Consider the following 112,609-nt stretch of genomic DNA (forward strand, 5'->3'; position numbering starts at 1 on the left):
AGCTGTGTTGTTTCGAATGGTTCCAAAACCGATGGATTTGATAGATGGTTGAAAGAACCGTTTTAGAGCTGTGTTGTTTCGAATGGTTCCAAAACCGATGGATTTGATAGATGGTTGAAAGAACAGTTTTAGAGCTGTGTTGTTTCGAATGGTTCCAAAACCGATGGATTTGATAGATGGTTGAAAGAACAGTTTTAGAGCTGTGTTGTTTCGAATGGTTCCAAAACATGAACAGTATCTGCAACCACAAACGCTTTGTTTTAGAGCTGTGTTGTTTCGAATGGTTCCAAAAAAAGCTACTCATTTTTTGAGTAGCTTTTTAACTATTCCATCCCTTACACATAGCTCATTCCCTTATAGCAAAGGAAAATAGCTAGTGCGATAAAAAGTACAGTTGCTCCGATTCGCTGGCTAGTACTATACATCTTTCTCTCCCATTTAACTGGGAAAATGACTGCTAGAAAGGCACCGCCTACTGCGCCACCAATATGCCCTGCTAGGCTGATTCCTGGAATCAGAACACTTCCAATGATATTTATCACGAAAAGTGTCAGGTAGGATTGCCCTAACTGCTGGATATAGGGGTTGCGAGTTGCGTAACGCAAGACGATAATCGCAGCAAATAATCCATAGAGAGAAGTGGAGGCACCTGCTGCTAGGACTTTCGGTGTGAAAGCAAAAACAAAGAGATTGCCCATCATTCCTGATAAGAGATAGAGAAGGAAGAACTGCTTGGAGCCGAAAATCTCCTCCACCTGTTGTCCAAGAAAGTAGAGTGAAATCATATTGACAATAAAATGCTCCCATCCAATATGCACAAATATAGCCGAAAAAAGGCGCCATATCTGCTCAGGGAACAGGCGAATGATCGGTCCATACATGGCCCCAAACTGAAGCAAGGTATCTGCTCGTTCAAAATTTAAACCTGTAAGAACCAACATCAAAAGAAATACCAATGCCGTTACTAGGAGGAAGAAACTAGTCACAGGATAGCGTTTATCAAAGATTTCCTTCATAGATTAGCACCTCCTGGACGGGAATATCATGGTCTTCCAAGTTAAACTCCTGAACCTGACAAGGATAGATTGTACTCAGGCTCTGCCCAACAAAATGTTCCAGATAGCGGTCGTAGTAGCCTCCACCATATCCAATCCGATAGCCCTCTGTTGTAAAAGCCAAGCCCGGAACATGAATTAAATCAATCTGAGAGGCATCCACCACTTCCATGTTCCCTTGTGGTTCCAGTAAACCAAAGGAGGTTTTTTTCAACTGCTGCGGATCGTAGACCACAAACTCCATGCGCCCCTTGGGATAGGTTTTGGGTATCAGAACCTTTTTGCCATCCTTCAGTGCCTGCTCGATCAATTCTTGCGTTTGAAATTCATGTGGAAAGGAGAGATAGGTTGCGATGGTCTTGGCTTCTTGGTAAAAGGGGTGACGTAAGAAACGCTCGGTTAAAGCTCGATCCATAGCCTGTTTTTGTTCCTGAGATAGAGCCTTCATTTCTTGCAAAATTTTCTTGCGTAGTTCTGCTTTCATAGACAATTCCTCTACTCTGCTGCCTTCTTTTTCAGGAAACTAGAGACCGCATCTACCCCAATGGCTAAGGCTTCTTCCTTAGGGCTCATCTGAGGATGGTGAAGGGCGTAGGGACTATCGATACCTAACCAAAACATAACCCCATCAACCTTTGAAAGAAGATAACCAAAGTCCTCACCAGTCATAGCAGGCTCGATATCAATCAACTCAATCCCGTCTTTTTCTTCAAAGAAGTCCATCAGTTCACGCGCCAAGGCTGGATTGTTCTCAACAGGTAGGTAGCCTCCTTGCTTGAGTTCCACTTCAACTTCCATATCAAAGGCTGCTGCAACACCTTCTGCTACTGTCTTGACTCTTTTTTGTACTAATAGGCTCATGTCCTGAGTCAAGGCGCGAATGGTTCCGTGTAAAAATGCTGTGTCTGTAATGACATTGTTGGTTGTTCCAGCTTGGAAAAGACCAAATGTCACCACTGCTCCCTCGATTGGATTAACATTGCGGCTGACCACTGACTGCACCTGGGTCACAAAGTAACTAGCAGCCACCAAGGCGTCATTGGCCTCATGCGGAAAAGCTGCGTGTCCTCCTTTTCCTTTGAAACGAATCTTCACCTCACAAGTCCCTGCAAAGAGTGTATGAGTATTGGTCGCGATCTGTCCGACCTTCAAATCTGGACGAACATGAAGGCCATAGAACTGGTCTGGTAGCCAGTCCCCAAAAGCACCATCCTCATACATGAGCATACCACCGGCTTCATTCTCCTCAGCAGGCTGAAATAGGAAGAGCAGATTATTCTTGGGTTGCTCCTCAAGGGAGCGCTCAAGACAGCCCAAGGCAATAGTCATATGAAAATCATGGCCACAAGCATGCATGCGACCTTGGTGTTGAGAAGCAAAAGGCAGGCCTGTTTGTTCGACGATAGGCAGGCCATCAATATCTGTCCGCCAACCAATGGTCCGCTCCGGCTGACTTCCCTGCAAATATACCAAAATTCCTGTTCGCCAAGTACGAACTTGAACAAAGTCCTTGCCCTCAATCAATTTCTCAATCACATCCAGCAAATAAGCCTGAGTCTCGAACTCCTCCAAGCCAATCTCTGGAATCTGGTGTAAATCTCGTCTAGTCTGAATTAAATCTAACATCTATCGATCCTCCTTTTGATAGAAGAAAGAGGCTGGAAAAAGGGTTCCGCCTCTTTTTTACTTTTGCAATTACAAGGTACGAAGCGCATCCTCAAGCGCTGTTTTTTGTTGGGTTTGGGCATCAATTTCTTTGATGATACGAGCTGGAACACCTGCTACTACAACGTTTTCTGGAACATCTTGGGTAACAATAGCTCCTGCTGCAACAACTGAACCACCGCCGATTTGGACTCCTTCAATAACCACTGCATTGGCACCGATAAGAACATTGTCTCCGACGCGGACTGGTTCAGCACTAGCTGGCTCAATCACACCTGCCAAAACTGCCCCTGCACCAACGTGGCTATTTTTTCCAACGATAGCGCGGCCACCAAGGATGGCACCCATATCAATCATGGTTCCTGCACCAATTTCAGCACCGATATTGATAACAGCTCCCATCATGATAACAGCATTGTCACCAATTTCAACTTGGTCACGGATAATAGCACCTGGCTCAATACGAGCGTTAATCGCACGTTTATCTAGCAAAGGAACTGCAGAATTACGAGCATCTTGCTCAACAACATAGTCTTGATTTTCTACCAAACCTTCAAGAAGCGGAGCGACATCCTTCCAGTCTCCGAATAAAACATTTCCTAGTTTGACAACAGAGATTGGCACAGCAGTTGCGAGTTCTCCTTCAAAGGTTACTTTGACACTGGTTTTCTTTTCAGCATTGGCGATAAATTGGATAATTTCTTGAGCGTTCATTTTTGTAGCAGTCATAGGCGTCTCCTAGTTCATTTTAATGATACCTATTCTACCAAAAAAGACTTTAAATTTGAAGCCTCAACTATCAAATAAGCACCTTTACTTGGCTTGTTTTGCTTCTTCCACAGATAAGAAAATCATTGGAACGATAATCAACACCATAGCTAAGGCCAAAAAACCATCCATGACCAATCCCAGAAAAAGAACACTTAATAGAGCTGAAGAGAGAGGCTCGCTAGCGCTCACTACAGAGACAACGAGAGGGGAAACGAGAGAGACAGCCTTCATAGACAGGAAGAAGGCAAAAGCAGTACCAAATACGGCAATCGTCAGACAAATCAGCACACTTACTAGATCCACTTGAAAACTTATCCGATAAATAGGGTAAAGGAAATTACTAAAGAGCCCTGCCAGAATCATCCCCCAACCAACAGTCGGAACAAATCCGTAGCGCCGTGCAAAACGCTGAGGCAGGATAACATTAAACATGACCCCTACTGCACTGAGCAAACCTGTCACTAGAGCCAAAGGTGTCATGGACAACTGGGATAAATCCCCTTTCGTAGCCATCAAAAAAACACCTAGCATGGCAATCAAAACATAGAACACAGCTGTAATTGAAGCTTTCTTCTGGTAAATGAGGCGATTGTAAAATAGGATAAAAACAGGGCTGATAAATTGCAAAATGGTCGCCGTCGTTGCATTGGAATACTCAACGCAGAGATAGAAGAAAAACTGCACAGAAAAAATACCTAGAATAGCATAGGCTAAAAAAGGTAGATAATTTTTCTTATCACGCCAGATGTCCAACAAGCGGCTACGCAACTGAAAAGCAGATAAACCTAAAACCAAACTCCCCGCCACTAGTAAACGCATAGAAGTAATCCATCCAGAAGACACTGGATAATGAGTGAAAAAATACTCTCCTAAAATCCCACAGATCCCCCAGATTAGGCCTGAGAGTAGCGAGTATAGTGTTCCCTTAACAATCTTTTTCTGATAATGATTCATATTATTATTGTAACACGAAACCAACAAAGAAAAAAGTAGCAACAAGGTCAAAATTAAGATAACCTTGCTGCTACTCTATCTTAACGATTAAATAGACGTGAACGTCCTGAAGAGCCACTCTGAGTATTTCCACTCGAACTTGTTGTTCCCGAACCGCCACTTGAGCTTGGAGGAGTTACTGCAGGAATGCTTCCTAGAATATTCTTCCAAGCATTCTGATAATCTGCATCGCTTCCTCCAATAGCGAAGCGGTAGGCGGTTACTGGCGCCCCTTCTTTAGTAGCCCAGTAACTTGTTACGGTAGAACCGGAAACGTTAACTTCTTTGCCATTAATTGAAACCTTGCCCGGCTTCTCCCCTGTCGACTTGAGAACTTGTGACTTGGTCACACTTGAGTCAAGATTAAAGCGCTCATTCCCCCAAATGCCAGGTTTTGCTTGTTGAATAGCATTAACCAAGTGGGCCATATAGTTGGCATTGCGGTAGTGGCCCGCCCCTTTGGCTAGTGGTCGGTTGTCATCGTGACCTAGCCAGCCACCCAAGGTCAAGCGAGGCGTAGAAAGCATAAGCCACATGTTTTCATCTTCATTGGTTGTACCAGTTTTTCCAATCCAGTCGGCGCTAGCGAGGCTTGGATTGATGGTAGACAAGTCTGTCTGGAAACTTGAGGTAATCCGAGATGAAATAACATCGCGAAGCAAACTTTGCATAATGGTCGCTGTCGCTTTTGAGTACACTTGGACAGGTTTATCCTTGTGCTCGTATACCACTCGACCATCTGTTGACTCGATCTTCGCAATCATATGTTTCTTATGGTAAACTCCGTTGTTGGCCAGAGTCTGATATCCGTTAGTATGCTGAGCAACTGTAACATCAATTCCTCCGCCCATCGGTAAACTCTCAATACCATATTCTGGGATTTCGTAACCCATTTTTTCCATATACCCCTTGACATCAACCCCCTTCTCTCGAAGTGTACGATAAGTCCAGTAGGCTGGGATATTCCATGAGTAGTTAAGGGCCTCCCCTAACGTCATCATGCCCGTACCAGGACTATTGACATACATGATGGGATTGCCGTTTGAAAAGTTGGTCGGATAGTTTGATAAGATACTTGCACTTCCCATCAGACCTTGGTCAATGGCAATACTGTAAGCCAATATCGGCTTAGTAGTCGAAGCAGGAGAACGTTTTGTGTCGATAGCGTGGTTATTCTGATTTTTTTGATAATTGCGACCACCGACAAATCCAAGAATAGCTCCCGTTTGGTTGTCCATGAGGACATTCCCCACCTCAGGCTGGCCTGTCGAATCATCTAGCAGATAGCCGTAGGTCGCAACCGCATTTTGCATCGCAGTATGAACATTTTTATTGATAGTTGTCGTAATCTTATATCCACCATTTTCAATTTCCTTAGTCGCTAAATCACGATAAGCTTTCTGGATGGATTCATTCTTTTGCTCTTGTACAGAAACATTATCTCTCTGAATCAGGTAGTCATACATCCGATCAGTAGCTTCTGCCAAGGTTGCGAAGTAGAGATAGTCACGCGAAGTACCGCTGACACTACCAGATGGTAAGAAGTCTTTCTTAAAATCATAATCCTTGTACTTGTCGTAATCTTCCTGACTTAGAGCCCCTGTCCGGTACATATTATAGAGAACATCTCTAGCCCGTTTGATCCCCAGAGCCAAATCCTCCTCACTCTTCATACTACCGTCAGATTCATAAGGGGAGTAACTGATTGGGCTCTGTGGCAATCCTGCAATAAAGGCTGCTTGAGGGACCGTTAAATCCGAAGCCTTAACCCCAAAGATTCCTTCTGCAGCCTGTTGGGCACCTGCAATATTTTGGCCTTTATGATTGCGACCAAAAGGAGCAATATTAAGGTAGGTTGTTAAAATCTCATCCTTACCCATAGCCCGCTCTAAAGCTAGAGCATCAATGATTTCTTTGGCCTTACGAGCTAGAGTGGGAGCATCCCCCACCACTTGCTGCTTGATAACCTGCTGAGTCAAGGTCGAACCACCACTGGATGACCCCAGACCGACAAAAGTTCCCAGGGTCGCACGAATAACGGCCTTAGGCACGACTCCCTTGTGCTCGTTGAAATTCTCGTCCTCTGTCGCAATGATAGCCTTCTTAAGATTGTCTGAGATAGCATCTGAAGCGACTGAAGTGCGCAACAAATCGCCCTCGATCGAGGCAATGGTACTGCCGTCAGAATAAGTGATTTCTGAGATAGAGGCAATATCCTTCACTTGCTTGACCAACTCTTCTGCTTGAGGGACCTGGGCCTTGTCAAATAGAGCGACTCCATAACCCATAGCCACCCCAGCACCAAACAGTCCACCGATAAAACCTAGGATAAAGAGAGTATTAAAAACTATTTTAAACCCACTCAAAACCTTAGCAAAATTAGATCCTGCCCTTCCAACTTTGTCAGAAGAGGTCCCCTTTTTACCGGTTTTCTTATTAGCCAGTTTTTCTGCTAGTCTTTTCTTCCATTTTGCAATTCGTTGCATTAGCTGCTGGAAAAAATGCAGCATTTTTGTTTTTAATTCATTAATTCTTTCTTTCATGAATGTCCTCGCTTTCTCTATTATACCATAAAAGGGAAACTTTCAATAAAATAGCCACTTTCTTCCCTATTCTACTAGGCTATTAATCAAGTTTGTGATACAATAGGTAGAAACAATATTTTATAAAGGAGAAAAGACACATGCACATTTTTGATGAGCTAAAAGAGCGTGGTTTGATTTTTCAAACGACTGATGAAGAAGCTTTGCGCAAAGCCCTAGAAGAAGGTCAAGTTTCTTATTATACCGGCTATGATCCAACTGCTGACAGCCTTCACCTAGGCCACCTTGTCGCAATCTTAACCAGTCGTCGCTTGCAGTTAGCAGGTCACAAACCTTATGCGCTCGTTGGCGGTGCTACAGGTCTCATCGGAGATCCGTCCTTCAAAGATGCTGAGCGTAGTCTCCAAACAAAAGACACAGTGGATGGCTGGGTCAAGTCTATCCAAGGACAACTTTCTCGCTTTCTTGACTTTGAAAACGGTGAAAATAAAGCTGTCATGGTCAACAACTACGACTGGTTTGGCAGCATCAGCTTCATTGACTTCCTCCGTGATGTCGGAAAATACTTTACCGTCAACTACATGATGAGCAAGGAGTCTGTGAAGAAACGGATCGAAACAGGGATTTCTTACACTGAGTTTGCCTACCAAATCATGCAAGGGTACGACTTCTACGTCCTTAACCAAGAGCACAACGTAACACTACAAATCGGTGGTTCTGACCAGTGGGGAAATATGACCGCAGGTACCGAATTGCTTCGTCGTAAGGCTGACAAGACTGGTCACGTTATCACTGTTCCACTCATTACAGATGCAACTGGTAAGAAATTTGGTAAATCAGAAGGAAACGCTGTTTGGCTCAACCCTGAAAAGACTTCTCCATACGAAATGTACCAATTCTGGATGAATGTCATGGACGCTGACGCTGTTCGCTTCTTGAAAATCTTTACTTTCTTGTCACTAGATGAGATTGAAGACATCCGCAAGCAGTTTGAGGCTGCTCCTCATGAACGCTTGGCTCAAAAAGTCTTGGCTCGTGAAGTCGTGACTCTTGTCCACGGAGAAGAAGCCTACAAAGAAGCCCTCAACATCACTGAGCAACTCTTTGCTGGAAACATCAAAAACCTTTCTGTCAAAGAACTCAAACAAGGACTTCGTGGAGTGCCAAACTACCAAGTACAGGCAGACGAAAATCACAACATCGTAGAACTCCTCGTATCTTCTGGTGTGGTTAATTCAAAACGTCAAGCCCGCGAGGATGTTCAAAATGGAGCTATCTACGTCAACGGTGATCGTATCCAAGACCTTGACTATGTCTTGAATGACGCAGATAAGTTAGAGAACGAACTCACTGTTATCCGTCGTGGTAAGAAAAAATACTTTGTATTGACTTACTAAACTGTTCAACATTTATCTATAAACAAAGGAGTTAACCTCGAGAAAGGTAACTCCTTTTTGCTGTTAATAACTCTCATCTATCTATTTTTAATAGACAGACTACGCAAGACAATGCGCAAGGTTGTTAGATTATGTAAGATAGAGAGATTTGAAGGACTGAGCCAATTAAACAAGCCAAAGCCAATCAAACTACTATTTACGACAACGGTATCTTGAATATTCTTCTTGATGAGTATTTGCAAAGATGATGATAGCGAATCCAACTCTTGGAAGAAATCCAAGCGATTATCTAACAATAAGATATCACTCATCTGCTTAGAAATATCTGCGCTTTCATTCATCACCACACCGATATCTGATAGGGTTAGAGCCGCTGAGTCATTCAATCCATCTCCAACCATCAAAATAGTGTGACCTGCTTTCTGCAGTTCCTCTACTAACTCAAATTTCCCATCAGGTTTCAAGTCTGTATAGACCTGATCAAAGGGCAAATCTTTGACTAATTCCTCTGTTCTAACCAAGGTGTCCCCTGTTGCCAGAATCAATTTTTTCCCTTGTGCCTTAAGTTTCTCCAAGGCTGCTTTTGCTTCTTTTCTCAAAGGAGTATGAATGCAGAACATTCCAATCAATTCATTCTGGTAGGCTAAGAATAAGAGATTGTAGTGATTCTTGTACTCTTCAATCAAAGCATGTTGTTCCAAACTAATATGAATCTGCTCATCCTGCATCAAGACATAATTTCCAATAACAACTGGTTGGCCATCTATATGGGATTTGATTCCCTTACTTGCGATATATTGGAGTTTCCCATGCATTTCCTCATGTTCAATCCCCTCTATCTCGGCTTGTTTGACAATGGCATTAGCAATAGGATGATAAATGTGTTCCTCAAGACAGGCACTGATTCTGAGAATATCTTCCTCGCTATAGTCCCCAAAAGGTAACACCTTTTCAACTATAGGATAGCTAGTTGTGATTGTTCCTGTCTTATCAAACAAGAAAGTATCAACTTCCAGATATTTCTCTAGAACATCCCCATCCTTAATCACCATTTCACGGTTCAACCCCTCTTTGATAGCTGTCAAATAAGCTACAGGAGTAGAGATTTTCAAAGCGCAGGAGAAATCAACCAATAGGAAAGAAATAGCCTTAGAAAAAGAACCTGTCAATAGGTAAGTCAGTCCAGCCCCCAAGAAATTATATTTGACGACCTTGTCCGCCATTTTGATGAAATAGCGTTGTTTCGTTTTCTTGTTTTCTTCAGATTTCTTCATCAACTCAATCAGTTGTAAAACCCGGCTGTTCATCTGATTATCGGTTACACGAATGCGTAACTCTCCAGTTTCTAATACTGTATTTGCACAAACCAAATCAGACTCTCTTTTTTCAACTGGAAAACTCTCTCCCGTCAAGGAACTTTCGTTGACCATACCTAAACCTGAAACTACTTGTCCATCAAACAGAATTTCATTTCCTTGAGATAAGACCAAAACATCTCCTATTTGAACATCGGAACTCTTGATACTAACAACCGTATCGCCCTGTACTAGGAATACATCGCTCTCTTTTGCAAGAAGACTCTGTTCTAAATCTGTTGCAGTTTTTTTCAAGGACCACTGATCTAAATGATTCCCCAAATCAAGCATAAACATGATGTTGCTAGCAGTCTTGGATTGGTTCATAAACAAAGACAATAAAATAGCCGAACAGTCCAAAACCTCCATCGTTAGTTCCTTACGCGCTAGGGTCTGATAAGCTTCTTTGACATACCCCAGAGCCTGATAACAAGTCCATATATAGCGAATAGGAGACGGTACAAGACTACGAAAAAGCACACGCTTAATCGCTGCACCTGAAACAATAGAATAGGCACTATCTTCTCTACGAATGGGAAGAGTCATCAACTCAGAAACTTTCCCTCTATCAATTCTTTTTAAAAAGGCTTCTGCATTATCTAATACAGAAAAGCCTTCTTTTATACGTAGAGTAAAGTGCTGTTGATCCATGTAAAACTGGATAGACTCAATTCCCTTTTCATCTCTCGCCAAGGAACGAAGATAGTCTTGAATATCCAAGGTGAGTGAAAAAGAAGATGATAGTCGGATATGTTGGTATCCTCTATGTAGCACTTTAAAAGACATATTATTCCCCTATCAGGCTATCTAATTGCTCTTCTTTTTTCTCTTGCTCATACAAATATTTAGCATCTTGCAAGACATCGTCTCCATGTTGCTTCACAACAGAAACAGACGCATCTAGCTCGTCCTTCAATTTGTAAGCCTTAGCCAAGGCTTTAGAATAACCTTTTTTAGCTTCCTTACTTGCTAAGATTTTCAAACCAAGAGTGCCAAATGCTACACCACCCAAAAAGAGTGATGATTTTTTCGCAACTTTTGCGACGGTCAATACTTCTTTTAACATACTTATTTCCTCCTTATCATTATTATATAGCAATTTAGATATAAAAGCAATTTCATTCTATAAATTGGAGAATTAATTTTATTTCTACTGAATCTCCCATCTACTTATTCCTAAGGTTGCTTTCATCTGCCTCTTTTGATACACTTAAACTATGAATACAAATCTCAAACCCAAACTTCAGCGTTTTGCGTCTGCGACTGCCTTTTCCTGTCCTATCTGTCAAGAAAATCTGGCTCTGGTGGAGACTAGTCTCAAATGCTTCAATCGTCATTCTTTTGATTTGGCGAAATTTGGCTATGTCAATCTGGCACCGCAAATCAAACAATCCACCAACTACGACAAGGAAAACTTCCAAAATCGCCAACAAATCCTAGAAGCTGGCTTTTATCAAGCTATTTTAGAAACCATCTCAGACCTGCTTACAAATTCTAAAACTAGCCAAACAATTTTAGATATCGGTTGTGGCGAAGGTTTCTACTCTCGCAAACTACAAGAAAGTCACTCTGACAAAACCTTTTATGCCTTCGACATCTCCAAAGATTCTGTCCAGATCGCTGCTAAGAGTGAACCCAACTGGGCAGTCAATTGGTTTGTCGGTGATCTGGCTCGTCTTCCTATAAAAGATGCCAGTATGGATATCCTGCTTGATATCTTTTCGCCTGCCAACTATGGAGAATTTCGCCGCGTTTTATCCAAAGACGGTATCTTGATCAAGGTCATCCCAACCGAGAATCACCTCAAAGAAATCCGCCAAATGGTGCAAGACCAGTTGACAAAGAAGGACTATTCCAACCAAGATATCAAAAATCATTTCCAAGAACACTTTACCATCCTATCTAGCAAAACTGCCTCTCTGACTAAGGCAATCACAGCAGAGCAGCTCCAAGCCCTACTCAGCATGACACCTCTACTTTTTCATGTCGATCAAAGCAAGATTGATTGGAGCAACTTGACAGAGATTACCATTGAAGCAGAGATTCTGGTTGGGAAAGCACTGTAAATTAGTTTAAATATGAAAAAACGCACCTTAAATAGATGCGTTTTGTTTTACAATCTGATGTAATGAATCTTAGTTCAAGTGCCAGATATCTTCGTTGTACTGTGCAATTGTACGGTCAGATGAGAAGAATCCTGCTTTGGCAATGTTGACGATGACTTTATCCAACCATGCGTCACGGTTTTCGTAGTCAGCAAGCATTTGCTCTTTCACCTTGATGTAGTCTTCCAAGTCAAGGAGAGTCATGAACCAGTCTTTGTTGATCAATTCGTTGTGAAGACGTTCCAAGCGTTCTTTCTTACCTACTGCAAGAACAGCGTCGCTGACGATGAAGTCAACCAATGGTTTGATGGCTTTGCGTGCGTAGAATTCGCTTGATTTGTATGCTGCTTTTGCGTAAAGGTCAATAACAGTTTCTGAATCTTCTCCAAAGATATAGATGTTGTCGTCGCCAACCAACTCAGCGATTTCCACGTTAGCTCCGTCCATAGTACCAAGAGTCAAAGCTCCGTTCAACATGAATTTCATGTTACCAGTACCTGAAGCTTCTTTAGAAGCAAGTGAGATTTGTTCAGAAATGTCACATGCTGGGATCAAGAAGCTTGCTGCAGTAACGTTATAGTTTTCAACCATTACGACTTGCAAGTGTGGAGCTACTTCTGGATCATTTGCAATCACTTCTGACAAGCAAAGGATCAAGTGAATGATGTCTTGGGCAATTGTGTAGGCAGGAGCTGCTTTACCACCAAAGAAGACTGTGATTGGGCGAGCAGGGATGTTGCCAGCCTTGATATCAAGGTATTTGTGGATGACATACAAAGCGTTCATTTGTTGGCGTTTGTACTCGTGAAGACGTTTGATTTGGATATCAAAGATAGAGTTTGTATTGATTTCCACACCTTGGTGATCTTTCAAGTGACGAGCCAATTTACGTTTGTTGTGAGCCTTGATGCTTTCCAATTTTTCTTTGACAGCTGCTTTGTCTTCGTAAGACAAGAGTTTTTCAAGCTCATCTGCTTCATGGTGCCATCCCTCTCCAATAATCTCATCCAAGTAGTGAGATAGTCTTGGGTTGGCATGCATGAGCCAACGACGGAATGTGATACCGTTTGTTTTGTTGTTGAATTTTTCTGGGTAGATGTCGTAGAATGCTTTCAACTCAGAGTTCTTCAAGATTTCAGTGTGGAGGGCTGCTACCCCGTTAACACTGTATCCGTAGTGGATATCCATGTGAGCCATGTGTACACGGTCGTTTTCATCAATGATTTGAACAGCTGGGTCTTTGTATTCTGCTTTCACACGACGGTCCAATTCTTTGATGATTGGTACCAAGTGAGGAACCACTTCCTCCAAGAATTCAAGAGGCCATTTTTCAAGGGCTTCAGCAAGGATTGTGTGGTTTGTGTAGGCAGTCATGCTACGAACGATAGAGATTGCCTCGTCAAGTTCGATACCACGTGCAGTCAAAAGACGAATCAATTCAGGGATCACCATTGATGGGTGAGTATCGTTGATTTGTACAACTGCGTAGTCCGCAAGGTCATGCAAGTTGCTTCCTTTTTCGATCGCTTCGTCAATGATCAATTGCGCACCGTTTGAAACCATGAAGTATTGTTGGAAGATACGGAGCAATTCACCTTGCTTGTCGCTATCGTCTGGGTAAAGGAAGAGAGTCAAGTTGCGAGCGATATCTGTCTTGTCAAAGTTGATACCATCTTCGATGATAGAAGAATCAACTGAATCCAAGTCAAACAAACGCAAGCGGTTCTTTGTTGCTGTCTTGTAACCAGGTACGTCGATATCGTAAAGAGTAGATGTCAATGTGAAGTGTGCGAATGGCACTTGGTAGCTACGGCTTGAGCGAACCAACCAGTTTTGCTCTGTCAACCAAGCATTAGGAATCGTTTCTTGTTGGTTGTTTTTAAGAACTTGTTGGAAAAGACCAAAGTGATAGTTCAATCCAACACCGTCACCATTCAAACCAAGTGTAGCGATTGAGTCGATAAAGCAGGCTGCCAAACGTCCCAAACCACCGTTACCAAGTGATGGTTCCAATTCTACTTCTTCGATTTCGATCAACTCTTTACCGGCATCAGCAAGTTCTTTTTTCACATCGTCGTAAAGACCAAGGTTGATCAAGTTGTTTGACAAGAGTTTACCAATCAAGAACTCAGCTGAGATGTAGTAAACTTTTTTCTTACCAGTGTTGACTGGTTTTTGGCTGCTAGCAAGCTTGCTGTAGTTGAGAAGAGCAAGGTAAAGCTCTTCATTGCTACATTCTGCAATAGTTTTATTGTAACGCTTTTGTACAAATTCTTTTAATGGTAACATTTTTGTGTCTCCTGATATTGTCTTATTTCTTTAATTCTACCAAATTTTCATTAATTCGGCGATAAATTGTAGTCAAGTCAAGCAAAGTTTCTTCAACAGCTGGTGTGAGTTGGTCTGCTGTCATACGCCATGACCAGTTTCCACCAAGAGTAGATGGGTAGTTCATGCGAGCCGCCTCATCTAGTTCTAGCAAGTCTTGCATGGTTGCAATAGCCATGAAGCTCACTGATGAAAATACTGTACGAAGCATTGCGTGCGGCACTGTTTCATACTCTTTACGGTTGGTGTAACGCGCCATGTACTCACGAGTTGGATCATCGATCTCATTACGGTACCAACCAAGAACTGTATTGTTATCGTGTGTTCCTGTGTACATAACAGAGTTAGCAGGTGCCAAGTGTGGGCTATCGATACTTTCGTCTTCTGGGTTGAAGGCAAATTGAAGAATCTTCATCCCTGGGAAGCCAGTACGTTCGCGCAACTCGATAACTTCATCTGTCATGAAACCAAGGTCTTCCGCGATGATGTTTAGCTCACCAAGCTCTTCCTTAACGGCTGCAAAAAGCTTGTAGCCTGGACCTTTCACCCATTTACCAGGTGCTGCTGTATCGGAACCAGCAGGAATTTCCCAGTAAGATTCGAAACCACGGAAGTGGTCGATACGAACGATATCATAGATTTTGAAGCTTTCGCGCAAGCGTTCAACCCACCATTTGTAACCGTCTTTGTCCATTGCTTCCCAGTCGTAGATTGGGTTTCCCCAAAGCTGACCAGTGGCAGAAAACTCATCTGGTGGGCATCCTGCGATGCAGGTTGCTTTACCAGTGGCATCTGTCTTGAAGAGATGTGGATTTGCCCACATGTCGCTTGAATCCTCCGCAACATAGATTGGCATATCTCCAACAATTTCGATGTGGTTGTCGTTAGCGTAGGCTTTCAATTTCAACCATTGTTGGAAGAAGAAGTATTGAGTCACACGGTGGTAAACCAACTTGTCTGCCAATTTCTCACGGTAGCTTTCAAGTGCTGAAGCTTTACGAGCACGAGCGTCTGCATCTGGCCATTCTGTCCAAGCAAGATTGTCAAAATGCTCTTTGATAGCCATATATTCTGCGAAGAGTTCAAGCCATGATTGGTTGTCTTGAGCAAACTTCTCAAAAGCTTTGACGTCTCCCACTTCCAAGAAACGTTTAACTGCTTTTTCTAAAAGCGGACGACGTGCGTAATAAATCTTCGCATAGTCGACTTCCGATGCATCACTACCAAAGTCAACACCTTCAAGATCTCTAGCTTCGAGCAAGCCTTGCTCTACCAAGATATCAAGGTCGATAAAATGCGTATTTCCAGCAAAGGCTGAGAATGATTGGTATGGAGAATCTCCATAGCTTGTTGTCCCAAGAGGGAGGATTTGCCAGTAACGTTGCTTGGTACGAACCAAGAAGTCAACGAAATCATAGGCAGTCTGACCAAATGATCCAATCCCGTATGCTCCTGGTAGAGAAGAGATGTGCATCAACACACCACTTTGACGTTTTTTCATAATAGCACCTCATGTGTTTGTTATAAAACGTTGCGCAATCAAGGCGCAAACGTTTGCGTTAAGTTAAGTATAGCGTATTTCAAAGACAAATGCAAGCGTTTTTAAAAATTTTTTTGAATTATTTTTATCTAACTAAAACTTATTCCCACTGATATTTTACGAAATAAGCGAAAAAAATTTTAAAGATTTTCTGATTTAAGATAATTCATTCCCAATATCTGCTCTATTTTCTGAAAAACCGAGCCGAATTTACGCAATCGTTTTCCTAATATATTTTCAATTCAAGAGAAAGAAAGATTTAAAGTTTTTTTCCTATATAAGGGCATTGACAAATGTTTGAAACCTTAAAATTTTTTTAAAAAACTTTTTAAAAACGCTTGCAACCGTTTTCTATTTGTGCTATACTAAGCTCATAAAAGAAAACGTTTGCGTTTTCTAAATAAATTATACTGTTATTCTTTAGGAGGAATACACTATGTCATCTAAATTCATGAAGAGCGCTGCTGTGCTCGGAACTGCTACTCTCGCTAGCTTGCTCTTGGTAGCTTGCGGAAGCAAATCTGCTGACAAAGCTGCTGATACTAGCTCTTCAGAAGCAAAAGAACTTACTTTCTACGTTGAAGACCAATATAAAGCCTTCGCTGAATCTGCTGCAAAAGCTTATGAAAAAGAATCTGGCGTAAAAGTTACCATCAAAACAGGAGACCAAATGGGTGGTCTTGACAACCTTTCTCTAGACAACCAATCTGGTAAAGCTCCTGACGTTATGATGGCTCCATACGACCGTGTAGGTAGCCTTGGTACTGACGGACAACTTTCAGAAGTAACTCTTAGTGATGGTGCAAAGACAGACGATAAAACAAAATCACTTGTAACGGTTGGTGGTAAAGTCTATGGTGCTCCAGCTGTCATCGAATCACTCGTTTTGTACTATAACAAAGATTTGCTTAAAGAAGCTCCTAAAACATTTGCTGATTTGGAAAACCTTGCTAAAGACAGCAAATACGCTTTCGCTGGTGAAGATGGCAAAACAACTGCCTTCCTAGCTGACTGGACAAACTTCTACTACGCATACGGACTTCTTGCTGGTAATGGCGGTTATGTATTTGGCCAAAACGGTAAAGATCCTAAAGATATCGGACTTGCAAACGACGGAGCAATCAAAGGTATCGAATATGCTAAATCTTGGTACGAAAAATGGCCTAAAGGTATGCAAGATACTGAAGGAGCTCCAAACTTAATCCAAACTCAATTCCAAGAAGGTAAAACTGCTGCTATCATCGATGGTCCTTGGAAAGCTCAAGCATTCAAAGATGCTAAAGTAAACTACGGCGTTGCGACTATCCCAACTCTTCCAAACGGTAAAAACTATGAAACATTTGGTGGTGGTAAAGCTTGGGTTATCCCAGCAAGCACTAAGAACCTTGAAGGAGCTCAAAAATTTGTAGACTTCCTAGTTTCAACTGAACAACAAAAAGCATTCTACGATGTAACAAACGAAATCCCAGCTAATACTGAAGCTCGTACTTATGCTGAAGGCAAAAAAGATGAGTTGACAACAGCCGTGATTGAACAGTTCAAGAACGCTCAACCAATGCCAAACATCTCTCAAATGTCAGCTGTTTGGGACCCAGCTAAAACAATGCTCTTTGAAGCTGTAAGTGGTACGAAAGATGCGAAAACAGCTGCTAACGATGCTGTAACATTGATTAAGGACACAATCAAACAAAAATTTGGTGAATAATTGATTTGTTCAAGGGGGGTGGAAGCAAAATCCCCCTTTGAATTTATAGATACGCCTATTATTATACGTACGTATCTTACGATTGAATCCGAGTTTTATCTCGCATCCTATGAAAGGAGTAATCATGGAAAAACAACAGCCTCGCAAAGCAGCCTTGCTGTCAATCATTCCTGGTTTAGGACAAATTTATAACAAACAAAAAGCGAAAGGATTTATTTTCCTTGGTGTTACTGTCTTATTTGTTCTGTATTTTCTAACACTTGCAAGCCCTGAATTGAGCAATTTGGTCACTCTTGGTGACAAACCTGGTCGTGACAATTCACTTTTCATGCTGATTCGTGGTGCTTTCCATTCTATCTTTGTTGTCGTCTACCTGCTCTTTTACATCTTTAATATCAAGGATGCACATACGACTGCTAAACGTATCAATAACGGTATTCCTGTGGCTCGTACCTTCAAGGATATGATTAAAGGTATTTATGAGAATGGATTCCCATACCTTTTGATTATCCCATCGTATGTAGCGATGACCTTTGCAATTATCTTCCCTGTTATCGTAACATTGATGATTGCCTTTACCAACTATGACTTCCAACACTTGCCACCAAACAAATTGTTGGACTGGGTTGGTTTGACCAATTTTACGAACATCTGGAGCTTGAGCACCTTCCGTTCAGCCTTTGGTTCTGTTCTTTCTTGGACCATTATTTGGGCCTTGGCTGCTTCTACCTTGCAGATTGTCATTGGTATCTTTACAGCAATCATTGCCAACCAACCATTTATCAAAGGAAAACGTATCTTCGGTGTTATTTTCCTTCTTCCTTGGGCTGTTCCAGCCTTCATCACTATCTTGACATTCTCAAACATGTTTAATGATAGTGTCGGTGCCATCAACACCCAAGTCTTGCCTCTTTTGTCTAAGGTCCTTCCTTTCCTAGATGGAGCTCTTATCCCTTGGAAAACAAATCCAACTTGGACTAAGGTTGCCTTGATTATGATGCAAGGCTGGCTAGGATTCCCATACATCTACGTTTTGACCTTGGGTATCTTGCAGTCTATTCCTAACGACCTCTACGAAGCGGCTTACATCGATGGTGCTAATGCTTGGCAAAAATTCCGCAACATCACTTTCCCAATGATCTTGGCTGTTGCAGCTCCAACATTGATTAGCCAATACACCTTTAACTTTAACAACTTCTCTATCATGTATCTCTTTAATGGTGGAGGTCCTGGTACTGTCGGAGGCGGAGCCGGTTCAACTGATATCTTAATTTCATGGATTTACCGTTTGACAACAGGTACATCTCCTCAATACTCTATGGCGGCAGCTGTTACCTTGATTATCTCCATCATTGTCATCTCTATCTCTATGATTGCATTCAAGAAACTACACGCATTTGATATGGAGGACGTCTAAGATGAATAACTCAATCAAACTCAAACGTAGACTGACTCAAACCCTCACTTACCTCTACTTGATTGGCCTATCAATCGTGATCATCTACCCACTTTTGATCACCATCATGTCCGCCTTCAAAGCAGGTAATGTCGCAGCCTTTAAACTAGATACTAACATCGACTTCAATCTTGATAACTTTAAAGGGCTCTTCACCGAAACCTTGTATGGCACTTGGTACCTTAATACTTTGATTATTGCCTTTATTACAATGGCTGTACAAACAAGTATCATCGTACTTGCTGGTTACGCCTACAGTCGTTACAACTTCTTGGCACGTAAACAAAGTTTGGTCTTCTTCTTGATCATCCAAATGGTGCCAACTATGGCCGCTTTGACAGCCTTCTTCGTTATGGCTCTTATGTTGAACGCCCTTAACCATAGCTGGTTCCTCATCTTCCTCTACGTCGGTGGAGGTATTCCGATGAATGCTTGGCTCATGAAAGGCTACTTCGATACTGTGCCAATGTCTCTAGACGAATCTGCAAAACTAGATGGTGCTGGACACTTCCGCCGCTTCTGGCAAATTGTTCTCCCACTCGTTCGCCCAATGGTGGCTGTACAAGCTCTATGGGCCTTCATGGGACCTTTCGGAGACTACATTCTCTCTAGTTTCTTGCTTCGTGAGAAAGAATACTTTACTGTTGCCGTTGGTCTCCAAACCTTCGTTAGCAATGTGAAAAACATGAAGATCGCCTACTTCTCAGCAGGTGCTATCCTCATCGCTCTTCCAATCTGTACACTCTTCTTCTTCTTACAAAAGAACTTTGTTTCAGGACTTACAAGTGGTGGCGACAAGGGATAATCTATCCCTGCCACCCTTTTTTCATTTTGGAGCTTGTTGCTAAAGCTACACGATTGGGCACACGATCGCAAATAGTAGCAAAATCAGCTTTTCAATAAGCAATTTATCTACTAGACTTGAAATAAAGCACATTTCTCTATATAATAATACTCATATAGAAAACACTTTTAGAAAGATGCCTATGCTTCCATATCCATTCTCGTATTTCTCTAGTATCTGGGGATTTCGCAAGCCTCTATCAAAACGTTTCGGTCTCAACTGGTTTCAATTGATTTTTACCAGTATTTTCTTGATCAGCTTGTCTATGGTTCCGATTGCCATTCAAAACAGCTCACAGGAAACGTATCCGCTGGATACCTTTATCGATAATGTCTACACTCCACTGACAGATGAAGCGATCATGGATTTGTCGGAAAATGCACAAATCGTAGATGGAAAGCTGAACTACTCAGGAACTAAGAATCAACAACCTTCTCTTCTGATTGGACCGAGCCAAAGCAAAGAATTGCCAAAGGACCTACAACTTCATTTTGATACTGAAGAACTCGTCATCAGTAAGGAAAGTAAGGAACTGACTCGTATTCGCTACCACGCGATTCAAACAGAGAGTTTCCAGAGTAAGGAAAGTTTAACCCAGGCTATTTCTAAAGACTGGTACCAACAAAATCGGGTCTATATCAGTCTCTTTCTCGTCCTTGGTGCAAGCTTCCTCTTTGGATTGAATTTCTTCATTGTCTCTCTTGGAGCTAGCTTTCTCCTTTATATCACCAAAAAATCACGCCTCTTTTCATTTAGGACTTTTAAAGAGTGCTACCATTTTATCTTGAACTGTTTGGGATTACCCACTCTGATTACGCTTATTTTGGGACTTTTTGGCCAAAATATGGCAACCCTTATCACTGTACAAAATATTCTTTTTGTTCTGTATCTGGTCACTATTTTTTACAAGACACACTTCCGTGATCCAGATTATCATAAATAGGAGATTTTTATGCCCGTTACGATTAAAGACGTGGCCAAGGCAGCAGGTGTCTCACCTTCAACTGTTACCCGCGTTATTCAAAACAAATCAACGATTAGTGATGAAACCAAAAAACGAGTTCGCAAGGCGATGAAGGAGCTCAACTACCACCCCAATCTCAATGCTCGTAGCTTGGTAAGTAGCTATACTCAAGTTATCGGCCTAGTGCTCCCTGACGACTCGGATGCCTTTTACCAAAATCCTTTCTTCCCATCTGTTCTACGAGGGATCGCCCAAGTGGCATCTGAGAACCACTATGCTATCCAGATTGCAACGGGGAAAGATGCAAAAGAGCGGCTCAAAGCTATTTCCCAGATGGTCTATGGTAAGCGTGTAGATGGTTTGATTTTCCTCTATGCCCAAGAAGAGGATCCTTTGGTTAAGCTAGTAGCAGATGAGCAATTTCCTTTCCTTATCTTAGGTAAATCTCTATCTCCCTTCATTCCGCTTGTTGATAATGACAATGTCCAGGCTGGTTTTGATGCGACAGAATATTTCATCAAAAAAGGATGCAAGCGAATTGCTTTTATCGGAGGAACCAAAAAACTTTTCGTAACACAAGATCGTCTAATGGGTTATGAGTTAGCTCTTAAACAATACCAACTTCCTATTGATCCAAATCTGACCTACTTTGCGACCGAATTTCTTGAAGATAATGGTTATCGCTTTAGTAAACTTCTCTTCGAACATGATCCAAATATTGATGCTATTATTACTATTGATAGCCTTCTTGCTGCAGGGGTCTGTGATTACATCGCAAAACACCAACTGGATGTCCCTGTCCTCAGCTTTGACTCGGTCAACCCTAAACTGAACTTGGCAGCCTATGTTGATATCAATAGCTTGGAACTTGGACGTGTTTCCTTTGAAACCATTCTCCAGATAATCAACGATGCCAAAAACAATAAACAAATTTGTTACCGCCAGTTGATTGGGCACAAAATTATTGAAAAATAAAGACCAGCCCCAAGGCTGGTCTTTTGAGTATGATTAATTGTCTGTTTCTACGAATCGTCCTAGGATGTGGACATTTTCAGATACAGAGACAAAGGCTGTTGGATCGACCTGTTTCATGATGTGTTTAAAATCATTAAACTCTGCTCGCGTGATAACAGTGATCAAGACTGCTTTTCTCTCATGATTATAGGTTCCTTCTGCATCGTGGATCATGGTTGCTCCACGGTGCAATTTTTTATGGATTTTTGCGATTACCTTGTCAGGATTATTGGTCACAATCATGGCCTGCATGCGTTTCTGCTTGGTAAAGACCGCGTCTGTCACACGGCTCGATACAAAAATGGTGATCATAGAGTAAAGGGCGTATTTCCAACCAAAGGTCAGACCTGCTATCAGCATAATCATCCCATTTACCAAGAAAGAAATACTACCAACATTCTTACCCGTTTTCTTTCGAATGGTGAGACTGACGATATCTGTACCTCCGCTAGAAATATTGTTACGGAGCGCAAAACCAATCCCCAAGCCCATGACAACACCCCCAAAAAGAGCATTGATGATGGGATCCTCTGTCAAGGCCACAACTGGCACAAGCTGGATAAAGAGGGAACTCATGGATACTGTGATAAAGGTAAAGATTGTAAACTTATGCCCAATCTGATACCAAGCCAAAATCATCAACGGAAAATTGATGGCATAAAAGGTCAGCGATATCGGAATATAAAAACCAAACCAGTGATTACTCAAAGCAGAGATAATCTGTGCCAAACCCGTCGCACCACTGGAGTAAACGTGTCCTGGTTGAAAAAAGAAATTGACTGCTACTGCTGACAAAAAGCCATAAACCAGAGAAGCCGATACTTTCTCATCATATTTTTCCCGAGAGATACTTTGTAAAACTCGTAAGATTTTTATCTGATAAGCAAAGCGGCGCAGATAATAGCGCCACCGCTTAATTTGTTTTGCTTGTTTCATCTTCTTCTACTTGTAAGCTGAGTTCCTCTAGTTGTTTGAGAGCGACTGTTGAAGGAGCTTGTGTCATTGGGTCAGTTGCCTTGTTGTTCTTAGGAAAGGCAATGACTTCACGGATATTTTCTTCTCCTGCAAGCAACATGACAAAACGGTCAAGACCAATAGCCAAACCACCGTGTGGTGGGAAACCATAATCCATGGCTTCAAGAAGGAAACCAAACTGGTCATTGGCTTCTTCCGCTGAGAAACCAAGAGCCTTGAACATGCGTTCTTGGAGTTCTTTTTGGTTGATACGAAGACTACCACCACCAAGTTCGTAACCGTTCAAGACGATATCGTAAGCAATGGCACGAACCTTAGCCAAATCACCTTCTAATTCGTGAACTGTCTCTTCCTGTGGAAGAGTGAATGGATGGTGGGCGCTCATGTAACGACCTTCTTCTTCAGACCATTCAAACATTGGCCAGTCAACCACCCAAAGGAAATTGAATTTATCGTTATCAATCAAGCCAAGTTCTTTAGCAATACGTCCACGAAGGGCGCCTAGTGTTGCATTGGCCACTTCAAGCGTATCCGCTACAAATAGAACCAAATCCTTATCTTCAAGACCAAGTGCTGCAGTCAATTCTCCTTGGATACCCGTCAAAAACTTGGCAACCGGTCCATTTAATTCTCCATCAACTACCTTGACCCAAGCAAGACCTTTGGCACCGTACTGTTTGGCTACTTCGGTCATCTTGTCGATGTCTTTACGTGAGTAGTTGTCCGCAGCTCCTTTGACTACAATGGCTTTAACAGCAGGTGCTTCTGAGAAGACTTTAAAATCAACACCTTTTACCACTTCTGTCAAGTCCTGAAGCAACATATCAAAACGGGTATCTGGCTTATCAGAACCGTAAAGAGCCATCGCATCATCGTACTTCATACGAGGAAATGGAAGCGTTACTTCGATGCCTTTTGTTTCTTTCATCACGCGCGCAATCAAGCCTTCTGTGATATCTTGGATTTCTTGCTCACTAAGGAATGACGTTTCCAAGTCGACCTGGGTAAACTCAGGCTGACGGTCTCCACGCAAGTCCTCGTCACGGAAACATTTAACGATTTGGTAATAGCGGTCAAATCCAGCATTCATCAAGAGCTGTTTGGTAATCTGTGGACTTTGAGGAAGAGCATAGAAATGTCCTTTGTTGACACGAGATGGCACCAAATAGTCACGCGCCCCTTCTGGTGTTGACTTAGAAAGGAATGGCGTCTCCACATCAATAAACTCCAACTCATCCAAGTAGTTACGGATAGAATGAGTCACCTTGGCACGAAGCTTGAGATTTTCCAACATCTCTGGACGACGAAGGTCAAGGTAACGGTAACGCAAACGCGTATCGTCATTGGCCTCAATCCCATCCTTAATCTCAAATGGCGTTGTTTTAGCTGTATTAAGCACTGTCAAAGCTGTCACGTTCAACTCAACCGCACCAGTCGGCAATTTATCATTGGCTTGCTCACGCGCAGCGACTTGTCCAGTCACCTCGATAACAAATTCGCTACGAAGGCTTTCAGCTGTTGCCATAACCTCTGCAGATACTTTTTCAGGGTTGATAACCAACTGCATGATTCCTTCACGATCACGAAGGTCGATAAAGATCAAACCACCAAGGTCACGACGACGGCCAACCCATCCTTTCAAGGTAATTTCTTGTCCGATATGTTCCTCACGAACACGACCAGCATACATACTACGTTTCATGTTTTCTCTCCTCTTTTATTCTGTTACTATTTTACCATAAAAGCGCAGGCTCTTCATGAAAATCAGCAGAAAAGTTTGATTCCCTTTAGAAATCAAAACGAACAGACAAAAAATCCGATGAAAACGTCATCGGATTCTCTGATTATGATTCTTAACCTTTTTTACGCTTTTCAGCAATCTCAGCTGCCTTTTTAGGTAGAACAATCTCCGTCGCATAAGCCGAAGCAAAACGCAAGACACCTGCAATAGGCGCAAAGACAACTGCTAGATAGTTGTAAAAGAAATCGCCTCTAAAGGCATAGGCAAGTGCCCCGATGATAAAGAAGAGAACGACCGCCTGTATCACTGCTAATAAAATTACTCGTTTCATGTGACCTCCTGACTCTATTATAGCATGAGTATCATCAAAAAGCCGATTAAATTATTCAAAGCGTGGAGAGAAATGCTATAAAGAAGACCTTTTCGGCTCACATAAGCCAGACCCAAACTCAATCCCAGACTGGCATAAACTAAAAACTGTTGCAAAGTTCCTGGAAAATGAATCAAGGCAAAAAGCACACTTGATACGAGGAGAAATAGAGCTGTCTGTTTGCTATTGTTCTGCTTAGGAAAAAGATAACGCGCCAGCATCCCTCTAAAAATGAGTTCTTCCGTCAGAGGAGCAAAGACTACCACCATAAAGAAACCAAATACAGGCTGTGCGACTGTCAGTTGTGATACGATTTGTTGATTGACCGACGGATCTTCTGGCAAAAAGAACTGGGCTGTAATCGCCACTAGCAAAACCAGAGTTGGCAACCAAATATAACGATTAAAAACCGTCGTCTGGATGCTAACCTTTTCTGTCTGATACCATCTGTAAACTCCATAAACATAGGCTCCTGACAGGACGATATAAAGTGGCAAGACTCCAAAGATCGAAGCCCCTAGGTCAAGCGCTGATAAAGCCATACTCTGAACCATTCCATAGCCAAAGAAAAAGGATAGAACAGCTAGAAGAAACCAGCCAAGATTTTTAAATAATTTCATAAAAGGCTCCTATTTGAAATAGCGTTTTACCATAGGTAACTGCATCACATTGATATAAATATGGACCGCTCCTACAAGCAAGAAGGCTAGTAGCTGAATTTCTCCTGTCAGTAAGGAAAAGAGAGCAATTAGAATGTAGAGACCTGGCAAGACATATTGGTTTAATTGGAATAAAATCTGAAAACTCTGTTCCAAATTAGCCTGACGCTCCCCTTCATCATAAGAATTGATATAGTCCAAGAGATCCTTTGGTGTAGAGAAAAATGCCAAATCAAACTGACGAACAATCGAAATGGTTTTATAAAGATATTTTTGAGCATTGAAAACCAATACTAATGCCAAAAAAGAAAGAGATAAGGTTAGATTGCTTCTATTTAGTGCAATCCCTTCACTTACTGAAGTGAAGAGAGCCAATAAAATCGCTACGTTTGTAATATTAAAAGCAATGTTACCAAACTCAAGATTCCGATACATTTGCACATAATAGCTTTCATTCAGATCATCATCCATTTCCTCTTGATACAAGGAGTGAAATCTTCTGCTTTTCTTTAGGAAATTGAAAGTCAAAAACATACTAATGAAACCTAACAGTAAACAAATAGATGATATCCATGGAATCACGGTTTTGACATCTAAAATGATTTCGTATTTTTCGGTATAGGCCTTAAACATCCCTACAAAACCGCCCAAGAAACCTCCCAAAACAACAGACATTAAAAATAATAATAATCCACGTTTCTTTTTCTTTTTCATATTCATCCTCTTTCTAAACTAAACCAATCCAACTAACCACTGACCAAATGCTTTCCCTGATTCATAAATAGCTGTTAAGCCTTCTGTTCCAAGTGACACCAAAATCAAACAAACAGAAAGTAAGAGAATAGCTTGATTTCTAGCTTTTTTTGCTCCATCTCCCAAGGGTTCATTCCCAAGCCAACCTGCTAGATAGGCATAGAGAGTTACTGTTATAATCCCAATCTCTGTCGAAGAGAGAAATAACAAGACTGTCACCAAACGAACGATATTGGCTTGAATGTTAAAATAATTTGCTAAACCTGCACAAACACCCGCAAGTTCTTTGTGCTCAGTATCGACTTGAAAACCTGCTAAAAACTCTCTCATGATTTTTCTCCTTTTTCAACCTTTTTGAATTTTATTTTTCTCTCTACCCATCTAAAGACTAATAGTAAAACTATGTTAATCCAGAAGAGATATTTGCTTTCAACAATTGTAAACCAACCAAATAGGCTTCCGATCATAGCCAAAAAATTAACGATAAACACAACTATAGATAGATAATAAATCACTTTATACTTATTCATTCCTCATCCTCCTCTATACGAAATACCGACTCGACTGGCTCATGGAATATCTGAGCAATCTTCAGGGCAATGACGATGGATGGGGTGTACTCATCCCGTTCTAGCAGACTGATGGTTTGCCTGGACACGCCAGCTAGCTTGGCAAGTTCGGTCTGATTAAGACCATCGCGAGCCCGAAGCTCTTTTAAACGATTTTTAAGCATTCCTTTCTCCTTTACTCTTAACTTGCTTATATTGTAACACATCTTTTTCTTTTTGACAAGTATATTTGTCAAAAAGTTTATGATTTTTGTCATTTTGCAAAAGAAAAAGGTCAGGAGTAAGATCCTGACCAGTTTATCTGTCATTAAAAGCCCAATTTTTCAAAGATTTCTGAGAAGTTTTGGCTGATTGCCTCAAGTGACACTTGAACTTCTTCTCGGGTTTGGTTGTTCTTAACCGTCACTTGTCCGCTTTCGACTTCGCTCTCTCCTAGGGTGATGAGGGTCTTAGCCGCAAAGGCATCGGCTGACTTGAACTGAGCTTTGAGTTTACGGTTGAGATAATCACGCTCTGCTTTGAATCCTTGTTGGCGAAGGGCTTGTACCAATTCCAAGGCCTTAACATTTGCGCCTTCACCCAAGACTGCGATATAGACATCTAGGGCGTTTTCGATAGGGAGGGCCACACCTTGCTTTTCAAGGATGAGAAGCAGGCGCTCTACACCAAGTCCAAAACCAAATCCAGCAGTTTCAGGACCACCAAAGTAAGCAACCAAACCATCGTAACGACCACCCGCACAGACTGTCAAATCATTGCCCTCAATCTCTGTGATAAATTCAAAAATCGTGTGGTTGTAATAATCCAGACCGCGCACCATATTGGTATCGATGATGTAATCTACTCCAAGATTTTCCAACATCTGACGGACAGCATCAAAGTGAGCTTGACTTTCTTCATCAAGGAAGTCCAAGATAGACGGCGCATTCTCTACTGCCACCTTGTCTTCTTTTTCCTTAGAGTCCAAGACACGGAGAGGATTTTCCTCCAAACGACGTTGGCTATCCTTAGACAAGGTCTCCTTGAGCGGTGTCAAATAGTCGATCAAGGCTTGACGGTAGGCTGCACGGCTCTCAGGGTTTCCGAGAGTGTTAAGGTGCAATTTGACACCTTGAATGCCGATTTCTTTCAAGAAATGGGCTGCCATAGCGATCGTTTCTACATCGGTAGCTGGATTGCTTGAGCCAAAACACTCAACACCAATCTGGTGGAACTGACGCAAACGACCTGCTTGCGGACGCTCATAACGGAACATTGGGCCCATGTAGTAGAACTTACTTGGCTTTTGCACTTCTGGGGCGAAAAGTTTATTTTCCACATAAGAACGGACAACGGGCGCAGTTCCTTCAGGACGAAGAGTGATATGGCGGTCTCCCTTATCGTAAAAGTCGTACATTTCCTTGGTTACGATATCAGTTGTGTCCCCGACAGAGCGACTGATAACCTCGTAATGCTCAAAAATAGGCGTGCGCACTTCTGCGTAGTTATAGCGCTTGAAAATTTCACGGGCAAAGCCCTCAACGTACTGCCACTTGGCAGACTCAGCAGGCAAGATATCCTGCGTTCCTTTTGGTTTTTGTAATTTCATAGGGTGTCCTCTTTTAACTTAATAGTCTTATTTTACCATAAATAGAGGGATTAAAACAGTGAGAAAAAATTAGGATTCAAATATCATTTTTGAGATTAAGACTTGTCAAAAGGATAGCCAGCAAAGAAAGACCAACAAATAAGATCCAAGTTAACTGCATATTCCATACAGCTACAAGTGAAAAACAAGCTGTTCCCACAGGTATGGATAAGGTAAACAATAAACCTAAAAAATTACTTGTGCGAGCTAGAACCTCTGGAGCTAGATTTTTCATGAGCATGGCACTAATCTTTGGGGACACTTTACCAGACACATACAGAGTTAGAAAGAGGAATAGCAAACCAAGCACGACTTGATTGAATACGTTAGCCAGACCAATTAGAGTAAGCCCTACGGTAGCCCACATCATCAATCTAGGCAAGGACTGCTTCCCAAAATAATCATTACCCGTAAGGCTACTGATGATGACTGCTACTAAAACACAGGCTTGATTGATAAATAGTGCCTCTGTGTAAGAAAAATTCAAGAGTGAATGGTTTAAAAAGAAGATATTATAAATTCCACCCAAAGCGCCACCCAAGGCATTGATCAGCAAGATAGCAAAGAGCATAAAACCAAAGTTTTTCTGTCCACTTTTAAGAAAAACGAGACGTAAATTTCGGTAAATTGTTAGGAGCTGCTCTTTGATAGATAACTTCTCATTTTTTAGTGATTCACCATCAGCAGATGAAATCGACAGGCTTAATTTGCTTTTTCCTAAAAAGAGAATAGCGGCTGATACTAGGAAAAAACAGGCATTGATCCCCGCAACGAGAGAAAAATTATTGACCGATAGCCCTAAGAGCCAGACTCCGAAAGCTTGGCCACCAATAGCTGAAATATAGGTGATAAACTGGGAAAAAGAATAAGCCTCCATCAAATCATTTTCAGCTACCTTTTCCTTAATAAGAGGCATGCGCAAACCACCAGCAAAATCACTGATTATATCACTAATGACATTGATTAAACACAGGCTAGAAAAGGCAAATAAACTAGCTTGCTGAACAACTAAAGCTGCTAGAAAAAATAAAACTGCCTGAAACAAACCGCTATAGACCATCCATTTGACCTTGTCCCTCGTGTAATCTGCCCGAATCCCTACAAAAACTGTAAAGAGAGTCGGAAGAATCATCACAATATTTGCTACAGCAACCGCAAAAGATGCTTGTGGCAAGGTCGATGCATAGACGATAAATACCAGGTTAAAAATCGAAGCACCAAAAGCATTGAAGAATCGTGACAAAGTCAACAGTCGATAAGCTTGATTTCTAAACAATAATTTCATAGATAATCTCCCTTCTTGTTCTAATCTCTATATGAAGTATGACTATAGTATAGCACTTATGAATTAGCGAAAAAATTTTTTGAATATATGCAACACACAAAATAAGCAAAAAAAACGATAGAACTCCTTTAATGACCTGAAAGAGGTCTGGAGTTCTATCGCTTCAAATTTTAAATCATTTTCTTAATTTGCAGATATTCAACAATCAGGCGTGTTTTTATAGTATTCGGCAGATTTGTTACAGCCAAGCATCTCAAAAATACGGACAGCATCTTCCATCTTTTTTTGTCCTTCCTTGACTCTGCCCTGCTTGCTATCAAGGAGACCTTCCGCCCACAAATAGACAATTCGGAAATAGGTCTCGTTTTCCTTGTAGAAATGCTCTTCGATAACACTTTTAAAATAATAGGCATTGGTAAATTCTTCACACTCAATGCTGGCTAAAAAACCATTCAGTAGCATGGTGTGAATTAGGTGCCGATTTCCCTTCATTTCCATTAGAAAATCAGATTTTCGGACCATTTCTCGTACATATCTAGTAAAAAGAGGAACAGATAAGAGTGGGGAACTAACTGAGAACAAATTGAGTTCATAGTTCCCCCAAATCTCGGTAGAAAACAGGTAATCATGAAGGACTTCCCCTTCCTCTGTTGTCAACTCTACCGTTTCATCCATGCTCTTCATATAAGACTTGATCATAATGGCATTTAGAATATGTTTCTGTTTGTTTTGAGAATTATCATACTTTTGATACTCCTTGCGATACAAGTCCTCGAGAGGTGCTATGTTCTTTGGATCCAAGATATCTGTGATTTCTTTTCTCAACTCAGAATCTGTATCATACTGAAAACCTCTCGCCAGAAAGAGAATTTCCTCTACACTCGCAGATATATTTTCTAGGGCAAACAGAAACTTTCCCACCGAAAGTTCACTCTGACCTGTTTCAAATCGGGACAACATGGACGGCGAAAATTGTCCCCCAGTTGCTTGTCTCAGCGAGATATTTCTTGACTCTCGTAATTGTCTAAAGACTTTTCCAATCTGCTCCATAGACTTCCCCTTAATTGAGTATTTTCTTCATTTTATCATATTTTTCAGAAAATTCATCAAAAACTTGCCAAATTGTCAGAATTATGAGAAAATAGAGGATATTTATCACGTGGAGGGACTGTTATGAGAGACGATATCAAAATCAATGACCGCGCTTTGGCCTTACAAGACCAAATTATCGAAAAACTAGAGAAGGTTTTTGATACAGATGTGGAATTGGATGTGTACAATCTGGGGCTGATTTATGAAATCAATCTGGATGAAACGGGTCTCTGTAAAATTGTCATGACTTTCACGGACACTGCCTGCGATTGTGCCGAAAGTTTGCCTATCGAAATCGTCGCAGGTCTGAAACAAATCGAGGGTATCGAAGATGTCAAGGTTGAAGTTACCTGGTCGCCTGCCTGGAAGATTACACGAATCAGTCGCTACGGCCGCATTGCCCTTGGACTGCCACCTCGTTAAGCAGGCAAATCACTTTTGAAGAAGATGAAAAAAAGCAAGCCAAAATGGCTTGCTTTTTGATACTCAATGAAAATCAAAGAGCAAACTAGGAAACTAGCCGCAGGCTGTACTTGAGTACGGCAAGGCGACGTTGACGTGGTTTGAATTTGATTTTCGAAGAGTATGAGTTTATTTTTTACCTGACTTGTCCATATTCCAGAAGTCTGTCACGGCCCCGCGTGAAGCAGATGATACGATATGGGCATATTTACCGAGGACACCACGGCTGTAAAGTGGTGGCAAGGTTGTTTCTGCCTTGCGTTTTTCAAGTTCTTCTTCGGATACGGCCATAGAAATTTCTTTGGTATCTTGGTCAACCGTAACGATATCACCTGTACGAAGGTAAGCAATCGGTCCACCATCCTGAGCTTCAGGGGCGATATGTCCAACAACCAGACCATAAGTACCACCTGAGAAACGGCCATCCGTCAAGAGGGCAACCTTGTCTCCTTGACCTTTACCAACGATCATGGATGAAAGTGACAGCATCTCAGGCATACCAGGACCACCCTTAGGTCCAACGAAACGGACAACGACAACATCGCCATCAACGATTTCATCTGTCAGAACAGCCTGGATAGCATCTTCTTCTGAGTCAAAGACCTTAGCTGGTCCAACGTGACGACGCACTTTAACACCTGATACTTTAGCAACCGCGCCATCAGGGGCAAGGTTCCCGTTCAAGATAATCAATGGTCCGTCTGCACGTTTTGGATTTTCCAGTGGCATGATGACTTTTTGACCTGGTGTGAGGTCTGCAAAGTCGGTCAAGTTTTCAGCGACAGTCTTACCAGTACATGTAATGCGGTCTCCGTGAAGGAAACCATTTGCCAACAGGTACTTCATAACCGCAGGGACACCACCGACTTCGTAGAGATCTTGGAAGACATACTGACCAGAAGGTTTCAAGTCGGCCAAGTGAGGTACACGCTCTTGGATTGTATTGAAGTCCTCAAGTGACAAGTCAACATTAGCCGCATGGGCAATGGCAAGCAAGTGAAGAGTGGCATTGGTTGACCCACCGAGAGCCATGGTTACTGTAATGGCATCTTCAAAAGCTTCACGAGTCAAGATATCTGATGGTTTGAGACCGAGTTCCAGCATCTTGACAACAGCTCGTCCTGCTGCTTCGATATCTTCTTTCTTGTCAGCTGATTCAGCTGGGTGAGATGAAGATCCTGGCAAACTCATACCGAGAACTTCGATAGCAGTCGCCATGGTATTAGCTGTATACATACCACCACAGCCACCAGGGCCAGGGCAGGCATTACATTCAAGACGCTTCACGTCCTCAGCTGTCATGTCACCATGGTTCCACTTACCGATTCCTTCAAAGACAGAAACCAAGTCGATGTCTTTACCATCTAACTTTCCGGGTGCAATGGTACCACCATAGGCGAAAATAGCTGGAATATCCATATTAGCAATGGCAATCATGGAACCAGGCATGTTCTTGTCACAACCACCGATAGCGACAAAGGCATCGACGTTGTGGCCCCCCATAGCAGCTTCGATAGAATCCGCAATAATATCACGAGATGTTAGAGAGAAGCGCATACCAGGCGTTCCCATGGCAATCCCGTCCGCTACGGTAATGGTACCAAACTGAACAGGCCAAGCGCCCGCAGATTTGACACCCTCTTTCGCCAATTTCCCAAAATCATGCAAGTGAATGTTACATGGTGTATTTTCCGCCCAAGTCGAAATCACTCCCACAATCGGTGTTTCAAAGTCCTTATCTGTCATACCAGTCGCACGAAGCATAGCACGGTTTGGTGATTTAACCATGCTGTCATAAATGCTACTGCGGTGACGTTTATCTAATTCAGTCATCTTGTCCCTCCCGTTTCAATTTTTACTATTATAGCACATTTTAAAGGCAATGAACAGAAGAAAATTCTTGAATTTTCAGAAAATTCTATACAGTAATATTTTCTTTAAAGATGTTACATTTATTTCTTGACTTTATAAATTAAAGTGATATCATTTAGATATCACAAAAACAGGAGGTCATTCTTATGACTGAAAAACTCATCAATTCAAAACCAAATGGTGTGTTCGCATTGATTCTCATTGAGTTGACACTCGTACTTGGTATCTTTATATTTATAATGGGTGCTGGTTCGGAAAACGTTTTTGGAATTATTATCGGACTTTTATTAAGCTTAATTGCAGGCCTAGCTCATGCTGGTTTAAAAGTTGTCAAACCTCAGGAAGCTCTGGTTCTGACACTCTTTGGTAACTATACAGGCACCATCAAAGAACCTGGTTTTTACTTTGTCAATCCCTTCAGCGTAGCAGTTAACCCTGCAAACCACACTCGACTTGGACAAAGTGGGGACGTTAGCACGAAATCTCCTTTTTCAGGGATGAAATCATCAAATGGCAATGATGTAAATCTTGAAATTGGCAAGAAACAGATTTCTCTCAAGGTTATGACTTTGAGCAATTCCCGTCAAAAGATTAACGATTGCTTAGGTAACCCTGTTGAAATCGGAATTGCGGTAACTTGGAGAGTTGTCGATACCGCTAAGGCAGTCTTCAACGTTGACAACTACAAAGAATATCTTTCATTACAATGTGATAGCGCCCTCCGTAATATTGTCCGCATCTATCCTTACGATGTGTCTCCTAATGTAGATACTACAGGGGATGGACAAGCAGATGAAGGAAGCCTCCGCGGTTCTAGTGAGATTGTAGCTAAACGTATTCGTGAAGAAATTCAAAGTCGTGTTGAAGATGCTGGCTTGGAAATCCTTGAAGCCCGAATCACTTACCTAGCTTATGCGCCAGAAATTGCTGCCGTCATGCTTCAACATCAACAAGCATCAGCCATTATTGATGCCCGTAAGATGATTGTAGACGGAGCGGTAGGAATGGTTGAAATGGCCCTAGAACGTCTCAATGAAGGAGAATTGGTAGAGCTTGACGAAGAACGAAAAGCTGCCATGGTTTCAAATCTCCTAGTCGTTCTCTGTGGTAATCATGATGCACAACCAATTGTCAACGCAGGAAGTCTTTACTAAAGATGGCTGAAGCTAAAAAAAAGCAGATCCCCCTTCGACTCTCGAATAAGTTATATGCTGCACTCGCATCATGGGCAGAAGATGACTTCCGATCAGTTAACGGGCAAATTGAATATCTTCTCACCGAATGCGTCAAACAACGAAAGAAAGATGGGAAGTACGTCTCAGAAACCATTGACGAACCATTCGAGATTGATATTTAAGACCTTCTCCTGTCTGCTGGCTCGGACGGGAGAATTTTTTCATCTTTTTTTGTCAAGTAACTTTACTTTACAAAAAAAATGTGTTATCCTAGTATGGTTGATGAAAATCACTAGATTGAATCGAATTTAAATACCTAAAGGAGAAAACAAAATGGCAGTACCTGCACGTCGCACTTCAAAAGCGAAGAAAAACAAACGTCGTACACACTACAAAGTAACAGCTCCATCTGTAAACTTTGACGAAACTACTGGAGATTACTCACGTTCTCACCGCGTATCACTTAAAGGATACTACAAAGGACGTAAAATCGCTAAAGCTGCATCAGCTGAATAATAGAAGGGAGATACCATGCGCGTAAATATTACACTTGAACACAAAGAATCTGGTGAACGCTTGTACCTTACTTCTAAAAACAAACGTAACACTCCAGACCGTCTTCAATTGAAGAAATACTCACCAAAACTTCGCAAACACGTTGTGTTTACAGAGGTTAAATAATTGAGTAAACTAAAAGCCTTTGAAATCAGCATTTCAAAGGCTTTTTAATTTTCGTAAAATAACTGAAATTTGATCCGCACCCTGAAAGTTAGAAATTTTTTGTCTAGCTTTTCGAGTACGGTTCATTTGTACGAGAGATTTATTAATTTTATATCAATTCAATGACTTCTGAGCTACCGAAAAGTTGATTACGGTGTTTATTTTTTACTCGCCATGCATTTCCATGATTTTTCCCTTCATACTTCCCTTCTTTAGAAGTATAGCCGCGCCAATCATAAGTTACAACTCCCAATTTAATTAAGGATATAAATGTCATAAATTGAGGGGAACGAGTCAACTCTGCTTCTGTGTATTTAAACTCAGCAATGTCACCATTCATCTTGCTTTCCGCTTTTACCCAAAGCGTGGCAGGATGTTTTAAGTGTAGCTCTTTTTCTAAATCTTCAAAATACCAATAAGCCACCCTTTGAGAGGTATCATTTTCATGTCTACGAATTTCTACAGTTCTATCGCTTTCATTTACATCCAAATAAAAATTTTGATTATTTTGAGGTGACATCTCAGACCCGATGGTGATATATAAACTATTCATGCCGGGATGCTTGTCAGATTCATATCCATACAACCTCGCAAACGCTGAAACCCGATTACGATCATTAGATTCAAATTCTGCTACAGGCGTACCTTCAAACTTTGGACGTAATGTAAATAAAGTATCAAGTGTTTTTGAAGTCTTAGACTTTAGTTCAATCAAATCTTCAAAGTCTGCTTTTTGGCTATTATTAGTCTTAATTCCTAGTAAATTCTCAAGTGTGTCACCAGCATCTTTAGGAGAAATTTTCCCTATTCCTTTAGAATTAGGGTGATAACCCTTAGAAGCAATCTCTTTTACCTTAGGAATTAATCTAGAAAGTGCTTCTTTAATTTTATCCTGTCCGAAAATTTTGGCTAAATCTTCATCTGACAAGTTCCCCCTAGAGACATTAATATTAATAACCCGTCTGCTACTTGGATCTACAGATATGTACATCAAGTCGCCAGAATGGAAACTTCTTTTAAATTGGCGCCCATAAATCCAAAATCTTTCATCCCCTCGAGCATTAGCACGATAGCATGACATCTTTGTTTCAAATTTTTCTTCACCAATATACAGCATTGCATCCAACTTTTTCTTCTCACCATTTTGGAGTGATTGATAGTCCATTAAGCCATACTTTTTAAGAATATCCTGAACGAATACGTTGGCATCTATTATGCTTTTAGATAGCATTGTATCCGTTAGGCGAATAACTGTGTATTCTCTTTCATTATATTTGTGGATTTGTTCAATAAATTGTAGTTCGTCTTGATAAGGTTCAAAAAGCATATTAATACCTATCTAAACATTTCAGATATAGAAATATTTAGTCCTTCCGCAATTTTTAATAATGTTTCTACCCGAGGATTTCTTGTTTTAAAATTTAACAAGTCACTTATTGTTGATTCACTCAATCCAGTTGTTATTTTTAAAGAATAACGTGGATTGTTTTTAATTTCGAGTTGGACTCTATTCACAAAATTTCTTAAGTAATAATCTGTTCCCAGAGTATTAACTAAGTCATTATTAAACATATAATCTCCATAATAGTTTTTTGTTTTTCTATCAAATATTGAAGGAAAATCAATGTCTAATGCTTTGCAAACAGCCACAACGAGATCCAATCTCGTTTTACTATTATTATGATAGGAGAACAACTTCTGAATTGAGTTTCTTGAATAACCTGTTTTTTCAGCCAATTCTTTATGAGTAAATTGCTTAATCGTTTTAATGCGATTAAGATTTTCAATAGCTATTTTCATTTTTAAACCTCGGGTGATTTATATATCTATATTACCTTTAAAACAACTTTATTAATTCGGATAAGTTGTCTTTTTTAAGGGTTTTTAATTCGGATAAGTTGTCTTTTTTAACTGGTTATATTCAACAAGTTAAAAAATATCTGCAATTAATAATCTAAATAATCGTATTTTTTGCGAATAAATAAGTATAGAAATTACTCAATACTTCATCCTGGACTTGAATAATTATTTCTGATATAATATTAGAAAGAAAGCGAGAAATTTAAAAATGCCATATGCAATTGATTTATTCTGTGGTGCTGGAGGTTTTAGTGAAGGAATCTTACAGGCTGGATTCGATATACTTTTTTCTAGCGATAGAAGCCCTATGGTGCAAGAAACCTACGTTAATAGACACCAACAACTTGGTCTTGAAGAAGGAGTTGATACCCACTTTGAACTAGCAGATATCAAAGAATTAACTTCTGAACGTATTTTTGAAGTGATAAATAACTTAAGGTACGGAAATATTTTTAAACCCGGCGATATAGATGTCATTTTCGGAGGACCACCTTGTCAAGGTTTTAGCCGTCTTGGAAAACGAGATGCAAGCGATCCAAGGAATATGCTTTTTCATGAATACTTAAGGATTATTCGTGATATTCGCCCTAAATATGTCGTTATGGAAAATGTAACTGGTATTCTAGATATGCTTATGCTTGATTTCCCAAGTGTAGTTAGAGATGAATCATATTTAGGACAAAATTTAGTCAAAGAGATCCTCGAAAAGGAACTACAAGAACTCGGATACTCTCTACTTGATGTTCAAGTATTAAATGCAGCCAATTTCGGAGTACCACAACAGAGAAATCGAGTAGTCTTTTTAGCATATAGAAATGACGTTCACCCTCTTGATTATCCTGAGTCAAATAAACTACCAGAAGTAACTGTAAGACAAGCTTTAAATGGTTTATATGATACCAAAAACAACGACAATTTATCTGAATTTGCTCGGAATCGAATACAAGGTGAAACACCTACAATAGCAGGAAAAAATATTCCGCGAAAACGAATTACAAACATGGAAAAATCCAGACACGATATACTGGTTTCTCAAAGATTCTCTTTGTATAAACCTGGTGAAAACACTCGTGCAGTGATTAATCGACTTAAATCAGAAGGAATAAATCTCCGTGATACTTGCCCAGAATTATTTAACGAAAGTCTATTTCAAGTTAACCTAGCTATTAATACGAAAGCTATTCACGATACACTCATGGAGCTTAAGCTATTCAATGATAATTTCAAGGCCAGTCGTTGGTTGCACTTCACCAATCGTCAATTGGCCATATTATCTAGTCTAATAAATAATGAGCACGAAATTACTAAAGTTCTAAAATCACTTGCTAATAGGTTAAACACCACTCTGGAGCAGGCGAATACTTTCTGGGAAACAGTGCAGCCATTGCTAAATAGAGAATACGATGCAGATGCTTTCCATCACTTACTTATGAATGGCGAAATTACTGATAAGATTGGAGAGGCAATTCTAACAAGAAAATCAATACGAACCAGACTTAATCCTGATTCCATATCACCTACTATTGTCACTTTACCTGATGATTTTATTCACCCTTATTTCGATAGAGTCCTTACAGTCAGAGAAATGGCTAGATTACAGTCTTTTGATGATAGCTTTGAATTCCTAGGGAAAAGAACTACTGGTGGAGACAAACGTTCTCAAGAAACTCCTCAATTCACTCAAGTAGGGAACGCTGTCCCTCCTTTATTAGCTAGAGCAGTAGCCTTAAAAGTTAAAGAAGCAATAGAAACGAATTAATTCACTATGAAATATAAACAGACTAGTTCAATTCTTAAATTTGCTAGTCTGTTTATTCTTATTGAAAAAAATTTCATAGTTTACCGAAGTTAAATAAGCACACCTAACTCAAAAAGCCTTACTGGGCGTTTTTTGCTTTATTGGTTAGCGATCTATAGTTTTTCAGGAGAGATTTATGGCATTTTATCTTTGGATGTTCCCGCTACTCTTTATCTTTCACGATATGGAAGAAATTATCGGTCTTGTCCCTTGGATTCATCTCAACGAAACCTTGATGGTTCAAAAGGCTCCAGCTATTCTCACGATTCACAAAGGAATTACAACAGAGGGATTTGCCCTTGCTGTTTTTGAGGAGTTTATCATTGTCTTATCCATCACTTTATTAGCGTATTTTAGTCAATCTAGAGCGCTCGAATTAGTTTGGTTAGGAGGATTTGTGGCCTTTGCACTCCATCTCTTGCTCCATATTGGACAATCAATTCTTCTCCGTAAGTATATCCCTGCTCTCATCACTTCTATCCTTTGTTTTCCTATCAGTGCTTATTTGATTACAGACATTGTACATTTGTGGCGAGTTTCGACTAGCGAATTTTTCCTATTTTCACTAGTTGGCTCAGGCATCGTCGTCATCAATCTCCTATTTGCTCTCTGGCTCGGGAAAAAGTATTCCACCTGGCTCATCCATTACCATTAACAAAAGTTCCTTGCAATTTCAATTTGCAGGAAATTTTTTTATCCTCCTTCACAGTTAAGAAGTGTTCTATAGTTTTTTAAGGCAAAGCAAAAAGCCCACTGTTGTAGGCTTTCTGTAAGATATTTTAAAATTAAAGCATTTTGTTGTAGAATTCAACGACAAGTGCCTCGTTGATTTCTGGGTTGATTTCGTCGCGTTCTGGCAAGCGAGTCAATGAACCTTCCAATTTTTCAGCGTCGAATGATACGAATGCTGGACGTCCAAGAGTAGCTTCTACTGCTTCAAGGATTGCTGGAACTTTCAATGATTTTTCACGAACTGAGATTACTTGACCTGGAGTTACACGGTATGATGGGATATCAACGCGTTTTCCGTCAACAAGGATGTGACCGTGGTTTACGAATTGACGAGCTTGACGACGAGTAGTCGCAAGACCAAGACGGTAAACAACGTTATCCAAACGACGTTCCAAAAGAAGCATGAAGTTGAAACCTAGGATTCCGCCTTTGATTTTTGTTGCTTGTACGAACAAGTTACGGAATTGTTTTTCACCTACACCGTAAGTGAAGCGAAGTTTTTGTTTTTCAGCCAATTGCAAACCGTATTCTGACAATTTAGAACGGTTGTTTGGTCCGTGTTGTCCTGGTACGTAGTTACGACGTGCCAATTCTTTACCTGTACCTGTAAGTGAAAGGCCAAGGCGACGAGCTTGTTTCCAAGATGGTCCTGTATAACGTGACATGTGTATGTCCTCCTGATATAAATAATATTTCGGTGGAAATAGTCACTTAGAAAGCCCTGATTCGTGCAGATGCCCTTCGCCTAAACAGCCAAGGTTACTTGTTATAAGACGCCTGTTGACGAGCTTCATGCTTTCCTGCTGCTATTTCACACAAAGGCTATTGTACCATGAAAAGCTAGATTTGTAAAGAGATTTTACGCCTTTATTTCAAATTGAGGCTGAATGTAAACTTGCTTCCTAAGCCATATTGACTTTCTGCTGTGATTTCGCCACCAAGCTGATGGGCTAGTTCTCGTGCAATCGCAAGTCCTAATCCATGCCCACCTGTCTTCATATTGCGCGAAGTTTCTACACGATAAAGTCGTTTAAAGATCTTTTCCAAATCCTCAGGATGAATCCCCTGACCCTCGTCTTTCACACTGATTGTCAGCTCTTGTTCTGTTAATTGGGCAAGAACCTCGATTCTGGTTCCTGGTTCTGAATATTTAAAGGCATTGTTTAACAAATTGACCAGAATGCGAGAAAGTTTGTCAGAATGGCTCTTGATTTTCGCTGACTCAGGTGATACTTGAATGTAAACATCCCGCTCCTCTTGTTCAATCTGGAGTTGAAATTCACTCATTGACTCAATCAACAACTGATCTAAAAAGACCTCTTCGACTTCTTCATCAGCAGTATCTTGAGGTTGTGTGTTAAGAGTCAAAACATCCAATTCCTCTACTAGCTTGTTTAGACGCTCAGTTTGCCGACCAATCGTGGTTAAGTAGTGGAGTCGTTCCTCTTCCTTGATCACTCCATCTAGAATTCCCTCCACAGTAACCTGAATGGAGGTAATGGGAGTTTTAATATCGTGAGAAAGCTGCGCAATCATCATTCTCTTTTCTTGCTCGCTCTCATCAAGTGATTGAAAGGTGGCTTGCAAATTGTGGGACATGTCATTAAAAGCCTGGCCCAGCTCTTGAAATTCTAATGGGCCTTTGGTTTCGATTTCTGTGCTGAAATCCTTGCTTGCTATATCCTGAGCTTGTTTTTTCAAATGTTTCAGAGAAGAGAACACAGGCGACAAAAGAAAGATGCTCACTGCAGCGCCAATGAAACTAGCAATCAAGGTCATTCCAACTAGAAAGTAAACTTCACTTTTCTCAATCAACATTCGTTGGACTGCCCAGAAAACGACCAAAATCGTTAGTAGAGTCGACACTAGATACCCCACTAAAATATAGTTTTTTAATTTCATTTTCTACCTCTTGGTTTTTCCATCTTATAGCCCAAACCCCAGACAGTTTTGATAGCAGGAGCATTTGAATTTGTATACTTGGTCAACTCTTGCCTCAAAGCATGGATATGAACATTGAGTGTATTGGTATCATCCACATAGTCCTCTTGCCATACCTTCTCGTAAAGTTCCGTCTTTGAAAAGACTCTCTCAGGATTGCTGGCTAATACCCATAGAAGTTCAAAGGATTTCACGGTCAATTCCAAAGGTTGATCCCCAATGCGAACCTCATGAGTCACATGGTTGATTACCAAGTCACCAAACTCGATCTGTTCTGTCTCTCTTCCACGGCTAAGGCGACGCAAGATATTATTTACTCTTAAAACCAATTCGCGTGGGCTAAAGGGTTTGACTATAAAATCATCTGCCCCCAAACTTAATCCATAAATCTTATCCTGTTCGCTTGTCTTAGCAGTTGTAAAGAGGAAGGGTTGATCCGGAGCGATATACTGAACTTCACTGATAAAATCATAACCATCCATATTGGGCATCATGATATCTGTAATAATGAGGTCGATAGATTTTTTTCTGAAAAGTTCTAATCCCTCCTTACCATCATGGGCGACCAAAACATCGTAACCTGCCTGTATAAGATAGCGGTTTTGAATATCTAGAATATCTATCTCATCATCAACCAGCAAAATTGTCTTTTTCATCCGACACTCCTTCGATAAAAACAGTGTTATACTTGCTTTAGTATAACACTATTTTCCCTAATGTTTAAGTGATTTGAATCTTAATCTTCTCGTTTGGTTGTCAAACCCAAAAGTCCAACAAGACCTGCCAAGGCTAGACCAAAGATACCAAGGCCAGCTGTAGCCGTTTTAGCTTCCCCAGTATTTGGTAGCATCGCTTTATCATCTTTTTTCATCATATTAGCCATTGGGCTAGAAGCTGGTTGATCGACCCTCATATCTGACATATGGTGATTTGTACCCATCATACCCTCAGTCTTACCTGTAGAGCCTGTTTCAGAAGGCTTCGTATTCATCTGATCTGGTTGAGATGGTGTTGTCGCCATTTCTTTTCCACGAAGTCGAATCGTTACTTGACGAGTAGCAATCAGATTGGTCAAATCAGGTTTGCCATCTTTAGAACCATAGACCTTAACAGTAGCTTGGTAAGTGTGAGTGCCATTGGCACGAAGTTGATCTAGAAGGGCTTGTCCTTCTTTGCCTGTCGTGTTGCCATTCAAATCCACTTCGTAGAAATATTGGCCTTTAGCCAAGCCTTCAAGTGGCAATAGAGCAGGATTTTTAGCTGTTCCGTTGTCTGACCATGGGGCTTTGTCTGAGGCTTTTAACAAGAGGCGAGTCAACATACCATCTCCACCAAAAGCTTCGTATGGAATAACTTGGTTGACACCGGCCAAGAAAGGTCCAGGAACCTTAGCCTTATCAAGGTAGCTAGCTGGAACATCAATCATGTCTTTGATATTGTTAACAACAGACTCTTTAACCTGACTTGGTGTGGTTAAACCATTCAAATTAACAGTCAAATCTTTAGTTGCTACCAGATTAGTTAAGTCAGGCTTGCCATCTTTCGCACCGTACACCTTGATGGTTGCCTTATAACTTTGAGTTCCATTTTGTTTCAAGAGGTCAAGCAACTCTTTATCTGATTTTCCTTGGGTGCCTGCCAAGTCTACTTCGTAGAAGTAAAGACCTTTGCCCAATTTCTCTACTGGTGGGAGAGCTGGATTTTTAGCTGAGCCGTTGTCTGACCATGGGGCTTTATCTGAGGCTTTTAACAAGAGGCGAGTCAACATACCATCTCCACCAAAAGCTTCGTATGGAATAACTTGGTTGACACCAGCTGTAAATGGACCTGGGAAATTAGCTCTATCCAAGTAAGAAGCTGGGACATCTACTGTATCTTTGGTGTTGTCGGCCACACCTTTTTGCACTTCAGCTGGGGTGGTCAAGCCATTCAAATTAACAGTCAAATCTTTAGTCGCTACCAGATTAGTCAAATCGGCCTTGCCATCTTTCGCACCGTACACCTTGATGGTAGCTTTATAACTTTGTGTACCGTTTTGTTTTAAGAGGTCAAGTAGCTCTTTATCTGATTTTCCTTGAGTACCGGCCAAGTCTACTTCATAGAAGTAGAGACCTTTGCCCAATTTCTCTACTGGCGGAAGGGCCGGATTTTTGGCTGAACCATTGTCTGACCATGGGGCTTTGTCTGAGGCTTTTAACAAGAGGCGAGTCAACATACCATCTCCACCAAAAGCTTCGTATGGAATAACTTGGTTGACACCGGCTGTAAATGGTCCTGGGAAATTGGCTTTGTCAAGGTAGCTAGCTGGAACATCTACTGTGTCTTTGGTGTTGTCGGCTACGCCTTTTTGGACTTCAGCTGGAGTGGTCGCTGATTTCGCTTCACTGGCTTCACGGTCTTGTCCAGAAACTGTAGACGCAGGACTTTCCACAGGTTTAACTGCATCTTCTGTTTGTTTCTTAGAGTCAGGTTGTGCTTGCACTTCTTCTTTTGGTGCTACTACCGGGTCTTTAGCAGTTGCGTCCACTTTTTCCGAAGAGTTTGTAGTATCCAAACTTGCTTTAGGTGTTGGAACAGACTGTTCTGAAGGAAGAGCTACATCAACTGCTTTCTTGAGAACCTCTGCTGGTAAGTCGCTCTTTTCACTCACTGAAGCAGCGTCTGGTACGACTTGGGCAGGAGTCGGATTGACGACATCGGCACGTACAGAACTTGGCTGACCAACTAGGACAAAGAAGCCACTAGCCACAACAACTGAGGCAACACCGACACTAAGACGGCGAATAGACCAACGAGTATATCTTTGATTTGGATTGAATTTCATAGGATTCTCCTTAGAGTTTTTCTTTATTTGATGACTCTAGTATAATCTCCTAAAATTAAAAAGGATTAAGAAAAAGTTAAAATTTTTCTTAAATCCCTCTTATAAAATACTTATATTGACTCGTTAATTATTTGGAAAGAGAGCACTCCTTCCTCCCCTACTCACTAAGATCTGTTAGAGTATCCAAATGTTGGTTATTAATCACCGCCATGATATAGGCGCCTGACCGTAAAAGGTCATCGGGACCGAATTGGACATCCAGAGGAGCATTTTCGTAGGCACGAAAACCTAGTACGTTGAGGTTGTATTTCCCACGTAAATCTAGCTGGCTAAGGCTTTTCCCCGCCCAAGATTGGGGGATTCTCATCTCGACAATTGAAACATTCTTGTCCAACTGAAAGACATCTACGCTGTTATGAAAGAGAATTCTCTGCGCTAACGAACGTCCCATTTCAAATTCCGGTGAGATGACCGAGTCCGCACCAATTTTCTCCAGTACCTTTTTAGCCATGTGACTTTTTACCTTGGCAATGACGGTCGGTACCCCTAGACTTTTACAGTGCATGACTGCAAGAACACTGGATTCTAGATTTTCCCCCGTTGCGACAACCACGGTATCGCAGGTGTCAATCCCAGCTGATAGAAGGAGTTCTTCATCCGTGATATCTCCAACAACCCCACGCGCCAGCACGGGTTCAAATTGATTAATGCGCTCCTCGTGGTCATCAATGGCAATGATATTCATATGATGCTTGGCAAGAGCAACCAAAACACTACTCCCAAAAATTCCCAAGCCTAAAATTCCAATCGTCCGATCTGACATCGTTTTTCCTTTCTTATCCGATAGTGATATCTGCTTTCATATAGTGAATCAAATCTTTCTTGTCTGGCTTATATTCTGCTAAACTTACCAGTAGTGTCAAGGGGCCAATACGGCCGATAAACATCAACAACATAACGATACTGAGGGCTAACTTACCTAACTCTGGTGTTAAATTTGCCGTTACCCCAACAGTTGCAAGGGCTGAAATGGTTTCAAACATGAGGTAGATAAAGCGCGGATTTCCTTCTGCTGTTATCCCTAGCAGAATCAAGCCCAGCAAGAAAGTCAGCAAGAAGATAATAAAGACACTGAAAGATTTTTGCACGGTTCGGGGTTCAATGGTCCTCCGAGCTACATTGGCATGAGGCAAGCCCAATAATTCACTGCGAGCAAAGACCAACAAGACAAAGAAGGTCGTAATCTTGAGCCCCCCTGCTGTCCCTCCAGGTGCCCCTCCCAGAAACATCTGCAAGATGTAGATCAGTAAGGTAACTGGTCGAGCTTGGGTGTAGTCAATAGAGGCAAAGCCTGCTGTCCTCATACTGACAGTCTGGAAAAAGCTAACCAGCAGTTTCTCTGGGACGCTGAGATTCCCAATCGTCCCAGGATTGTTCCACTCAATTAAGAGAGTCGATACTGTTCCAAAGAGCAAAATTCCCGTTGTTAGAAAGAGAACCAGCTTGGTATGGAAACGCAAGCGCCGTTTTTTCTTTTTCCCAAACTGGGTCGCTAGGTCAAACCAGACCATAAATCCTAGACCACCCGTTATAATCAAGCCTGCAATCACTAGATTGATCAAAGGGTCCGTCTGAAAGACTGCTAAACTCGTACTTCCAAAATTATCAAATCCAGCATTACAGAAAGCTGAAACAGCCAAAAAGATAGAGGTTAACATCCCTCGCCCCCAGCCAAATTCAGGAATAAAGCGGAAACTCAAGAGAAAGGCACCGATTCCTTCCACCAGAAAAGTCGTCAAAAAGATCGAGCGGATGAAGTCCTTTAGAGACTGAGTTTCCCCATAAGCAAAACTTTCTTGAATAGTCTCACGGCCACGAAGACTGAGCTTTTGCTTGCCTTGAATATAAAAGATTCCGATAAAGGTCATGAGCCCCAAACCACCGATCTGGATCAAAATCATACAGATCAACTGGCCCCAGATATTGTAAGTAGAGGCTACCGGCTGGGTAAAGAGCCCTGTCACACAGACCATAGACACAGTCGTAAAGAGATGGTCAAAGTAGGCCGCTTGTGACGTTTCTGCTTGCACAAAGGGGAGACTTAAAAGGAGAGAACCCAAGAAGATTACTAGGGCAAAACTTAAAAAGATGCGACGGGCTGGCGATAAACGTCCCAATGTCGTCTTGATTTTTTCCAAAAAAGAGTTGAATAGCATAACTACATTCTACCATAAAAACAGTAAGAATACTCACATGTGGTGCACAATGGCAATACAGAGTTCGAGGGCCTTATCAAAAGCTTCTGCGCCCCAGTCACGACTGTCGTAGTTATCTAGATTCGCTAAGGAATCTGCGGTAAAGAGCAACTCTCCCCAGACAATCCCACGTAGCTGGGCTACTGCCGCAAGAGCAGAGCACTCCATCTCCACAACAGCACAGCCTTCTTCCTTACGATAGGCAACCTTTTCAGCTGTCTCTCGGTAAAAACCATCTGTCGTTCAGGTCATAACTTCCTCATAGGGAATGCCTCTTTGCTCCAAGACTTACTCAATGGCAGAAACAGCCTCAATCTGCATCTCCATATAACGAGAAGGTGCTACATAGTGGTAGCTGGTCCCCTCATCTCGCAGAGCGCAAATAGGGATGAGAAAAGCATTCTCCTCTATATCGGCTAGTACGCCACAGGTTCCAGTGGAGATGATTTGCTCTACACCATAGCCAATCAACCAATCCATAAACTGGGCCGCTGGGGCAGAACCAACGGGCGCCTGGGTCAGACAGATCTCCTCACCCTTGTAGTTGACGACATAGACTGGATAAGTCTTGGTGGCAGAAACGAACTCACCAACACAGTCCGCTCCTGCTTCCTGAGCGTAGCGGTCAATCTCTTCCTCCAAAAATGCATAGATGCATTTCTTTGGCAACTTTAAGTCCAATCCCTCATGTGTTGGCATAAGGACCGCCTGGGGATTGTCATCAAACTCCAAAATGGGAATCGCATGTTTCTGAATCATAGCCCACCTCCTCTAATTTTGTACTATTGTATCAAAAGCTGGCGAAGTGTCAAGGAGGAGTCTTTAGCAAGCCAGAAATCTCCTCTTCCATACACTTGAGAAATCGTTGCACCGCTGGAGAAGTCGGTTTCTGTTTTGGCAAAGCCAGGCCCAGCGAGACAAACCGTGGTGGGGTTAGAGGTAACTGCACTACATCTTCTTTCCAATCTTGTGCGATCATAGCCTGATTAAAACTCACTCCTAAACCTTCTTTTACTAACTGATAGGTCGTAAAGCCGTCTTTTGTTGTAAACCGTGTTTTTAAATTTAGATTTTCTTTCTCAATTAATCTATCCTGGTCTGTATCTTGCCCAGGCAAGGTATGTATAAACTCCTCTGCCTCCAAATCCTTTATCTCGTATTGAGCTTGTCTAGCCTTAGGATGATTTTTGGGGAGCCAAACAAGAAGTGGGTCCCGATAGAGTTCTTCCCAACTATAGTTCGTCTTGTCTTGAGGTTCTGCACATAAACAGATGTCGACAGATTTTTCTGCCAACCACTTAGCAATTTCCTTATTCCCACCCTCCAGCAACTTGATCTGGATATTGGGATAGCTTTCTGAAAAAACTTTTAAAAGACGAGGCATCCACATAGAGGATACACTAAAGTAACAGGCAATGGTGATGGAACCACGAACGACTCCTTTGATATCATCGCTCATCTCTTGCGCAATCTGACTGGATTCAACGATTTCCCTGAAATAAGGCAACATCAATTTCCCATTCTCAGTCAAACGAACTCCTTTTTTACTGCGAATAAACAAGGAAAATTCTAATTCCTCTTCCAAACTGGAAATCATTCTCGTGATTCCTGACTGAGTATAATTGAGTTGTTCTGCTGCGGCTGAAAAAGAACCTGTTTCACTGGCAATTAGAACTGCCTGACACTTACTTGCATCCATTTCCCACTCCTTTTCTTTTATCCATTCCATTTTATCATAGTTTACATGATTTTTTGACGTTTGTGTAATGAATTTATTTCTTGTACAATGAATGTATCAATCAAGAAAGAGGTTTCTTATGACAAACAAAATCCTAAATTTTGCAAATGATTATCTTCAAGGAGCACATCCTGCTATTCTCAAACGAATTATGGAAACCAATGAAATGGAAATGAGCGGATATGGGAGCGATTCGATTAGTGCCTGTGCTGTTGAAAGCATCCGAAAAGCCTGCGCTTGCCCGCAGGCGGCGGTCCATTTTCTTGCCGGTGGAACCCAGACCAACCAAGTCATGATTGACAGTCTTCTCCAATCTTACCAAGGGGTGATTGCTACAAAAACTGGTCATATCAGCGTTCATGAGGCTGGTGCTATCGAATTTGGAGGTCACAAGGTACTCGAACTAGAGGGAACAGATGGAAAATTGACTGCCCAGCAAATTAAAGAAACCATTGAAAATTATTGGGCTGATAAAAATCATGAGCATATGGTCATGCCAGGAATGGTCTATCTCTCTCAACCAACTGAACTCGGAACCCTTTATTCCAAAGCAGAATTAGAAGCTATTTCTCAGGTTTGTAAGGAAAAGAATGTCAAACTCTTCGTAGATGGTGCTCGTCTTGCTTACGCACTTGCCTGTCCTGAAAATGATGTCAGTCTTGCTGATTTGACTAACTTATGCGACGCATTCTACATCGGTGGTACCAAATGTGGCGCTCTTCTCGGGGAAGCAGTCGTTATCCCTAATCCTCAACTCCTTCCTCACATGACCACCATTATCAAACAACACGGCGCCCTTCTAGCCAAAGGAAGACTTCTCGGCATTCAATTTGACGAATTGTTTAAAGACAAGCTCTATCAAACGATTGGCGAAGATGCGATTTCCTATGCCAACCAAATTCGTCTAGCTTGTAAAAATGCTGGCCTCCCCCTTTATTTTGAAAATCCAACCAATCAAGTCTTTTGTATTATAAATGATGAACAGATGAAAAACTTGTCTCAAAAAGTGATTTTCTCTTACTGGGAAAAATATGATGATAAGCATACCGTCATCCGTTTTGCGACCGCCTGGTCTAGTCAAAAAGAAGATGTAGAAGCCTTATGCAAGGTGATTGAGGAGTTATAAAAACATATCAAATCCAATAACAAAAAGACATGAATCTGAAATAAGCAGAACATGTCTTTTTTATCTTGTTTGAAGGTCAGGTAAATAAACCTTAGTTCTTCTAGAACCCACTTATTTCCACAAACCACCTAAAATCTGTTTTTCTAATAAGTCTAAGTCTTCCTCTTTTATTTCTCCATTATCGCTAACGATATAAAGCTGAGCGAAGTAAGCCAACAACGGGCCAACACAAATACGAACCATTTGAGGAATCGTTAACTCTGGATTTACTCGTGGATCTGCTAGCAATTCCTTATGAAGTACTCGAAGTTTATCTTGAATAGCATTCCAGATAAAAATCTGTTCATTTTTTAGTTTTTTATTTGAAAAACTCTCCTGCAGAATGATTTTCATCAAAGCACGATTTTTTTTGAGATAGCTCATACGATCATGGACGAGATAACGAACCCTCTCTTCTGTCGTTTCAAAAGCTAAGAGTTCCTCAAAAAAACTACCGAAAATGCCTGGGACTACAGGATGTAAAATAGCCGTCAGTAGATCATCCTTCGTCTTAAAATACTTAAACAAAGTTGCCTGACTTAGTCCAGCACGCTCAGCTATGTGAAGAGTTGAGGTCCCATGGTAACTCCTGGTTGATATGAGATCCACTGCTGCCTGCATGATTTTTTTCTTTCCTTGAGGGTAATTCGCTTCTTCTAAGTAATCTTCAAACGATTCAAAAACAGTCTTATCCATCTAATCTTCACACCTTTTTAGCATTATTTATGTTGATTTCTAAACTTTACGATAACGACGCAATCCAACAATATTGAGAATTGTTAAAATGATCAAGAAAATCATTAAAACACCAAGATTTGACAAAATATCACCAAGATTGTGCCCGTAAAGAATAATCTGGCTTATTGCATCACCAGAATAGGTTAATGGCAAAAATTTCCCCACAGTTAGAGCCCATTCTCCCATGGATGACAATGGAATAATTCCTGAGAAAAAAAGTTGGGGCATAATCACGAGAGGAATAAATTGCATCATTTGGAATTCTGATTTTGCTAGAGTAGACAAGAGAATTCCAAAAGCTAGTGCTACAAGAGCCAGTACCACATTAACTATTATAACATTTAAAATACTTCCTACAACTTCTACATCTAGTAGCCAAATTGCTGCTAAAACGACAACTGCCGTTTGAAAAATCGCAATAATACCGTAAGACAACATATAGCCATAGACGATTTCAGATCGTTTCACTGGTGTTGCTAACAAACGTTCTAGTGTTCCACTGGTGCGCTCTTTCAAAAGCGCCATACCTGAAATCAAAAAGACAAAGAAGAAAACTACAAAACCTATCAAAACCGGAATCATACTGGTAAAGAAGCTTGTATTTTCATCTCCATACTGGTAAGACTCCTTGATTTCTGGTGTTTTTGCGTCCGGAAGAGCTTGTTTAACACGAGATACTAACTGATCGGTGCCTTCACTGGCGATACTCGTTCGTAACACTTGTCGTATCATAGATGTTTTGGAGGCGTCTGTGTTTGCGTAATCAACCTGATACTCACCGTCTTTATAAGAAATCACAGCATCGACTTTTTCATTTGCTAGCGCTTCTTTGGCTTGATCTAAGTCCTGATAAGTCTCGACATCCACATGATCGAGCTCATCCATTTTCGTTACCAAACCAGTTGGTAGATCTTGTGTTGCCAACTTGACATTCACGGTTGTACTAGCTGAAAACATGAAGTTCATCAACCACATGATAAAAACAGGTGCTATAAACATCAGGGCTAGAGTTCGTTTGTCACGAAGTAATTCTTTGATGACTTTTTTTGCAATCGCTATTGTTCTCATTTTACTCACCTTCTGCTTTTAAAAATACTTCTTCAATACTTGAAACTTGATAACTTTCTTTTAAGTGTTGCGGTGTATCAAAAGCAATGATTTTTCCGCCTAATAATAAGCCGACCTTATCCGTCAACTCTGCTTCATCCATAACATGGGTAGTAACTAATATCCCTACCCCATTGTCTCTAAGCGCGAATAATTCTTTCCAGATTTTCTTTCGAAGAGAAGGGTCGATTCCAACTGTCGGTTCGTCCAAAATCAAGAGTTGAGGATTTCCTAACAGCGCGATAGCAAGAGACAAACGCCGTTTCATTCCTCCAGAATAACCAGATACCGCCTTGTTTAAGTAGTCTGTCAGATCTACTACTTGAGCTATATAAGCAATTTCCGCCTTTAGGTCTTTTTTAGAAAGCCCCTTTAGCTGACCAAAAAATTCCAGATTTTCTTGGCCTGACAAGGACTCGTATAAAGCATCTGACTGGGCCATATAACCAATATCTCCTAAAATATGGCGATTGGGTATAGTGTGATTTAACACTAAAGCTAGGCCTCCATCAACCTTTTCCATTCCTAACGTAGTCTTAATCATAGTTGATTTACCAGCACCAGACGGACCAATTAATCCTATAATTTCTCCTGTCTGCAATTCAAAGCTGACATGATTCAGAACTATTTGATGGTCAAAAGATTTTACTAAATCTTGTAAATGTAGTAATATTTTCATTTACTTCCTCCTTGGTGAGTGGGTACTCACTTTTTAAATCACAGAAGCTATTATAGTGAGTAATCACTCACTTGTCAAGAAAAAAATCTGAATTTTTTTAAAAATAAAGCACCAGATATTATTATCTGATGCTTATAATGGATAGCTATTGCTTTTAGAGCTGTTTCTAAATCTCTTTTCGATACTCTGAAATGGTCTTTCCTGTCCACTTTTTAAAGGCCTATTCTTCCTCTACTTTTCTCAGCCAATCCTACCATCGTCATTGCTATCGCAACTCTAATGACCTTGGTAATGGGAATTCATTTTACTCATTTTTATATGAAACAGACTAAGAAATTTTCAAGACCTAATTGAAACCAAATTAGCCCTCGGAAGTCAAAAAATCCTCGAACTCTACGCTGACCGTCTAGCAGAATCAGATCAAATGTGGCATGACATTTCTAAGAATTCGGTCAAGGGTCGTAACCTACAAGCCGCTTACGTGGATGGATTGACTTTGGGAAACTTCTTCGCCTTCAACCAAGGACTAAATAAAATGGGCAACTGAACAATTTAGCCTTTGAAAGCTAGGATTATAAAACCACTCGTAACATATCAATCTATCACACATATAAAAAGATAGCCATTCTAATTGAATACTATCCTTTTTTTGTTTATCCTCGTTTATCTGGGGCTGGACCGCCAGGACCACCATTGCCTTGAGGGCCTCCATTTGGTCCACCGCCTCCAGGCATAGAGTTGACGATTTCCGTTTGTTTTTCACCGTTGAGATAGATATCACCGCCTGTGTAGGTCGCTGTTCCATCAAAGTCAAAACCTGTTTGACCAATCATTTTAATGGTTCCACCTGTAACCGTGATATCCCCGTTTGAGTCGATTGGGTCTGTGTCCCCTTGGCCGACTTCTACTGTCAGGTTCCCACCGTTCATAGTGAAGAAGATTTCACTCTGTTGGGCATTTTTATTAGCTGCATTGACTCCATCATCTGTCGCATAGACATTGATATCGCCGTCGTTTATGGTGATGGATTTTCCTTCTATCCCTTCTGTTGAATTCTTGACGGTATAGGTACCGCTATCAATCACTAGGTTACCAGAAGCGTGAATTCCATCATCTCCTGCTGTGACTGTTATGGTATTGTTAGCCAAATACATATTGCCGACAGTCATATCGTCATCATTGTCGACCTTGACCCCATCTTCTTTGGCGTCGATAGTCATGGTCGTACCAGTGATGTTGAGTTCATCATTGACATTGAAGGCATCGCCAACTGCTGTGATGTTATAGGTTCCACCCATGATGTGGAGGGTGTCGTTAGCCTTGATACCATTGTTTTTCCTGCCATCTACATTGAGAGTTCCTTTCCCGTTTATGGTCAAATCCACCTTAGAAAAGAGAGTTGCGTCTGCTTTTTCGTCGCTGTTAGAGCTTGAGTCAGAGAGACTGTTGGTGGTTCCCTCTACTAGAGTCAAGTAGACATGGCCAGCTGATGTCGCAGAAATCGCTGCATTGGTATTGGTCATGGTCGCACCTTTTAGGACTAGATGAACATCTGCAGACTTATCTGCCTCGACCTTGATCTGCACTCCGTCAGACTGACCTGAAATTACATAGGTTCCAGATTTTGTGATGATCACTGTTGATTCAGAAACTGTCACCCCATCTCCAGAGACGTTTGCTGATGAGCCAGATAACTCAATCTTAGAAGCTGTGCTTTCATCATAAGAAGTATCATTGTCCTTCTCTGTAAAATAGAATGATTGGTTTGTCTTTGTTGAAGTTGTTGTTGCACTATTTGTCTTTGCATTGGTATTGGATGTAGTTGTTGACTGGGCACATGCTGTCATCAGCACCATTGCCGTTAAACTCGTTGCGAGTAGGGGCCATTTTTTTGATTTCATATCTTTTTCCTCTCCTTCGTATGATATAGCTAGACAGTCTACAGAAGATTCCTGAAACGAAACTAAAACTTTTCTGAAAGTTTCCTTAAATTTAGTTTGGATTAGATTTCGCCTAGTAATTTTTTAGAAAGGACTGCTAAAAACAATTTTTGAACTCTAGACTACCTTTAATAGGTTTTTAAAACCAACATCCCTCAGTGCGATGTCTCCTTGACCAAGAAAGCCAAAAAGAAGAAAAATTTATAAGATTAAAGCTCATAAAAAGAACAGCCTGGGCTGTTCTTTTTAGTTTTCTTTTACTGGAATTTCCTTGATGACACGCGCAGGATTCCCAGCTAGGACAACATTGTCTCCAAAAGACTTGGTAATCACGGCCCCTGCTCCTGCAACGACATTATTTCCCAGTGTCACTCCAGGAAGGACAATGACGCCACCTCCAGCCCAGAAATTATCTCCGATAGTGATGGGCTTACCGTATTCGACCCCTGAATTACGTTCATCCGGATCCAGTGGATGGAGTGGGGTTAAAAACTGACAGTTGGGACCAATCATGGCGTTGTTCCCGATGCGAATCGGACAAACATCCAGCATGGTCAAGTCCCAATTAGAATAAAAATTTTCCCCTAGATGGATATTGACCCCATAATCGACCACCAGATGTGGATTGACATAGAGATTTTGTCCAGTTGAACCAAACCAAGTCTTGATAATATCCGCTCCCTTCAAGGGATCTTCTTCCCGGTTAAAGGCAGCCTGTTTTTGGCGAGAAGCCTGAGCCAAGGCCCGTAATTCTGGGTCCGACGGACGGTAAGGCTCCCCTGCTATCATTTTCTGGTATTCGCTGGCCATCTTATCACCTCATACTTACTTTGGACCCATCATATCAAAAAGACTTTGAAAGGGCAAGAATAAGCCGGTCTAGGACTTCTTTCTAGACTCTCGAAACCATTCCCCATCCCAATTCAAAACAACTTACTTGACAAAAGCTTGACTTCATGGTTTAATATACCCCATAAGGGTATATTTGGAGGTTCCTATGTTTCACTTATTATTTACAAAAATTGATAGTATTTCTACCAGCGAGTTAGAAGCTAAACTCAGAGAACCGATTCAGCTACTGGATGTTCGGACGCCTATGGAATTCCGTAGAGGTCATATCAAAAATGCCAAGAATGTCCCTCTAACCGAAATCGGATCTTATACACCAGCGACAAAAGAAACACTCTATGTCATTTGTCATTCTGGTGTGCGAAGCAAACTAGCTGCGAAGAAGTTAAAGAAAAAAGGCTACGATGTCATCAATGTCCGAGGCGGTATGAGCGCTTGGACAGGTAAAGTCATCTAGAAGCGTAAAGGAGAAAATCAATGAAAATTATCATTGTCGGGGGAGTTGCAGGCGGTATGTCAGCAGCAACCCGCCTCAGACGTCTCATGGAAGACGCTGAAATCACTATTTTTGAAAAAGGTCCCTTTGTTTCCTTTGCAAACTGCGGACTTCCTTACTATGTTTCAGGAGAGATTGCAAACCGTGATAGTTTATTGGTCCAAACTCCTGAAAGTCTCAAAGCACGCTTTAATCTGGATGTTCGTCCTTTCCATGAGGTCATCAGCATTTCGCCAGCAGAGCACACTGTGACCGTACGCCATGATGGACAGGAATTCACAGAAAGCTACGACAAGCTGATCCTCTCCCCAGGAGCTAAACCATTTGTTCCTACCATTGAAGGGTTGGCAGAAGCTAAGAATGCCTACACGCTTCGCAATGTTCCCGATCTTGATGAAATTATGGTGGCCTTGGACAATCATCCAAAAGAAGCTGTCGTTATAGGTGCAGGCTTTATCGGGCTTGAAATGGCTGAAAATCTGGCGAAACGTGGATTGCAAGTTACTATCGTTGAGAAAGCACCCCATGTCTTGCCACCATTAGATCACGAAATGGCAGCCTTTGTCCAAGCAGAATTGCTGGCAAACGGTGTTCGCGTTATCACTTCTCAGTCTGCGACTCGATTTGAAGACCAAGGAAAAGTCATCGTTCTTGAAAACGGTCAAAAGATCACTTCTGACCTCACTATCCTTTCTGTCGGTGTTGAACCTGAAAACGGACTGGCTAAAGCTGCGGGGATTAAACTGGGACTTCGTGGTGGGATCCTGGTCGATGAGCATTATGAAACCAGTCAAAAAGATATTTTTGCAGTTGGGGATGCCATCGTCGTCAAGCAAGAGATTACGGGCCAAGACGCTCTCATCTCTCTCGCTTCTCCTGCCAATCGTCAGGGACGCCAAGTGGCGGACGTCATCGCAGGACTCGGTCGTACAAACAAGGGCAGTATCGGCACTGCTATCGTTCGTGCCTTTGATATGACAGCTGCTTCGACTGGTCTCAGCGAGCGTATCCTTCGCATGAATCAACTTCCTTACAAGGTACTTCATGTCAGCGGTAAAGACCACGCTGGTTATTATCCTGGCGCTACTGATATGACCTTGAAGCTCCTCTTTGACCCAACCACTGGAAAAATCTATGGTGCCCAAGGAGTTGGGAAGAAAGGTGTTGACAAACGAATCGATATCCTAGCAACTGCTATCAAGGGAAATCTCACCGTCTTTGACTTACCAGAGTTAGAGTTCACCTATGCGCCACCATTTGGTTCTGCCAAGGATCCCGTCAATATGCTGGGCTACGCGGCCTTGAACCTAATCGAAGGTTTAAGCGACAATATCCAATGGTACCAGCTCGAAGACGAACTGGACAAGGGAAAGAAATTCCTAGATGTACGGACAAGTGGCGAATTCCAGAGCGGTAGACTCAAAGTCGACACCATCCACATCCCCCTAAACGAACTACGGGAACGCTTGGACGAACTGGACAAGAATCAAGCCTACATCGTTAGCTGCCATAGTGGTTTGCGCAGCTATATCGCAGAGCGTATCCTCAAACAAGCAGGATTTACCGTCCAAAACCTTGACGGCGCTTATTCACTATACAAAATGGCTAAACCAGAAGGAGTCGAATATGGAAACTAGTATCAGTATGGCTGACTTTTATGAAAAATATCAACATGAAAATCTAAATCTTATCGATGTACGTGAAGTACATGAATTCCAAGCAGGACATGCACCAGGTGCCAAAAATCTTCCGTTAAGTACCTTGGAGCAAGGCTACAAAGAACTCAAACCTGACCATGCATACCATGTTATCTGTCAAGGTGGAGTGCGTTCTGCCTCTGCCTGTCAATTTCTCAGCGCCCAAGGCCTCACCGTTATCAACGTAGAAGGTGGTATGAATGCTTGGCCTGGGCAAGTAGAATAAGCAAAAGAAGCTGAGCAACAACTCAATTTCGGGAGAAAATGAAGTAATACTCAATGAAAATCAAAGTGCAAACTAGGAAGCTAGCTGCAGGCTGTACTTGAGTACGGCAAGGTGAAGCTGACGTGGTTTGAAGAGATTTTCGAAGAGTATAAATCTCCCCACAATAAAACGCATACTATCAAGGTTTTTCAACACCTGATAGTATGCGTTTTTTTAATTTTAAAGACTTTTTCCAGCCTCTTTTGATTCAAATTAAACTATTCTATTAATAGTTAGATATGCCTTTGCAACTATCGTCTCAAAAAATTAGTTCATTTCCGTTTAATCAAGTATCGGATGGCCTTTTCTAGGCGTTCTTTTTGAGCCTCGGGGTCATCTAGTGGTTGGTTGATGCAGGCGGTGAGATTTTCCGTAATCATCATCTCAATCACGCGCTCAACACTCGATTTTACTGCTGTCAACTGCGTCACAATATCAGCGCAGTCACGATCTTCTTCTATCATCTTTTGAATCCCACGCAACTGGCCCTCTGAACGTTTCAAGCGTGTTATATACTTTGAGTTTGTCATTTCTTTTTCCTTGCTCGATTTTTCTTCATTATATCTCGAATAAGGGGCTTTGTCAAAATTCTCATCCCATCTGTCTTTGTAGGAACTTATCTCATATCGGTGTTTTCATGATATAATAGTAAAAAACTGTTCAGAATGGACGTGCTTATGAATTCTATCTATGGTAGCTGTGAGACCTATTTACCCACCATCTTGCAAACCTTTATTCAAGACATAGAAGAGGCCGCAGCCAATTACAAAAAAGAAACCAACCTCAAACTATATGAGCATTTGCATGCACGCATCAAAACAGAAAAAAGTATGCGTGAAAAATGCCAACGCAAGGGCCTTCCTCAGACAAGTCAATCCGCTCTTAAAGAAATACGAGATGCTATTGGCGTTCGAATCATCACAGGCTTTACAGATGATATCTATCGCATCGTAGAGTATATTCGCCAGATGCCAAGCATCCATATTTTCAAAGAGAAAGACTATATCCGTCAGGTCAAACCCAACGGCTACCGTTCCTATCATCTGATTCTAGAGGTAACCACTCCCTACCCAGACTGTCTGGGAAATGACCAGGGTACCTATTTTATCGAGATTCAACTGCGCACAATTGCCATGGACTCCTGGGCTAGCCTCGAACACCAGATGAAATACAAGAAAAACATCCAAAATCCTGAGCGAATCACGCGCGAGCTCAAACGTTGTGCCGATGAGCTTGCTTCTTGTGACTTGACCATGCAGACCATCCGTGATTTGATTCAGCGCTCTGATCAAGACTAAGGAGAACCTATGAAAATCCTACTTGCCGAAGATGAAACCCAACTAAACCGTGTTATCACTGTTGCGTTAGAACGCGAAGGCTACAGCGTTGATTCTGTTTTTAACGGACAAGACGCTGTCGAAAAGGCTAAATCTAACCACTATCACCTCATGATTTTTGACATCATGATGCCAATTAAAACTGGAATCGAAGCCCTCAAAGAAATTCGCCAGGCAGGCAATACGACTCACGTCATCATGTTGACAGCCATGGCCGAAGTGGATGACCGCGTAACTGGACTTGATGCAGGTGCTGACGACTACTTGACCAAACCTTTCTCGCTCAAGGAACTTCTGGCCAGACTCCGTTCTACTGCACGCCGCCTGAAAGACTATACCCCGGATACAGTCCAATTAGGAAATACTCGCTTGGATATTGACGAACAAGAATTAGCTGCTACAAACAGCATTCGTTTAGGGAAAAAGGAAACCCAACTCTTGACTCTTCTCATCCAGTACGCTAACCAACCCCTCAGTTGTCAACAACTATTAGAGCAGGTCTGGCCAGATGAGCTGGAAGAACAGGATCACGAGCTCGTCTTTCTCTATATCTCCTACCTACGCCAAAAACTCCAAAGTGTCCAGTCTAGCTTACAAATACTTGGGGCTGCAGAAGGACCCTTCCAATTGACAGGAGGTGACTAGATGTTTCGAAAACTTCGTATCAAATTTATCGCAACGGCCACTCTTGCCATTGCTCTGATTCTAACCTTCTTTCTAGTCTTGATGAATAGTATCGTCTACACTCAGACGGAGGGTAACATACACACCGTCCTCTCTATCTTAACCAAGAATGAGGGCGAACTTCCTATTACAGACGAAATCAAGGAAAGTCTGACTGAGAAAAATATCCAAGAAGGGATTGTCTATAATTTTCAATACTTCTCCGTCAGAGAAAAGGAAAATGACTACGCCATCTCCCTTACAAATGTCCAGTCCTTAACTGAGGCTGAAGTCAAAAGTTTTCTCCCAAACATCCTCAAAAAGCAAGAAACTTATGGTTCTATTACTCATAAGGGACGCTATTTTACCTACCAAGTGAGCCAATCTACGACTGGGAAACTACTGGTCTTCTTTGAGACGACTAACTATATCCGAGAACGAGATACCTTACTTCAGGTCTCTATCTGGCTGGCCTTGGCTAGCTTACTCCTCCTCATACTGCTCTTCACCTTGATTTCAGGGATTGTCATTCGTCCTTTTATCAAAAACTATGAAAAACAACGGATGTTTATCACCAATGCAGGGCACGAACTCAAAACGCCTCTAGCCATCATTTCGGCCAATACCGAACTACAGGAGTTAATGGAGGGAGAGACTGAGTGGAGTATTAGCACTAAAGAACAGACGGAACGACTCAACCACCTGATTGGAAGACTCATCCGACTTGCTCGGCTCGAGGAGCAAGAGGATATCAAACTAACTCCTCAAAATATCTCCGTTATCGCTGAAAAGGTTGCCTCAGATTTTGCTCCTCTCTTTACCAAAGAAGATAAAAAATTTGAAAGTTCTATTGAAGCAGACGTTGTAGAAAAAGTAGCCCAAGAAGAATTTTATGAGCTTCTTAGCATCCTTCTTGACAATGCCCGAAAATACTGCGATCCCGCTGGAGCGATTCGCTTGACGCTCCAACGCAAAAATTACCTACTACGCAAACGAACTTGCATCACTATTTCTAATGATTATAAGGATGGACAAGCAGTTAATATTAAGCGTTTCTTTGATCGCTTTTATCGTGCAGAGACCTCTCACAACAACCAAACCATATCTGGACACGGAATTGGTCTCTCTATGGCTCAGCATCTTGTCAGCCTATTTAGAGGTAAAATATTTGTCACCTACAAAAAACAGGTGATTACCTTTACAGTCTGGTTATAGCTATAGCTCTTTTACTCTTTATCATTTCATAAAAAGCGAACAAGTCCGCATTCTAAAAACAGAATACGAGCTTGTCCGCCTTTTTCTATGTCTACGATGTGTTTTTCACATCTCATCGTTCCAAGCGAATGCGGGTCACAATGCCGTCTGGGTCTACAAGATCCAACTCACTCAAATTTAACCACTTGATCGGTGCTTCTAGCTCCTGTGCTTGCTTAACGATGGCTAGGAGTTCCTCCTTGCTTTCGACCTCAAGGACGTAGTAGGCCAAGCCTGGCAAGCCTTGCTCACGCGGAGCCAGACCTTTTCCAGCCCATTCATTGACAGCCAGGTGGTGATGGTACTGACCAGCCGCTATCCAACTAGCACTAGGAATAGTAAATTTATCCTCTAGCCCCAACACCTTTTGATAAAACTGACTCGCCGCGTGACTATCCTTCACTGATAGGTGGATATGCCCCATTCTCGTCCCTTCAGCTAGGATAAAGGGATCCACCTTTTCCCCTAACTCATAGATGTCCTGTGCCGCAAGGGCTTCGGTCACACCGATAATGCGACCGTCTTCTCGAATATCCCATGAAGAAACTGGCTTATCACGGTAGAGTTCAATGCCATTTCCTTCCAAATCTTCCAGATAAAGGGCCTCACTGTATCCATGATCCGCTCCTCCGACCAGAGGAATGCGCAAATCACTTAAGTGTTTCAGGACATCTGCCAAGGCTTTTCGTGTCGGTAATAATATCGCCAGGTGGTAAAGCCCATAATGCTCCCTTACTTCCCCAGCTTTTTCTGCCTGAATCAAATGGACCAAGGCTTTTCTACCAAGTCCCAAGATCGCTTCTGTCTCTGTTTGAGATAAAATCTCTAAGCCAATAATCTGGTTATAAAAAGCCGTTTGACTCGTCACATCCTTGACATTTAAAACCGCCTCTGCTAGGTAAATGTGGCTTTTGTAAGCATAAGTCATAGGGTGTCTCCTTTTTGTTGTAACTTCATATATTACATCAATTATACACTGTTGAAATAAAATGTCAACGAAGACAACTCAAAAGAGCTGGAAACCAGCTCCTTATAAATCTAAGATTTCAAAAAATTTTAGATTTTTGATTACGAAGAAAAAGACGGAAGAAGATACCCTCAAAAAGGATCTCCCCCTTAACTTTAGAGTATTTTTATATCATCATTTAGAAATTTTCTACTCCAAATGATTTTTAATAGATTACGAAAATTTACATTTTCAATACTAAAAACTATTATAAAACAACATACATTTAACAACTAGCAATAAAAGGCCGTTTTATTTACGGCCTTTGTTTCTACATTATATTTATCTAGCGCCTCTTCGCTTTCCTAGTTGGCGACCCCACCGATTTGACTAGATGAAATTAGTAGAAGACCTGAAAATAATGTCAAGTATATCACCTTATTTCTAATTGATTGATTTTCCCAAAAGAGATATTCAATAACTTTTTGGTATAAAATAGAAGTAATCATAACAATGCCATTAGTAATTAGAGCGAATGATGGGGGTAGGATTCGAACCTACATTACTAATTACTTTATTCAGGTATAAATATTATAGCACAAAACAATAAATTAAGGAAGATTGTTCTAATTGTTAATATAATTACTAACTAAATGTATATGTAATTGTAATATAATGTCTATCTACCGAAGAAGCATTTATTTTTCTAACACATCAGATAGAAAAATCTAATTCTTTTTATTTCACAACAAGCTCATAACGCGTCTTACTTGTAAAAGTTTGCCCTGCTTTGAGAATGACTTGGTCTTTGAGATCACTGTGAATAGCATCTGGTAAAGCTTGCGCTTCAAGGGCAATCCCATTGTGTTGCACCATTGGCTGTCCTCCGATGAGCACACTCTCATCCACAAAGTTTGCTGTGTAGACCACAAAGCAAGGGGCCTCTGTCTTGAAAAGTAGGAAGCGACCTGAGTTTTGGTCATAAAGGAAACCAGCATTGTCATGACCTGCAGGAAGAGCAAATGGATGATCCAAACCAGATACCAGCTGGATTTGCTCATCATCCTCTGCAAAGATATCCTTGAGCAAAGCACCATTGTAGATGTGTTTCACTACATCACGATCAGCATCTGGAGTCTTAGCTGGAACACCGTCTGGAGCGATTGGGTAAATGCCCTCCGTATTTAGTTGAAAGACATGGCGGTCAACTGTCTGCGTGAAATCACCAGATAAGTTGAAATAGCTATGATTAGTTGGATTGACAAGCGTATCCTGATCGGTCGTCACCTTATAGCTGATTTCGTAGGCACCAGTTTCTTCCAAGTGGTAGCTAATCCAGATCTTGAGATTACCAGAGAATCCTCCTGTCCCGTCTGTACGCTCTGTGTAGAGGGTCAAGCCATGGTCGCTCACCTCGACCAATTCAAACAAGCTCGCATCCCAACCTGTTGAACCACTGTGGTTACAGTTGCTAGCGTTGTTGACTTCAAGGTCATAGGTCTTGCCGTTGAGCTCAAATGTCGCACCTGCAATACGGCCTGCTACAGGACCTACACTTGCTCCATGCTTGGGACTATTGCCTACATAGCTAGCAAAATCATCAAAACCCAAAATCACATTGGCAAAATTTCCTGCCTTGTCAGGGGTTACATAGCGCAAAATGGTCGCACCATAAGTCATAACTTCAAGCTGGTAACCACCATCAGTCTCAAAGCGATAGGCCAAGACATCCTTGCCCTCATGATTTCCAAATACACGCTCTGTGTATGCTCTCATTCTTCTCTCCTTTGATCCATTTCTCTTAAGTAAACAAACCATAGAGAGTGTATTTACCATCTATGGTTGTAGTTCCTATTTTCAGAATCCTTTGTCAGAAAACCTTAAGTATTTTCTTAACAAAAGGGAATTCTTCTATTCTTATTTTATGCTTCTACACGTTCAGTCCATGAAGTCGCTGTTGTTTGAAGAACCTTGTTGAGTTCGTCAATGTTCTCAAATCCGGTTGTGCGTAGCCATTCACGAGCTGCTGCTTCACCGTCTTTGATGTAGGCTTCAACTGATCCAGCCCAAGTTGCACGGCCGCAAAGAACACCGTTGAAGTTTGCGCCTGATTCGTGGGCAAAGACAAGTGTTTCTTGGAAGAGTTTGGCTGATACACCCGCACTCAAGTAGATATATGGCAAGTTAGTCGCTTCATCTTGTGCTTTGAAGAAGGCTGCTGCTTCTTCACGAGTATGAACGATTTCACCATCACCAAAGCCTTCAACGTATTTGACGTTGACTGGAACTTCTACTTTCAAGATATCGATGTTGAAGCGTGGGTCTGAGAAGACCTTCATGGCACCGATAACCTTGTGTGGTTTCACTTTGGCATATTCTGCAGAACCTGCATCAGCGATTTTTTCATCGTAAGCGAGGATTTCAAGGAAGAATGGAATGTCTTCTGCCACACACTCTGAACCGATGCGTTCGATGTAGGCTTGTTTTTCTTGGTTGAGTTCGTCAGCGCTGTCTACGTCATAGTAAAGCAAGAATTTGACAGCATCAGCGCCTTGTTCTTTGATGCGTTTGGCAGACCAAACATCCAAACAGTCAGGCAAGCGTTTGGTACTTGTTGTGTCGTAGCCAGTTTTTTCATAAGCAAGGAGGAGACCAGCATTTGGTGCAAGAGCTTTTGTAGCTGGAAGTCCATACTCAGGGTCGAGAAGCATAGAGGATGCGTATTTTGTCAATTCATCTGCAACCAATACTTTAAGTTCTTCCATTTGAGCCACTGTTGGCTCTTCTGTTTGGTATTGAGCCATGAGGCGTTTCAAAGCGCCACGTTGGTCAAAGGCAAGAGCTGAGATGATTCCATTTTCATCTGAAAGTTTTTGTAGGCAGGCTACTTTATTGTGACTTAATTGTAATTTACTCATAGACACTTCCTTATTTTTGATAGTCATGAATGATCACACCTTGTACCACACGGTTTACGGTACCTGTAGGAGATGGTGTATCTGGTTTATTTTCTACTTTGAGTGAAGTCAAAAGGGCAAAGAGTTGGGCATAAACGATGTAGGGGAAGACACGGTAAATATCGTTCAAGACACCGCCACAACCAAGGGCTACTTCTTTGACATTTTCAAGACCAAAGGCTTGATCACTCAAGAGCACAACACGACGAGCAATCTGGTCACCAGCAACTTCACGAACCAAGTCCAAGTCGTACTTGCGAGTGTAGTCTGTCGTTGTACCAAAGACCAAAACAACTGTATCTTCGTTAATCAGTGATTTTGGACCGTGACGGAAGCCGACTGGGCTTTCATACATAGTCGCAACTTGACCAGCTGTTAATTCCAAAATCTTGAGCTGAGCTTCATGAGCAAGTCCAAAGAAAGGACCAGCGCCTAGATAGATGACACGGTTAAAGTCGAGGTCAACAAGCTCTTTGACATCTGCTGCCTTGTCTAGAACTTTACGCGCAAGGCTAGTCACAACTTCAAAACGTTTAGCTTTCACAGCAAATTCTGTAGGATCAAAGACTAAGAGAGCTGTCAACATCATAGACGTAAAGCTAGAAGTCATGGCAAATCCAGCGTCATTAGAAGCAGCTGGTTGCAAGAGCAAGAGATTGCGGTCATCGCCATGAGCTTGAAGAGCCAATTTTCCTTCTGCAGCACATGTAATGGTCACTTGATAGAGGTCATCAACCAAGGCTTTGGCCAAATCAACCGTCGCCACACTTTCAGGTGAGTTCCCACTACGAGCAAAAGAAACAAGAACAGTCGCCACATCTCTTTTCAAATAAGTTTCTGGATTGGCAACAATATCAGTTGTCGCAATGGCATTGAAGTTCCATTTGCGTTCATCATAGACTTCCTTAAAGTATGGGACCAAGGTATCTCCCACATAAGCAGAAGTACCAGCACCCGTCAAGATGACCTTGATATAGTCATGTTTATCAGCGATACCTTGCAGAAAGGCTGCAATTTCTTCACGTTTCGCTTGATAAGCTTCAAAAGCCTCTTTCCATACATCAGGCTGTTGGTAGATTTCACGTGTCGTGATTTCTGCACCCAGTTCAAGTAATTCTTCTTTTGTGTAATTTAGCATAGAGTTCCTCTAATCTATTGTTGTTTCATTCCTATTGAAAATATGGGAATGGGAGTGACTCCCATTCCCATGTATATTCTATACAAGCTGTTCTAACGGTTTAGCCGTTGTCACATCTTATTGAATTGAGTTCCAACTAAAATCTTGGGGAAAAAGACCGATTATCGTCGGAGCATCGCTCCATCCTCCTATCGCCTATTTTCCCTGTGATTTTTACGTTGTCACATCTTATTCATCTTCGTCATCATCGAATCCTGCTAATAAATCATTGACTTTTACAATGCTTTCTGCAGCACGGCTCTTATAATCCGCATCTGCACCTGTAAGGCTCGCATTGATAAATTCAATCACCATCGGAAGATTCATCCCTGCGTAGAGTTCAATGTCGCGACCTTCCATAATCAAGCGGCTCACCACGTTACATGGCGTACCACCGAGAAGATCCGCAAAGACTAGGAAATCATCCAATCCTTCGATAGCAGCTTCAAATTTTGCAGTAAAGTCTTCTGGACCATCTTCTGGAAGAAGAGCCACTGCATGAATGTTGTCCTGTGGACCCATGATCATTTCTGTGCTACCTTTCAGTTCTTCACAGAAACGACCATGACTCACCAAAATTAACGATTTCACCATAAATTATGCGCCCATTCCAAGCAAGAATTTACCGATGAATGAAAGACCTACTGCAAGAACGATAATGATACCGATCGCTTTAGTAGAGTTCATACCTTTCTTACCAAGCAACCAGAAGATAAAGGCAGTAAAGATTGCTGGAAGCAAGCGTGGGAAGATTGAGTTCAAGATGTCTTGGAAGTCAATCATCTTTTCACCGATTGGCAATTTGTAAGAAATGTCAAAGTTGATCATTGTTGCTACAAGAGCACCCATCATGAAGACACCAAGTACAGATGCAGCGTCAATCAAAGCTGTCAAGGTACTTTGCATGTTGTTGATAAGGTTAACCCCTTCTTTATATGCAAATTCCAATTGTTTCCAACGGAAGATGTCATAAGCAACTGCAACTGCGATCCAAAGGAAGATACCCCATGGTTGGCCAGCGATAGCCATAGTTGCTGCGATAGATCCCATGATAGCAGGTACAAGTGAACCAAAGATTGTGTCTCCAAGAGGAGCGAATGGTCCCATCAAACCTGTCTTGATACCGTTAACGGCATCTTTTGAACCTACACCATCTTTTTCTTCCATGGCAAGGTCAAAACCAGCGATAATTGTGTGGAAGAATGGAGAAGTATTGAAGAATTGAGTATGAACTTTCATCATTTCTTTCAATTCAGGAGTTCCATCCCCATACATTTTACGCAATTGAGGCAAGATCATGTAAAGGTAACCAGAAGCTTGCATACGTTCGTAGTTCCAACCTAATTGGAAAGTAAACAAGCTACGTTTGTTGATTTGATTAAAATCTTCTTTTGTAAGTTTGTAATTAGAATTCGTCATCTTCGATTTCCCCACTTTCTGATGGTGTAGAAGGTGCTGCTACAGCTACTTTTTGGCTGTTCTTAAAGTGAACAACTGCAAGGAAGATACCTACGATAGAAACACCGATCATAGACAAACCTTTGAAGTTATTAGCAAAGCCAATCTTTTCAGCAACATCAGCAGGAAGAGTACCAAGGATACCCGCAACAGCTCCACCAAGACCTGTTACATATGAGTAAAGAACAGTCAACATAGCTGTCAAACCAAATCCCATTGCAAGGTAGTGAAGGTTACGTTTAACTGGAAGGTAACGAAGCAAGATTGCAAATCCAAGACCTGGAAGCATACGTCCTGCAAGTGTCAAACCATCTGCAATCCATTGATATTCTTTAACAAGGTCTACTACTGATTGTACGAAAGCGCCACCAAAAGCAAGAGCGAAGAATACTGGAAGGGCACGAGAAAGAGCCCAAGGTACTGCACCAAGTAGGTAGTTGCGTTCGATACCTTTGTAGTCAAAGCGTTCGATCGCAGCATCAATACGGTGTGCAAAGAAAGTAGTTGTCATACGTCCAAGAACGTCGAAGTATGTCAAAAGTGCTGCTACTGGTACAGCGATTGTTGTGATCGCAAGATCTGTATCAATACCTTGAGAGATAGAGAATGCTGTTGCAAGAACCGCACCAGAAGTTGCGTCGATACGAGAAGCACCACCGAAGGTACCAACCCCGAGAACGAACAACTGCAAGCTACCACCGATAAACAAACCAGTTGTCACATCTCCCATGATCAAACCAGTAATAAAACCAGCGAATACAGGGGAACCTGCAGATGAAACGATTGTCAACTCATCACAGATTTGATAAGCTGAGTACAAAGTGAGAAGTAAAATTTGCCACCATTGTATCATAACAATGACCTCCTAAAAATTTTTTCCTATTTTAATAAGCTCAAAAAGTCTGAAACTGGATCATTTGGAACCATTTGAGCAGTGAGTTTCACACCTTTGTCTGCTAGTTTGTGGAAATCTTCCACATCCTTGTCTACTACGTTGATAGAACGTGTGATAGAGCGAGTTTCTGGTGTTTGAGACATATTGCCGACGTTGAGTGTTTCAAGCGGAACACCTGCTTCGACCAAACCAAGGAAACGGTCTGGTTTACGTGCAACGATAAAGAGACGTTGGCTATCGTATTTACCAGCAAGGATATTGGCTGCTGCTTTCTCAACTGGCAAGATACTGAGTTTCACACCTGGTGGTGTCGCAAGTTTCAAACCACTCTTTTCAATATCGTTGTTAACAACTTCGTCGTCTACAACCATAATGCGTGAAACATTTAGTTTTCCAGCCCAAAGATTGGCTACTTGACCGTGGATCAAACGTCCATCGATACGGCATCCTACAATTGTCATAAGTTTTCCCCCTTTATGTGTTTTAGTGTAGGTTTACGAGTTAAATGGATCTCTTCTTTATATTCGCCCTCAGTTTCAAAGATGATGATGCGGTTAGCACCTTCCTTGAGATAGCTATGAGGGATATAAAGTGAGAGGGTCGGGCCGACATTCCAGAAACGCCCTAGGTGACGCCCGTTGACAAAGGCAACTCCCTTACCAAACTCAGACAAGTCTAAGTAGGTATCCTTCGGCTCTTCAACAGTAAAGTCGAAAGCGTAAAAGGCTGGTTGTCCTTCTGTCCATCCTTTTGAAAAATCAATTTTCTCAGGATTATCCAGTGGAAGTGGATATTGTTTCCAATTCAGTAAGAAATGTAGATCCTTGCAGACACCTGTACGAATTCCTTTATGTTGCGTATCTGCTAAGAACTTGTGTCCATAGTTAACACGCCCCATATTTTCGATCAGGATATCAATCTCTGAACAGCCTTCTCGGTTTCCCTGACAGTAGATGTCTTCACCAATCTCTGTCTGGTATTGAGTAGCAATCCATTGACCATCTACAAAGAGTTGAGCTCGATCACGTCCATCGATGATACGGAGACGTTCCTCTTCTGCATCCCAACTTGCTTCGGTACGATAAAGAAGGTAGCCATAACTTTGACCAAGTTCTTCCATCGCTTTTGGATAGAGGCTTTCAGTTGGACTTGCCAGGCTATCCAGAGTTTCAAACAAGGAAACTTTTTCGACTAGTGGAATGGATTCCATTTCCATGCTTTCCTTGTAAAGTGGTTCCAACTGTGGATACTCTGGGAAGTGTGTTGCCATCATCTTCTTGACTGCTAGGTATTTAGCAGTTGGATTTCCTTCTTCATCGAGAAGGGCATCATAGTCGTATGATGTGACTTGTGGTAAATCCAGAGTTCCTCGAGCCGAGCAACCATTCATGAAACCAAAGTTTGTTCCGCCATGGAACATATAAAGGTTGATGGAGCCTTGCTCTAACACCTCTCGAACAGCTTCTGCCAACTCTTTTGGATCACGCGTGATGATGGGTTCTTTCCAACGGTTGAACCAACCATCCCAGAATTCCATACACATGAGGGGCCATTTTTTGCCATACTCATCAAAGAATTCTTGCATTTGTGAAAAGTTGTAAGGAGCCTTAGAACCGAAGTTCCCTGTCACAAAGAGATCATCTTCAATCAAGGTTCCAGCTTTCAGAGTAGCCCTCCAAGGACCGTCTGAAGTAAAGAGTGGGCAATCAATCCCTCGTTCTTCCATCAATTTTCGAATCGCTCTCAGATAAGACTTATCTTCTCCATAAGAGCCATATTCATTTTCGACTTGCATCATGAGAATGTTTCCGCCATTTTCCAACAAACGAGGCACAAGCCTTGGCAATAATTGGTCATAATAGCGAGCAACTGCCTCAACATAAGCCGGATCGGATGAACGGATTCGCATGTTCTTAGTTAAGAGCCAAGCTGGTAAACCACCGAACTCCCACTCAGCACAGATAAATGGAGACGGACGTACAATGGCATAGAGACCCAAATCTTGTGCTATTTGAAGAAACCTCTCCAAATTTCTGGCACCTTCAAAATCAAATTCCCCTTCAACGGGTTCATGTAAATTCCAAGCCACATAGGTCTCGACCGTATTAAAGCCAAGCGCCTTTAAGTTATAGAGAGAATGATACCAATCCTCTGCTGGAATCCTAAAATAATGAATGGCGCCAGACAAAATCTTGAACGGCTTCCCATCTAAATAGAAATCGTCCTCAATTTTAAATCTTGTCATGTTACCACCTCTGACGAATTAAGTTTGCGCTTTCATTTATTATAATATTAAATATAATCAAATCTTTTGCATTTGTCAATAGGTTTTAGAAAATTCTTTAAAATTTTTCTATTTTTTTACTTACCATTTACCAAAATTATCTAAAAATAGCATGAAAGCGATATTTTAATGTATGATAATTCACAAGGTTATAAAATGGAATTCTTTACATGTAACATAACATTTTTAGTCTATTATTTTAATTTTTTTTACCTAAATACTACTAATTTGTCTGTATTTATGGTAAAATCAAGACTGGAGAAAGAGAATCGAGGTGAAATTATGGCTATTCCAAAATACCAATATATTAAAGATGAATTAAAAAACAAAATCATCTCTGGTCAATTTGCAAGTGGAGATAAATTTTATACAGAAGCAGAATTGATCGCGATGTATGATGTTAGTTCAATCACTGTTGTGCGTGCTTTGAATGACCTTGCAAAAGACGGCTATATTGTCCGCCAACAAGGGAAAGGGACTTTCGTTTCACGTGCACGTAAGCACAAACTCGTTGAGTTTTCAGATGTTGAAATCTTTGAAACCAAAGACGATAAAGTTACTGTCCTTTCTATCGAGCGCGGAAACAAGCTTGAATACTTAGAGAAGCTTGGATTACGTGGAGATCAGTTCTACTACAAAATTGAACGTACCCGTCAAACAAATGGCGTAACTTACATCTACCACACATCTTATATTCCTGAACAATACATCAATGCCAACTATCCAAATCTTGACTATTATAGTTCTATCTATAAACGCTTCAAATTGGATTACCGCATTCACATGAACGATGAACATTTTGAGGAAATCAATGAAATCGCATTCCCAACACCAGAGCATGTTGCTTCTGTACTTGGAATCGATACGCAATTTCCAACTGTCTTCCAAACGAAGACTACTAAACTTGAGGCTACTGGCCAAGTCCTCGCCTATAGTGAAACGTATAAGCGAGCAGACTACTACAAAATTAAATTCCTCTCATGTAATCGAGGTCATTAAGAGAAAGCTTGAGCCCAGCTCAGGCTTTTTCTATATTCATTATAGCACGAGAAAGAGGTTGTGAGAACGCTATGAAGGGTTCTTATTTAATTAGTAGCGTTTTTACTAAAAACAAGTTAAATATTCGCTTTCTCTTTCTTATTTCTGGAAATAATTTTCTTCTAAATCTTATGATTTCCTCTATTTATTATAGTTCTTATATAAACCCACTTGACATTTTACTCCTTAGATAATAAAATAAAATCGGTTTTATGTAAACGCTATCATACATAATAATAACAAGGAGGTTTTGTCATGAAACTAGAAAAGAAACAGCGCTTCTCCATCCGTAAATACGCGGCTGGGGCAGCTTCTGTACTGATAGGATTTGCTTTTAGCGCACAAGTCGTATCTGCCGACGGGATTACTCCAGCTCCAACAGCTGAGGAAACTGTTCAAACTATTCAGGAGAGTCCTCAAGCAGTCAAGGAAGCTGTAGACTCCAAGGTTCCAGAAAAACTGGAAGAAAAGGCTGACAGGCCTGTAAAAGAGGAGGTCAAAGAAGACAAGGAGGCTCCTCGAACAGTTGCTCCAAAAACAGAAGAGTCAAGCGCACCAGTTGTGACAGAAAATGCTACTCCAACTCCTACTGCCGAGAAAGAGAGTCCTGCCCCAGCTGAAACTCCTGCCGAAAGTACTCCTTCAGAAAAGAAAAATGAAGCCGTCACACCTGCAGTGGCCACTCCTAGCACTGAACGTGTATCTCAAGTAAATGAAAAACTGGCAAAAAGAAAAATGATCTCAATCGACGCTGGACGCAAGTATTTCTCTCCAGACCAACTCAAAGAAATCATCGACAAAGCCAAACACTACGGTTATACTGATCTTCATCTACTAGTTGGAAATGATGGCATGCGTTTCATGCTAGACGATATGACGATCAAAGCCAATGGTAAAACCTATGCAAGCGACGATGTCAAACGTGCACTCGAAAATGGAACTGATGCCTACTACAAGGATCCAAACGGCAACCATTTGACAGAGAGTCAGATGACGGACTTGATTAACTACGCTAAAAACAAAGGCATTGGTCTCATCCCAACTGTAAACAGCCCTGGTCACATGGATGCGATTTTGCATGCAATGAAAGAACTAGGTATCCAAAAACCGAACTTCAACTACTTTGGTAAGGAATCTGCTCGTACCGTTGACCTGGATAACAAAGAAGCTGTTGAGTTTACCAAAGCCCTGATCGACAAGTATGCAGCATACTTTGCTGGAAAAACTGATATTTTCAATATCGGACTAGACGAGTACGCCAATGATGCTACAGATGCCAAAGGCTGGAGCGTTCTTCAGGCCTATAAATGGTATCCAGAAGATGGATTCCCTGACAAGGGTTATGATAAATTCATCGCCTACGCAAACGACCTTGCTCGAATCGTTAAATCTCACGGTCTCAAACCAATGGCCTTCAACGATGGAATCTACTACAATAGCGATACAAGCTTTGGTACTTTTGACAAAGATATCATCGTTTCTATGTGGACTGGTGGATGGGGCGGATACGACGTCGCTTCTTCTAAACTTCTAGTTGAAAAAGGCCACCAAATCTTGAATACCAACGATGCTTGGTACTATGTTCTCGGACGAAATGCCGACGGCCAAGGCTGGTACAACCTGGACCAAGGACTCAATGGTATCAAGAACACTCCAATCACTTCTGTACCAAAATCTGAAGGAGCAGATATTCCGTTCATCGGTGGTATGGTAGCTGCTTGGGCGGATACCCCATCTGCACGCTATTCACCATCACGCCTCTTCAAACTCATGCGTAGCTTCGCAAATGCCAATGCTGAATACTTCGCAGCTGACTATGAGTCTGCTGAACAAGCTCTGAAAGAAGTACCAACAGACCTTAACCGCTATACTGCAGAAAGTGTCGCAGCTGTCAAAAAAGCTGAAAAAGCTATTCGCTCACTCGATAGCAACCTCAGCCGTGCCCAACAAGACACCATTGATCAAGCAATCGCAAAACTCCAAGAAGCTGTTAGCAACTTGACCTTCACACCAGAAGCTCAAAAAGAAGAAGACGCGAAACGCGAAGTTGAAAAGCTTGTCAAGAACAAGGTAATCTCTATCGATGCCGGACGTAAGTACTTCACACTTGACCAACTCAAACGCATCGTAGACAAGGCGAGCGAGCTCGGCTACTCTGATGTGCATCTTCTCCTAGGAAATGATGGACTTCGCTTCCTCCTTGATGACATGACCATCACAGCTAACGGAAAAACTTATGCAAGTGACGATGTCAAAAAGGCCATCATCGAAGGAACAAAAGCTTACTACGATGATCCAAACGGAACCACTCTTAGTCAAGCTGAAATCACTGAATTGATCGAGTACGCAAAATCAAAAGGTATCGGACTCATCCCAGCGATCAACAGCCCAGGTCACATGGATGCCATGCTCGTCGCTATGGAAAAACTTGGAATCAAGAATCCTCAAGCAAACTTTGACAAGGTCTCCAAAACAACTATGGACCTCGAAAACGAAGAGGCGATGAACTTTGTCAAAGCCCTTATAGGCAAGTACATGGATTTCTTTGCAGGCAAGACAAAGATCTTCAACTACGGTACTGACGAATATGCCAATGATGCTACCAACGCTCAAGGCTGGTACTACCTCAAATGGTATGGACTCTATGGCAAGTTTGCTGAGTACTCTAACACCCTTGCTGCCATGGCCAAAGAAAGAGGCCTTCAACCAATGGCCTTCAACGATGGTTTCTACTATGAAGACAAGGATGATGTTGAGTTTGACAAGGATGTCATCATCTCTTACTGGTCTAAAGGATGGTGGGGCTACAACCTTGCATCTCCTCAGTACCTTGCAAGTAAAGGCTATAAATTCCTTAATACCAACGGAGACTGGTACTACATTCTTGGTCAAAAACCAGAAGATGGTGGTGGCTTCCTCAAAAAAGCAATTGAAAACACTAAAAAAACACCATTTAACCAGCTTGCATCTACCAAATATCCTGAGGTAGACCTTCCAACAGTTGGAAGCATGCTTGCCATCTGGGCAGATAGACCAAGCGCTGAGTACAAGGAAGAAGAAATCTTTGAACTCATGACTGCCTTTGCAGACAATAACAAAGACTACTTCCGCGCTAACTACAATGCCCTCCGCGAGGAACTTGCTCAAATCCCTACAAACTTAGAAGGATATAGCAAAGAAAGCCTAGATGCCCTAAATGCAGCTAAAGAAGCTCTCAACTACAACCTCAACCGTAACAAACAAGCTGAGTTAGACGCTCTCGTAGCCAAACTCAAAGCAGCCCGCCTAGGCCTCAAACCAGCAGCAACCCACTCAGGAAGCCTCGATGAAAACGAACTAGCTGCCAATGTTGAAACCAAACCTGAACTCATCACAAGAGCAGAAAAGATTCCATTTGAAGTTATCAAGAAGGAAAATCCGAATCTCCCAACTGGTCAGGAAAAGATCATCACACCAGGTGTAGAGGGCGAACGCACTCATTACATATCTGTCCTTACTGAAAATGGAAAGCAAACAGAAACTGTTCTAGATAGCCAAGTGACCAAAGAACCTGTGACACAAGTGGTTGAAATCGGTGCCCCTATTACTCACAAAGGAGATGAACACGGTCTTGCTCCAGCCGCAGAAGCAAAACCTAGACTGGACATCCAAGAGGAAGAGATTCCGTTCACTACCGTGACACGTGAAAATCCACTCTTGCTCAAAGGGAAGACTCAAGTCCTTACCAAAGGTGTTAACGGTCGTCGCAGTCATTACTACTCTGTAAGCACTACTGCTGATGGCAAAGAAGTGAAGACTCTTGTCGATAGCCTTGTAACGCAAGAAGCAGTGACACAAGTCATTGAAGTCGGAACCCTTGTTACCCATGTAGGGGATGAACACGGTCTTGCCCCAGCCGCAGAAGCAAAACCTAGACTAGACATCCAAGAAGAAGAGATTCCGTTCACTACCGTGACACGTGAAAATCCTCAATTACCAAAAGGACAAAGTCAAGTAGTCGTTACTGGTGTAAATGGTCGTCGTACGATTTTCTACTCTGTCAGCACTACTGCTGACGGCAAGGAAGAAAGAACCCTTGTCAATAGTGCGGTATCACAGGAAGCAGTCACTCAAGTCGTTGAAGTCGGCACTGCCGTTGAGAAGACAGAGAATGCTCAACCAACTACTGCCAAAGCAGATGAAAAACAACTCCCTGCAACAGGAAGTCAAGACTCTGCAGGCTTGGTCGCAATAGGACTCATGGCCACACTAGCAGCCTACGGACTCACTAAGAGAAAAGAAGATTAAACCCCTTTGATAATCATACGAAAAAGCGAGATTGAATCTCGCTTTTTCGTATGATTAGTCACCGAGTCCGATACGTTCAAAGATATCATCCACTCGTTTAGTGTAGTATGCAGGGTTGAAGATTTCGTCAATTTCATCTTGAGTGAGGCGTGAAGTGACTTCTGGATCTGCTTCCAGAAGCGGTTTAAAGTCCACTTGGTTATCCCAAGAATAAGCTGTTTTTGGTTGCACCAAGTCATAGGCTTGTTCACGGGTCATCCCCTTTTCAATCAAGGTCAACATAGCACGCTGGCTAAAGATAAGACCGAAAGTTGAGTTCATGTTACGGATCATGTTTTCAGGGAAGACTGTCAAGTTCTTAACGATGTTTCCAAAACGGTTGAGCATGTAGTCAATCAAAATAGTCGTATCTGGTGTGATGATACGCTCAGCTGATGAGTGAGAGATATCACGTTCGTGCCAGAGAGCAACATTTTCATAAGCTGTCACCATGTGACCACGGATGACACGCGCAAGACCTGTCATGTTCTCAGAACCAATAGGGTTGCGTTTGTGAGGCATTGCTGATGAACCTTTTTGCCCCTTAGCAAAGAATTCTTCCACTTCACGTTGCTCAGATTTTTGAAGACCACGGATCTCCGTTGCCATACGTTCAATAGAAGTCGCAATGCTGGCAAGAACTGCAAAGTACTCAGCGTGAAGGTCACGAGGAAGGACCTGTGTAGAGATTTCTTGGGCACGGATACCAAGCTTGTCGCAGACGTATTTTTCAACGAATGGTGGGATGTTAGCGAAGTTCCCAACCGCACCCGAAATCTTACCAGCTTCCACACCAGCAGCCGCATGCTCGAAACGCTCCATGTTGCGCTTCATTTCGCTGTACCAAGTTGCCAATTTAAGACCAAAAGTTGTCGGCTCGGCGTGCACACCGTGGGTACGCCCCATCATGATGGTGAACTTGTGCTCCTTAGCCTTATCAGCGATGATATTGGTAAAGTTTTCAAGGTCACGACGGATGATATCGTTGGCCTGCTTGTAAAGATAACCGTAGGCCGTATCCACCACGTCGGTAGAAGTCAACCCATAGTGAACCCACTTGCGCTCTTCACCAAGAGTCTCAGAAACCGCACGCGTGAAAGCAACCACATCGTGGCGAGTTTGCTGCTCAATCTCCAAAATACGGTCGATGTCAAAGTCCGCCTTTTCGCGAATCAAAGCCACATCTTCCTTAGGGATTTCCCCCAACTCAGCCCATGCCTCGTCAGCGAGGATTTCCACCTCAAGCCAAGCACGGTATTTATTTTCTTCACTCCAAATGTTCGCCATCTCAGGGCGAGAATAACGTTCGATCATGTTGTTTCTCCTATATTAAATCATTTTTTTTAATATCAAACTACAAGTTTCAATAAATTTAGCACTCCATATCTCCCACCATTTACTATATTGATTTTTATCGCATTTTTCTTCTTCACTGATAATTTTAGATCTCAAAATTTCATTATCCATTATCCTATTTTCGTATTCTTCACCACCGTAAAAAATACAGTCTCTTAGCTCTGAATATTGGACTTCCGGAGATGATTTAATATTATTATATAAGTCTTTAGCTTTTGATTTCCCTAATTTGATTTTTGAAGTAATTATAATCGTTCCAAGAGAATAAGCTGTAAGTAAAAGAAATCTTATAACTGAAAGTTCAGAAGTTAAGGAATGAATTTCAAAAGAAATAGACATCTCCCTAAATCTTTTTATTAATTCAATAGCATCAGGATTCTCTTTAAAAAATGAGATAACCTCTGTAGATAAATTTAACTTCATTAGCGTTTCAAGTGTAATTGATTCATTTGAAATTTGTCCATTAATTTCATTTATTATATAATATTGAAAAAAATATTCAAAAAGAAGCGGAACAAGTAAAGTAGTCAACACTCCAAATAGCCATGTCATATTTGTTATTTTTCTTAAAGAATGCAATGGTAATAATATTGCAAAAACACTATATGCTATGAAAACCAAAATTATGTAAACTACAATAGATTTTATATCTGAAAATGACTTTACATAATCTAAAGTAAATAAAAGCATTGCTAAAGGAATAAGATAATAATATAATCCTGTTAAATAATTTTTAGCTGCAATAATTATGCCAGCCAATGCTATAATCATTGCTCCGATTGCTACTATAGCAATTAATCCTTTAAATGCCACTAGATTAAGTGAATTTAACACAGAAATAACTACAAGAATTACCATAAAACCTATATTTGTTAAATAATAAACTGCAGCACCTAATTCCCGCCTTTTCTTTAAATCAGTTTTATATCCTTTTTCAGTAATAAAAAAATACTTTCTTCTTCGAATTTCCTTTAACAAACCCCATTTTAATTGCACCCAGTTAACCATTTTCTTTTTCCAAAAAAATAGTAAGCCAACAAAAATGCATACCGCTACTAATTTAACTAAGTAGCTAGGATGTATAAATAGCGTAATTCCAAAATATCCTAGCATGATAGATATGAGTTTTTGCAATTCTAGTTGCTTTTTCATAATTCCTCCTCAAACTCCTCTTTCCCAATCCATACAGATGAGTAGAGTTCTGGTGTATTCAAATCCGTATCAATTAGCAAATCATAGATAGCTAAATAGTTTTCAGGATATTGAGCCGTTAGCTCTTTATACTTAGCTTTCACTTTTTCATGATCACTACTATCATACAAAACTTCGATAACTGCTCCCGTCTTCTCTTTTTCGACAAATGCGTTGACGATGAGTTGAATCATAGTAATGGCAAAGGATGTCTTCCGTATTCAGTTTTAGAGGATACGGAGCCCTTATTCCTTTCTTCTTTTATTTTCTACAAGAGGAGCGCTTTTAGCAAGAATCCAAATACTTGAACTTGCCCTCTTCTCCTTTGTTTTAGTTACACTTTAAGATTTAGAAAGTTTATATTCGGTATTCTATTAGAAAAATCTGGTTGCTTTTTTCATAATCTTCAATCTGATTTTTAAATCAATTTTTCTAAGTGTTCTTTAAAAGGTCTTTGAATAATTTTCCTAGCATTAGATATATTCTCATCGGTTCTATACGTTTCTAATGCTTCATTTAACTTGCTAACAGCTAGTTTAAGTTCCATTCCTTTAGCAAGCATTAACCAAACAATATAAAATCTCATTTGCTTTGTTGATTCTTTATGTATAAGACTATAGTATTGCTCTATCTCCCTGTATGTTCTATACAATGTTATCAACTCATCAAAATCTAACTGTTCATTAAATATGTCATCATAAAATCTATTAAAAAGCGCTCCCTTTTGATTCGTAACAACTTCAGGATAACCCATTTTAGAATATATAAGCTGGGCCATAACCTCCATTGTAATAGACTCCTCGGAAATCTCTATACTTTTATCAACTTTTCTAATATACATAATTCCATATTGTTTCAGGTATTCTTCAATCTTAATTTGTATATTGCTTATTGATTTTAAATCTACAGGGGAAATAGCATTTTGACTATTAGTGTATTCGGCTATATTATTTGTTAACGTCTTATCATTTTCAGTTTGGAAAATTCTAACTAGAATTTCTGCATTAGATAATTTTTCTTCATCAAAATCAGCATCTTTATATTTATAAATCGTTCTTAGAGTCTGTCCGCCATTCACAATTTGAAAACCATCTAAAGAGCACTTTAACTTTTGATTTGCATTAATCTTTTGAGCAGTAATCTTATTCGCAGTCATGGTAATGCCATTATTAAACATAAAAAATCGATTAGGATCGCTATCAATAGATTTCAAAATATTTTTATTAAACTTTGTACTTCCCAAATAGCCTCGAACATTATCATATAACAATCCAATGTCTAGCTCCACTTCTGATAATTTAGAATAATCTTCAATCGAGTATTGTTCTTTCAACTCATCATCTTTACAAGTCAGCCTAATCAAAGTAATTAAAGGTAATTTAACCAAGTATGATTGTGAGGATGACATGGGATCATCTTTAAAAGTCATCACAGAATCAGAATCAACGATAAATGTTGCTTTTCTATCTTCTGGTTTTTCTGAAACAAATTCTATAATTTCGTCCAAACTAATTGTTACAATCTCAACATCATTACTATCAATGAATGATTTAACTTCATTAATATTTAAATTTAACTTATGATTTTCATTAGATACCAAATACAACTGCGTGTTCCAAATATCATTAGAATTATATTTATCAATTATTGACTGAACTGTAATTCTAGTTAGTTCATCTAATCCTTCAGTATTCTGAGCATAAACTGCATTTAAAAACTTAGTACTATCACTAACTGTATTTAAAGCTTGAGACTTGTCAGGATTAAACCTCTCACGATACTTAAAATTAAAAAGCTTAATGTCATAGTTCTCTTCGTCTATATAAACAGCATCAATACCTAAATCATTGTTTGTGACACCATATAATTTACGATGAAAATCGGTATCAATAACCATCTTTTCTACGTCTTCAACGTCTGTTACATCTGTAATACAAGAAAGAATGAATAAGTAAAAGCCAAGTCTTGATTTCTCCTCATCTGTAATTTCACCAACTGGTTCCTTTTTTAGTTTACCGAAATATTTTCTTGAAATCTTATTTACCAACTTAAAATCATTTAATGTTCCCATTTAAAAACTCCTCTATATGAATAAAATAATATATATTAAGCTATATTCTAAATAACAGACGGTTATTTTCACTTTTTAAAAATCAATCCCCTCCAACAGTAGTTGTCCAGATTCTCTTGTCGATTTTTCGCCTGCGACAAGCCTAGTCAACCTTGCAGGGAAAGACAACAGACCTTGTAATTAGGGTCCTGTCTCACTCCCCAAACTCCTCCACCTCATCCGGCACATCACTAAACAAAGTCACATGCCCCATCTTGCGGTTGTGCTTCGCTTCTATTTTACCATATATGTGGAGGTGGGCGCTTGGATTTTCTGCGACATACTTTTCAGATGCCTCGACATGCTGACCAAGAACATTGAGCATGACTGCAGGCGCATGCAGTTTGATGGCTGGCAATGGTGCTCCGAGAATACCCAAAATATGGGTGTCAAACTGGGAGAAATCACAAGCTTCAATCGAATAGTGCCCTGAGTTATGTGGACGTGGGGCAATTTCGTTGACGATGATGTCGTCAGCTGTCGCAAACATTTCCACGCAGAGAGTTCCAGAGAGGTTCAGCTGTTCTGCGATTCGCACTGCCATGGCTTTGGCTTTATCAGCCAGACTATCAGAAATTCGAGCTGGCACAATGGTTTTAGACAGGATATTGTTACGGTGGATATTTTCCTGAACTGGAAAGACTGTCACCTCCTTGCCATTTCCAGACACGATGACAGAAATTTCAAGGTCAAAGTTGACAAATTCTTCCAAGACACAGTCTGCTGAATCAGCCAGTTCATAAGCTTCTTCCAAATCTTCTGCTGAACGAATGACCTTTTGTCCATGACCATCATAGCCACCAGTCGCAGTCTTGAGGACATAGTTTTTGGACAGGTCGATATCAGCCAAGTCTTGACTAGAAGCCACGACCTTGTAAGGGGCAACAGTGACTTGGGCCTTGTTTGCGAGAAAATCCTTTTCAAAGATCCGATTTTGAGAAATGCGGAGTAGGTCTGTCCCTTGAGGGAGCTGACCGTCCTTAATGACAGCATCTAGTCCGTCAGCATCGACATTCTCAAATTCATAGGTCAGAACATCGCAACGCTCCGCCAACTGACGGAGGGCCTCCACATCATTATAAGGCGCCACGATGATTTCCGCCACGCGAGAGGCTGGGCAATCCGCCGCAGGATCCAGCGCGATAACCTTGTGCCCCATGTAGATAGCAGAAATGGCCATCATCTGCCCCAGCTGACCACCACCGATAATTCCGATTGTTTTAGATGAGCTCATTTGTCGACTCCTCTGCGATTTTTCCTTGTTCTTCTGCGAAATCTGCCAAAGCTGTCGCGATAGCCTGATCCTCTACTGACAGGAGACGGAGGGCAAAGAGGGCTGCGTTGGTCGCACCTGCCTCACCGATAGCCATTGTCGCAACAGGTACACCGCCCGGCATCTGTACGATAGAGTAGAGCGAGTCCACGCCACTAAGAGCACGTGATTTGACGGGTACACCAATGACAGGAAGGGTTGTTTTGGCAGCTACCATACCTGGCAAATGGGCTGCGCCACCAGCACCAGCGATAATAACCTTGATGCCACGACTACGGGCTTCCTCCGCATGTCTGAACATAAGGTCTGGTGTGCGGTGGGCGGAGACAACTTTCTTTTCGTAGGCTACACCGAAGCGGTCTAGGACTTCGGCGGTTTTTTGCATGGTCGCCCAGTCGGATTTTGAGCCCATGATGATGGAAATTACTGATTTCATTTCTTCTCCTTTTTTAATAATCGTCTAATGTAGTGCGGACGTAAGCGACCGCCTATGGCGTTCCATTACTAAAACTGGAGCCTAGGTCTCCAGTTTTCCGCTCCTAGTAGCAAAGCTACTAGGAGTTCCACTACTGCGACGATTATCCTATAGTGGCTCGCTTTCGCTCGCCATGGCAAATATGTCTGTTAATCTTTTATGGCCTTGCTTCCGATATCGGTTCGGTAGAAGAGGCCTTCTGTGTTTTGTTGGGCGAGTTCTTGGTAGATGGTGCTTTGGGCTTCTTTGACGGTGTCGGCTGTGGTGACGAGCATATAGACACGTCCGCCATTTGACAGCAGTGCTCTGCTATTTTCAGCGAATTTAGCCCCGGCATAGTAAGTGATGATATCGCCTTCTGTCTTGGCTGGCAATGCAACACCTTTTTCATAGTCTAGCGGGTAGCCATTGGATGCGACAACTACACCAAGCGTCACACCCTTGTCCGTCCATGTGATATTTGGCTCCTTGCCGCCAAGAATATCCGTGATATTTTGTGCAAAATCGGAGGTCAGACGAGGCAGGATAATCTGAGTTTCAGGATCTCCGAAGCGAGCATTAAACTCGATGACTTTCGGTCCGTCTGCTGTCAAGATAAGCCCTGCGTAAAGAATTCCCAGATAAGGACGATCTTCCTGAATCATGCCCTCAAGGACTGGCTTGACAATAGTCTCAACCGCTGTATCAACTACACTATGTGGTAAGTGTGGAACTGGCGCATACGCACCCATCCCACCCGTGTTAGGCCCCTTGTCGCCATCATAGGCACGTTTGTGATCCTGAGCTGTTGGCATAATGTAGAACTTGTCCCCATTGACAAAGGCAAAGAGTGAAAATTCCTCTCCTTCAAGGAATTCCTCAATAACCACACGCGCACCTGAGTCCCCGAATTTATTGTCCAAGAGCATCTCATGAGCTGCTTCGACCGCTTGCTCAACAGTCTCTGCAACAACGACACCTTTTCCAAGGGCTAAACCGTCTGCCTTGACTACGATAGGCGCACCCTGCTTTTCGATGTAGGCCTTGGCTTCCTCAAAGTCGGAAAATGTGCCATAGGCTGCTGTCGGAACGTCGTATTTGACCATGATTTCCTTGGCAAAATCCTTGGACCACTCCAGCTCCGCTGCCAATCTTGTCGGGCCGAAAGCCTTGAGACCAGCTGCATTGAACTCATCCACAATCCCAGCAGCAAGGGCATCATCTGGCCCGATGAAGGTCCAAGCGATATCATTGACCTTTGCGAACTCAATCAATTTAGAATGTTCGGAAATAGAGATATTTACTAACTCCAAACCATCCAGAGTCATTCCATCATTTCCAGGAGCTACAAAGACCTTTTCGACACCGTTAGACTCCAGCAACTTCTTAGCAATGGCATGTTCACGACCACCCGAACCGACAACAAGCAGTTTCATTTCTCAACCTCTTTTGCGAATTATTTACTAACATTATATCACAAACGTTCGTTTTAATCTTGTTTCACTTAGCATTTTAAGCTAAAAAAGGAAAGAAACTGTTTTCTTCCCTTTTGTTTTTTAATGTCTAAAATGTCTCACTCCTGTGAAGACCATGGTCAAGCCATATTTATCCGCTGCTTCGATGGATTCTTGGTCACGAACAGAGCCTCCCGGCTGGATGATGGCCTTGATACCTGCTTTGGCGATTTCTTCCACATTATCCGCAAATGGGAAGAAGGCATCTGAAGCAAGAACAGCACCGTCCAAACGATCCTTGGCTTGGTCAATGGCAATACGAACAGAGGCCACACGGTTAGTTTGACCTGGGCCAACACCGAGTGTCATGTGGTCATTAGTCACGATGATTCCGTTTGATTTGACATACTTGATAGCCTTCCAAGCGAACTCGAGGGCGGTTGCTTCTGTCTCTGTTGGTTGTCGTTTGGTCACCACTTGCCAGTCAGCTGGGCTTTCCTTGACCACGTCTTGATTTTGCACCAGAAGTCCACCTACTACGCCTGTGTACTCAGCCTCTACTTCACTCGCTTCTTGAGCATCAAATGGCAAGGCAAGGATACGCAAGTTTTTCTTTTTATTGGTCAAAATAGCTAGCGCTTCATCTGTATAGCTTGGCGCAATGATGATTTCAAGGAAAACGCCGTGCATCTTCTCAGCTGTCGCAGCATCCACCTCACGGTTGAGAACGACAATCCCACCGAAGATAGAGACTGGGTCTGACTCATAAGCGTAGTCCCAAGCAGTCTCGATGTCATCAGCCTGACCGATTCCACATGGGTTCATGTGTTTGAGAGCCACAACGGTTGGACGGTCTTTGAAGTCACGGATAATACGAATGGCAGCATCCGCATCACGGATATTGTTGAAGGACAATTCCTTACCGTTAAGCTGTTTGGCTGAAGCAATGGAGTAATCTGTCGGCAAGGCTTTTTGGTAAAAGTCTGCATCCTGTTGAGGATTTTCCCCATAGCGCATTGGTTGCTTGAGGTCGTAGGTCAAAGTGAGTTTTTCAGGTTTTTCTTCACCCACTTGAGCTGTGAAGTATTCTGCAATCAAGGCATCATAAGCCGCTGTGTGACGGAAAACTTTAGCCGCCAAACGTTGCCGTGTTTCGTAAGTCGTTTCGCCATTGGCTGACAACTCGTCCAAAACCACAGCATAGTCCGCAGGATCCACCACAACTGTTACGCTAGCATGGTTCTTCGCTGCTGAACGAAGCATAGATGGCCCACCGATGTCAATATTTTCCACTGCATCAGCGTAAGTTACGTCTGGTTTGAGAATCGTTTCCTTGAAGGGATAGAGATTGACCACCACAAGGTCAATCAATTCGATATTATTGCTCTTTGCAGCTTCCAAGTGACTATCCAAGTCCCGACGAGCCAAGAGCCCACCGTGGATATTTGGGTGAAGGGTCTTGACACGACCGTCCATCATTTCTGGAAAACCAGTCACATCATCGATCGCAATGGTCTCCACCCCAGCATTATCAAGGGCAACCTTGGTACCACCTGTCGAGATAATATCCCAACCAATTTTTTTGAGTTCTTGGGCAAATTCAACAATGCCCGCTTTGTCTGAGACGCTGATTAAGGCGCGTTTAGTCATGTTATTTCCTTTCATTTACTTATCCAACAATTCTCTAATAACCTCTGGATACAACTTGTACTCAGCCTCATGAATGCGAGCTTCAAAGCTTTCGATGTCATCATCAGCGAGCCTTGGCACACGAACTTGTTTGATGACCTTGCCTGTATCCACACCGGAGTCCACCCAGTGAATGGTCACGCCACTCTCAGCGACACCAGCATCCCAAGCATCCTCAATCCCATGAGCTCCTGGAAATTCTGGCAGGTAGGCCGGATGAATGTTGATAATTCGACCTTCATAAGCCGCCAATAAGGTTGGGCCGACGATTTTCATATAACCCGCCAAACAAACCAAGTCAATCTGGTGTTCTTCCAAGAGCTCGACAAGAGCTGCTTCGTAGTCCGCCTTGTTCTCAAACTCCTTGAGTTCAAAAGCATAGGACAGGACGCCGAGCTTGTCTGCACGTTCCAGCACATAGGCGTCACGATGGTCTGAAAAAACAAACTCCACCGGAAATTCTTCGGCAATCACCTGAAAATTTGAGCCATTACCAGAGGCAAAAACCGCTATTTTTTTCATTTGATGATGACACTTTCGTTTTCTTTCTTGACGATGCGACCAATTTCATAGACTGGTTCATCCAGCAATTCCTTGACTCGACCTACATTTTCAGGGCTAACTGCCAACATGAGGCCCACACCCATATTGAAGATTTCAAACATTTCTTCGTGCTTGATCTGACCGTATTTTTCAAGAGCTTTGAAAATCGGAAGCACTGGAACTTTGCTTTCCTCAATCTCTGCAGCCAAGTCATCAGCAAACATACGAGGGACATTTTCGATAAAGCCACCACCTGTGATATGGGCAATGCCGTTGACCAAGCCTTCCTTGATGAGTGGCAATACAGCCTTGACATAGATACGAGTCGGCTCAAGAAGGACTTCCTTGAGTTTCTTGCCTTCCAATTCTGGCAAAACTTCCTCACCTGTGTAGTCCGCAAAGACACGACGAACGAGTGAGTAACCGTTGGAGTGAATCCCACTCGAAGCAAGCCCAAGAATAACATCACCTTCTGCCACTTTTGAACCATCAATGATTTGGGATTTTTCAGCCACACCAACCGCAAATCCAGCCAAGTCATAGTCATCTTCGCCGTACATACCAGGCATTTCAGCCGTTTCCCCACCGATGAGGGCAGCACCAGCCTGCACACAGCCTTCTGCCACACCAGCGACCACTTGTTCTAGCTTAGCTGGTTCATTCTTCCCTGTCGCCACATAGTCGAGGAAATAGAGGGGCTCCGCACCTGCAGCGATGATATCGTTGACACACATGGCTACACAGTCCTGCCCAATCGTGTCATGCTTGTCGTACTTGATAGCCAACATGAGCTTGGTCCCGACACCGTCAGTCCCCGAAATCAATACGGGCTCTTTGACTCCTGTTTTTGAAAGGTCAAACATGCCACCAAAACCACCAAGAGCTCCCATGACACCCGCACGCTCCGTACGCGCCACGTGCTTTTTGATCCGCTCAACAACTTCATAACCCGCTTCAACATCCACACCAGATTGAGCATAAGCATTCTTATTTGTCATTTTTATATTCCTTTTCTTTGAGAAGAGTGCGACGTATTTTTAGATAAACAATTATTTTATCTAAAAATACTAGTCAGGGCTCTAGCTTTGGTCCCATAGGACAAAGCGTCTACTGACAAATGCTTTAGCTTTTAGTCAGTAGCGAGACGTGGAGCATAAGCATTTTTATTTGTCATCTTCTCTTCCTTTCCTTTACATGGAGAGTCTTTATCCGTCTATTTGTAAAAACTGGTCTTATCCCCCAAGCTTCTACGATATTCTTCCTCATAGTCGTAGAGAGGAGTTGGGTAGTCTCCATCAAAATAAGCGACACAGAGACCACCATTCGGCGCATCTGTTTCAATACCAATCGAATCAATCAAGCCATCAATCGAAAGATAGGTCAGGCTATCTGCACCAATGATTTGGCGAGTCTCTTCGACCGTATGATTGGCCGCAATCAGCTCCTGACGCGTCTGGATATCAATCCCGTAAAAACATGGATAAGCTAGCGCTGGACTGCCAATAGCAACATGAACCTCAGACGCACCTGCTTCTTTCAAAAGCTGAACAATACGGCGAGAGGTCGTCCCACGAACAATGGAATCATCAATCATCACCACACGTTTTCCTTTAACGACACCCGAAACAGCAGACAGTTTCATCCGCACCCCTTGCTCCCGCAATTCTTGAGTCGGTTGAATAAAGGTGCGTTGGGTATATTGGTTTTTGATGAGACCCATTTCATTTGGCAGACCTGATTCTTCTGCAAATCCCATGGCTGCGCTGAGTGAGGAATTTGGCACACCGACCACAATATCTGCCTCATGCTTAAATTCACGCGCTAGTTGCGCTCCCATTCTCTTACGAGCCGTATGGACATTGACCCCATGAATATTAGAGTCAGGACGGGCAAAGTAGATATACTCCATAGAACAAATCGCCAACTGGGTATCATTCGTATAGCTATCGTACTGAATCCCATTGTCATCTACGATTACAATCTCCCCTGGTTTTACATCACGAATCCACTCGGCACCAATGACTTCAAAAGCACAGGTTTCTGACGAAACCACCACCGCTCCGTTGGCCATTTTCCCAATAGAAAGTGGACGGAAACCATTAGGATCAAGCGCAGCAATCAACTTGTCCTCAAACAGCAGGATATAAGCAAATCCACCTTTGACAAGGCTGAGTGCCTCTTTGATTTTGCCCATCAAGTTCGGATTGTGACTCCGACGAATGAGGTGTGCCAAAATTTCCGAGTCCGAAGTTGAACTGAAAATTGCTCCTCTTTGTTCCAATTCTTGCTTGAGCGATTCTGCATTGGTCAAGTTTCCGTTGTGAGCAAGTCCAAACTGCATATCATGAAAGCGAAAGAGGAAGGGCTGGATGTTGTCAACAGAAGCTTCGCCAGCAGTCGCATAACGCACATGCCCAATCGCGCTCGTTCCAGTTAGTTTATCCAAATTAGCTGGATTTCTGAATACTTCTGATAAAAGCCCCATATCACGATGACGCTTCAATTGCCCCTGATCATTGGAGAGGATTCCTGCCCCCTCCTGACCACGGTGCTGAAGACTGTGGAGACCAAAATAGGTCAATTTAGCAGCATCTGGATGTCCCCAGATACCGAAAACACCACATTCTTCATTAAGAGATTTTACTTCGTATGTCATTTTTTATACCTTTTATTTCCCTGTGAAATAACGCACAGCCGACGCGAACAGGTGCTGGTCTTTATTTCCTGGGATGTTTTGGAAGAGACCGTCTTCATAACGTTCTGAGTGGCCCATCTTACCGATAATTTGGCCGTTCTTGCTAGTAATTCCTTCGATAGCATTTACCGAACCATTCGGATTGTACTTAGAATCCATACTTGGTTTGCCGTCAAAATCAACGTATTGGCTGAAAATTTGACCATTATCACGGAGCTCTGCAAATTCCTCAGCCGTCACGACAAACTTCCCTTCGCCGTGTGATACTGGGATGGCATGGATATCGCCCACATGCACTCCAGCCAACCATGGCGAGTTGGTATTGGCAATCCTAGTTTCCACCATCTTAGCCACGTGCTGGTTGGCATCATTGTAAAAGAGGGTTGGGCTAGTACTGCTTGCATCCTCAAAGTTACCATATGGAAGAAGACCTGATTTGACCAAGGCTTGGAATCCATTACAGATACCGATAATCAAGCCACCACGAGCGATAAAGCTATCAATGGCTGCACGCACTTTTTCATTGAGCAAGATATTGACAATAAATTTAGCTGATCCATCCGGCTCATCCGCAGCTGAGAATCCACCTGCAAAGAAGAGAATGTTTGCCTTGCCGATATTGTCAACCATGGTTTCAACTGACTTGACAATGGCTTCTTCATTCAAGGTCACAAATGGCACCAAGTTAACCTCTGCACCTTCTTTTTCAAATGCTTTAGCTGAGTCATATTCTGAGTTGGTTCCTGGGAAGACTGGGATGTAAACCACAGGTTTTTCAATAGTTTCCTTGGCTTTGATGACTGCGTCAGAAGCGACAGCTGGAACTTCAGCCAATTCTTTGGCTTGTGCAAATTCAGTAGGGTAAACTTCTTCTAGTTTTCCTTGGAAGACACTGTCAAGTTTCTGTCCATCTAACTTCACACCGTTGACAACGAGTGTAAAGTCTGCGCTTGTTTGACCGATTTTCTCTACTCCAGCAATCTCTTCAGGAGATGTGAAGACAAATCCGCCCAATTGAGCTGTTAAAGAACTTTCAAGTTCAGGCAAGGTCACCTCTGCACCAATATGGTTCCCAAAAGTAGCAAGAGCCAAGCTTTCAAGGACACCTCCGTATTTAACAGCTGATGCAGATGTTACTTTGTGACCAGCTTGGATGGCTTCAAATTGAGCAAAGTTAGACTTAATCAAGTCAAAATCAATCTCTGCAGAGAGGGCTTGACCTGGGATGTAGTAGATGTTTTCACCAGCAGTCTTGAACTCAGGAGAGAGGACCTTACGGCTATCTGCCGTCGTCACCCCAAAGGCAACCAAGGTTGGTGGTACGGTTAATTCTTCAAAAGTACCAGACATAGAGTCCTTACCACCGATAGATGGCAAACCAAGTTGGATTTGTGCTTCGATAGAACCTAGGAGAGCTGCTACCGGCTGACCAAAACGCTCTGCTTGCTTGTCCATCCGCTCGAAATATTCTTGGTATGAGAAACGAGCCTTGGACCAGTTGGCACCAGTAGCCACCAAACGAGCAGTTGCTTCGATAACCGCATAAGCAGCACCGTGGTAAGGTGACCATTCTGCTAGATAAGGGTTGAACCCTTGAGCCATGACAGAAGCAGTATGAGTTACTCCATGTTGAACTGGCAATTTCTGAACAGAAGCTTCAGTCGGTGTGAGTTGGTAGCGACCACCAAGTGGGTGATTGACTGTAGAACGACCGACCGAACAGTCAAAGATGGTTTGCAAACCTTTTTGACTCGCATGGTTCAAATCAGACAGAACCGCAAGGGTATCTGCTTCAAGTGTGTTAGTACTTGTTGTGCGTTCTTCTGGGAGTTTGACATCCTTGTCCACAACCTTGGCATCAACGACTACGCGCACACCGTTTGTATCAAGGAAACGACGTTCCAAGTCGACAATCGTTTCACCATTCCAGTGCATGACAAGATTTGGTTTTTCAGTCACTGTTGCAACGACAACAGCATCAATATTTTCTTTGTTACATTCTGCAACGAAGGCATCTACGTCCTCAGGACGCACCACAACAGCCATACGTTCTTGAGATTCAGAAATGGCAATTTCTGTACCGTTCAAACCTTGGTATTTAAGAGGAACCTTGTTGAGGTCGATTTCAAGACCATCTGCCAATTCGCCGATAGCCACACAGACACCACCAGCACCAAAGTCGTTGGATTTCTTGATCAGACGAGTGACATCACCATTTCGGAAAAGACGTTGAATCTTGCGTTCTTCGATGGCATTTCCCTTTTGAACCTCAGCACCAGCAGTCTCTACAGACTCAACTGTTTGAACCTTAGAAGAACCTGTCGCACCACCGACACCATCACGTCCAGTCTTGCCACCGAGCAGGATAATGACATCTCCCGCTTCCGGTTTTTCACGAACGACATTGCCCTTAGGTGCCGCACCGACAACGGCACCAAGTTCCATACGTTTGGCCACAAAGCCTGGGTGGAAGTATTCACGAACGTAGGTCGTCGCAAGCCCAATCTGATTCCCGTAAGAAGAATAACCATGAGCAGCGGTTTTAGAAATAACTTGTTGTGGCAATTTACCAGTGCGAGTTTCTGAAATCGGAGCTGTAATATCACCTGCACCTGAGATACGCATGGCTTGGTAAACGTAGGAACGCCCTGACAATGGGTCACGAATGGCGCCACCAATACAAGTTGCCGCTCCACCAAATGGTTCAATCTCCGTTGGGTGGTTGTGAGTTTCGTTTTTAAACATGAGGAGCCAAGGTTCCTTGACACCATCAACGTCCACTTCTATTTCGACCGAGCAGGCATTGATTTCGTCAGACACCTCCATATCGTCCAAACGACCATTAGCACGCTCATAACGACCAAAAATAGTCGCCATATCCATCAAGGTTTGCGGTTTTTCCGAACGCCCCAACTCATCACGCATGGCAATATACTTATCATAGGTTGCCTGTAATTGTTTTTGGAACTTAGATGCTGAGAAATCAATCTGTTTCAACTCTGTCTCAAAAGTCGTGTGACGGCAGTGGTCAGACCAGTAAGTGTCCAAGACCTTGAGCTCTGTTTCTGTTGGCACGCGCCCGATTGACTTGAAATAGTCTTGGATAAAGAGTAAATCATCCACTTCCATGGCCATCCCCTGCTCGGCCTTGTAGCGGGCAAAGTCTTCCGCCGTATAGCTTTCAAAGAAAAGCAATTTTGGAATGGTCTTATCTGACTCAGAAAATTCCTGCTTGGCAATTCCTGTCGTGATGTCCTTGAAACGAGAATCCACTGGGTTGAGCAAATAGTTTTTGACCGCTTCCAACTCAGTCGCATCAATATCTTTATTAACCAAGTACAATTGTGCTGTATTAACCGTTACATCACTTGAGCTACCAAGCAAAAGCAAGGCTTCCTGTGAAGAAGCTGCACGCTGGTCAAACTGCCCTGGCAGGCTTTCAATGGCAAAGAAAGCATAGTTAGCAAGATCTGCTTGCACAGCCGCTTCATCCAAGACATGGTCTGTCACCTGCTCAGAAAAAATGTGTTTTTCTGCAGGCGCAAACAAATTCTCTGCCAAGTCAAAGACATCATAAACTTGCACGATGCGAATACTTTTCAAAGTTGACAGTCCCAAGTTGTGCTGGAGTTCTCTCACCAAACTCTCTGACTTGACCTGAAAATCAGCCTTTTTTTCAACAAAAATACGTTTATTCATCAATTCTTATTCCTTTATTTCAGCTCTTGAAATGTTCACAAATGACCTTGAAGGTGTTATTTTAAACCTTGCAACTTTTCCCAGACAATCTCGTAGACGTCTGTTAATTCTCCGAGACCTCTACGGAGTGAAAAGGTCTGGGGGACCTTTTCAGCCTGAGTCCTTACATCTGAAAGACGAAGGTTTTCCGTTTCTAACAGATTATTTCAAACCCTGCAATTTCTCCCAGACAATCTCGTAAACGTCTGTTAGTTCTCCCAATCCCCGACGGAAAACATCCTTGTCCATGTGATTGCCATCTGCATCCCACAAACGGCAGTTATCTGGTGAAAATTCGTCTGCCAAGATAATCTTGCCATCCTTGTCAAAACCGAACTCTAGCTTAAAGTCAATCAATTTAAGACCAATCTCAGCAAACCAAGCCTTCAAAAGTTTATTGATACGACGGGTTTCTTCCTTCAAGTAAGCAATCTGCTGGTCATCCGCAATTTTAAGGAATTTCACATGCTCGTCATTGATAAAGGGATCATCCAAATCATCATTTTTATAGTAAAATTCGACAATTGGAGTCTCAAATGCGATACCTTCTTCTACGCCAAAACGTTTTGAAAAGGAACCAGCCGTGTAGTTGCGGAGCACAACTTCCAAAGGAATAATCTCAACTTTTTTATTGAGCTGTTCCGTGTCCGAAAGTTTCTCCACAAAGTGGGTCGCTACACCAGCCGCATTTAATTTTTCAAAAATAAAAGATGAAATCTGATTATTTAACACTCCCTTGCCCGCAATCTGCTCCTTCTTGACACCATTGAAGGCAGTTGCCTGGTCCTTGTAAGTTGAAATAATGAGATTTTCATCCTCAGTTGTATAGATATCCTTGGCTTTTCCCGAATAGATCAGTTGTTTTGACATTTTAAAGTTCGCCTTTCGTTTTACTTGAGCACATTCTACCACAAAAGCATGAAAAATTCAAGGTTTTTACGAATAAATAACGTTTTTCTATTTTAAGCGTAAAGAAAAACTGCAAGATAGGCTCTTCTTACAGTTTTAAAATCATTTATCCTCTGAAAAACACGAATATTACCCTCTATTCAAAAATTGATCCCAAAAATAACGGAGATAGCTTTTCTTTCCTGTAATCATCTGCAGGCGACCTTCTAAACCATAACGAAGTGTTGTAGCCTGCTCAGAAGTCAGATGGGTCTCCGCCTCAATTTTAAAGAAATTCCCTTTTTCAGTCTTTGTAGCTGTCGCATCAATACTTGTAATCGTGGAATTCAGGAAAATTTGATTCTTCGCATCATTAGTTGTAGTATAACGAACAGAGTCCCCAATCTTAACTCTAGCAACATCTTTTGAACTGAGATAGGCTGTGAGTTTGGTTTCCCCTTCTTTCTCCAAGGATGGGTAGAGTTGGGCTAGCAGGGTTCCTTCTGCGACCATCGTAGATTCACTAGTCTCAGGATTAAGGTGAAGCACCCCATCCTCACTCGCCGTAATTTTCCCCTTGTCTAGAAGATTTCCCTGTACCTTCTTGCCTGACTCTGCCTCCAAGATTTTCTGGTCTAGAAGGGTCAATTCCTGACCAACCTTAGCCAAGTGTTGTGATTTGAGGGATTCCAATTGACTGCTTAAACCAGACGCATAGGCTTGCTGGGTTCCGGAACCTGCATACTGGACACGGTAAGTAGCAAGACTGGATTCTAACTGAGAAAGCTGTGCTTCAACCTGTGCAACAGCCTGAGCCTTAGCTTGCGAATTTTCCTCCCTCTGAGACTTGTAGGACTGGTAGAGAGAGTAGGCTAGATTCTGACTGGTCAAGGAAGCACCTGTTTCAATAGCCGACTTAGCTGTCTGGTAATCGCGAATTTTAGCCTCTGTTTGACTGATGAGGTTCCCGATTTCAGCTTGGGTTTGACTAGCTGCTGCATTCTGGGACGCGATGGTCTCATTTTGCTGAGAAACATTGCTCCTAAGACCATTCGCTTGGCTGAGATAGTCTCGAAACATCTCCTGATATCCAAACTTATCCGCCTCTGGAAATTGATCACTCCCCTCTTTCAAACTGGATTGCAAATAACCCAACTGCTTTTTTTGATCCTTTAACATCTCCAATTGACTGGCATATGCTTCGACCTGGACAGCCTCCGCCCCTTGCTGGTACTCAACGAGTAGTTCGCCTTGCTTGACCAACTTGTTTTCTTCCAGATAGTTGGCCACAATCCGTTGATTGCTAGTTGACTGGATGTTGGCAATGATCCGACTAGGTTCGACAGTTGCTCTAGTAGACAAACTAATCTCCTTCTCTGCAAAAACTGCAAATCCTAACAGAAACACGAGCAGAAGCGACATAGGTAAAATCACTCGACTGGAAAAATTATGGTAACGACGATTATAAAACTCTGCACTTTCTAAAAATTCTGGTTTCATCTTCTCCTCTTTCTAGCTATTGACCAAATGGGCGTAAAAGCCATCCTGTGCAAGCAAGTCTGCATGGGTGCCTTCTTCGACAATCTTGCCCTGATCCAGGACAACAACCTTCTCTGTCCTCTCAGCAATAGTCAAGCGGTGGGCAATGAAAATCAAGGTCTTGTCCAAAGCCATAAGATTATCCACAATCCGCTTCTCCGTCAAGATATCCAGACTGCTGGTAGCCTCGTCCAATATCAAAACAGGTGCATCTGTCAAGAGAGCACGCGCCAGAGCGATTCTCTGCTGTTGTCCACCAGAAATTCCAGCCCCATCCGTAGTTAATTCCGTCTGGTAATTCAGGGGCATGCGCTCAATATCCTCCCGAATCTCGGCCAACTCAACCGCCCGTAAGATGTCTTCCTGAGTCGTCCCCTCCTTGGCTCCAAGGAGAAGATTCTCCAAAATCGTTCCGTTAAAGACATAGGGCTGTTGAGGCAGGTAGTTGATGTACTGGCGCAGGGCTTTTTTATCAATCTGATTGAGATTGACACCACCCAGACTAATCTCTCCCTGACTAGGGTCGTAGAAATTAACCATCATCTTGGCCAAGGTGGTTTTACCCGAACCTGAAATTCCCACGAAAGCCATCTTAGACCCTTTCGGAATGGTCAAATTGATATCCGACAAGACGTCACGACCATAGCCATACTTATAGTGAACCTGCTTAAAGGTCATATCTCCCTTCATCATGCTCAAATCCACAACTGTTTTCTTCTCCTCAAACTCCGAAGCGACCAGATAGACCTCGTTCAGACGATTATTGGCAACCTGCGCTGTCTGAAGTTTGGTTTGTAGATTGATGATATTTTCCAAAGGATTGGTAAAGTAAACAAGCAAAGTATTATAGGTAATCAATTGGCCCAAACTCATCTTGCCATCCATGACCAGAACAGCTCCCATCCAGAGAACGGCAACATTGAGCAGGAGCTGAGCAACTTTTTTCAGTGCCTTTTGCTGGCTTTCTGCCCGGCTATAGGTAAAGGATTTTTTCAGATAAGCTACAAATTCCTTATCAATCTTTTGATAGCGTGAACTTTCGCTAGTCAAAGATTTAATGGTCTCAATACCGTTGATGTCCTCAATGATAGAAGAAGACAGAACTGCATTGGCTTCCATAGTGTCTCGATTCATCTTTTCAAACGGCTTCATAAAAGCAAAGATAATCACTGTGTAGATAGGAAGTGCAAGTAGACTAATGAAAAAGAGCGTCATATTTTGTGAAAACAAGACAAGCGAGATAATCAAAATCGTCGACACATCCAAAAAGATCGATAGAATGGTCGACGCTAGCGCATCGATGATACTATTGGCATCTGTAAAACGGGATACGATTTCCCCTGTCCTGCGTGTCGCGAAAAAGGACATCGGCAGGTGAAAAACATGCTTGATGTAGGACAAAATCACATCAATTGACAGGCGTTGCCCCAAAACAAGTAAGAGGTATTCCTGCGCATACGATAAAATCTGCTGGAGGATATAGACGATGACTAATCCTATTGAGATAATGCCCAAGGTTGAACGCATCTGGTCTGGTACGTAACTGTCAATGATAGACTGCAGATAATAAGAGCCCACGATATTAATCAGGGTTAACAAGAGTGTTGCCAAAACGATATTAGCAATCAAACCCCGCTGTTTGAGCAAGATTGGCAAGAAGGATAGGAGCCCCTGTTTTTTCTCCTTATGGGGTTTATAATCTGGAGACGGAGCCATAAAGAGACTGACTCCTGTCCATTCTTGCGCAAATCGCTCACGGGAAATCTTGGTCAGCTTAACACTGGGATCTGGATCAGCGATATGGATTGCCTTCTTATCCTGACCTGTCACCACATAATAGTGGAGCAACTTCCCTTCCTTGAGCACATGAACCACAAACGGAAAGGTCAAATCTGACAGGTCAAAGAGCGTCATATCCGCCTTGATAGCCCGCGTTTCAAAACCAATTTCCTCTGCCACCTTTACAAGACCCAAAGCAGTCGTCCCATCCATGGTCGTCTTAGCTAGTTCTCGTAGATGAGCCAAGGAGTAATAACTACCGTAGTAACCAAAGACCATAGCCAAGGAAGCCACGCCACAATCCATCTGATCCACCTGGGGACGATAGTGCCTTTTCCCAAATTTCATATCCTTCTCCTTCTCCTTTTTCTAACAATCTCTTTAAAAATTTGTAAGATTATTTTAACCAAATAAGGATGAAAACAGGGAAATATTCCTAAATAAACCATTTTTGCACCTAAAACGCACTTTAAAAAGCATAAACTATCATTTAAATGTAAAAAACAGAACAAAAGTTCTGCCTGTTTAAAGTAACCGTTAAAAAATGAATGCCCAGAAATAAACTATTCTGAAATGATATTTCTATAAAGTAAGATAAATGTCATCAAGAATGATGAAATCGTAGGCATATCAAAATATTCAAACCATGTAGGTAGATGTATCTTGTTTACATCAGTCACGATTCTAATAATTAGATAAGCCATCGAGCTAAATAATACAGCAGTCTCTGGCCAAGTTTTTCGTAGTAATTGAACAACTTTCATCCCAAACTCCAATCTGATGGTCCATCAATTCCCAATCGTACTTTCTTTTGTTTTGTACTTATATCCTACATAAAACAGACCAAGCAGAATTGGATAGGTTTCTGGATAAAACAAGGTATTGATCGGATTTTTCATAATCAAATACGTTGCGATGTAGATAATGAGTGATACGGTAAAATACCCCTCAGCAAATCCTAATAAGAATTGTTTCATAGCAGACTCCTATTTACCTAATAAGAAAGGCGGGAAAACTCCGCCATTTACATGCACAAAATCCTTTTCATTCAGATTGATCTTTTATAGTTTTGATTATCTTTTGCCAAATCTTTACAAAAAATACCAAAATAGCCTGAGGCAAGCAAACCTACTAAAGTCCACTGCCAATCAAAGGATACTAATGAACCTGTACGAATCAGATGAAGCGCGAGATGTAGGCCAATTGCCAACAAGGGAAATACAGTGGCTAATTTAGGTAAGAGTGTATTGAGATTAAGGTTCCGATTGTTCATAATCTAACGCCCACGACGAGCTAAATCTGAACCAAATTTGTAACCAGCCCCAAATGCGCTAAATGCAATAGCACTTAGACCAAATATAATCGAAATAGGCTCAATTCCTCCTTCGATTGCTTGCAAGTCTTTCTCATCAATTACTTGAAATTTATCCATTCTCTTCTCCTTTACTTCTATATAATAAAATGAACACCATTAAAAACAATGAAATTGTCGGTATATTAAAATCATCAAACCATGTAGGTAAGGATATCTTATTTACATCAGCTACTAACCTGATGATTGTATAAGATATTGAACTAAGTAATACCATAAGTTCAGGCCAAACCTTTAGTATTAATTTAACGAATTTCATATATATCTCCAAAATTATGGTCTATTAGCATAATAGCCCGCAGCTACTCCTACACCTGCTGAAGTTGTAGCAAGCGCAGCCACACCTCCAATTAATTTCCAACTAATAACTACCCCGCCAATAATAATCGGAGCAATCCCCCCATCCACATCCATCAACTCTTCTTCTGTAAGAGCTACAAAGTTCTGTTCCATTTTGTCAAAGTTTGTCATCTTTTTTCTCCTTTATTTCTATTTCTTAGTTTACGACTTCTAGATCTTAAACCATTTTAAAATCCAGATTGGATAAATTACTAAAACCTTTTTTTCCTTCCTATTCTTCTCACTTATCTATTCGAGAAGTGATTTAAAATGAACAGGTAAATTTCATTTATTTTAAATACCATTTGATAAACCATGGCAATAAGATTGGTAAATACATCACATAGTCTCCTTTCTTTTCTTCTCACTTGTCCATTCGAAAAACAATTCGAAAATAAACAACTTATTCATTTTTATTTTAAAAACCACTTAATGAACCAGGGATAGAAACCGGTCACGTACATAGATAATCCTCCTTTTTTCTTTCTCACCTCTTTATTCGCAATTCCTACTAAAAATTTTAACGTTTTTCTTTTTTCTGCAAACAAAAAAACAACATGACTTGCATGTTGCTTTTGGCTATATTTTACCTTTAATGATTTCAATCACATCTGTTACACTTTTAAGATGGTCGATTTCCTCATCGCTGATTTCGATTCCAAATTCATCTTCTAGCGTCAAGACGAACTCCATCAAGTCCACTGAGTCCGCATCTAGGTCATCTTTCAAACTCAAGGCTTCTGTTACGACAAAGTCCTCCCCCTGTCGCTCTTGGATAATGGTTACAATACGGTCAAAAATTTCTTTTTCTGTCATCTTTTTATTCTCCTGAAAATTCACGCGCAGTCTGGGCGACTACGTCTGTTTCTAGCATGGTACGAATCTGGCGAATCGTACTATACACAGCCTTGGCATCACTTGAGCCATGAGTCTTGACAACCGGTGCCTTAACACCAAACAAGACCGCTCCACCAACATCTGAATAGTTGAGTTGCTTTTTCAAACCTTTAAGGCTATCCTTGAGAAGAAGAGCACCTAGTTTCGCTCGAAGACCACCACCTGTTATAGCTGTCTTAAGCAAGCCCATGATACCCATGGCTGTCCCTTCAATAGATTTGAGCACAGCGTTTCCCGTGAAACCATCTGCCACAACAACATCCGCAACGCCATTCATCAAATCACGCGCTTCCACGTTTCCGACAAAATTTAAGCTTTCATCAGCTGCTAGCAAGGCGTAGGTTTCCTTACGAAGAGGGTCACCCTTGCTACTTTCTGTTCCATTATTGAGCAAACCAACACGTGGTTTCGAAATCCCACGAACATTTTTCGCATAGAAGGAACCCAAAACAGCGTATTGGTGCAGATGATGGGCTGTATTTTCCGCATTGGCACCGAGATCTAGCATATCAAACCCTTTTCCATCAATGGTCGGTAAGGTCGACATGAGTCCAGGACGGTCGATATTCTTGATACGACCTACAATGAAGAATCCTGCAGCCAACAAGGCACCTGTATTCCCAGCCGAGAGGACAGCATCTGCCTCTCCTTCTTTGACTGCCTTAGCCGCTAATACCATACTGGCATTTTTCTTCTTACGAATAGCTTTTGTAGGCTCATCATCAAAATCAATCTTCTCATCCGTATGGATAATGCTGACGCGTTCTGTCGCTGTTAGATATTGCTTGATTTTGCTTTCGTCTCCATAAAGTTGAACCTCAATATCTGAAAAGTCAGCAAGGGCTTGATTGACACCCTCAACGATAGCTTGAGGTGCATAATCGCCCCCCATAGCATCTACTGCGATTTTTTTCATTTGTCTTCCTCTTTTAGTAATTGTCCCCAGTCGGCTAGGGAATCAATGAATTTTTTTGATTTTAGATGAATCCCGACGTACTCTTCATAGATTTGATCCATAAACTTGCGCAAGTCTTGCTTGATTTCAGGCTTGAGTGAAATGGTCTCCAAGGTCTCAAAATCAATAGCCTGAAATTGATTGAGCAGATAAGGGATGTTGGGATTCAGATGGCAACGTTTCTCGTCCTCATGGTAATGGTCTGGACAGAGGCAAGCTCCATATTTGAAAGAAAAATCAAAGGCCTGACCAACCCGATGGCAAAAGACACACTCATTAAAATTGAGCCCAATTCCAAATCGGTTCAAGATTTGAATTTCAAAAATATTGGTCAAAACCTGATAATCTAAACCCTCTTCCATCAACTCCAGAGTCTTTCTCAAGAAGGCAAACAAGGGAGCATCCTGCTGATTATCCTGCAAACTAGCATCGGCCAGAGCCGCAACATAAGTCGCATAGGCCATGACAAAGAGATCACTATTAATCTTGGGAAAGGTCATCACCTCATGGTAGTCTTCGATATAGCTGAGTCCATCATCATTGATTCGCAAGAGAAACCGAGCCAACACCAAGGGCTGAATAACAGGGGCCAGTTTGGACTGACCAGCGTGTTTGACGAAAAACATGCGCTTGCCCGCTTGCTCGGTAAAAATCTTGACTAACTTGTCATCCTCACGAAAGTTACGATTATAGAGCACCAAGCCTTGACTCGTGATAGACTGAATCATGCTTCTCTCATGTACTCCTCAAGTCGTTTCATAGCCTCTCTGATCGTTTCCATGCTGGCTGCATAAGACAGACGCACATAGCCTTCTCCATACTGACCAAAAGCAGCACCCGGAATAAAGGCAACAGCCTTCTTCTGAGCAAAATCCTTCAGAAAAGCAAAGGAGTCTTGATTGTAACCTGCTGGAATCTTAGCAAAGATATAGAAGGCTCCGTCTGGTTTGATAATCTCAAAACCAAGAGCAGTCATCTTCTCGATGATATAATCTCGACGCTGGATGTACTCCTTCTTCATAGGCTCCGCGTCGTTTTTACCAGCGGTCAAAGCCTCCACCGCAGCATGTTGAGCCATAGTGTTTGCGGCAGTTACCAAGTACTGGTGACTCTTGATTAACTGAGCTGTAAAGGCCACAGGAGCAAAGATAAAGCCTAAACGCCAACCTGTCATAGCATGAGACTTAGATAAACCATTGATAATAATAGCCTGGTCTCTCAGCATCGTTCCCAGAGATACATGGGCTTCGCCTGTATAGGTTAATTCTGAGTAAACCTCATCACAGACAACAAAAATTTCATACTTGCGTAAAACGTCTGCCAAGGCTTCCAACTGCTCCCGACTATAGGTAATTCCTGTCGGATTAGCCGGATAGTTGAGAATGACAGCCTTGAGCTTGTCGCCTTGCTCCAAAATGGCCTTTTCCAACATCTCAGGAGTCAAGACAAAACCATTTTCAGTCGTATCAATCTCGACAACCTCTGCCCCAACTAGATTGACAATTGGCTCATAACCTGGATAGGCAGGAGCTGGCAAGAGCACCTTATCTCCCTCTTCCAAAATAGCTGTCAAAGTAGCCGATAAAGCCTCTGTCGCCCCAATTGTAACCAAGATTTCATTTTCAGGATTGTAATCTAGCTGGTATTTTTCTTTTACAAAATCACTGGCTGCCTGACGTAATGTTAACAGACCACTCATCCCTGTATAGTAGGATTGGTTCTGGTCGATGGCCCGCTTAGCCGCTTCCTTAACATGATCTGGCGTTGTAAAATCAGGTTCCCCCAAGGTCAAACGCAGGACCCCAGGAATCTCCGAAATAGCCTGGTCAAACTGGCGAATCAACGAAACTTGAATCTTATCTAATTGTTTATTAAAGCGCTTGGTTAAGTCCATAGATACCTCCTACTCTCAAAACGTATCTCTATTATACTACAAAAGCCCCCCGACCGCAAAAATACATTATAGAATAGCTTTCCACTTTCTATTTTACTTTTCCTGTTTACAGGTCTATAATGGTAACAGATTATGATTGGAGGTTTTTATGTCATTTCTATCAAAAAATGGAGCAGGCATCTTCACCTGCCTTCTCATTTCTATCATTTCTTGGTTTATAGGAGGACTTTTCCCCGTCGTGGGTGCACCCGTTTTTGCAATCTTTATAGGAATGCTCCTACACCCCTGGCTCTCGCCCTACAAACAACTAGATGCAGGTTTGACCTTTAGTTCCAAAAAATTACTCCAGTATGCCGTCATCTTGCTTGGTTTTGGTCTCAATATCTCGCAAGTCTTTGCAGTCGGACAAACTTCACTCCCTGTCATCCTTTCCACCATTTCGATTTCCTTAATCGTCGCCTACCTCTTCCAGCGTTTCTTTGCACTAGACACAAAACTGGCTACCTTGATTGGTGTGGGTTCTTCTATCTGTGGTGGCTCTGCCATTGCTGCTACAGCACCCGTTATCCATGCCAAAGAAAAGGAGGTTGCCCAAGCCATTTCCGTTATCTTTTTCTTCAATATCTTGGCTGCGCTCATCTTTCCAACTCTAGGAACCTGGCTTCACCTATCTAATGACGGCTTTGCCCTCTTTGCAGGAACTGCGGTCAATGATACTTCTTCTGTAACGGCCACAGCTAGTGCCTGGGACAGTCTTTATCAGACCAATACCCTCGAGTCTGCAACCATTGTTAAACTCACACGCACCTTAGCGATCATTCCCATCACTCTCTTTCTCTCCTACTGGCAAAGTCGCCAACAAGAAAATAAACAAGGCGTACAACTGAAAAAAGTTTTCCCACTTTTTATCCTTTATTTTATCCTGGCCTCTCTCTTAATGACTCTCCTTACCTCTCTTGGTGTGTCCAGTAGTTTCTTTACCCCTCTCAAACAACTCTCTAAATTCTTTATCATCATGGCCATGAGTGCTATCGGTCTCAAAACCAATCTAATTGCCATGGTTAGATCCAGTGGCAAATCTATTGTCCTCGGAGCCCTTTGCTGGATTGCCATCATCCTCACCAGTCTTGGTATGCAAGCATTGATTGGTACTTTATAATACAAAAGGTAGCCCATGGCTACCTTTTTATTGCTCAAGAATTAAGCGAGTATGTTCTCTCTTGATACAGCGATTCATCACGATGTCATCGCATCCTCCAGCACGCAAGATTTCTTCCGCTTCTAGATTTTCAAGTCCTAATTGCGCCCAAAAAATCTTGGCATCAGCCTTGAGAAAATCACGCGCCACATCTGGCAAAAACTCGCTCCGTCGGTATACATTGACAATATCCACAGGAAAAGGAATCTCAGTTAGACTCGCATAAGCCTTTTCTCCCAAGATTTCCCCACCTGCAGCCTTGGGATTAACTGGAATGATTTTATAGCCCCGATCCTGCATTTCCTTAGTCACTCGATTGCTAGTTGTTTCCTCACGATCGGACAAGCCCACTACCGCTAACGTTTTACTGGTTGCCAGATACTGACGAATCACACCATCACTTGGATTGATAAATTCTTGACTCATAGAAATCCTCCTTTTTTCTCAGTATAGCACATTTTGAAAAGGCTTGCAGGTTTTGACTACAAAAATCTCCTAGCAAGAAAAGAAACTTGCTAGGAGAACTATCTATTTCAAGTGAAAGATTAAATCTTTTTCTCAATACAAAATAGAGGAGAAAGAGGGCGTTTTTCATGGATACGTACGATAGCATCTCCTAAGAGGTGGGCAATAGAGATCTGTTCAATCTTATCAATCAAACGCTCTTCTGGTAGGTAGATGGTATCCAAAACAACCAATCTCTTAATAGCTGATTTTTGGATATTGTCCATAGCTGGCCCAGAAAGAACTGGGTGCGTACAGCTTGCGTAAACTTCAACAGCACCTGCTTCAGCAAGAGCATCTGCCGCATGACAAATAGTTCCAGCTGTATCGATCATATCGTCAATCAAGATACAAGTCTTACCTTCTACCTTACCGATAATGTTCATCACTTCACTGGTATTCATCTTGTCTACACTACGGCGTTTGTCAATAATCGCAATCGGAGTTTTCAAAAACTCTGCCAACTTACGAGCACGAGTCACCCCACCATGGTCTGGACTGACAACCACGTAGTCAGAGCCAACCATGCCACGGCGTTCAAAATAGTCCGCAATCAATGGAGCACCCATCAAGTGATCTACAGGAATATCAAAGAATCCCTGAATCTGTGCAGCGTGCAAATCAATCGTCAACAAACGATCCACTCCGGCCACTTCTAGCATATTTGCAACGAGTTTTGAAGTGATTGGCTCACGCGCGCGCGCCTTTCTATCCTGACGTGCATATCCATAGTAAGGCATGACAACGTTGACAGATTCTGCACTAGCACGCTTCAATGCGTCCACCATAATCAAAATTTCAAGTAAATTATCATTTACAGGTGAACTCGTTGATTGTAGGATAAAGACGTGTTTTCCACGGATTGATTCTTCAATGTTGACCTGAATCTCTCCATCTGAAAATTGGCGAACAGTCGATTTCCCCAACTCTATCCCAATCTCTTGCGCCACACGCTCTGCCAATTCTCTATTAGAAGAAAGGGCAAACAGCTTTAAATCAGAAAAAGACATGATTTCCTCCGGTATTTATGTATCACTTGTTTTTTCGCAACATTTTCCATCTACCATTGTAGCGCTTTTTCCTTTATTTTTCAATCAAAAATAAAACAAGAGCAAACATTTATACCCTTGTTTTTGCTATTTTATATTAGCTATATTAAAATTAAAATCGCTACATTTGAAGTAGCGATCTTATGCTAGGATTAGAATTCTGCGAGATGAAGTTAGTATACTTCTCTCATACTCCCTGTATCCACATCATAGACAGCACCTGAAATAACCACATCATCAGGAATCAGTGGAGATTCTCGAAGCAACTGCATATCCTCTCTCACACTCTCTTCAACATCCTGGAATGGTAAAAAATCTTGATCAGACACATCAACTCCGAGCTCGTGTTTCAAATGTTCATGAAAACTTTCATTTTGAAAGGTTTGAGCTCCACAGTCTGTATGGTGAAGCACCACAATCTCTCTAGTCCCCATTTGTTGCTGGGAAATCACCAGCGAACGAATCATGTCCTCAGTTACTCGACCACCCGCATTCCGTAGGATATGGGCATCCCCAAGGGCCAAACCTAGAGCTTGCGCAACGTGCAGACGTGAGTCCATACAGGTCACGATAGCTACTCTGGTTTTGGGTTTAAGTGGCAGATTTAACTGCCCATGTAGGGCAACATAAGCCTGATTGGCTTGCATAAACTGTTCAAAATACGACACGATTCCCTCCTCAAAAATTTGATAATCAAATATTTCTCCTATCTTATCATTTTTAAGAGGATTTGTCACGGATTATGCAAAGAGCCTTTTCAAAACTTCCTGAATCGTTGTCACTCCAATGACCTGAATTTCTTGAGGTGGTTTAATGCCTGTCAAGGAATTTTTGGGTACATAAATTTTTGTAAAGCCTAGTTTAGCAGCTTCATTGATGCGCTGCTCGATACGATTCACACGCCGAATCTCTCCCGTCAAGCCCAGTTCACCTACAAAACATTCCTGAGGATTGGTAGGCTTGTCTTTGTAGCTCGAAGCAATGGCAACCGCAACAGCCAAGTCAATCGCAGGTTCATCCAATTTGACACCGCCAGCAGATTTGAGATAGGCATCCTGATTTTGCAAGAGAAGCCCTGCTCGTTTTTCCAAAACAGCCATAATCAGACTCGCACGATTGAAATCAAGTCCTGTCGTCGTGCGTTTAGCATTTCCAAACATGGTTGGTGTTACCAAAGCCTGAACCTCCGCCAAAATCGGACGGGTCCCTTCCATGGTCACAACGATTGACGAGCCAGTAGCCCCATCCAAACGCTCTTCTAGGAAAACTTGACTCGGATTGAGTACCTCAACCAATCCGCCCGACCGCATCTCAAAAATCCCAATCTCATTAGTGGATCCAAAACGATTTTTGACCGCTCTCAAGATACGAAAGGTATGGTGACGTTCCCCTTCAAAGTAAAGCACTGTATCTACCATATGCTCCAACATACGCGGACCAGCCAAGGTCCCTTCCTTGGTCACATGCCCTACGATAAAGATGGCAATGTTATTAGTCTTGGCCAGCTGCATGAGCTCAGCTGTCACCTCTCGCACTTGAGAAACTGACCCTTGCACTCCAGAAATCTCAGGAGACATAACAGTCTGGATAGAGTCGATGATGAGAAAGTCAGGTTGGATACGCTCTACCTCAGCTCGAACACTCTGCATATTGGTCTCTGCATAGAGATAAAACTCACTATCAATATCCCCCAAGCGCTCTGCTCGTAGCTTGATTTGCTGGGCAGACTCCTCACCACTGACGTAGAGAACCGTACCCACTTGAGACAACTGGGTTGAAACTTGTAAGAGAAGGGTTGATTTCCCGATTCCTGGATCCCCACCGATAAGGACGAGACTTCCTGGTACCACTCCGCCTCCAAGCACACGGTTAAATTCCTCCATCTCGGTCTTGGTTCGATTGACGTTGATTGAAGTCACTTCAGCCAGTTTCATAGGCTTGGTTTTTTCACCTGTCAAGGACACACGCGCATTCTTAACCTCGACAACCTCGATCTCTTCTATAAAAGACGACCAAGCTCCACAGTTTGGACAGCGTCCTAGATACTTAGGTGAATTATATTCACAATTTTGACACACAAATGTCGCTTTTTTCTTTGCGATGATAAACCTCTTTCTAAATCTCTACCTCACACTCAATTACTTGGCAAAAATCAATCTTCTCGTCTGGTACAAATTGGCGCATGAGCATTCGATGAGCTACCACTAGCACTGTCTGGTAGTCTCGGTACTTTATCATAGTTTCCAAAAAACGCGCCTTCATCTCCGCAGCTGTCTCATATTGAATAGGACTATTAGAAAGCAACTCCCCCTTGTTTTCTAAAAACAGAGTACGTGCTTTTTCAAAATTCTCTATACCACTTTCGTAAACCTGCCATTCATGCAATAAGGGTTCTACTCTCAAAGGAAGGCCAGTAGCACGAACCACATAAGATGCAGTTTCTAAAGCCCTAGTTACTGCAGAAGACACCAGTATATCAGCTGAGCCAAGCAAAGGATTTCGGCAAAGTTCTTTAGCTTGCAGTCTTCCTTCCTCAGATAAGGGAGCGAGGTCCATCCCAAAACCTGTATAAGAACGGTTTTCTAGTTCACGATAATCCGGCTCCCCATGACGTACAAAAATAATCTTCATCTTAGTGCCCTGTCGATCCAAATCCACCTGTCCGAACCCCGTCTGCCTCATCTCCGTCTGCAATTAAGAAAGGCGCAAAGACAGCCTGAACCACACGTTCCCCAACTTCGAGAACCACTTCCTGGTCAGTAATATTTTTCATCTGAGCAAAGATATGGCCTTCATTCCCAGGATTTCCATAATAATCCCCATCAATGACCCCAACTGAGTTAATCAAAACCAAACCCTTCTTGCGAGGGTTTGATGAACGGTCATAGAGATAGAGCACTTCTGTCGGCTGCATATAGGCCTTAACACCTGTCGGAACCAAGACAATCTCTCCTGGCGCAATCACAGTGCGTTCCGCAACCTTTAAGTCGTAACCAGCCGCGTGAGCTGTCTCACGCTTGGGCAATAAATTTTCATCTGTAAAACTCGAAACCAATTCAAAACCACGAATTTTCATCTTTTTCTCTTTTCTATTATCTTTTATTCTAGGCTATTTTATCTTATTTATTCGAAAAAAGCACGAAAAAAGAGCACACAATTCACACTCGCTTAGGGCTGCTGGATTCCTCCCCTGACCCGCTTCACGCAGAACTGTTGCTCCATTATTCATTATACCACATTCCCCTCTTTTTTTAAAGAGAAATTATTTTTTCCGTCGATTTCGGAAAAAGTCCTGCATAATCGCTGCACAGTCATCTTCCAAAATTCCCGTTTCTACCTCTACACGATGATTGAGACGCTCATCTGTCAAAATATCGTACAAACTTCCAGCTGCACCAAATTTCTGATTCTTAGCCCCGTAGACTACGTTTGGAATACGGGCAAGCCCAATTGCCCCACTGCACATGACACAAGGCTCAATGGTCACAAAAAGGGTACAATCCAGCAAACGCCAACTCTCTTCACTCACGTTCGCATTCTCTATAGCCATGATTTCTGCATGCATAACCGCCCGTTGCAACTCCTCGCGCGCATTATGCCCCCTACCAATGATTTCTCCATCCTTGACAATCACACAGCCAATTGGAATTTCATCGTGTTCCAGAGCAATTTCTGCCTCCTTCAAGGCTTCTCTCATAAAAGCTTCTTTTTCTTCAACTGTATAATCCATAGTTTCTCTCTTTTCCTGATTATCAATTCTATCATTATAGCATGTTTTCCTAGACAAAAAAAGAGCTCTATAATATTTACACTGACTAACTTTAGATATTATCAAATCGCTGGATTGTAGAAATAATGTTTTAAAAAGAGTATAATATTAGCAAAATTGATAGAAAATCAGAAATCATGAACTTAAAATAATGGAGATAACTGACATAGAAAGTTCAAGAGATGAATATACTGAAATTTATACAATAAACAATATGAAAGAGTAAATGATGAAATTAGAGTTATTACTGGATAAATCAAAATTTACCTTAATGTTTCCATATAAAAATCAATTTAATAGAGCAGGGGGACCATTCATGATATCTTTATCTGTTATGATTCTCTGGATTTTAAAGCATCTGATAGCTTATAATACCGATTTTACAGACAAGATTATTATAGCAATTGTACTGATTTATGTTCCACTTCTTCTATGGTTTATGGGGTATTATCTCTTCATAAATGGAGTAAAATTAGAAGTTCATAAAAACAATACTGCTCAGTATTATACCTATAGTAGCAGAGGCCTCAGCGTATTACATTATCAATTTAAACTTCAAGATATCGAACAAATAACCATTAAAAAGCGTCCCTTTAATTGTGCAAAGTTAACCATGAAAATTAGAAATCCTATTTTTTTAGAAGGATATGAGAAAAATCTAAATAAGCTAATAAGTGCCAGTATTATCACAGATAAACTGAAAGCAGATGTTTTTATGCACGAAATAAACCAAATTCAAAATGACAAATCAGGAAACCAAGTTATCAAATAAGCTAATTTACAAAAAATTTAGTTTTATCTAACTTATAAATTCTAAAGAAAATAGTTCACTGAAGAGGTTGGGACCAAAAATCCCAACCTCATTTTTGCTTAGTTGTACACCTATAATTTATTAGTAGATTAAACTGTTTGTTGGTATTTTAAAATTCAAAAGCTCCTTTGAACAAAACTTCCTTTCTCTATCCACAACCTTAACCAATCTACCAAATTGTTGAAACCATGAAATTCTAGTTCTATCAAATTAAGACTTGGTCTACAGATTTCTGTCCCACTGTTTTTTTCTTTATCTTAAAAAGTCAAGTAGAAGCCTGTATAGGACTTATGAACTAAAAAAGCCACCCAATGGGGTGACTTAATAGGGAGATTATTATGAAAAAGAAAAGTTTAGGATATTTGTTACAACAAGTTAGGAGGTCTTCTTGTAACTGTCTATAGTATACCCAACCTGTCTTAAACTAATCTTAAAAATCTCCTATGACCAAACACTTTCTAAAATATTAGTTTGTTCACGATCAGGACCTACTGAGAAAGTAGAAATACGAACCCCAACCAACTCGCTTACACGACGGACATAGTTACGTGCATTCTCAGGAAGGTCTTCTAAATTACGGACTCCAGTGATGTCTTCTGACCAACCTGGCAATTCCTCGTAGATTGGCTTGCAACGTTTCAACTGTTCAAGACTAGCTGGATAGTAGTCAATACGTTGACCATCAAGATCATAGGCCACACAGATTTTAACTGTATCCAAACCACTCAAAACATCAATAGAGTTCAATGAAAGATTTGTAATCCCAGATACACGGCGGCTATGACGCATCACAACTGAGTCAAACCAACCTACACGACGTGGACGGCCAGTTGTTGTACCATATTCATGACCTACTTCACGGATACGATCTCCCACTTCATCAAACAACTCAGTTGGGAAAGGTCCGTCACCTACACGACTCGTATAGGCTTTACAAACACCTACAACCTTGTCAATCTTACTTGGACCAACACCAGATCCAATTGTCACACCACCAGCGACAGGGTTTGAAGAAGTAACAAATGGATAAGTCCCTTGGTCAATGTCCAACATGACACCTTGTGCACCTTCAAAAAGCACACGTTTGCCATTATCAAGCGCATCGTTCAAGATAACAGAAGTATCTGTCACATATTGTTTAATTTGTTGCCCGTATTCATAATATTCTTCAAAAATATCATCGAATGAAATAGGTTCACTATCATATAATTTTTCAAACAAACGATTCTTTTCCGCAAGATTGCGCTCTAAACGCTCACGAAAAATCTCTTTATCCAAAAGATCCGCAATACGAATTCCAACACGAGCAGCTTTGTCCATATATGCTGGACCAATTCCCTTTATTGTAGTACCAATCTTATTGTCACCCTTAGCCTCTTCTTGCAAGCGATCCAACTCGATGTGGTAAGGCAAAATAACATGCGCACGATCAGAGATACGTAGATTATCTGTTGTAACACCTTCTTCATGCAAATAAGACAACTCTTTCACAAGAGATTTAGGGTTTACAACCATACCGTTTCCAATAACTGAAATTTTTTCAGGGAAGAAAATTCCAGATGGGATCAAGTGCAACTTAAACTTTTTACCATCAATAACAATGGTGTGACCTGCATTATCACCACCTTGATAACGAGCAATTACCTCTGCATTAGCTGAAAGAAAATCTGTAATTTTCCCTTTACCTTCATCACCCCATTGGGTACCTACAACAACAACTGAAGTCATAATAAAATTCGTCTGAGCTACTAGGAGCTCGTCCTTTCTCATATACATGGCAGGAATTTCACCCGCAATTATATCTTACAATTTATTATAAGAAAAAAACACTATTTTATCAAGAAGAAACAGTAGAAAAGATTTGGAATTTCTGTAAATAACAAAATTCAAAACCTTAAAAATTAAACAAAATCCTAAAAAATATAAAATCAATACAGATTATTGTTCGTGATATATGATTTATGAGTTTCTTATTGGATAAGAGTTGTACCACCTTGCAGTAATTTATCTAGATATAGGCGATAAGCTGTTTTAAAGTGATATAGTGAAAAGTCCCTATCACTTTTTATTTTAAATCGGATTAAATAATATAGTAAAAACCGAAGATGAAGTGATTCCCACTCAGCACAACTCTGGCCTAAAGAGGAATATTCTTGTTCAACTAGTTTCAAAAAAACAAATGCTCGATCATAAAATTTCTGAAGCATATAAAAATTCCCTTTCTTATTAGTAACACTAGTCTAACAAAAAAAGGAACTAAAAAAGCTTCAAATCCTATAAAAGAAGAATTTAAAGCTAAACGAACTAAAAATAAAATAAAAAGGTAATTATAGACTTAAAAAATAAAATTTGAAATTTCAACAGTCCACTATATTTATAAATGATAAATTGCAAGAATAAGTGCAACATTTACTTTAACTCATCCACTAGAGCTTCATAAGACGTTCTGTAAGCTAAACATTTTCGTGGTCGGTGGTTGATATCATATAAGGCCTTGTTCAAAGCCTCATCAGATATAGCAGCTAAATCTGTTTTCTTTGGGAAATATTCTCTTAGTAAGCCATTTGCGTTTTCATTGCTTCCTCTCTGCCAGGATAAATAGGCGTCCGCAAAGAAAAAGGAAATTCCTAAATTCTCTACCAGAGGATAGCAGGCGAACTCTTTTCCCCTGTCTGAAATGAAGGTTTTAAGAGTCTCTTTTGGAAATAGCCTACAAAGTTGTTCGATGGCTGAAAACATGGCTTTGGCTGTTCTGTCTGGTATCTTGAAAGCTAAGTAAAAGCGCGTTTTTCGCTCCAGAAAGGTAGCTAAACAACCCTTGCTTTTGCCTCTAGAAGACACTACAATATCGGGCTCCCAGTGGCCAAAAGTTTCACGATTTCTGACCTCTTTAGGACGTTTGGCAATCGACCTGCCAATCCTAAATCTTCCACGTGTTTCTTTAGGTTGTCGAGTTTTGCCTTTACGACGAAGGATACTCAAATCCAGATCAATCAAACCAGCATAGAGCCAGTTATAGATGGTTTTAAAACCTACCATTGGCTTTTTTTCAAGCTGATAGCGACCACAAATCTGTTCAGGCGACCAGGAGCATTTTAAACAGTCCTCAATTTCCTTTTTCAACGTTGGTGTCAAACGAGACTTCCGACCTTTTTGCTTAGCCCTGTGGTCGTACTGTTCCTGTGCTAAGACGGCGGAGTAAGCATTTTGGCATCGTCTTAACTCTCTTGAAATGGTAGACTTATAGACGCCAAGTTTACTTGCAATTTGGCAAGGTTTCAAACCTAATTCCAAGTAGGTTTCTATCTTTATTCGGTCGGTTATGGTAAGATGGAAGTAGCTCATAGTTTTTCCTCGGGTTCTGTTTGTGTGGTTACTTACAGTTTACACCAATGAAACGCTATGAGTTTTTTGGTTGCACTATATTTTACAATTTATCTATAGAAAAAAACGCTCAATTGAACGTTTCGATTTATACTCTTATACTCCGCCAGTAGGACTCGAACCTACGACATCATGATTAACAGTCATGCGCTACTACCAACTGAGCTATGGCGGATAAAAGCTAAGCGACTTCCATATCTCACAGGGGGCAACCCCCAACTACTTCCGGCGTTCTAGGGCTTAACTGCTGTGTTCGGCATGGGTACAGGTGTAT

107 protein-coding genes, 1 tRNA gene, 1 rRNA gene, 1 other RNA gene and 2 pseudogenes are annotated in these 112,609 nt (G+C 41.7%); 26 read left to right on the plus strand and 86 right to left on the minus strand.

What is annotated here, in order from left to right:
* The 7 genes from B7725_RS10025 to pbp1b all read right to left on the minus strand — a co-directional run.
* On the minus strand, positions 1-229 hold a 229-nt coding region (locus B7725_RS10025; RefSeq protein WP_205012938.1), incomplete at its 3' end, for a hypothetical protein.
* A gap of 106 nt (positions 230-335) precedes the next feature.
* Positions 336-1,016 carry a rhomboid family intramembrane serine protease gene (locus B7725_RS01400; protein WP_084874239.1) on the minus strand — a complete coding sequence of 227 codons (681 nt, stop codon included), beginning with the start codon at positions 1,014-1,016 and terminating at the stop codon, positions 336-338.
* A complete protein-coding gene (locus B7725_RS01405; RefSeq protein WP_084874240.1) occupies positions 1,000-1,539 on the minus strand; it encodes a 5-formyltetrahydrofolate cyclo-ligase in 540 nt (179 codons plus the stop codon). Before B7725_RS01405 ends, B7725_RS01400 begins: the two co-directional genes overlap by 17 nt.
* A gap of 11 nt (positions 1,540-1,550) precedes the next feature.
* Complete coding sequence (locus B7725_RS01410) at positions 1,551-2,681, minus strand: N-acetyldiaminopimelate deacetylase (RefSeq protein ID WP_000885075.1); 1,131 nt, start codon at positions 2,679-2,681, stop codon at positions 1,551-1,553.
* A gap of 69 nt (positions 2,682-2,750) precedes the next feature.
* A complete protein-coding gene (dapD, locus tag B7725_RS01415; protein ID WP_084874241.1) occupies positions 2,751-3,449 on the minus strand; it encodes a 2,3,4,5-tetrahydropyridine-2,6-dicarboxylate N-acetyltransferase in 699 nt (232 codons plus the stop codon).
* Between the two features lie 84 nt (positions 3,450-3,533).
* On the minus strand, positions 3,534-4,445 hold the full coding sequence (locus B7725_RS01420) for a DMT family transporter (protein WP_084874242.1): 912 nt from the start codon (positions 4,443-4,445) through the stop codon (positions 3,534-3,536).
* An 80-nt stretch (positions 4,446-4,525) separates the two neighbouring features.
* Positions 4,526-7,027, minus strand: a complete 2,502-nt coding sequence (gene pbp1b, locus B7725_RS01425; protein ID WP_084874243.1) for a penicillin-binding protein PBP1B — start codon at positions 7,025-7,027, stop codon at positions 4,526-4,528.
* A 140-nt stretch (positions 7,028-7,167) separates the two neighbouring features.
* Here pbp1b and tyrS point away from each other — a divergent pair, with 140 nt between their 5' ends.
* Positions 7,168-8,424 (plus strand): tyrosine--tRNA ligase, encoded by a 1,257-nt coding sequence (tyrS, locus tag B7725_RS01430; RefSeq protein WP_084874244.1) that lies wholly within the window; start codon positions 7,168-7,170, stop codon positions 8,422-8,424.
* Positions 8,425-8,501: 77 nt separating this feature from the next.
* Here the strand turns inward: tyrS and B7725_RS01435 are convergent, their stop codons facing one another.
* Positions 8,502-10,565: a heavy metal translocating P-type ATPase gene (locus B7725_RS01435; protein WP_084874245.1), complete on the minus strand. Its 2,064-nt coding sequence runs from the start codon at positions 10,563-10,565 to the stop codon at positions 8,502-8,504.
* A 1-nt stretch (position 10,566) separates the two neighbouring features.
* Entirely contained in the window at positions 10,567-10,845 is a 279-nt protein-coding gene (locus B7725_RS01440) for a DUF6110 family protein (RefSeq protein ID WP_000910909.1), read from the minus strand.
* A gap of 151 nt (positions 10,846-10,996) precedes the next feature.
* On the opposite strand from B7725_RS01440, the gene B7725_RS01445 reads away from it, so the two are divergent.
* Positions 10,997-11,845: a putative RNA methyltransferase gene (locus B7725_RS01445; protein ID WP_009729487.1), complete on the plus strand. Its 849-nt coding sequence runs from the start codon at positions 10,997-10,999 to the stop codon at positions 11,843-11,845.
* Positions 11,846-11,914: 69 nt separating this feature from the next.
* Here B7725_RS01445 and glgP read toward each other — a convergent pair whose 3' ends face one another.
* Positions 11,915-14,173, minus strand: coding sequence for a glycogen/starch/alpha-glucan family phosphorylase (gene glgP, locus B7725_RS01450; protein WP_084874246.1), 2,259 nt, complete (start codon positions 14,171-14,173; stop codon positions 11,915-11,917).
* Between the two features lie 22 nt (positions 14,174-14,195).
* A complete protein-coding gene (gene malQ / locus B7725_RS01455) occupies positions 14,196-15,713 on the minus strand; it encodes a 4-alpha-glucanotransferase (protein ID WP_084874247.1) in 1,518 nt (505 codons plus the stop codon).
* Positions 15,714-16,188: 475 nt separating this feature from the next.
* On the opposite strand from malQ, the gene B7725_RS01460 reads away from it, so the two are divergent.
* The 5 genes from B7725_RS01460 (at position 16,189) to B7725_RS01480 (ending at position 21,696) form a co-directional block, all read left to right on the plus strand.
* Entirely contained in the window at positions 16,189-17,457 is a 1,269-nt protein-coding gene (locus B7725_RS01460) for an extracellular solute-binding protein (protein WP_084874248.1), read from the plus strand.
* Positions 17,458-17,581: 124 nt separating this feature from the next.
* Positions 17,582-18,874: a sugar ABC transporter permease gene (locus B7725_RS01465; protein WP_162278990.1), complete on the plus strand. Its 1,293-nt coding sequence runs from the start codon at positions 17,582-17,584 to the stop codon at positions 18,872-18,874.
* 1 nt (position 18,875) lies between these two features.
* Positions 18,876-19,718 (plus strand): sugar ABC transporter permease, encoded by an 843-nt coding sequence (locus B7725_RS01470; RefSeq protein ID WP_084874250.1) that lies wholly within the window; start codon positions 18,876-18,878, stop codon positions 19,716-19,718.
* Positions 19,719-19,899: 181 nt separating this feature from the next.
* Positions 19,900-20,700, plus strand: a complete 801-nt coding sequence (locus tag B7725_RS01475; RefSeq protein WP_084874251.1) for a DUF1189 domain-containing protein — start codon at positions 19,900-19,902, stop codon at positions 20,698-20,700.
* A gap of 9 nt (positions 20,701-20,709) precedes the next feature.
* Complete coding sequence (locus B7725_RS01480; protein ID WP_001145418.1) at positions 20,710-21,696, plus strand: LacI family DNA-binding transcriptional regulator; 987 nt, start codon at positions 20,710-20,712, stop codon at positions 21,694-21,696.
* 33 nt (positions 21,697-21,729) lie between these two features.
* On the opposite strand, the gene B7725_RS01485 is transcribed toward B7725_RS01480, so the two are convergent.
* From B7725_RS01485 to B7725_RS01535, 11 genes are all read right to left on the minus strand, one after another.
* Entirely contained in the window at positions 21,730-22,671 is a 942-nt protein-coding gene (locus B7725_RS01485) for a YitT family protein (RefSeq protein WP_061588505.1), read from the minus strand.
* Positions 22,649-24,412 carry an aspartate--tRNA ligase gene (gene aspS / locus B7725_RS01490; RefSeq protein ID WP_084874252.1) on the minus strand — a complete coding sequence of 588 codons (1,764 nt, stop codon included), beginning with the start codon at positions 24,410-24,412 and terminating at the stop codon, positions 22,649-22,651. The genes B7725_RS01485 and aspS overlap by 23 nt, the downstream gene beginning before the upstream one ends.
* A gap of 151 nt (positions 24,413-24,563) precedes the next feature.
* Positions 24,564-24,782, minus strand: coding sequence for a hypothetical protein (locus B7725_RS01495; RefSeq protein ID WP_084874253.1), 219 nt, complete (start codon positions 24,780-24,782; stop codon positions 24,564-24,566).
* A gap of 17 nt (positions 24,783-24,799) precedes the next feature.
* The gene (locus B7725_RS01500; RefSeq protein WP_084874254.1) at positions 24,800-25,441 is read right to left on the minus strand and encodes a CPBP family intramembrane glutamic endopeptidase; all 642 of its coding nucleotides are present in this window, start codon (positions 25,439-25,441) and stop codon (positions 24,800-24,802) included.
* A 9-nt stretch (positions 25,442-25,450) separates the two neighbouring features.
* Positions 25,451-26,194: a DUF3169 family protein gene (locus B7725_RS01505; RefSeq protein WP_162278991.1), complete on the minus strand. Its 744-nt coding sequence runs from the start codon at positions 26,192-26,194 to the stop codon at positions 25,451-25,453.
* Positions 26,195-26,212: 18 nt separating this feature from the next.
* Positions 26,213-26,563, minus strand: a complete 351-nt coding sequence (locus B7725_RS01510; RefSeq protein WP_001206593.1) for a PspC domain-containing protein — start codon at positions 26,561-26,563, stop codon at positions 26,213-26,215.
* Positions 26,560-26,763 carry a hypothetical protein gene (locus B7725_RS01515; protein ID WP_001046115.1) on the minus strand — a complete coding sequence of 68 codons (204 nt, stop codon included), beginning with the start codon at positions 26,761-26,763 and terminating at the stop codon, positions 26,560-26,562. Before B7725_RS01515 ends, B7725_RS01510 begins: the two co-directional genes overlap by 4 nt.
* Positions 26,760-26,966 (minus strand): helix-turn-helix transcriptional regulator, encoded by a 207-nt coding sequence (locus tag B7725_RS09750; RefSeq protein ID WP_000916943.1) that lies wholly within the window; start codon positions 26,964-26,966, stop codon positions 26,760-26,762. The genes B7725_RS01515 and B7725_RS09750 overlap by 4 nt, the downstream gene beginning before the upstream one ends.
* A 143-nt stretch (positions 26,967-27,109) precedes the next feature.
* Positions 27,110-28,390, minus strand: coding sequence for a histidine--tRNA ligase (gene hisS, locus B7725_RS01525; protein ID WP_084874257.1), 1,281 nt, complete (start codon positions 28,388-28,390; stop codon positions 27,110-27,112).
* Between the two features lie 76 nt (positions 28,391-28,466).
* Complete coding sequence (locus B7725_RS01530) at positions 28,467-29,714, minus strand: MFS transporter (protein ID WP_084874258.1); 1,248 nt, start codon at positions 29,712-29,714, stop codon at positions 28,467-28,469.
* A 198-nt stretch (positions 29,715-29,912) separates the two neighbouring features.
* Positions 29,913-30,764: a helix-turn-helix domain-containing protein gene (locus B7725_RS01535; protein ID WP_084874259.1), complete on the minus strand. Its 852-nt coding sequence runs from the start codon at positions 30,762-30,764 to the stop codon at positions 29,913-29,915.
* 123 nt (positions 30,765-30,887) lie between these two features.
* Here B7725_RS01535 and B7725_RS01540 point away from each other — a divergent pair, with 123 nt between their 5' ends.
* On the plus strand, positions 30,888-31,229 hold the full coding sequence (locus B7725_RS01540; protein WP_001204052.1) for a metal-sulfur cluster assembly factor: 342 nt from the start codon (positions 30,888-30,890) through the stop codon (positions 31,227-31,229).
* A gap of 168 nt (positions 31,230-31,397) precedes the next feature.
* On the opposite strand, the gene ilvD is transcribed toward B7725_RS01540, so the two are convergent.
* Positions 31,398-33,101 (minus strand): dihydroxy-acid dehydratase, encoded by a 1,704-nt coding sequence (gene ilvD, locus B7725_RS01550; RefSeq protein WP_084874260.1) that lies wholly within the window; start codon positions 33,099-33,101, stop codon positions 31,398-31,400.
* Between the two features lie 185 nt (positions 33,102-33,286).
* Here ilvD and B7725_RS01555 point away from each other — a divergent pair, with 185 nt between their 5' ends.
* From B7725_RS01555 to rpmG, 4 genes are all read left to right on the plus strand, one after another.
* Entirely contained in the window at positions 33,287-34,294 is a 1,008-nt protein-coding gene (locus tag B7725_RS01555; protein ID WP_084874261.1) for an SPFH domain-containing protein, read from the plus strand.
* Between the two features lie 2 nt (positions 34,295-34,296).
* Positions 34,297-34,497 carry a type II toxin-antitoxin system antitoxin gene (locus B7725_RS01560; protein ID WP_000796543.1) on the plus strand — a complete coding sequence of 67 codons (201 nt, stop codon included), beginning with the start codon at positions 34,297-34,299 and terminating at the stop codon, positions 34,495-34,497.
* Between the two features lie 151 nt (positions 34,498-34,648).
* Positions 34,649-34,831, plus strand: coding sequence for a 50S ribosomal protein L32 (rpmF, locus tag B7725_RS01565; RefSeq protein WP_000290417.1), 183 nt, complete (start codon positions 34,649-34,651; stop codon positions 34,829-34,831).
* 15 nt (positions 34,832-34,846) lie between these two features.
* Positions 34,847-34,996, plus strand: coding sequence for a 50S ribosomal protein L33 (gene rpmG / locus B7725_RS01570; protein WP_001265622.1), 150 nt, complete (start codon positions 34,847-34,849; stop codon positions 34,994-34,996).
* Between the two features lie 148 nt (positions 34,997-35,144).
* On the opposite strand, the gene B7725_RS01575 is transcribed toward rpmG, so the two are convergent.
* Positions 35,145-36,362 (minus strand): MvaI/BcnI family restriction endonuclease, encoded by a 1,218-nt coding sequence (locus B7725_RS01575; protein WP_084874262.1) that lies wholly within the window; start codon positions 36,360-36,362, stop codon positions 35,145-35,147.
* A gap of 8 nt (positions 36,363-36,370) precedes the next feature.
* Positions 36,371-36,835: a helix-turn-helix transcriptional regulator gene (locus B7725_RS01580; protein ID WP_084874263.1), complete on the minus strand. Its 465-nt coding sequence runs from the start codon at positions 36,833-36,835 to the stop codon at positions 36,371-36,373.
* 268 nt (positions 36,836-37,103) lie between these two features.
* Between B7725_RS01580 and B7725_RS01585 the strand changes: the two genes are divergently transcribed.
* Together B7725_RS01585 and B7725_RS01590 are read left to right on the plus strand one after the other, a co-directional pair.
* Positions 37,104-38,654: a DNA cytosine methyltransferase gene (locus B7725_RS01585; protein ID WP_084874264.1), complete on the plus strand. Its 1,551-nt coding sequence runs from the start codon at positions 37,104-37,106 to the stop codon at positions 38,652-38,654.
* Positions 38,655-38,829: 175 nt separating this feature from the next.
* Entirely contained in the window at positions 38,830-39,348 is a 519-nt protein-coding gene (locus B7725_RS01590) for an HXXEE domain-containing protein (protein ID WP_084874265.1), read from the plus strand.
* A gap of 130 nt (positions 39,349-39,478) precedes the next feature.
* On the opposite strand, the gene rpsD is transcribed toward B7725_RS01590, so the two are convergent.
* The 8 genes and pseudogenes from rpsD to B7725_RS01630 form a co-directional block, all read right to left on the minus strand.
* Positions 39,479-40,090, minus strand: coding sequence for a 30S ribosomal protein S4 (rpsD, locus tag B7725_RS01595; RefSeq protein WP_000092756.1), 612 nt, complete (start codon positions 40,088-40,090; stop codon positions 39,479-39,481).
* 202 nt (positions 40,091-40,292) lie between these two features.
* Positions 40,293-41,327 (minus strand): sensor histidine kinase, encoded by a 1,035-nt coding sequence (locus B7725_RS01600; RefSeq protein ID WP_000769394.1) that lies wholly within the window; start codon positions 41,325-41,327, stop codon positions 40,293-40,295.
* Positions 41,324-42,022, minus strand: a complete 699-nt coding sequence (locus B7725_RS01605; RefSeq protein ID WP_000751227.1) for a response regulator transcription factor — start codon at positions 42,020-42,022, stop codon at positions 41,324-41,326. The genes B7725_RS01600 and B7725_RS01605 overlap by 4 nt, the downstream gene beginning before the upstream one ends.
* Before the next feature lie 80 nt (positions 42,023-42,102).
* The gene (locus tag B7725_RS01610) at positions 42,103-44,190 is read right to left on the minus strand and encodes an SSURE domain-containing protein (RefSeq protein WP_084874266.1); all 2,088 of its coding nucleotides are present in this window, start codon (positions 44,188-44,190) and stop codon (positions 42,103-42,105) included.
* A gap of 157 nt (positions 44,191-44,347) precedes the next feature.
* Positions 44,348-45,013: a potassium channel family protein gene (locus B7725_RS01615; RefSeq protein WP_084874267.1), complete on the minus strand. Its 666-nt coding sequence runs from the start codon at positions 45,011-45,013 to the stop codon at positions 44,348-44,350.
* Between the two features lie 13 nt (positions 45,014-45,026).
* Complete coding sequence (locus B7725_RS01620; protein ID WP_084874268.1) at positions 45,027-46,406, minus strand: TrkH family potassium uptake protein; 1,380 nt, start codon at positions 46,404-46,406, stop codon at positions 45,027-45,029.
* Between the two features lie 33 nt (positions 46,407-46,439).
* Positions 46,440-47,204: pseudogene (locus B7725_RS01625) on the minus strand (nucleoside phosphorylase).
* Between the two features lie 49 nt (positions 47,205-47,253).
* A complete protein-coding gene (locus tag B7725_RS01630; RefSeq protein WP_084874269.1) occupies positions 47,254-48,144 on the minus strand; it encodes a LysR family transcriptional regulator in 891 nt (296 codons plus the stop codon).
* Positions 48,145-48,274: 130 nt separating this feature from the next.
* On the opposite strand from B7725_RS01630, the gene B7725_RS01635 reads away from it, so the two are divergent.
* Complete coding sequence (locus tag B7725_RS01635; RefSeq protein WP_205012939.1) at positions 48,275-49,309, plus strand: threonine aldolase family protein; 1,035 nt, start codon at positions 48,275-48,277, stop codon at positions 49,307-49,309.
* 111 nt (positions 49,310-49,420) lie between these two features.
* Here the strand turns inward: B7725_RS01635 and B7725_RS01640 are convergent, their stop codons facing one another.
* From B7725_RS01640 to B7725_RS01650, 3 genes are read right to left on the minus strand one after another with little or no spacing between them, the layout of a single operon-like run.
* Entirely contained in the window at positions 49,421-50,044 is a 624-nt protein-coding gene (locus B7725_RS01640) for a TetR/AcrR family transcriptional regulator (RefSeq protein ID WP_000361924.1), read from the minus strand.
* A gap of 39 nt (positions 50,045-50,083) precedes the next feature.
* Positions 50,084-51,154, minus strand: coding sequence for an ABC transporter permease (locus B7725_RS01645; protein ID WP_084874271.1), 1,071 nt, complete (start codon positions 51,152-51,154; stop codon positions 50,084-50,086).
* A gap of 1 nt (position 51,155) precedes the next feature.
* The gene (locus B7725_RS01650; protein ID WP_084874272.1) at positions 51,156-51,872 is read right to left on the minus strand and encodes an ABC transporter ATP-binding protein; all 717 of its coding nucleotides are present in this window, start codon (positions 51,870-51,872) and stop codon (positions 51,156-51,158) included.
* Between the two features lie 231 nt (positions 51,873-52,103).
* Between B7725_RS01650 and B7725_RS10245 the strand changes: the two are divergent.
* Positions 52,104-52,226: pseudogene (locus B7725_RS10245) on the plus strand (low temperature requirement protein A); the annotation flags it as partial.
* A gap of 299 nt (positions 52,227-52,525) precedes the next feature.
* Here the strand turns inward: B7725_RS10245 and B7725_RS01655 are convergent.
* Both B7725_RS01655 and B7725_RS01660 read right to left on the minus strand, forming a co-directional pair.
* Positions 52,526-53,773: a carbohydrate-binding domain-containing protein gene (locus B7725_RS01655; RefSeq protein ID WP_084874273.1), complete on the minus strand. Its 1,248-nt coding sequence runs from the start codon at positions 53,771-53,773 to the stop codon at positions 52,526-52,528.
* 285 nt (positions 53,774-54,058) lie between these two features.
* Positions 54,059-54,622, minus strand: coding sequence for a sugar O-acetyltransferase (locus tag B7725_RS01660; protein WP_084874274.1), 564 nt, complete (start codon positions 54,620-54,622; stop codon positions 54,059-54,061).
* Between the two features lie 187 nt (positions 54,623-54,809).
* Between B7725_RS01660 and B7725_RS01665 the strand changes: the two genes are divergently transcribed.
* The 3 genes from B7725_RS01665 to B7725_RS01675 are packed head-to-tail and all read left to right on the plus strand — an operon-like array spanning position 54,810 to position 57,080.
* Positions 54,810-55,118: a rhodanese-like domain-containing protein gene (locus B7725_RS01665; RefSeq protein ID WP_000468871.1), complete on the plus strand. Its 309-nt coding sequence runs from the start codon at positions 54,810-54,812 to the stop codon at positions 55,116-55,118.
* A gap of 20 nt (positions 55,119-55,138) precedes the next feature.
* A complete protein-coding gene (locus B7725_RS01670; protein WP_084874275.1) occupies positions 55,139-56,794 on the plus strand; it encodes an FAD-dependent oxidoreductase in 1,656 nt (551 codons plus the stop codon).
* Positions 56,784-57,080 carry a rhodanese-like domain-containing protein gene (locus B7725_RS01675; protein WP_084874276.1) on the plus strand — a complete coding sequence of 99 codons (297 nt, stop codon included), beginning with the start codon at positions 56,784-56,786 and terminating at the stop codon, positions 57,078-57,080. Before B7725_RS01670 ends, B7725_RS01675 begins: the two co-directional genes overlap by 11 nt.
* A gap of 311 nt (positions 57,081-57,391) precedes the next feature.
* Here the strand turns inward: B7725_RS01675 and B7725_RS01685 are convergent, their stop codons facing one another.
* On the minus strand, positions 57,392-57,649 hold the full coding sequence (locus B7725_RS01685; RefSeq protein ID WP_000185161.1) for a metal-sensitive transcriptional regulator: 258 nt from the start codon (positions 57,647-57,649) through the stop codon (positions 57,392-57,394).
* Positions 57,650-57,796: 147 nt separating this feature from the next.
* On the opposite strand from B7725_RS01685, the gene B7725_RS01690 reads away from it, so the two are divergent.
* Genes B7725_RS01690 through B7725_RS01700 form a run of 3 tightly spaced genes read left to right on the plus strand, consistent with a single transcriptional unit; the run spans position 57,797 to position 60,334 of the window.
* Positions 57,797-58,417, plus strand: coding sequence for a GTP pyrophosphokinase (locus tag B7725_RS01690; protein ID WP_084874277.1), 621 nt, complete (start codon positions 57,797-57,799; stop codon positions 58,415-58,417).
* A 9-nt stretch (positions 58,418-58,426) separates the two neighbouring features.
* Positions 58,427-59,101, plus strand: coding sequence for a response regulator transcription factor (locus B7725_RS01695; RefSeq protein WP_084874278.1), 675 nt, complete (start codon positions 58,427-58,429; stop codon positions 59,099-59,101).
* Positions 59,102-60,334 carry a sensor histidine kinase gene (locus B7725_RS01700; RefSeq protein WP_084874279.1) on the plus strand — a complete coding sequence of 411 codons (1,233 nt, stop codon included), beginning with the start codon at positions 59,102-59,104 and terminating at the stop codon, positions 60,332-60,334.
* A gap of 112 nt (positions 60,335-60,446) precedes the next feature.
* Here the strand turns inward: B7725_RS01700 and B7725_RS01705 are convergent, their stop codons facing one another.
* The 9 genes from B7725_RS01705 to B7725_RS01745 form a co-directional block, all read right to left on the minus strand.
* On the minus strand, positions 60,447-61,301 hold the full coding sequence (locus B7725_RS01705) for a VOC family protein (protein ID WP_084874280.1): 855 nt from the start codon (positions 61,299-61,301) through the stop codon (positions 60,447-60,449).
* A 756-nt stretch (positions 61,302-62,057) separates the two neighbouring features.
* Positions 62,058-63,095, minus strand: a complete 1,038-nt coding sequence (locus B7725_RS01710; protein WP_084874281.1) for an aldose epimerase family protein — start codon at positions 63,093-63,095, stop codon at positions 62,058-62,060.
* 146 nt (positions 63,096-63,241) lie between these two features.
* Entirely contained in the window at positions 63,242-64,237 is a 996-nt protein-coding gene (gene lacD, locus B7725_RS01715) for a tagatose-bisphosphate aldolase (protein WP_084874306.1), read from the minus strand.
* Between the two features lie 10 nt (positions 64,238-64,247).
* Complete coding sequence (locus tag B7725_RS01720; protein ID WP_084874282.1) at positions 64,248-65,414, minus strand: SIS domain-containing protein; 1,167 nt, start codon at positions 65,412-65,414, stop codon at positions 64,248-64,250.
* Positions 65,415-65,642: 228 nt separating this feature from the next.
* Positions 65,643-66,047: a PTS sugar transporter subunit IIA gene (locus B7725_RS01725; protein WP_084874283.1), complete on the minus strand. Its 405-nt coding sequence runs from the start codon at positions 66,045-66,047 to the stop codon at positions 65,643-65,645.
* Between the two features lie 3 nt (positions 66,048-66,050).
* Positions 66,051-66,872 (minus strand): PTS system mannose/fructose/sorbose family transporter subunit IID, encoded by an 822-nt coding sequence (locus tag B7725_RS01730; RefSeq protein WP_000185284.1) that lies wholly within the window; start codon positions 66,870-66,872, stop codon positions 66,051-66,053.
* Positions 66,859-67,764, minus strand: a complete 906-nt coding sequence (locus B7725_RS01735; protein WP_000616992.1) for a PTS mannose/fructose/sorbose/N-acetylgalactosamine transporter subunit IIC — start codon at positions 67,762-67,764, stop codon at positions 66,859-66,861. The genes B7725_RS01730 and B7725_RS01735 overlap by 14 nt, the downstream gene beginning before the upstream one ends.
* A gap of 26 nt (positions 67,765-67,790) precedes the next feature.
* The gene (locus tag B7725_RS01740) at positions 67,791-68,267 is read right to left on the minus strand and encodes a PTS sugar transporter subunit IIB (RefSeq protein WP_000156965.1); all 477 of its coding nucleotides are present in this window, start codon (positions 68,265-68,267) and stop codon (positions 67,791-67,793) included.
* Complete coding sequence (locus tag B7725_RS01745; protein WP_084874284.1) at positions 68,264-70,051, minus strand: glycoside hydrolase family 35 protein; 1,788 nt, start codon at positions 70,049-70,051, stop codon at positions 68,264-68,266. The genes B7725_RS01740 and B7725_RS01745 overlap by 4 nt, the downstream gene beginning before the upstream one ends.
* Positions 70,052-70,330: 279 nt before the next feature.
* On the opposite strand from B7725_RS01745, the gene B7725_RS01750 reads away from it, so the two are divergent.
* Complete coding sequence (locus B7725_RS01750; RefSeq protein ID WP_162278992.1) at positions 70,331-71,089, plus strand: GntR family transcriptional regulator; 759 nt, start codon at positions 70,331-70,333, stop codon at positions 71,087-71,089.
* 294 nt (positions 71,090-71,383) lie between these two features.
* Complete coding sequence (gene strH, locus B7725_RS01755) at positions 71,384-75,415, plus strand: LPXTG-anchored beta-N-acetylhexosaminidase StrH (RefSeq protein ID WP_142357343.1); 4,032 nt, start codon at positions 71,384-71,386, stop codon at positions 75,413-75,415.
* 54 nt (positions 75,416-75,469) lie between these two features.
* Here strH and purB read toward each other — a convergent pair whose 3' ends face one another.
* The 25 genes from purB to B7725_RS01885 all read right to left on the minus strand — a co-directional run bounded on the left by purB (position 75,470) and on the right by B7725_RS01885 (position 101,620).
* On the minus strand, positions 75,470-76,768 hold the full coding sequence (gene purB / locus B7725_RS01765; RefSeq protein WP_084874285.1) for an adenylosuccinate lyase: 1,299 nt from the start codon (positions 76,766-76,768) through the stop codon (positions 75,470-75,472).
* 15 nt (positions 76,769-76,783) lie between these two features.
* Entirely contained in the window at positions 76,784-77,962 is a 1,179-nt protein-coding gene (locus tag B7725_RS01770) for a hypothetical protein (protein ID WP_193431817.1), read from the minus strand.
* Positions 77,959-78,195, minus strand: coding sequence for a phosphoribosylaminoimidazole carboxylase (locus tag B7725_RS01775; protein WP_084874286.1), 237 nt, complete (start codon positions 78,193-78,195; stop codon positions 77,959-77,961). The genes B7725_RS01770 and B7725_RS01775 overlap by 4 nt, the downstream gene beginning before the upstream one ends.
* 224 nt (positions 78,196-78,419) lie before the next feature.
* Positions 78,420-80,072: an AIPR family protein gene (locus B7725_RS01780; protein WP_084874287.1), complete on the minus strand. Its 1,653-nt coding sequence runs from the start codon at positions 80,070-80,072 to the stop codon at positions 78,420-78,422.
* Positions 80,073-80,265: 193 nt separating this feature from the next.
* A complete protein-coding gene (gene purK / locus B7725_RS01785; protein ID WP_084874288.1) occupies positions 80,266-81,345 on the minus strand; it encodes a 5-(carboxyamino)imidazole ribonucleotide synthase in 1,080 nt (359 codons plus the stop codon).
* Positions 81,332-81,820: a 5-(carboxyamino)imidazole ribonucleotide mutase gene (gene purE, locus B7725_RS01790; RefSeq protein WP_084874289.1), complete on the minus strand. Its 489-nt coding sequence runs from the start codon at positions 81,818-81,820 to the stop codon at positions 81,332-81,334. The genes purK and purE overlap by 14 nt, the downstream gene beginning before the upstream one ends.
* Before the next feature lie 188 nt (positions 81,821-82,008).
* Positions 82,009-83,274 carry a phosphoribosylamine--glycine ligase gene (gene purD / locus B7725_RS01795; protein WP_084874290.1) on the minus strand — a complete coding sequence of 422 codons (1,266 nt, stop codon included), beginning with the start codon at positions 83,272-83,274 and terminating at the stop codon, positions 82,009-82,011.
* Positions 83,275-83,394: 120 nt separating this feature from the next.
* A complete protein-coding gene (gene purH, locus B7725_RS01800) occupies positions 83,395-84,942 on the minus strand; it encodes a bifunctional phosphoribosylaminoimidazolecarboxamide formyltransferase/IMP cyclohydrolase (RefSeq protein ID WP_084940356.1) in 1,548 nt (515 codons plus the stop codon).
* Between the two features lie 15 nt (positions 84,943-84,957).
* Positions 84,958-85,503, minus strand: coding sequence for a phosphoribosylglycinamide formyltransferase (purN, locus tag B7725_RS09765; protein ID WP_000717477.1), 546 nt, complete (start codon positions 85,501-85,503; stop codon positions 84,958-84,960).
* Positions 85,500-86,522 carry a phosphoribosylformylglycinamidine cyclo-ligase gene (purM, locus tag B7725_RS01805; protein ID WP_084874291.1) on the minus strand — a complete coding sequence of 341 codons (1,023 nt, stop codon included), beginning with the start codon at positions 86,520-86,522 and terminating at the stop codon, positions 85,500-85,502. Before purM ends, purN begins: the two co-directional genes overlap by 4 nt.
* A gap of 215 nt (positions 86,523-86,737) precedes the next feature.
* Positions 86,738-88,180 (minus strand): amidophosphoribosyltransferase, encoded by a 1,443-nt coding sequence (gene purF / locus B7725_RS01810; protein ID WP_084874292.1) that lies wholly within the window; start codon positions 88,178-88,180, stop codon positions 86,738-86,740.
* 12 nt (positions 88,181-88,192) lie between these two features.
* On the minus strand, positions 88,193-91,918 hold the full coding sequence (locus B7725_RS01815; protein ID WP_084874293.1) for a phosphoribosylformylglycinamidine synthase: 3,726 nt from the start codon (positions 91,916-91,918) through the stop codon (positions 88,193-88,195).
* Positions 91,919-91,974: 56 nt separating this feature from the next.
* The gene (locus tag B7725_RS10250) at positions 91,975-92,118 is read right to left on the minus strand and encodes a phosphoribosylaminoimidazolesuccinocarboxamide synthase (RefSeq protein ID WP_080566857.1); all 144 of its coding nucleotides are present in this window, start codon (positions 92,116-92,118) and stop codon (positions 91,975-91,977) included.
* A gap of 1 nt (position 92,119) precedes the next feature.
* Positions 92,120-92,827, minus strand: a complete 708-nt coding sequence (gene purC, locus B7725_RS01825) for a phosphoribosylaminoimidazolesuccinocarboxamide synthase (RefSeq protein WP_000043289.1) — start codon at positions 92,825-92,827, stop codon at positions 92,120-92,122.
* Between the two features lie 168 nt (positions 92,828-92,995).
* Complete coding sequence (gene comB / locus B7725_RS01830) at positions 92,996-94,345, minus strand: competence pheromone export protein ComB (protein WP_084874295.1); 1,350 nt, start codon at positions 94,343-94,345, stop codon at positions 92,996-92,998.
* Between the two features lie 12 nt (positions 94,346-94,357).
* Positions 94,358-96,511, minus strand: a complete 2,154-nt coding sequence (comA, locus tag B7725_RS01835) for a peptide cleavage/export ABC transporter ComA (protein ID WP_084874296.1) — start codon at positions 96,509-96,511, stop codon at positions 94,358-94,360.
* Positions 96,512-96,951: 440 nt separating this feature from the next.
* Positions 96,952-97,140, minus strand: coding sequence for a hypothetical protein (locus B7725_RS01845; RefSeq protein WP_000808743.1), 189 nt, complete (start codon positions 97,138-97,140; stop codon positions 96,952-96,954).
* Positions 97,141-97,211: 71 nt separating this feature from the next.
* A complete protein-coding gene (locus B7725_RS10065) occupies positions 97,212-97,436 on the minus strand; it encodes a bacteriocin immunity protein (protein WP_080566853.1) in 225 nt (74 codons plus the stop codon).
* Between the two features lie 3 nt (positions 97,437-97,439).
* Positions 97,440-97,595, minus strand: a complete 156-nt coding sequence (locus B7725_RS01855; RefSeq protein ID WP_000357247.1) for a smi_0061 family bacteriocin-like peptide — start codon at positions 97,593-97,595, stop codon at positions 97,440-97,442.
* Positions 97,588-97,794 (minus strand): hypothetical protein, encoded by a 207-nt coding sequence (locus tag B7725_RS10070; protein WP_000673792.1) that lies wholly within the window; start codon positions 97,792-97,794, stop codon positions 97,588-97,590. Before B7725_RS10070 ends, B7725_RS01855 begins: the two co-directional genes overlap by 8 nt.
* Before the next feature lie 14 nt (positions 97,795-97,808).
* Positions 97,809-98,006, minus strand: coding sequence for a class IIb bacteriocin, lactobin A/cerein 7B family (locus tag B7725_RS01865; protein ID WP_000180819.1), 198 nt, complete (start codon positions 98,004-98,006; stop codon positions 97,809-97,811).
* Between the two features lie 447 nt (positions 98,007-98,453).
* On the minus strand, positions 98,454-98,690 hold the full coding sequence (locus tag B7725_RS01870) for an acyl carrier protein (protein WP_000136439.1): 237 nt from the start codon (positions 98,688-98,690) through the stop codon (positions 98,454-98,456).
* Between the two features lie 4 nt (positions 98,691-98,694).
* Complete coding sequence (gene plsX, locus B7725_RS01875; RefSeq protein WP_000717447.1) at positions 98,695-99,687, minus strand: phosphate acyltransferase PlsX; 993 nt, start codon at positions 99,685-99,687, stop codon at positions 98,695-98,697.
* The gene (gene recO / locus B7725_RS01880; RefSeq protein WP_000616147.1) at positions 99,684-100,454 is read right to left on the minus strand and encodes a DNA repair protein RecO; all 771 of its coding nucleotides are present in this window, start codon (positions 100,452-100,454) and stop codon (positions 99,684-99,686) included. The genes plsX and recO overlap by 4 nt, the downstream gene beginning before the upstream one ends.
* Positions 100,451-101,620 carry a pyridoxal phosphate-dependent aminotransferase gene (locus B7725_RS01885; protein WP_000366366.1) on the minus strand — a complete coding sequence of 390 codons (1,170 nt, stop codon included), beginning with the start codon at positions 101,618-101,620 and terminating at the stop codon, positions 100,451-100,453. Before B7725_RS01885 ends, recO begins: the two co-directional genes overlap by 4 nt.
* Before the next feature lie 148 nt (positions 101,621-101,768).
* Here B7725_RS01885 and B7725_RS01890 point away from each other — a divergent pair, with 148 nt between their 5' ends.
* Positions 101,769-102,779: a YeiH family protein gene (locus B7725_RS01890; RefSeq protein WP_084874297.1), complete on the plus strand. Its 1,011-nt coding sequence runs from the start codon at positions 101,769-101,771 to the stop codon at positions 102,777-102,779.
* Between the two features lie 27 nt (positions 102,780-102,806).
* On the opposite strand, the gene B7725_RS01895 is transcribed toward B7725_RS01890, so the two are convergent.
* The 8 genes from B7725_RS01895 to tadA form a co-directional block, all read right to left on the minus strand.
* A complete protein-coding gene (locus B7725_RS01895) occupies positions 102,807-103,244 on the minus strand; it encodes a CoA-binding protein (protein ID WP_084874298.1) in 438 nt (145 codons plus the stop codon).
* 119 nt (positions 103,245-103,363) lie between these two features.
* Positions 103,364-104,332: a ribose-phosphate diphosphokinase gene (locus tag B7725_RS01900; RefSeq protein ID WP_084874299.1), complete on the minus strand. Its 969-nt coding sequence runs from the start codon at positions 104,330-104,332 to the stop codon at positions 103,364-103,366.
* Between the two features lie 212 nt (positions 104,333-104,544).
* Positions 104,545-105,039, minus strand: coding sequence for a beta-class carbonic anhydrase (locus B7725_RS01905; protein WP_002876632.1), 495 nt, complete (start codon positions 105,037-105,039; stop codon positions 104,545-104,547).
* Positions 105,040-105,111: 72 nt separating this feature from the next.
* A complete protein-coding gene (radA, locus tag B7725_RS01910) occupies positions 105,112-106,473 on the minus strand; it encodes a DNA repair protein RadA (protein WP_084874300.1) in 1,362 nt (453 codons plus the stop codon).
* 13 nt (positions 106,474-106,486) lie between these two features.
* Positions 106,487-107,002 carry a histidine phosphatase family protein gene (locus B7725_RS01915; protein WP_193431818.1) on the minus strand — a complete coding sequence of 172 codons (516 nt, stop codon included), beginning with the start codon at positions 107,000-107,002 and terminating at the stop codon, positions 106,487-106,489.
* A 1-nt stretch (position 107,003) separates the two neighbouring features.
* The gene (locus B7725_RS01920; protein WP_000701981.1) at positions 107,004-107,447 is read right to left on the minus strand and encodes a dUTP diphosphatase; all 444 of its coding nucleotides are present in this window, start codon (positions 107,445-107,447) and stop codon (positions 107,004-107,006) included.
* Between the two features lie 54 nt (positions 107,448-107,501).
* Positions 107,502-107,601: signal recognition particle sRNA small type (gene ffs, locus B7725_RS01925), an RNA gene on the minus strand.
* Positions 107,602-107,633: 32 nt separating this feature from the next.
* Entirely contained in the window at positions 107,634-108,101 is a 468-nt protein-coding gene (tadA, locus tag B7725_RS01930) for a tRNA adenosine(34) deaminase TadA (protein ID WP_084874302.1), read from the minus strand.
* 265 nt (positions 108,102-108,366) lie between these two features.
* On the opposite strand from tadA, the gene B7725_RS01935 reads away from it, so the two are divergent.
* Positions 108,367-108,912 carry a hypothetical protein gene (locus B7725_RS01935; RefSeq protein ID WP_084874303.1) on the plus strand — a complete coding sequence of 182 codons (546 nt, stop codon included), beginning with the start codon at positions 108,367-108,369 and terminating at the stop codon, positions 108,910-108,912.
* Positions 108,913-109,392: 480 nt separating this feature from the next.
* Here B7725_RS01935 and B7725_RS01940 read toward each other — a convergent pair whose 3' ends face one another.
* The 5 genes from B7725_RS01940 to rrf all read right to left on the minus strand — a co-directional run.
* A complete protein-coding gene (locus B7725_RS01940; protein WP_000205046.1) occupies positions 109,393-110,679 on the minus strand; it encodes an adenylosuccinate synthase in 1,287 nt (428 codons plus the stop codon).
* A 242-nt stretch (positions 110,680-110,921) separates the two neighbouring features.
* Positions 110,922-111,158, minus strand: coding sequence for a sigma(X)-activator ComW (gene comW / locus B7725_RS10075; protein ID WP_084874304.1), 237 nt, complete (start codon positions 111,156-111,158; stop codon positions 110,922-110,924).
* 202 nt (positions 111,159-111,360) lie between these two features.
* Complete coding sequence (locus B7725_RS01950) at positions 111,361-112,296, minus strand: IS30 family transposase (protein ID WP_084874305.1); 936 nt, start codon at positions 112,294-112,296, stop codon at positions 111,361-111,363.
* A gap of 140 nt (positions 112,297-112,436) precedes the next feature.
* A tRNA-Asn gene (locus B7725_RS01955) sits at positions 112,437-112,510 on the minus strand.
* Positions 112,511-112,515: 5 nt separating this feature from the next.
* Positions 112,516-112,609: ribosomal RNA gene (gene rrf, locus B7725_RS01960) — 5S ribosomal RNA — on the minus strand; the annotation flags it as partial.

The sequence above is a fragment of the Streptococcus oralis subsp. tigurinus genome (genome assembly GCF_002096275.1).
Lineage (GTDB): Bacteria > Bacillota > Bacilli > Lactobacillales > Streptococcaceae > Streptococcus > Streptococcus oralis_CN.

Coding starts and splice junctions, on each gene's coding strand:
- B7725_RS01400 (WP_084874239.1), bottom strand. CDS start 1,016: ATGAAGGAAATCTTTGATAAACGCTATCCTGTGACTAGTTTCTTCCTC.
- B7725_RS01405 (WP_084874240.1), bottom strand. CDS start 1,539: ATGAAAGCAGAACTACGCAAGAAAATTTTGCAAGAAATGAAGGCTCTA.
- B7725_RS01410 (WP_000885075.1), bottom strand. CDS start 2,681: ATGTTAGATTTAATTCAGACTAGACGAGATTTACACCAGATTCCAGAG.
- dapD (WP_084874241.1), bottom strand. CDS start 3,449: ATGACTGCTACAAAAATGAACGCTCAAGAAATTATCCAATTTATCGCC.
- B7725_RS01420 (WP_084874242.1), bottom strand. CDS start 4,445: ATGAATCATTATCAGAAAAAGATTGTTAAGGGAACACTATACTCGCTA.
- pbp1b (WP_084874243.1), bottom strand. CDS start 7,027: ATGAAAGAAAGAATTAATGAATTAAAAACAAAAATGCTGCATTTTTTC.
- tyrS (WP_084874244.1), top strand. CDS start 7,168: ATGCACATTTTTGATGAGCTAAAAGAGCGTGGTTTGATTTTTCAAACG.
- B7725_RS01435 (WP_084874245.1), bottom strand. CDS start 10,565: ATGTCTTTTAAAGTGCTACATAGAGGATACCAACATATCCGACTATCA.
- B7725_RS01440 (WP_000910909.1), bottom strand. CDS start 10,845: ATGTTAAAAGAAGTATTGACCGTCGCAAAAGTTGCGAAAAAATCATCA.
- B7725_RS01445 (WP_009729487.1), top strand. CDS start 10,997: ATGAATACAAATCTCAAACCCAAACTTCAGCGTTTTGCGTCTGCGACT.
- glgP (WP_084874246.1), bottom strand. CDS start 14,173: ATGTTACCATTAAAAGAATTTGTACAAAAGCGTTACAATAAAACTATT.
- malQ (WP_084874247.1), bottom strand. CDS start 15,713: ATGAAAAAACGTCAAAGTGGTGTGTTGATGCACATCTCTTCTCTACCA.
- B7725_RS01460 (WP_084874248.1), top strand. CDS start 16,189: ATGTCATCTAAATTCATGAAGAGCGCTGCTGTGCTCGGAACTGCTACT.
- B7725_RS01465 (WP_162278990.1), top strand. CDS start 17,582: ATGGAAAAACAACAGCCTCGCAAAGCAGCCTTGCTGTCAATCATTCCT.
- B7725_RS01470 (WP_084874250.1), top strand. CDS start 18,876: ATGAATAACTCAATCAAACTCAAACGTAGACTGACTCAAACCCTCACT.
- B7725_RS01475 (WP_084874251.1), top strand. CDS start 19,900: ATGCTTCCATATCCATTCTCGTATTTCTCTAGTATCTGGGGATTTCGC.
- B7725_RS01480 (WP_001145418.1), top strand. CDS start 20,710: ATGCCCGTTACGATTAAAGACGTGGCCAAGGCAGCAGGTGTCTCACCT.
- B7725_RS01485 (WP_061588505.1), bottom strand. CDS start 22,671: ATGAAACAAGCAAAACAAATTAAGCGGTGGCGCTATTATCTGCGCCGC.
- aspS (WP_084874252.1), bottom strand. CDS start 24,412: ATGAAACGTAGTATGTATGCTGGTCGTGTTCGTGAGGAACATATCGGA.
- B7725_RS01495 (WP_084874253.1), bottom strand. CDS start 24,782: ATGAAACGAGTAATTTTATTAGCAGTGATACAGGCGGTCGTTCTCTTC.
- B7725_RS01500 (WP_084874254.1), bottom strand. CDS start 25,441: ATGAAATTATTTAAAAATCTTGGCTGGTTTCTTCTAGCTGTTCTATCC.
- B7725_RS01505 (WP_162278991.1), bottom strand. CDS start 26,194: ATGAAAAAGAAAAAGAAACGTGGATTATTATTATTTTTAATGTCTGTT.
- B7725_RS01510 (WP_001206593.1), bottom strand. CDS start 26,563: ATGAGAGAGTTTTTAGCAGGTTTTCAAGTCGATACTGAGCACAAAGAA.
- B7725_RS01515 (WP_001046115.1), bottom strand. CDS start 26,763: ATGAATAAGTATAAAGTGATTTATTATCTATCTATAGTTGTGTTTATC.
- B7725_RS09750 (WP_000916943.1), bottom strand. CDS start 26,966: ATGCTTAAAAATCGTTTAAAAGAGCTTCGGGCTCGCGATGGTCTTAAT.
- hisS (WP_084874257.1), bottom strand. CDS start 28,390: ATGAAATTACAAAAACCAAAAGGAACGCAGGATATCTTGCCTGCTGAG.
- B7725_RS01530 (WP_084874258.1), bottom strand. CDS start 29,714: ATGAAATTATTGTTTAGAAATCAAGCTTATCGACTGTTGACTTTGTCA.
- B7725_RS01535 (WP_084874259.1), bottom strand. CDS start 30,764: ATGGAGCAGATTGGAAAAGTCTTTAGACAATTACGAGAGTCAAGAAAT.
- B7725_RS01540 (WP_001204052.1), top strand. CDS start 30,888: ATGAGAGACGATATCAAAATCAATGACCGCGCTTTGGCCTTACAAGAC.
- ilvD (WP_084874260.1), bottom strand. CDS start 33,101: ATGACTGAATTAGATAAACGTCACCGCAGTAGCATTTATGACAGCATG.
- B7725_RS01555 (WP_084874261.1), top strand. CDS start 33,287: ATGACTGAAAAACTCATCAATTCAAAACCAAATGGTGTGTTCGCATTG.
- B7725_RS01560 (WP_000796543.1), top strand. CDS start 34,297: ATGGCTGAAGCTAAAAAAAAGCAGATCCCCCTTCGACTCTCGAATAAG.
- rpmF (WP_000290417.1), top strand. CDS start 34,649: ATGGCAGTACCTGCACGTCGCACTTCAAAAGCGAAGAAAAACAAACGT.
- rpmG (WP_001265622.1), top strand. CDS start 34,847: ATGCGCGTAAATATTACACTTGAACACAAAGAATCTGGTGAACGCTTG.
- B7725_RS01575 (WP_084874262.1), bottom strand. CDS start 36,362: ATGCTTTTTGAACCTTATCAAGACGAACTACAATTTATTGAACAAATC.
- B7725_RS01580 (WP_084874263.1), bottom strand. CDS start 36,835: ATGAAAATAGCTATTGAAAATCTTAATCGCATTAAAACGATTAAGCAA.
- B7725_RS01585 (WP_084874264.1), top strand. CDS start 37,104: ATGCCATATGCAATTGATTTATTCTGTGGTGCTGGAGGTTTTAGTGAA.
- B7725_RS01590 (WP_084874265.1), top strand. CDS start 38,830: ATGGCATTTTATCTTTGGATGTTCCCGCTACTCTTTATCTTTCACGAT.
- rpsD (WP_000092756.1), bottom strand. CDS start 40,090: ATGTCACGTTATACAGGACCATCTTGGAAACAAGCTCGTCGCCTTGGC.
- B7725_RS01600 (WP_000769394.1), bottom strand. CDS start 41,327: ATGAAATTAAAAAACTATATTTTAGTGGGGTATCTAGTGTCGACTCTA.
- B7725_RS01605 (WP_000751227.1), bottom strand. CDS start 42,022: ATGAAAAAGACAATTTTGCTGGTTGATGATGAGATAGATATTCTAGAT.
- B7725_RS01610 (WP_084874266.1), bottom strand. CDS start 44,190: ATGAAATTCAATCCAAATCAAAGATATACTCGTTGGTCTATTCGCCGT.
- B7725_RS01615 (WP_084874267.1), bottom strand. CDS start 45,013: ATGTCAGATCGGACGATTGGAATTTTAGGCTTGGGAATTTTTGGGAGT.
- B7725_RS01620 (WP_084874268.1), bottom strand. CDS start 46,406: ATGCTATTCAACTCTTTTTTGGAAAAAATCAAGACGACATTGGGACGT.
- B7725_RS01630 (WP_084874269.1), bottom strand. CDS start 48,144: ATGGATGCAAGTAAGTGTCAGGCAGTTCTAATTGCCAGTGAAACAGGT.
- B7725_RS01640 (WP_000361924.1), bottom strand. CDS start 50,044: ATGGATAAGACTGTTTTTGAATCGTTTGAAGATTACTTAGAAGAAGCG.
- B7725_RS01645 (WP_084874271.1), bottom strand. CDS start 51,154: ATGAGAACAATAGCGATTGCAAAAAAAGTCATCAAAGAATTACTTCGT.
- B7725_RS01650 (WP_084874272.1), bottom strand. CDS start 51,872: ATGAAAATATTACTACATTTACAAGATTTAGTAAAATCTTTTGACCAT.
- B7725_RS01655 (WP_084874273.1), bottom strand. CDS start 53,773: ATGAAATCAAAAAAATGGCCCCTACTCGCAACGAGTTTAACGGCAATG.
- B7725_RS01660 (WP_084874274.1), bottom strand. CDS start 54,622: ATGGCCAGCGAATACCAGAAAATGATAGCAGGGGAGCCTTACCGTCCG.
- B7725_RS01665 (WP_000468871.1), top strand. CDS start 54,810: ATGTTTCACTTATTATTTACAAAAATTGATAGTATTTCTACCAGCGAG.
- B7725_RS01670 (WP_084874275.1), top strand. CDS start 55,139: ATGAAAATTATCATTGTCGGGGGAGTTGCAGGCGGTATGTCAGCAGCA.
- B7725_RS01675 (WP_084874276.1), top strand. CDS start 56,784: ATGGAAACTAGTATCAGTATGGCTGACTTTTATGAAAAATATCAACAT.
- B7725_RS01685 (WP_000185161.1), bottom strand. CDS start 57,649: ATGACAAACTCAAAGTATATAACACGCTTGAAACGTTCAGAGGGCCAG.
- B7725_RS01690 (WP_084874277.1), top strand. CDS start 57,797: ATGAATTCTATCTATGGTAGCTGTGAGACCTATTTACCCACCATCTTG.
- B7725_RS01695 (WP_084874278.1), top strand. CDS start 58,427: ATGAAAATCCTACTTGCCGAAGATGAAACCCAACTAAACCGTGTTATC.
- B7725_RS01700 (WP_084874279.1), top strand. CDS start 59,102: ATGTTTCGAAAACTTCGTATCAAATTTATCGCAACGGCCACTCTTGCC.
- B7725_RS01705 (WP_084874280.1), bottom strand. CDS start 61,301: ATGACTTATGCTTACAAAAGCCACATTTACCTAGCAGAGGCGGTTTTA.
- B7725_RS01710 (WP_084874281.1), bottom strand. CDS start 63,095: ATGAGAGCATACACAGAGCGTGTATTTGGAAATCATGAGGGCAAGGAT.
- lacD (WP_084874306.1), bottom strand. CDS start 64,237: ATGAGTAAATTACAATTAAGTCACAATAAAGTAGCCTGCCTACAAAAA.
- B7725_RS01720 (WP_084874282.1), bottom strand. CDS start 65,414: ATGCTAAATTACACAAAAGAAGAATTACTTGAACTGGGTGCAGAAATC.
- B7725_RS01725 (WP_084874283.1), bottom strand. CDS start 66,047: ATGGTGAAATCGTTAATTTTGGTGAGTCATGGTCGTTTCTGTGAAGAA.
- B7725_RS01730 (WP_000185284.1), bottom strand. CDS start 66,872: ATGACGAATTCTAATTACAAACTTACAAAAGAAGATTTTAATCAAATC.
- B7725_RS01735 (WP_000616992.1), bottom strand. CDS start 67,764: ATGATACAATGGTGGCAAATTTTACTTCTCACTTTGTACTCAGCTTAT.
- B7725_RS01740 (WP_000156965.1), bottom strand. CDS start 68,267: ATGACAATTGTAGGATGCCGTATCGATGGACGTTTGATCCACGGTCAA.
- B7725_RS01745 (WP_084874284.1), bottom strand. CDS start 70,051: ATGACAAGATTTAAAATTGAGGACGATTTCTATTTAGATGGGAAGCCG.
- B7725_RS01750 (WP_162278992.1), top strand. CDS start 70,331: ATGGTAAAATCAAGACTGGAGAAAGAGAATCGAGGTGAAATTATGGCT.
- strH (WP_142357343.1), top strand. CDS start 71,384: ATGAAACTAGAAAAGAAACAGCGCTTCTCCATCCGTAAATACGCGGCT.
- purB (WP_084874285.1), bottom strand. CDS start 76,768: ATGATCGAACGTTATTCTCGCCCTGAGATGGCGAACATTTGGAGTGAA.
- B7725_RS01770 (WP_193431817.1), bottom strand. CDS start 77,962: ATGAAAAAGCAACTAGAATTGCAAAAACTCATATCTATCATGCTAGGA.
- B7725_RS01775 (WP_084874286.1), bottom strand. CDS start 78,195: ATGATTCAACTCATCGTCAACGCATTTGTCGAAAAAGAGAAGACGGGA.
- B7725_RS01780 (WP_084874287.1), bottom strand. CDS start 80,072: ATGGGAACATTAAATGATTTTAAGTTGGTAAATAAGATTTCAAGAAAA.
- purK (WP_084874288.1), bottom strand. CDS start 81,345: ATGAGCTCATCTAAAACAATCGGAATTATCGGTGGTGGTCAGCTGGGG.
- purE (WP_084874289.1), bottom strand. CDS start 81,820: ATGAAATCAGTAATTTCCATCATCATGGGCTCAAAATCCGACTGGGCG.
- purD (WP_084874290.1), bottom strand. CDS start 83,274: ATGAAACTGCTTGTTGTCGGTTCGGGTGGTCGTGAACATGCCATTGCT.
- purH (WP_084940356.1), bottom strand. CDS start 84,942: ATGACTAAACGCGCCTTAATCAGCGTCTCAGACAAAGCGGGCATTGTT.
- purN (WP_000717477.1), bottom strand. CDS start 85,503: ATGAAAAAAATAGCGGTTTTTGCCTCTGGTAATGGCTCAAATTTTCAG.
- purM (WP_084874291.1), bottom strand. CDS start 86,522: ATGACAAATAAGAATGCTTATGCTCAATCTGGTGTGGATGTTGAAGCG.
- purF (WP_084874292.1), bottom strand. CDS start 88,180: ATGACATACGAAGTAAAATCTCTTAATGAAGAATGTGGTGTTTTCGGT.
- B7725_RS01815 (WP_084874293.1), bottom strand. CDS start 91,918: ATGAATAAACGTATTTTTGTTGAAAAAAAGGCTGATTTTCAGGTCAAG.
- purC (WP_000043289.1), bottom strand. CDS start 92,827: ATGTCAAAACAACTGATCTATTCGGGAAAAGCCAAGGATATCTATACA.
- comB (WP_084874295.1), bottom strand. CDS start 94,345: ATGAAACCAGAATTTTTAGAAAGTGCAGAGTTTTATAATCGTCGTTAC.
- comA (WP_084874296.1), bottom strand. CDS start 96,511: ATGAAATTTGGGAAAAGGCACTATCGTCCCCAGGTGGATCAGATGGAT.
- B7725_RS01845 (WP_000808743.1), bottom strand. CDS start 97,140: ATGAAACAATTCTTATTAGGATTTGCTGAGGGGTATTTTACCGTATCA.
- B7725_RS10065 (WP_080566853.1), bottom strand. CDS start 97,436: ATGAACAATCGGAACCTTAATCTCAATACACTCTTACCTAAATTAGCC.
- B7725_RS01855 (WP_000357247.1), bottom strand. CDS start 97,595: ATGGATAAATTTCAAGTAATTGATGAGAAAGACTTGCAAGCAATCGAA.
- B7725_RS10070 (WP_000673792.1), bottom strand. CDS start 97,794: ATGAAATTCGTTAAATTAATACTAAAGGTTTGGCCTGAACTTATGGTA.
- B7725_RS01865 (WP_000180819.1), bottom strand. CDS start 98,006: ATGACAAACTTTGACAAAATGGAACAGAACTTTGTAGCTCTTACAGAA.
- B7725_RS01870 (WP_000136439.1), bottom strand. CDS start 98,690: ATGACAGAAAAAGAAATTTTTGACCGTATTGTAACCATTATCCAAGAG.
- plsX (WP_000717447.1), bottom strand. CDS start 99,687: ATGAAAAAAATCGCAGTAGATGCTATGGGGGGCGATTATGCACCTCAA.
- recO (WP_000616147.1), bottom strand. CDS start 100,454: ATGATTCAGTCTATCACGAGTCAAGGCTTGGTGCTCTATAATCGTAAC.
- B7725_RS01885 (WP_000366366.1), bottom strand. CDS start 101,620: ATGGACTTAACCAAGCGCTTTAATAAACAATTAGATAAGATTCAAGTT.
- B7725_RS01890 (WP_084874297.1), top strand. CDS start 101,769: ATGTCATTTCTATCAAAAAATGGAGCAGGCATCTTCACCTGCCTTCTC.
- B7725_RS01895 (WP_084874298.1), bottom strand. CDS start 103,244: ATGAGTCAAGAATTTATCAATCCAAGTGATGGTGTGATTCGTCAGTAT.
- B7725_RS01900 (WP_084874299.1), bottom strand. CDS start 104,332: ATGTCTTTTTCTGATTTAAAGCTGTTTGCCCTTTCTTCTAATAGAGAA.
- B7725_RS01915 (WP_193431818.1), bottom strand. CDS start 107,002: ATGAAGATTATTTTTGTACGTCATGGGGAGCCGGATTATCGTGAACTA.
- B7725_RS01920 (WP_000701981.1), bottom strand. CDS start 107,447: ATGAAAATTCGTGGTTTTGAATTGGTTTCGAGTTTTACAGATGAAAAT.
- tadA (WP_084874302.1), bottom strand. CDS start 108,101: ATGGATTATACAGTTGAAGAAAAAGAAGCTTTTATGAGAGAAGCCTTG.
- B7725_RS01935 (WP_084874303.1), top strand. CDS start 108,367: ATGATGAAATTAGAGTTATTACTGGATAAATCAAAATTTACCTTAATG.
- B7725_RS01940 (WP_000205046.1), bottom strand. CDS start 110,679: ATGACTTCAGTTGTTGTTGTAGGTACCCAATGGGGTGATGAAGGTAAA.
- comW (WP_084874304.1), bottom strand. CDS start 111,158: ATGCTTCAGAAATTTTATGATCGAGCATTTGTTTTTTTGAAACTAGTT.
- B7725_RS01950 (WP_084874305.1), bottom strand. CDS start 112,296: ATGAGCTACTTCCATCTTACCATAACCGACCGAATAAAGATAGAAACC.